Here is a 112,450-nt window from a genome sequence, read left to right on the forward strand (position 1 = left end):
GGCGAAGTCCGCGCAGCGCTCGAACCGGTCCTTCGGGTTCTTCGACAGCGCCTTGGCCAGTACCGGATCCAGATGCGCGAGGTCAGGCCGGTGTGAGCCGATTGCGGGCGGCGCCGCGGAGAGGTGCTGGCTGATCACCACGGCCGGATTCGAGTTGCGAAACGGCGGCGCACCGGTGAGGAGGTGAAATGCGGTGGCGGCCAACGCATATTGGTCGGCCCGACCGTCGAGCTGTTCGCCCATCAACTGTTCGGGGGCGGCGTAGGAGACGGTGCCGACGGTCATGTTGGTCGCGGTGAGCCCGCTGACGTCGTCCGCCCAGCGCGCGATCCCGAAGTCGGCCAACAGGATTCGTTGGTCTCCGGACTCGGGCCGGGCGAGCAGGATGTTGGCCGGTTTGACGTCGCGGTGCAGCAGGCCGCCCTGGTGCGCGTAGTCGAGCGCATCGGCGATGGCGGTGACGATCGCGGCGACCTCATGCGGGGGCATGCCGTCGGGGTAGCGCTCCTTGAGCAGTTGCGCCGCGTCGGTGCCGTCGACGTAGTCCATCGAGATCCAGATCTGGCCGTCGGCCTCACCGCGATCGTGAATGCCGACGATGTGCGGATGCCACAGCGTGGCCGCGATATCGGCCTCGCGCTGGAATCGCATGCGGTACTCGTCGTCCGCCGACACCGACGCGGGCAGCACCTTGAGCGCGTCGCGGCGGGGGAGGCGCGGATGTTGCGCGAGGTAGACCTCGCCCATACCGCCGGAGCCGAGAAGTCGCACGATGGTGTACCCGGCGAACGTCGCCCCCTCGGCCAACGGCATGGCCGAATAGTACGAGACAACTACAGATCGAGTGTGAGATGGGAACCTTCGGCGCGTGAGATGCAGATCAGCATCAACCCGTCCGCGCGTTCGGTGTCGGTGAGCAGCGTGTCGCGGTGGTCGACGGGGCCGTCCACCACCCGGGTGCGGCAGGTACCGCAGAAGCCCTGCTGACACGAGTACGCGGCCTGCACACCGGATCGGCGCAGCGCCCCGAGCAGCGTCTCGTCGGCGGCCACGTCGACGGTCTGGCCCGTCGATGCCACCGTGACCGAGAAGCTCGCGCCGGCCTCGACGGGCGGGGCGGCGAACCGTTCGAAGTGCATCTCGACGTTGTCGCGGCCGACCAGGCGCTCACGGACGGCGGTCAGCATCGGCGCCGGCCCGCAGGCATAGACCGCGGTCCCGGCGGGGCAGTCGCCGAGCAGGTCGTCGGCGCTCGGCAGCCCGTCGACGTCATCGGTGCGGATCTGGACGCGAGAGCCGAAGCGAGCGACCTCGTCGACGAACGGAAGGCTGTCGCGGCTGCGCCCGGTGTAGACCATCGACCACTCCACGCCGAGACCCTGCGAGAGGCGCAGCATCGGCAGAACCGGGGTGATGCCGATGCCGCCGGCGATGAACCGCAGCCGTCGCGTGGGCGAACCGTGGCCGGGCACGGTTACCGGGAAGGCGTTGCGGGGTCCGTGCGTCGTGACGGTCGCGCCCACGCTCAGCGCCTCGTGCACCTCGATCGAGCTGCCGCCACCGTCGGGGATGCGCCGCACCGCGATGCGGTAGCGGTCGGCTTCGGCCGGATCACCGCACAGCGAATACTGCCGCACCAGCCCGCTGGGCAGCGTGATGTCGATGTGCGAGCCCGGATGCCAACGGGGCAGCGGCCGGCCGTCGGCGGAGGCCAACGTCAACGCCACCACGTTCTCGTCGCGCGCCACCACCTGCCGGTCGGCGACTCGCAGAAGGTGGGTGCGGTCGAGCTCGCGGGGCGGCGCGACGCGGCGCACGGAGCCGGCCAGCGCCTCCATCCCGTTGATGACGGCGTCCGCGACGCCGATCAGCATGTAGCGCCGCCCCGGCCGCAGCGGATGGGCGGGCAGTTGCCGGTAGCGCTCCCGCAGCCCCATCACCGGTGTGCGGCGCGCGCGGCGGGTGAGGTGGCCAGGTAGGCCACGGCCTGTGCGGTCGACCCCATGTCCTCGGGCGAGTAGCCGGGCCGGAAGTAGGACAGGGTGTTCACCCCGAACAGGGTCCGGAACTTCGGCAGCAAGCCGAGTTCGGAGTCCTGCATCCGCAGGCGCTGCATCTGCAGCCATCCGATGTCGCTGTTCGGGTCGGCCTTGAGCAGATACCAGGTGCCGCGCTGGAAGAACGTGAAGATCGCCGTCGCGGCGACCGTCATCGCCCGGATCCGGTCCGGGTAGCTGTCGTGGAAGTAGACCGCGACGTCGTGGGCGACGCAGCGATGCTCGACTTCCTCGCTGCCGTGCCAGCGGAACAGGTCGACCAGGGTGGGGTGCGCGCCGTGGTCGTCCCAGGTCGAGTTCAGCGCGAAATCGCCGAGCACCGCGGTGTAGTGCTCGATGGCCGCGATCAGCCACAGCCGCTCACACAGGTTGCTCAGGCGCCGCTGGGGATCGTCGAAATGCTTTGGCGCCAGTACCTTTTCGAACATGTAGCCGACGAGGTCGAGCATCGGCTTCGGGTCGACCCCGTTGCCGATCAGGAAATTCTCGATGACGTCGTCGTGGGCCGCGGCGTGGGTGGCCTCCTGGCCGATGAAGCCGCGGATGTCGTCGGCCAGCTGGGGATCGCGCACCAGCGGCAGCGCCTCGTTGTAGGTGCGGACGAACCAGTGCTCGGCGGCGGGCAGCACCACGTTGAACAGGTTGATCATGGTGGAGGCCACCGGGTGGCCGGGGATCCACTCCAGCGGGACGCCGGTCAGGTCGAAATGCACCTTGCGGGCCTGGATTTGGACGGGGCCCGGGTCCACCTCATGTGCGAAGCGGCGCGGACGTAAGGGGCCCGCCGGCGGAACCGGCGAATGAGCCGTTGGCTGGGCCGGCATTCGAGCCGTGGAACGGGCCGGCGATTGTGGCATCTCGGCTCCTCCTTCGTGGAGCACAGTCTACGTGCGGCGGTGCTCCAACAGGTTTCAGGTTCGCGGGCGATGTCTATATCTTTGTCCATGGTGGGGATCGACGACGTTCTCGGGTGGGCCAAACAGCAGGTGTCCGCCCGCGTACCCAAGGCCGACCTGGACCAGCGCGACCCCGACTACATCCGTGAGCAACTGCCCGGACTGTGGCTGCTGGCGTCGTTGTACTTCCGCGCGGAGGTGCGCGGCCTGGACCGCATCCCCGCCGACGGCCCGGTGCTGTTGGTGGGCAACCACAGCGGCGGGAACCTGCCGCCCGACACATTCGTGTTCACGCTGGCCTTCAGCTCGTACTTCGGCGTCGAGCGGCCGTTCTATCAACTGGCGCACAACCTCGTGGTCTCGATGCCGGGCCTGGGTTCGCTGCGCAAGTTCGGCACCGTCGCCGCCAACCACGACAACGCGAAGCTGGCCCTGGAATCCGGAGGTGCGCTCCTGGTGTATCCGGGCGGCGACTACGAGGTGTTCCGGCCCTCGTGGGAGCGCCACGAGGTCGACTTCGGCGGCCGCAAGGGCTACGTGAAGCTCGCGCGCGAGGCGGGTGTGCCGATCGTGCCCGTGGCCAGCGTCGGCGGTCAGGAGGCCGCGCTCTTCCTCGACCGGGGTCAGTGGTTGGCGCGGCTGCTGATGGTGGACCGGTTGGCCCGCCTGAAGAGCGTGCCCATCCTGTTCGCCCCGCCGTGGGGGCTGACCGTCAGCGACTTCATCCCCCGGCTGCCGCTGCCGACGAAGATCTCCATCGAGGTGCAGGACCCGATCGACGCCGACGACATCGCGGCCAGCGACGACGACGTCATCAACGACAAGGTGCTGACCAGCCTGCAGGCCGGGGTCGACAGGTTGGCCGCCGAACGACGCTTCCCGGTGTTGGGCTGACCCATGAGAGTGCAACGCCAGTGTGTGATCGACGCCGACCGCGACCAGGTGTGGAAGGTGGTCAGCGACCCCGGGTGCTATCCGGAGTTCATGGCCAGCCTCGAACGCTGGGAGACGCGCAGCGATGATCCCGCCGGCCTCGGCTCCCGTTACACGGTGCACTGGAAGGTGGGATCGGTGCCGATCGGCGGAACCGTCGAGGTCGTCGAGTTCGACGCGCCGCGCGAGGTGTCGTGGATCGGGCTCACCGGGGTCTCCCAACGCGGCCGCTTCCGGCTGCGCGACACTGGCGACGGTCGCACCAAGGTGACGTTCCGGTTGTCCTACGAGTCCGCGGGCAACCTGCTCGGGCTGATCGCCGATCGGGTGGCCGCGCGCCAGGTCGGCCGCACGATGAGCCGAACGCTGACCAACCTGCGTCAGATGGTGGAGGGCTAGCCGATCAGCCGACCGGGGCCGGCGGCGGGGTGCCCGCGCCCGGTGCGCCCTGAATCGGGACCACGGGGGTGGGCGTCACGGTGGTGATGCCGTTGCGGCCGACCGTCGGACCGCCCGAGGGCGCCTGCTCCGCGATCAGGTCCGCCGCCTTCTGGCTGCAGTCCAGCATCAGCAGCATCCGCCCGCCCGAGGTGATTTTCTGCTGGTCGACCAGACACTCGGCCTGAGGCAGCACGCTGCCCACCGAACCGCCGAAGTAGGCCTTGATGCCCTGGGTCTTGAGGATCTGCAGCGCCCGGTTGTAGGGCTCGCCGACCACGTTGAGGCTGGGTTGCGACATCGCGATCCCGGCGCCGACCAGCGCCGCCGAACCGACGGCTGCGAGCCCGCCGCTCAGCACAACAAGCTTGTTCACGTGATCTCCTCAGGTCGCTGCGGTGCGAACATATCGCAGGCGTGACGAATGTGAAACCGGAGCAGAAGCCGCCGGCGTTACACCTGCGGGCGCACCGCGTCGCGCATGACCTCGCCGAGCCGCTGCGCCGTGACATCGGCGAAGACGTCTTCGAGAAGCAGTTTCTTACCGTGGGGGCCGGCCAGCGGCACCCGCCAGTTCGGATACTCGTCGGTGGTGCCCGGCTGGTTCTGGGTGCGCAGATCGCCGACCGCGTCGGCCAGGGACAGCGAGAGCAACCGCGACGGTGTGCGGCCGAGGTAGCGGTGCAGCGCCTCGACGATCTCGGCGCTGTCAGAATCTCCGGCGTCGCTCAGCAGGCCGGTACGGCGCAGTTCGTCGAGCCAACGCTTCTGTTGCTCACGGTCGTCGGCCAGCTCAACGGCCGCGGGGCGCGTCAGCAGCCCGAGTTGGTCGCGTAGGCGGACGTGTTCGCCGGCCAGGTAGCCGGCGGTGGGGGGCAGGTCGTGGGTGGTGACGGCCGACAGGCAGTACTCGCGCCAGCGCTCGGCGGGCAGCGGACCGCCGTCCCCGTCGCGGTCGGCTTCGAACCACAGGATCGACGTCCCGAACAACCCCCGCTCGTGCAGGTAGTCGCGTACCCACGGTTCGACGGTGCCGAGGTCCTCGCCGACGACGACGGCGCCCGCGCGGTGGGCCTCGAGCGCGACAATGCCGATCATCGCCTCGTGGTCGTAGCGCACGTAGGTGCCTTCGGTGGGTCGGGTCCCGTTTGGGATCCACCACAGCCGGAACAGCCCGATGATGTGGTCGATGCGCACGCCACCCGCATGCCGCAAGACGGCATTGACCAGCGCGCGGAACGGTTCGTAGGCGAGCCTCTCGAGCTGGTCGGGGCGCCACGGCGGTTGCGACCAGTCCTGGCCGAGCTGGTTGAACTCGTCGGGCGGCGCGCCCGCGGTGACCCCGAGCGCGAGCACGTCCTGCAGCGCCCACGAGTCGGCGCCGTTCGGGTCGACGCCGACCGCGAGGTCGTGCATGATGCCCAGGCCCATACCCGTCTGCAGCGCCGTGGCCTGCGCCGCGGTCAGCTGGTCGTCCAGCTGCCACTGCAGCCAGCGGTGGAAGTCGACGGCGTCGGCGTGCTCGGCGGCGAAGGCCGCGACGGCGGGGTTCGCCGGGTGCTGTAGTTCGCGCGGCCACTGATGCCAGTCGGCGCCGTGGCGTTCGGCCAGCGCACACCAGATGGCGAAGTCGTCGAGGCTCGCACCCTCGCGCTCCCGGTAGGCGGCATAAGCCAGGTCGCGCCCCGCAGAACGCGCTACCTCGTAGACCGCCTCCAGCGCCGAGCGCTTCACCTTCCACGCCGCGTCGCGGTCCACCTGATCGGCGCGGTCGGCACGGGACTGCACACCTTCGCGCAACTTGCGTATTCGGTTGCGGCGCCGGACGTAGGCGTACTCGGGGATCGCCTCGACCCGCAGATAGATCGGATTGACGAAGCGGCGGGACGTCGGAAGGTAGGGCGACGGCTCCATCGGTGCGACCGGGGCGGCCGCATGTAGCGGGTTGACGAGGATGAATCCCGCGTCGTGGGTCGCTGCCGACCACACCGCGAGGTCGGTCAGATCCGTCAGATCGCCGATGCCCCAGGATCTTTCGGAACGCACGCTGTAGAGCTGCGTGGCCAGCCCCCACTGCCTGCCCGACGGCGGGACCAGCGTGGCGGGGGAGACGATGAGCGCGGTGGCGAACGCTCGGTCGTCGGCGTGCAGCTCGAGGCGGTGGTATCCGATCGGAAGGTCGGCGGGCGTCTCGAAGGTCGCCTCACCGACCAGTCTTCCATCCAAATCGTATGGTGCCCTGTTGTTTTCGAGCTGACGCAGGTCTGTGCGCACGGACCCGTCCTCGAGATGGATCAACAGCGAGACCGGGTTGCCGTGGGTGACGTGCACCCAGAACGTCGAGGTGGCGCCGGTGCGCCCGATGATCGTCGGCGGAAGGCGGCGCTCCCAGTATTCGCGGTCGTGCGCGGCCAGCGCGGCGGCGCGGTCGTCCTCGGTGGCGGCGGAAACTCCCAACGCGGCCAGCACCGAGATCAGCGTCGAGGGGGTCACGGCGATGCGCCGGCCCGCCCAGTCCTCGTAATCGGTTGCGACACCGTAGCGTCGCGCCAACTCCACTAGCGACGCGGCGGGCTCTGTCATGTCGCCAATCTTGCCCGGAAGCCGTCGGCACGTCTCGTCACAGGCTCGCTCATACCCGATCTGAGTGAACTCAACACCGCACTCGAGCGCATGTAGGGTCGGCCGGTATGACGGCCGACCGACAGGAGACGGCCGAGGTGCAGAGCGGGCGCGCGCGGATGGCGGTGGCAGCGCTGTTCTTGACCAACGGCGCCGTGTTCGCCAACCTGCTGCCGCGGTACCCCGAGATCAAGAGCGATCTGGGGCTGTCGAATTCGGTGTACGGCGCCGCCGTCGCCGCGTTCTCAGCGGGCGCCCTGGCGGCCGGGCTGACCGCGGCGGCGCTGATCCGCCGCTTCCGCTCGTCGCGGGTCGCCGTCATCGGCACCATCGGGATCGGGGTCTTCGTCGTGCTCGCCGGCGTGGCCCCGTCTCCGGTGTTGTTCGCCGCCGGGCTGTTCGCGGCCGGGGCCAGCGATTCGGTGACCGACGTCGCGCAGAACGCGCACGGGCTGCGGGTCCAACGCATCTACGGTCGTTCGATCATCAACTCGCTGCATGCGGTGTGGGCCGCCGGCGCGATCATCGGCGGCCTGATGGGGGCGACGGCGATCGCGCTGGGCATCTCGCGCGGGGCGCATCTCGGCTTCTCGGCGGTGCTGTGCAGCGCGGTCGTGCTCGTCGCCTACCGCTATCTGCTGCCGGGCGCCGATCACGATACCGACCCGGCGGCGCGCACCGGCGGCGGCGGTGACGCCGGCCCGGCGGTGTACGCCGCGTTGCTGGCTCTGGTGCTGATCGCGGTGGCCGGTGCGACGGTCGAGGATGCGGGTAGCTCCTGGGCCGCGGTCTATCTGCGGGACGCGCTGGGTGCGCCCGGTCCGATCGCGGTGACCGGCTACATCGCCGCGGTCACCTTCATGTTCATCGGGCGGCTTCTCGGGGACCGGCTGGTCGACAGGTTCGGCACCCGCGCCGTGGTGCGGTCGGGTGGTGCGATCACCGCGGTCGGCATGGGTCTCGCGCTGGCGTTCCCGTCGGTGCCCGGCACGATCGCGGGTTTCGCGCTCGCTGGGTTCGGCGTGGCGACTCTGGTGCCGTCGGCCATGCACGCCGCCGACCAGCTGCCGGGTCTTCGACCGGGTAGTGGACTGACGATCCTGACCTGGCTGATGCGCATCGGGTTCTTCGGCGCCCCTGTGCTCGTCGGGGTGATCGCGGACGCGACGAGCCTGCGCATCGGGTTGCTCACCGTGCCGATCGCCGGGGTCCTGGTCGTCGCGTTGTCGGGCGTGCTCAGTGCGCGACGGCGGCCAGTTCGATCGTGAGCACGCCGCCGATGACCAGCGCGATGCCCAAAGCCATCAGCCAGGTCAGTGGTTCGGTGAACACGAATCGGGCGATGACCGCGACCAGCGCCACGCCGCACGCCGTCCACACGCCGTAGGCGATGCCGACCGGCATGCCGAGCGCCAGGGTCAGCCACAACAGATAGAAGGACGCCAGATAGCCGATGGCGACCGGCGCGATCCACGCCTTCTTGCGGAACCCCTCCGAGGCGCGCAGCGACAAGGTCGCGACGACCTCGAGCACGATCGCGCCCGCCAGCGCCCAGTACATCACCGCGGTTCGACCGCCCGGTGCGACCCGAACTCGATCAGCAGCACGCCGGCGATGATCAGGCCGATGCCCGCGACGATCGGCCAGGTGAACGGGTCGTTGAACAGGACCGCCGCCAGCACCGCCGTCCCCGCGGTGCCGACCGCGCCCCAGATCCCGTACGCCACCCCGACGGGCATCCCGGCGCGGAGCACCAGGGTCAGGAACGTGAACGCCGCGATGTAGCCCGCGACGACGACCAGAAGCCACGCCGAGTGGTCCTGGGACGCCCGCAACGACAACGTGGCGGCGACCTCGACGACGATCGCTCCGGCCAGCAACGCCCACCTCTGCACGCGATCAAGCTAGCCGACCTCGGTGGCCGCGGCTCTGCGGACACGGCGATCGGATGGGCCGGTGGAGGCCCCGCGTAGCCTGAATTCGCTGTGTTCATCGAACTGAGGAGTCCCATGTCCTACGAGGTCGAGGCCGCGTGACCGCCGAGACACGTCGCACCGACGACGCGCTCGTCGTCGACACCGCGTACGGACCGGTTCGCGGGACCGACGACGGCACCGTGAAGGTGTGGAAGGGAGTCCGGTTCGCCGCTGCGCCCGCGGGTGAGCTGCGGTGGCGACCGCCGCAACCGCCGCAACGCTGGTCAGAACCGGCCGACGCCACCCGGGTCGGCCCCGTCTGCCCGCAGCCGACCGATCCCCGGATCCCGATCGACCTCGGCGCCCCGCAGGGCGACGACTGCCTGAGCCTCAACGTATGGGCGTCGTCGGATACCGAACCGGGTGCGGGCAAACCGGTGATGGTGTGGGTGCACGGCGGCGCCTACGTCCTCGGCTCGTCGGCGCAGTCGCTGTACCACGGTCGTGCGCTCGCCGCCGACGGCGACGCCGTGATCGTCACGGTGAACTACCGCTTGGGTGCGCTGGGCTTCCTGGACCTGTCGGCGATGGGCGACGGCTTCGCCACCAACCTCGGCCTGCGGGACGTGTTGTTCGCGCTGCAATGGGTGCGCGACAACATCGCCGGTTTCGGGGGAGACCCGGACCGCGTGACCATCTTTGGTGAATCGGCAGGCGGGGGGATCATCACCACGCTGCTGGCCAGCCCGGCCGCCGAGGGGCTGTTCGGTGCGGCGATCGCACAGAGCTCGCCGGCGACTTCGGTCTACGACCGCGAGCGCTCGCAGCGCGTGGCCGCCCTTCTGCTCGAAGAACTCGGCGTCGGCCCCGGCGAGGCCGACCGGCTGACCTCGGTGCCCACCCCTGCGCTGATGACCGCGTCGAAGAAGGTGTTCGACCACATCCCGGCGAGCACCCCCGGCACGCTGGCGTTCGCGCCGATCATCGACGGCGACATCGTGCCCGCGCACCCGGTCCAGCTCGCCCGCGACGGCCGTACGCATCCGGTACCGCTGATCATCGGCACCAACAAGCACGAAGCCGCGCTGTTCCGCTGGATGAAATCGCCGCTGATGCCGATCACCCCGGCGGCCATCCGCGCGATGTTCGCCGAGATCGCGGCCGAACAACCCGACCTGCGGCTCCCCGACGAACAGCAGATCCGCGCCGCCTACCGCGGGCGGGGCAAGACCATCGGACTGGGCGTCGCGCGCGACATCGGATTCCGCATGCCGTCGGTCTGGTTCGCCGAGGGCCACCGCGAGGTCGCGCCCGTCTATCTGTACCGGTTCGACTTCGCCACCCCGATGCTGCGGCTGCTGCGCCTGGGCGCCGCCCACGCTACCGAACTGCCCTATGTCTGGGGCAATCTCGTCGCCGGCCCGAAGGACCCGACCTTCAAGCTCGGCGGTCTGAAGGCCGGTAAGACGGTGTCGGCGCGTATCCGGCGGCGCTGGTTGAGCTTCGCCGTCGACGGGACACCGTCGGGACCGGCGGGCGACCCGGTGTGGCGGCCCTATCGCGCCTCTGACCGCGCCACCCTGCTCATCGACGCCCAGGACCGGGTGGTCGACGACCTTGATCGCGATCTGCGCACCGCCTGGGGCGATCAGGTGCTGAGCTTCCGGTGAGTCGTATGCTTTGGCCGGAGGTGTGACGTGGATGTGAGTGGCGCCTTCGCGCACGTATTGCCACCGTTGATGCACGACCCCGTGATGTTCGCGGTGCCGTTTTTTCTGCTGCTGCTGATCATCGAATGGGCGGCAGCCCGCAAGCTGGCACACGAGGAGGCCGAGCGCGCACCGGCCGGGGCGTATCACCGACCCGATGCGTGGGCGAGCATCTGGATGGGTGTGGTCTCGATCGGCACGAGCGGGGTGCTGAACTTCATTGCGCTGCTGGGATATGCGGCGTTGTTCGCCTACGTCGCACCGTGGCAGCTGCCCGCCGGCGCCTGGTACACGTGGGTCATCGCGATCGTCGGCGTGGACCTGCTCTATTACGTCTATCACCGCATGGCGCACCGGGTTCGGCTCATCTGGGCCACCCATCAGGCACACCACTCCAGCCAGTACTTCAACCTCGCGACCGCCCTGCGCCAGAAGTGGAACATCAGCGGAGACGTGTTCCTGCGGGCGCTGCTGCCGCTGTTCGGCGTGCCGCCGTGGATGGTGTTCGCCAGCTTCTCGATCAACCTGATCTATCAGTTCTGGATCCACACCGAGCGCATCGACAAGCTCTGGCGCCCAATCGAATTCGTCTTCAACACGCCGTCGCACCACCGGGTGCACCATGGTATGGACCAGGAGTACCTCGACAAGAACTACGGCGGCATCTTCATCGTCTGGGATCGCCTCTTCGGCAGCTTCCAGGCCGAGACCGTGCGCCCGCACTACGGGTTGACCAAACAGGTCGACACCTACAACATCTGGACGCTGCAGACCCACGAGTATGTCGCGATCGCCCGCGACGTCCGCCGGGCGCCGCGATGGCGCGACAAGCTGGGCTACATGTTCGGCCCGCCCGGCTGGGTACCGGCGCAGCAACGGGAAGCGGGGCAGGAGTCGGCTGCGGTCACCGCTTGATCCGCCTGATCCGCGCAACGGCGCCGCGCGCCGTAGTCTCCGCTGTGTGAAAACCGTCTTCGACGCCCCGGTCGACGCCGGTCTGGTCGAACGCTCCCTGGCAACAAGCACGTTCGGGTCGGTGTGGCTCGACGAGCCGCGTCCGCAGTTCCCGGAGCTGACCACGCCGATCACCTGCGACCTGGTCGTCGTCGGCGGCGGATACACCGGGTTGTGGACCGCGCTGCACGCCGCGCGACGCGACCCGAACCAACGAATCGTGCTCGTCGAGGCCAATCGGGTGGGGTGGGCGGCCTCCGGCCGTAACGGAGGTTTCGTCGACGCCAGCCTGACGCACGGCAACGAGAACGGAAAGGCACGCTGGCCCAACGAGTTCGACGTCCTCGAGGCGATGGGGCTGGAGAACCTCGACGGGATGCAGGCCGAACTGGGGGAGCTGGGCCTCGAGTCCGACTGGGAGCGCACCGGCATGTTGACGGTGGCCACCGAGCCGCACCAGGTCGAGTGGCTGCGGGAGGCCGCGGCCGACGGCGCGGGGGAGTTTCTCGACACGGCCGAGGTGCGCGGTGAGGTGGCGTCGCCGACCTATCTCGCGGGCCTGTTCAGCGCCGAGAGCTGCGCGATCGTGCACCCCGCCAAGCTCGCGTTCGAACTCGCCAGGGCGTGCCGGGACGCCGGTGTGCGCATCTTCGAACACACCAACGCGACGCGGTTGGATTCCGGCGGTGTCGGCCTGCGTGTCGAGACGGGTCAGGCGGTGGTCACGGCCCGGCGGGCCGTGCTGGCGACGAACGTGTATCCGAGCCTGCTCAAGCGCAACCGATTGCACACGATCCCGGTGTACGACTACGTGCTGGCCACCGAACCGCTCACCGATGACCAGCTGGACCGCATCGGATGGCGCGGCCGCCAGGGGATCGGCGACTGCGCCAACCAGTTTCACTACTACCGCCTCACCACCGACAACCGGATCGTGTGGGGCGGATACGACGCCGTCTACCACTTCGGGCGCAGAGTGCGCCCGCGCTACGAGGACCGCCCCGGCACCTACCGCCGGCTGGCCGCGCACTTCTTCCTGACCTTCCCGCAACTCGACGACGTCCGGTTCACCCACCGATGGGCAGGCGCCATTGACACCAACACCCGGTTCTGCGCGCACTGGGGGCTGGCCAGGGACGGCCGCGTCGCATATGTCAACGGGTTCACCGGGCTCGGCGTGGGCGCGTCGCGGTTCGCGGCCGACGTCTGCCTCGACCTGCTCGAGGGCAGGCCCACCCCACGCACCGAACTCCAGATGGTGCGCGAACGTCCGCTGCCGTTCCCGCCAGAGCCGCTGGCCAGCATCGGCATCCAGGCGACGCGGTGGTCACTGGACCGCGCGGACCACTCCGGTGGGCGCCGCAACGTCTTCCTGCGAACGCTGGACGCGTTGGGGCTCGGTTTCGATTCGTAGTACTCCCGTGCCGAAAGTGCGGCCGGAGCGTAACGTCTCTGTGACCTTCACCGATGGGGAAGTGACGGGACCATCGTCGAGTGGTTGCTCCTGGTCGGGGTGATTGTCGGACTCCCGGCCCGGTTCAGCGGCCCACAACACGCCGGTACCGGACCTACATCGGCTCGACGAGCGGAGACGACAGTGCGCCGACACTCGATACCGGTACTGGCGGCGTTGGCCGCTCCGATCGCTGCGCTTGCGCTTGTCTCCGGGCCCGCCCAGGCGGCGCCCGGCGTCGTCGTTTACCCCGGCATGGAGATTCGCCAGGACAACAACGTCTGCACGCTGGGCTACGTCGACCCGGCGGCGCGGATCGCGTTCACCGCCGGGCACTGCCGCGGTAGCGGACCCGTGCGCGACCGCGACGGCAACCACATCGGGATGCAGACGGTGTTCCGCGACAACACCCCCAACGGCGCGACCGTCGACACCAATCATCAGATCGCCGACTGGGAGGCGATCGCGCTGGCACCCGACGTCATGGTCAACAACGTCCTGCCGGGCGGCAAGGTGCTGGTGGCCGACCCCGGTGTCGTGCCGACTACCGGCCAGCCGGTGTGCCACTTCGGCGTGGTGACCGGCGAGAGCTGCGGCAACGTCGAAGCCGTCAACAACGGCTGGTTCACGATGGCCAACGGCGTCGTCAGCCAGAAGGGCGACTCCGGCGGGCCGGTGTACGTGGTCACCCCCGACAACCGGGCGGTGCTGATCGGCATGTTCAACAGCACGTGGGGCAAGTATCCGGCCGCGGTGTCCTGGCAGACGGCCAGCCAGCAGGCCAGCGAGGACGTCATCTCGGCCGCGTCGGCCACCGTCGGCACGGTTTCGCTGCCTTAACGCGCCAACGCGAACACGGGGATCGACGGCGCCGCGGCGCGCAGCTCGTCTGGTGAGGAGTCGGGCGTCAGGCCGGCGACGTGTCCCTTGACCTCCCAGAACCAGCGGTCGAGGTAGCGGCTGAGCAGTTCTGGTTTGGCGTCATCGGGCAGCTCCGTGACGCCAACCTCGCGGCGGTGCCACCGCGGGCCGACCTCGACGACTCCCGCCGCCCTGGCGTTGCGCGCCCACTGGGTGTTCCCGCGTGGTGAGACGACGTAGTCGCGCCCGTCCACGGTGAGCACGTTGACCACCACGCTTCGCCGCTTGCCCGACCTTCGGCCCCGCACCGTCAGCGCTTTCGTTCCGGCGACGCTGATTCCGGCTTCGGCGAGCCAGCGGAAGATGCGGTTGACGGCGCGGGCGGGTCGCGTCGGTTTGTCGTAGCGGGTCGTCATGATCGCCTCCTGGTAATGAGAGCGGTGCTCTCGTATCGAGCTTGCCACTCGGGTCGAACGAAATCAAGAGCAGTGATCTCGTTTTGTGTCACACTCGGCGCATGGGCAAGCGAGCGGAGAGCCGTCAGCGGATCGAAGCGCAGATCATCGAGCTCGGGCGGCGCCATCTGGTGACCGAGGGCGCCGCCGGACTGTCGCTGCGCGCCATCGCCCGCGACCTCGGGATGGTGTCCTCAGCGGTGTACCGGTACGTGGCCAGTCGCGACGAGCTGTTGACCCTGCTGCTGGTCGACGCCTATTCCGAACTCGCCGATTGCGTGGACCGCGCCCGCGACGACGGTGCGCCGTGGCACGAGCAGTTTCGCGCGATGGCGCACGCCGCGCGCCGATGGGCCGTCGACCAGCCGGCCTCGTGGGCGCTGCTCTACGGCACCCCGGTGCCCGGCTACCGCGCGCCGCGGGAGCGCACCGTGGGACCCGGTACCCGCGTCGTCGGCGCGTTGTTCGACGTGATCGCCGCCGGTATCGCCGTCGGCGACATTCCTCCATCGGAAACCGTTGTCCCCGAACGGTTGTCGTCGGATTTCGTCGCGCTGCGCGAGGAGTTCTCCTTCTCCGGCGACGACGGCGCGGTCGCCAAGGGGTTTCTGAGCTGGGCGACGCTGATCGGCGCGATCAGCCTCGAGGTCTTCGGCCAGTACGGCCCCGACACGCTCACCGAACCCGCGGACGTCTTCGACCTGCAAATCGAGTTGCTGATCCACACGCTGACTATGGTTAAGGATTGACTTATATAAGTTATCGCTTTAATTTGAGTGGGTGCACGCGTTCGATGTCCTGGGGGACCCGGTGCGCCGCCGGATTCTGGAGCTGCTCGCCGACGGCGAGCTGGCGGCCGGTGCCATCGCCGCCACCATCCAAGACGAGTTCGCGATCACGCAGCCGGCGGTCTCGCAGCACCTGAAGGTGTTGCGAGACAACGGTTTCACCTCGGTGCGGCCGGACGGTCAGCGCCGCCTCTACGCGGTCGACGGCGCAGCGCTGCGCGACGCCGACGAGTGGCTCGCCGGCTTCCGCCGGTTCTGGGCGCCGCGGCTCGATGCGCTCGGCACCGAGATCGCGCGAGGGAAGCGACAACGACGAAGGAAGGCAACATGACCGAGATCGACGTGGACCACCAGATCAACGGGGTCGCCCGCACCGTCGGGAAACGCACGATCGACACGGGGGAGGCGCACGTTGTCACAATCAAGCAGGGCTACGACACCGATCAGGACGATCTGTGGGACGCCGTCACCAACATCGAACGCATCCCCCGATGGTTGATGCCGATCTCCGGTGAGCTCGAGGTCGGCGGCACCTATCAACTGCACGGCAACGCCAGCGGAACGATCCTGACGTGCGACCCGCCGAAGACCTTCACGGCCACCTGGGAGTACGGCGGCAACACCAGCTGGATCGAGGTCAGCGTCGCCGGCCGGGGGGCGGATCGGGCGGAGCTGGTCATAGAGCACATCGCGGTCGTCGGCGACGAGATGTCGCTGCAGTTCGGCCCCGGCGCCGTCGGCATCGGCTGGGATTCGATGGTGCTCGGCCTGGCGCTGCACCTGTCGACCGGCGAGGCGATCGATCCGGATTTCGGCCAGCAGTGGGTCACCACCGACGAGGGGCGCCGCTTCCTGGCGTTGTCCAACGAAGCCTGGTACCAGGCGAACGTCGCCTCCGGAGCCGATCCCGAGACCGCACGCCAGGCCGCCGATCGCTGCCTGAAGGCGTACTACGGCGAGGCCTGAACTAGAACACGTTCTAGCCAACCGGACGGGCCGCGGATATCCTCGACGCGATGCTTGCCCAGACACCTGTCCAGATTGCGTGGGTGACGCGGGACCTCGACAGCACCGAACAGGCGCTCACCACGTTGTTGGGCGCCAAGAAGTGGGTGCGCATGCCCGGCGTCCACTTCGCGCCGGATGCGTGCACCTACCGCGGCGAGCCGGCGGACTTCGTCGCCGACATCTCGCTGAGCTACGCCGGCGACACCCAGCTCGAACTGATCGCCCCGGTGTCCGGGCACAGCATCTACACCGAATTCCTCGACACCGCGGGGCCGGGACTGCACCACATCTGCGTCGAGGTCGACGACGTGGACGCGGCACTGGCCCAACGGGGCGCCGAGGCGGTGCAGCGCGGGGTGATGGCGGGCGGTATGGAGTTCGCCTATGTCGCGGCCCCCGGTGTCCCGTACCTCGAGATCGCCCGCATCCCCGACGAGATCAGGGCATTCTTCGACTACATCAAACAGGAGCAGCAGTGAGCACCAGCGAGATTCCCGACACCGTCGAGGCCGCGGACGTCGCGTCGTGGTCCGACGAGTTCGACGTCGTGGTGATCGGTTTCGGCATCGCGGGCGGATGTGCGGCGGTCAGCGCGGCCGCCGAGGGCGCGCGAGTCCTGGTGCTGGAGAAGGCCGCCGACGCCGGCGGGACCAGCGCGATGGCGGGCGGGCACTTCTATCTCGGCGGCGGTACCGCGGTGCAACAGGCCACCGGTCACGACGACAGCGCCGAGGAGATGTACAAATACCTCGTCGCGGTGTCGCCCGAACCCGACCACGAGAAGATCCGGGCCTACTGCGACGGCAGCGTCGAACACTTCAACTGGTTGGAGGAGTTGGGGTTTCAGTTCGAGCGCAGCTATTACCCGGGCAAGGTGGTGGTGCCGCCGGGCACCGAGGGGTTGTCGTACACCGGCAACGAGAAGGTGTGGCCGTTCTGCGAGCAGGCCAAGCCCGCCCCGCGCGGGCACTCGGTGCCGGTGCCCGGTGAACTCGGCGGCGCGGCGATGGTCATCGAGCTGTTGGTGAAGCGTGCCGCCGAACTCGGCGTGCAGATCCGCTACGAGACCGGCGTGACCAACCTCGTCGTCGAGGACGGGTCCGTGGTCGGGGTGCGCTGGAAGCACTTCGGCGAAACGGGTGCCTTCAAGGCGAAGGCGGTGATCATCGCCGCCGGCGGTTTCGCGATGAATCCGGAGATGGTCGCCGAGCTCACACCGGCGCTGGGCCAGAAGCGCAAGACCAAGCACCACGGCGAGGTGGAGCCCTACATCCTGGGCAACCCCAACGACGACGGCCTGGGTATCCGGATGGGCATCTCCGCCGGTGGGGTGGCCAAGAACATGGACCAGCTGTTCATCACCGCCGCGGCGTATCCGCCCGAGATCCTGCTCACCGGCGTGATCGTCAACAAGGACGGCAAGCGGTTCGTCAACGAGGACTCCTACCATTCGCGCACTTCGGCTTTCGTGCTCGAGCAGCCCGAGCAGACGGCCTACCTCGTCGTCGACGAGGCCCACATGGAGATGCCCGAGATGCCGCTGATCAAGTTCATCGACGGTTGGGAAACCCTCGAGGAAACGGAAGCGGCACTGGGCATTCCGCAGGGCAATCTGGTCGCCACGCTGAACCGCTACAACGAGTTCGCCGCGCGCGGTGAGGATCCCGATTTCCACAAGCAGCCCGACTATCTCGCCGCGCAGGACACCGGCCCGTTCGCGGCGTTCGACCTGTCCCTGGGCCGGGCGATGTACTCGGGCTTCACGATGGGCGGCCTCGCGGTGTCCGTCGACGGAGAAGTGTTGCGCGAGGACGGATCCGTCGTGGGCGGCCTCTATGCGGCCGGTGCGTGCGCGTCGAACATCGCCCACGACGGCAAGGGCTACGCCAGCGGAACTCAGCTCGGCGAGGGGTCGTTCTTCGGGCGGCGGGCGGGTAGACAAGCAGCGCGGCGGGCGGGTCGACAAGCGGCGCGGCGGGCGGGCGAACACCCCGCGACGCGCTAGACCTTCACCGGTTCGTCGCCCTCAACGCGCCCCAGCCGCCAGTCGCCGTCTCCGAGCAGTTCGAGCTCGTGGGTGTGGTGCTGCTCGACGGTGCTGCGGTGGCTGACGCTGATCAGGATGGTGTCCGGCAGCTCGGTACGCACCAACTGATACAGCATGAACTCCAGGCCCTCGTCGAGCGCGGACGTCGACTCGTCGAGGAAGACGGCCTTGGGTTTGGTCAACAGGATTCGAGCGAACGCGATGCGCTGCTGTTCGCCGGGCGAGAGCACCTTGGCCCAGTCGTCGACCTCGTCGAGACGGTCGGCCAGGTGCGGCAGGGCCACCTTGTGCAGCATGCTCTGCAACGTCCGGTCGTCGATGGCGCCCACCTCGTTGGGGTAGCTGACGACGGTGCGCAGGTCGCCGAGCGGCACGTACGGCAGCTGCGACAGGAACATCGACTCGTTCGGACCGCACGGGCGCGTCAACCGGCCCGAGGTGAACGGCCACAGCTGCGCCAGGCTGCGCAGCAGCGTGGTCTTGCCGGTGCCCGAGCGGCCGGTGACCACCAGCGTCTCGCCGACTTCGAGCCGCATGTCCAGCGGCCGGATCAGCTGTCTGCCGTCGGGAGTGCGAACCTCGACGCCGGACAGTTCGACGGTGCCGTCGACGCAGGCGGTGGTGGTCAACTCGGGTAGCGTGCGGCCCTCCTCGTTGGCGACGACGAGCCCGTGCAGTCGGATGATCGCCGCTCGGTACCCGGCGAACTGGTCGTAGACGTTGCGGAAGAACGACAGGCCCTGCTCGATGTTGCCGAAGGCCGCCGCGGTCTGGCTCATCGCGCCGAGCGTGATCTCGCCGGTGAAGAAGCGAGGGAACTGCAGCAGATACGGCGGCACGACGATGATCTGGTCCATCGACAGGTTCCAGCCGTAGAAGCCCATCATCCGGTTGATGTAGCGCTTGTAGTTGGACACGACGGGAGCGAACAGCCGCCGCAGCCCGGAGCGCTCGGCGATCTCGCCGCGGTAGAAGGCGACGGCCTCGGCGGCGTCGCGCAGCCGCACCAGCGCGTAGCGGAAGGCGGCGTTGAACTTCTCGTTGTTGAAGGACAACCAGATGATCGGCCGGCCGATCCAGAACGCGAAGACCGACGCCAACAACACGTAGGCGAGCAGGATCCAGAACATTGCCCGCGGCACGTCGCCGATGAGCGGCAGGGTCAGCGTTCCCGACAGGTTCCACAGGATCGCGGTGAACGAGATCATCGACGCCACCGCGTTGACCGCGCCGAAGAGCAGCGTGGCGGTCGAGGTGTTGTTCGGCGTGTTCGGCAGCCCGCCGACCCCGGCGGTGAAGATGTCGATGTCCTGCTGGATGCGCTGGTCGGGGTTGTCGATCGTGTCGTCGATGAACCGGCCGCGGTAATAGGCCTTGCCGTCCAGCCAGTCGCCGGTGAACCGGTCGGTGAGCCAAACGCGCCAGGCCAGCATGAACCGTTGCGTCAGGAAGAGGTCGAGCATGATCCGCGCAACGTGCAGGACGGCCAGGATCGCGAAGATCGTCATCGACATCCAGAACCCGTCCTTGCCGGAGTTCCTGATCGCGTCGTCGCCGTTGCCCAGTCCCGAGGCCACCACCTGGAAGCTGGTCATCATGTCGTTGCCCTGATAGGTGAACAGCACAGTCAGGCGGACCCCGACGATCACCGACAGCAGCAGCACGCCCAGCCACAGCCAGACCTTGATGCTCTCCGGGCCCTTGAAGTAGTCACCGGTGATGCGCCAGAACTGGCGTCCCCAGGTGGTGAACCTGGCGATGAGCACCAGGATGACCAACGTGCACACCGCTGCGATCGCCCAGCCGCGCGCGATCCATATCAGCGAAGTCCACAGTTCACTGCCCCAGTCCAGCGTCGGGGTGAACATTCCCTCATTCACTCCGGCAAGGTACCGCGACAACCTTCACGCGGCCGTTCATAGGGCCAACGATGCGCGTCGAGTCGTCGCGCTTTGCGGGCCTTGGTTGCGCAACAGGGCTGTGGGACGAGCTGGCTGCGTAGGCTGCGGCCATGGGCAGCGACGCTCCGGTGAACGCGGGACACCTGATCGCGCGCCGACTGCGGGCCAGCGGGATCGACACGATCTTCACGCTCTCGGGCGGGCACCTGTTCTCCTTCTATGACGGCTGTCGGAGGGAAGACATCCGGCTGATCGACACCCGCCACGAGCAGACCGCGGCGTTCGCCGCCGAAGGATGGTCGAAGGTGACCCGCGTGCCGGGCGTCGCGGCGCTGACGGCCGGGCCCGGCGTCACGAACGGCATGAGCGCGATGGCCGCCGCGCAGCAGAACCAGTCGCCGCTGGTGATCCTCGGCGGGCGCGCACCGGCGTTGCGGTGGGGACAGGGCAGCCTGCAGGAGATCGACCACGTCCCGTTCGTCGCGCCGCTGACGCGCTTCGCCGCGACCGCCTCATCGCCGGATGCGGTCGCGGGCCTGGTCGACGACGCGCTGCGGGCCGCGGTCGGGGCGCCCTCGGGGGTGTCATTCGTCGACTTCCCGATGGACCACGTGTTCAGCGAGGCCACCGACGCCGGCGCTCCGGGCGCGCTGAACGGACCGCGCGAGGTCGTCGAAGCCGACGGCGACGCCGTGACCGCCGCGCGTCGCCTGCTGGCCGAGGCGCAACGCCCCGTCATCATGGCCGGCACCAACGTCTGGTGGGGCCACGCCGAGACGGCGTTGCTGAATCTGGCTGAGACAATGCGCATCCCGGTGCTGATGAACGGCATGGCCCGCGGCACGGTACCCGCCGACCACTCGCTCGCGTTCTCTCGTGCGCGGTCAAAGGCGTTGCAGCAGGCCGACGTTGCGTTGGTGATCGGCGTGCCGATGGACTTCCGGCTCGGCTTCGGTGGCGTGTTCGGCGCCGACACCGCGCTGATCGCCGTCGACCGCGTCGCACCCGATCGGCCGCATCCGCGACCGGTGGCGGCCGGCCTGTACGGCGACATCAGCACGACGTTGTCGGCTCTGGCGGCGGCTGCCGGCGATCACGAACCCTGGATCGCCGATCTGCGCGCCACCGAGACCGCGGCGCGCGCCGCCGAAGCCGACGAGCTGCGCGACGACCGTACACCGCTGCACCCGATGCGGGTCTACGCCGAGCTCAGCACGATGCTCGACCGCGACGCGATCGTCGTGGTCGACGCCGGCGACTTCGGCTCCTACGCCGGCCGCGTCATCGACAGCTACGTGCCCGGCGCCTGGCTCGACAGCGGCCCGTTCGGCTGCCTCGGGTCCGGACCCGGTTACGCCCTGGCCGCCAAGCTGGCCCGACCCGACCGCCAGGTGGTGCTGCTGCAGGGCGACGGGGCGTTCGGCTTCTCCGGTATGGAGTGGGACACGTTGGTACGTCACGGGATTCAGGTCGTCTCTGTGATCGGCAACAACGGGATCTGGGGGCTCGAGAAGCATCCGATGGAGGCGATCTATGGCTATTCCGTCGTCGCCGACCTGCGTCCCGGGACGCGGTACGACGAGGTGGTGACGGCCCTGGGCGGGCACGGCGAGCTGGTGTCGACGCCCGCCGGGTTGCGCCCGGCGCTGGAGCGGGCCTTCTCGTCGGCGCTGCCGGCGGTGGTCAACGTGCTCACCGATCCGACCGTCGCTTACCCCCGCCGCTCCAACCTCGCCTAGCCTCGATCCCCGCGAGCGTGCGTGTTTGCACACGACACGCCGGGCATTCTCAGCACTTTGCGCACGGTCGCCGCCGGGCGAGCGCGACCAAACTCATTCGACCCGTACGGCGTTCACGCCCATGCTGGAACCATGCGGTCCGCGATGCCCGATGACGCGCTGTTGCATTCGATGTGGCAGAACTCCGACGTCGTGGGGGTGGCCCTGCAGACGCCGCCATACCCGTTGGCATGCAACGGCATTCCCGCAGAGCACGCCGATGCCGTCGCGAGCGACTGGTGCGCATGCTGTCCGAGCTGAGCGGCGTGCGCGGCTCTCGCGAGACCGCCGTCGCGTTCGCCGACGCCTGGCGGTCGCACGGCGGGCCGCCCGGCACCGTGGTGCTCGACGAGCGGCTCTACCGGCTGGGCGACGCGACACAGTGGCCGACCGGGGCGACCGATTCCTACTGTGGGACGTCACCGGTGCGCCGGTCAGCATGGCGCTGTTGCGCGCGGCCGCGGCGGGGGTGTCGCGCATCGGCCCGGTCTTCACGCCGACGAACCGCAGGGGCAGCGGCTACGGGTCGGCAGTCACCGCCGCCGCCTCGCAAGCCGCGCTCGACCGCGGCGACGCGGGGGTCGTGCTGTTCGCCGATCTGGCCAACCCGACGTCGAATGCGATCTACCAAAAGCTCGGATACGCGCCAGTGACCGACTGCGTGCGCATCGACTTCCGGACGGTCGACTGACCGCGAGCGCGCTGGACGGCGGCGCGTACCGTAGCGGTGTGGCGAAGACGAAGACCCGCACTTCAGGTCGTGTCAGCAATAGGTTCTGGCGGCTGCTCGGCGCCAGCACCGACCGGGACCAGGCGCAATCGATGGCGCAGGTGCGCAGTTCTGCGGAGTTCGACGAGAAGGCGGCGGCCCTCGACGACGAGCAGCTGCGCAAGGCCGCCAAGTTGCTGAACCTCGAGGATCTCGCCGAAGCGACCGACATCCCGCAGTTCCTGGCGATCGCCAGGGAAGCCGCCGACCGCACAACGTCGCTGCGGCCCTTCGACGTTCAGCTCCTGGGTGCCCTGCGCATGCTCGCCGGCGACGTCGTCGAGATGGCCACCGGCGAAGGCAAGACGCTCTCGGGTGCGATCGCCGCCGCCGGATACGCCCTTGGCGGCCGCAGCGTGCACGTCATCACCATCAACGACTACCTCGCCCGACGAGACGCCGAATGGATGGGCCCGCTGCTGGAAGCTCTGGGCCTGACCGTCGGCTGGATCACCGAGGCCTCGACGGCCGAGGAGCGCCGCGCGGCCTACAAATGCGACGTCACCTACGCATCGGTGAACGAGATCGGGTTCGACGTGCTGCGCGATCAGCTGGTCACCGACGTCGACGACCTGGTGTCGCCGAACCCCGACGTGGCGCTGATCGACGAGGCCGACTCGGTATTGGTCGACGAGGCGCTGGTGCCGCTGGTGCTGGCCGGCACCAGCCACCGCGAGACCCCGAAGGTCGAGATCATCCGCATGGTCGGCGAACTCACGCCCGGCGTCGACTACGACACCGATACCGACAGCCGCAACGTCCACCTCACCGAAGTGGGCGCGCAGAAGCTGGAGGCCAAGCTCGGCGGCATCGACCTGTACTCCGAAGAGCACGTCTCCAGCACGCTGACCGAGGTCAACGTGGCGCTGCACGCGCACGTGCTGCTGCAGCGCGACGTGCACTACATCGTCCGCGATGACGCCGTGCACCTGATCAACGCCTCCCGCGGCCGCATCGCCCAGCTTCAGCGCTGGCCCGACGGGCTCCAGGCCGCCGTCGAGGCCAAGGAGGGCATCGAGACCACCGAGACCGGCGAGGTGCTCGACACCATCACGGTCCAGGCCCTGGTCAATCGCTACGCGACGGTGTGCGGCATGACCGGCACCGCCCTGGCGGCCGGTGAGCAGCTGCGGCAGTTCTACAAGCTGGGCGTTTCGCCGATCGAACCCAACAAGCCGAACATCCGCGAGGACGAGCCCGACCGGGTGTACGTCACCGCGGCGGCCAAGAACGACGCAATCGTCGAGCACATCAAGGAGATCCACGAGACCCGCCAGCCGGTGCTCGTCGGCACCCGCGACGTCGCCGAATCCGAAGAGCTGCACGAGAAACTCGTCAAGGCGGGCGTCCCGGCGGTCGTGCTGAACGCGAAGAACGACGCCGAAGAGGCCGCGGTGATCGCCGAGGCCGGCAAGCTCGGCAGCGTCACGGTGTCCACCCAGATGGCGGGCCGCGGCACCGACATCCGGCTCGGCGGCTCCGACGAGGCCGACCACGACGAGGTCGCCGAACTCGGCGGGCTGCACGTGATCGGGACCGGCCGCCACCACACCGAGCGGCTGGACAACCAGCTGCGTGGCCGCGCCGGACGCCAGGGCGATCCCGGGTCGTCGGTGTTCTTCTCCAGCTGGGAGGACGACGTCGTAATCGCCCACCTCGACCCGAACAAGCTGCCGATGGAGACCGACGAGGACGGCCGCGTCGTCAGCCCGAAAGCGGCCAGCCTGCTCGATCACGCCCAGCGCATCGCCGAGGGCCGGATGCTCGACATCCACGCCAACAACTGGCGCTACAACCAGCTGATCGCCCAGCAGCGCGCGATCATCGTCGACCGCCGAAACACGTTGTTGCGCACGGCTACCGCGCGCGAGGAACTCTCCGAGCTGTCGCCGAAGCGTTACGAGGAGGTCGTCGAACGGCTCGGCGAGGACAAGCTCGAGAAGATCTGCCGGCTGATCATGCTCTATCACCTCGACCGCGGCTGGGCCGACCACCTGGCCTATCTCGCCGACATCCGGGAGAGCATCCACCTGCGGGCGCTGGGCAACCAGACGCCGATCGACGAGTTCCACCGGATGGCCGTCGACGCGTTCGCGTCGCTGGCCGCCGATGCCATCGAGGCGGCCCAGCAGACGTTCGAGACGGCGCCGTCGATCGAGGACGAGCCGGGGGTCGACCTGTCGAAGCTCGCCAGGCCGACCTCGACGTGGACGTACATGGTGCACGACAACCCGCTGGCCGACGACTCGCTCTCGGCGCTGAGCCTTCCGGGCGTGTTCCGCTAGGTTTAGCCCATGACCGAGGCGCATGGCCGGGTGCCTTCGCCGCCGGACGAGGCGGGTCAGGTCCGCGACCGGGTGCTCACCGTGCCCAACGTGCTCAGCGCGGTGCGACTGGTGCTGGTGCCGGTCTTCCTCTGGCTGCTGCTCGTGGTGCACGCCAACGGGTGGGCGGTGGCCGTGCTGATGTTCTCCGGGTTCTCCGACTGGGCCGACGGCAAGATCGCCCGGCTCGTCGACAACCAGTCGTCGCGGCTGGGGGAGTTGCTCGACCCCGCGGTCGACCGCATCTACATGATCACGATCCCGATCGCCATGGGGGTGCACGGTTCACTGCCGTGGTGGATCGTGCTCACCCTGATCGGCCGTGACGCCGTGCTCGCCGCCACCCTGCCGCTGCTGCGCATCCGCGGGTTGACCGCGCTGCCGGTCACCTACATCGGGAAGGCCGCCACGTTCGCGCTGATGTCGGGTCTTCCGCTGATCCTGTTGGGGCAGTGGGACGCCACGTGGAGCCGGGTGGTGCTCGCGATCGGGTGGGGCTTTCTGATCTGGGGTCTGCTGATGTACCTGTGGTCCGGCCTGCTGTACCTGATCCAGGTCGGAATGGTGGTGCGCCGGCTGCCGAAGGTGCCGCGATGACGCAGAGCTTCCGCAAGACGCTCGGCGGCTACGACCCGGACGCGGGCCTTCGCGCCCACGGGACGGACCGGCCGACGAAGATCCCGGTGCCGTCGCTGCTGCGCTCCTTGCTGACCGATCACCTCGACCCGGGCTACGCGGCCGCCGCCGAGGCCAAGGCCGCCGGTCGTGAACGGCCCAGATGGCAACAGTGGGCCTGGCAGCTGGCGGGTGCTCTGCTGCTTGTCGTCGTGTTCGCGGCCGCCGTAGCCCAGGCGCGCGCCACCGCGCCCGGCGTCCGCGAGACGCAGCACGTGCTGGCCGACAGCGTGCGCACGGAGCAGGCCGAAACCACGGCTGCCGCGGAGCGTCGCGACGCCCTCGCCGCCGAGGTCGACGACGAACGGCGTCGACGCCTGGAAGGCGATGTGCGCGGCCAGAAGCTGCTGAGCCGCCTCGACGAGGCGAACTTCGCCGCCGCTGCCACACCGGTCATCGGGCCGGGGCTGACCATCACCGTGACCGATCCGGGCGCGTCGGCGGCCAATTTGAGCGACGTGTCCAAACAACGGCTGCCGGGCAGCAGACAGGTGATCCTCGACCGCGACCTGCAGCTGGTCGTCAACTCGCTGTGGGTCAGCGGCGCCGAGGCGCTGTCGGTCGGCGGTGTGCGGATCGGGCCCAATGTGACGGTCCGACAGGCGGGCGGCGGGATTCTGGTCGACAATCAACCGATCAGCAGCCCATACGTCGTCCTCGCGATCGGACCGCCGCACGCGATGCAGGATGTGTTCGACCGCAGCCCCGGCCTGCAGCGTCTTCGGCTGCTGGAGGCTTCCTACGGCGTCGGGGTGAGCGTGAGCGCCGGTGAGGGCCTGCAGCTGCCCGCCGCCACGGTCCGAGAAGTCAACTTCGCCAAACAGATTGGGCAGTGACACCACGATGAAGTCAGACACATGATCGGAATCGCCGCACTGGTCGTGGGCGTCGTGCTGGGCCTGGTGTTCCATCCCGACGTGCCGGAGTTCGTCCAGCCGTACCTGCCGATCGCGGTGGTCGCCGCTCTCGACGCGGTCTTCGGTGGCCTGCGCGCGTATCTCGAGCGCATCTTCGACTCGAAGGTGTTCGTGGTGTCGTTCGTGTTCAACGTGCTGGTCGCCGCGCTGATCGTCTACGTCGGTGATCAACTCGGCGTCGGCACGCAGCTGTCGACGGCGATCATCGTCGTGCTGGGCATCCGGATCTTCGGTAACGCAGCGGCGTTGCGCCGCAGGCTGTTCGGCGCGTAACGAGGCGTGACCCATGAGTGAGCACACACCGCAGCACTCCGAACCCGACGACCACGCCCATGCGGGTGGCCGTCACGAACTGCCGCGCGACGAGCCGTCGCCGGAGATCGGTGAGCTGCATGCGGGCGGGGTGGCCGGGGTGCTGCGCCGGGGCCGCACGCAGGTGGTGTTCGGGGCGCTGGCCGTGGTGCTGTGCGTGCTGCTCGGCGTGGCGATCGTGACCCAGGTCCGGCAGAACGAGTCCGGTGACTCGCTGGAGACGGCCCGGCCCGCCGACCTGCTGGTGCTGCTGGACTCGCTGCAGCAGCGGGAGGCCGCGCTCAACACCGAGGTGAGCGATTTGCAGCGCACCCTGGCCCAGCTGCAGGCGTCGGGCAGCAGCGACCAGGCGGCCATCGAGAACGCCCAGGCCCGGCTGGCCGCGCTGTCCATCCTGATCGGCACCGTGCCAGCGACCGGGCCCGGCGTGACGTTGACCATCACCGACACCACGCCCGGTGTGCCGGCCGAAACACTGCTCGACGTGATCAACGAGCTGCGCAACGCGGGCGCCGAGGCGATGGAGATCCGCGCCGGGGGACCGGACTCAGCGACCGCAGTGCGAGTCGGCGTCGACACCTGGGTCGTCGGCAACCCCGGCGCCCTGGTGGTCGACGACGTCACGATGAACCCGCCGTATTCGGTTCTGGCCATTGGCGATCCGCCGACCCTGGCCGCGGCGATGACGATCCCCGGCGGCGCGATGGACAGCGTCGAACGCGTCGGCGGCACCATGACCGTGCAACAGTCCGAGCGCGTCGACGTGACCGCCTTGCGGCAACCGAAACAGCGCCAATACGCTCAGCCAGTCAAATGAGCTGACCTACGAGGAGCGCCGTGAGCGAAATCCCAGCCGACCTGCACTACACCGAGGAGCACGAGTGGGTGCTGCGCACCGGCGACGACACCGTGCGCGTCGGTATCACCGACTACGCCCAGTCGGCGCTGGGTGACGTGGTGTTCGTCCAACTGCCCGACGTCGGCACCGAGGTGACCGCCGGCGAGTCGTTCGGCGAGGTGGAGTCCACCAAGTCGGTGTCGGACCTCTACGCGCCCGTCACGGCGAAAGTCGTTGCGGTCAACGGTGATCTCGAGGGAAGTCCGCAGCTCGTGAACTCCGACCCCTACGGCGAGGGTTGGCTGATCGAGCTGCAGGCCGATGCCGCGGCGCTGGAGGAAGGGCTCGGCGGGCTCCTCGACGCCGACGGCTACCGCGGCACGGTGTCGGAATGACGGAGTTGTTAGGGTTTTGCAGACCGGACGCCAACTAGGGCGGATCCGGCGGTGGTGGGCACAACGAAGCTCGCCGCGCGGTACGGTCGACACCAGACGCGGTATCGCCACAGCAGCCAGTTAGGAGCAGCGGGTGACGGAAAACGACCAGAACTCTGGGACCGACCAGACGTCTGACGAAGTCACCGTGGAAACGACATCCGTCTTCCGCGCCGACTTCCTCAACGAACTGGACGCCCCGGCCACGGCGGGGACCGAGGGCGCCGTTTCGGGCGTCGAGGGTCTGCCCGCCGGATCGGCGCTGCTGGTCGTCAAGCGCGGGCCGAACGCCGGTTCCCGGTTCCTGCTCGACCAGCCCACCACGTCGGCCGGAAGGCATCCCGACAGCGACATCTTCCTCGACGACGTCACGGTGAGCCGTCGGCACGCCGAGTTCCGCCTCGAGGGCGGCGAGTTCCAGGTGGTCGACGTCGGCAGCCTCAACGGCACCTACGTCAACCGCGAACCGGTGGACTCCGCGGTGCTCGCCAACGGCGACGAGGTGCAGATCGGAAAGTTCCGCCTGGTGTTCCTCACCGGGCCCAAGAACGACGACAGCGGTCAGGCCGGCTAGTGCTCGACCAGCGCATGCGCGAAGAGTAGCCATGGGCGCACCCGACACTCCCGCGCTCACTGGGATGTCGATCGGAGCGGTCCTCGATCTGCTGCGACCGGACTTCCCGGACGTGACCATCTCCAAGATTCGCTTCCTGGAGGCCGAAGGCCTGGTCACTCCTGAGCGCACCGCGTCGGGTTATCGGCGGTTCACCGCCTACGACTGCGCGCGCCTGCGGTTCATTCTCACCGCCCAGCGCGACCAGTACCTGCCGTTGAAGGTGATCAAGGCGCAGCTCGACGCGCAGCCCGACGGCGAGTTGCCGTCACATGGATCCGCGTACGGCGTACCGCGTTTGGTGCCGGTCTCCGCTAACGGTGACGACAACGCCGCGGGTGCGGCGGCGGTGGCCCCGACGCAGGTGCGGCTGTCGCGGGAGGACCTGCTGGCGCGCTCGGGCGTCGACGAGGAACTGCTCAGCGCGCTGGTGAAGTCCGGGATCATCACCACCGGCCCGGGTGGTTTCTTCGACGAGCACTCCGTGGTGATCGCGCAGTGTGCCCGCGCGTTGGCCGACTACGGTGTCGAGCCGCGGCATCTGCGGGCGTTCCGGTCGGCGGCCGACCGGCAGTCCGACCTGATCGCGCAGATCGCCGGGCCGATCGTCAAGGGCAACAAGGCCGGCGCGCGCGACCGGGCCGACGACCTGGCACGCGAGGTGGCGGCCCTGGCAATCACCTTGCACACATCGCTGATCAAGTCGGCTGTGCGCGACGTACTGGATCGCTGAGGATTAGACTCGAAGCGATGGCTATCAGGCTCGCTTCTTCGGTGCGGAGGGCAGACACAGATGGGTGAGGTTCGTGTGGTCGGCATTCGCGTTGAGCAGCCGCAGAACCAGCCGGTCCTGCTGCTGAGGGAGTCGAACGGCGACCGATATCTGCCCATCTGGATCGGGCAGTCCGAGGCCGCTGCGATCGCGCTCGAACAGCAGGGTGTCGAGCCGGCGCGACCGCTGACGCACGATCTGATCCGAGATGTCATTGCCGCGCTTGGTCATTCGCTCAAAGAGGTGCGCATTGTCGACCTGCAGGAAGGCACCTTCTACGCCGACCTGATCTTCGACCGCGACATCAAGGTGTCGGCGCGCCCGTCGGATTCGGTGGCGATCGCGCTGCGGGTCGGGGTGCCGATCTATGTCGAGGAAGCGGTGCTGGCCGAGGCCGGCCTGATCATTCCGGACGAGAACGACGACGAGGCCGCGGGTGCGGTGCGCGAGGACGAGGTCGAGAAGTTCAAGGAGTTCCTCGACAGCGTCTCACCCGACGACTTCAAGGCGACCTAGCCCGACCTGGGCAGTCACCGTGACGGTTTGTCACGGAAACGTCTCGTCACTTCGACACGCGGTGCGGGGTTTCCCCATCGGCGAGATGGGCAGCCATACTTTGAGAGCCGGACCACTGATGGGCAGTCCACGGACGGCGAGAAGCGTATGCTCGACACACTCGGGCTTGGCAAATGTGTGCCCCACGCGAGGTCACAGACGCGGGTTCGATCGGCGAGAGGAATCTACAAGTGGGAGACACGCCACGTCAGGAGCAGCTGGACCTCACTGCTGCTAGCGGCCCCGCGGATTCGGAACCGACCACCGCAACGGCGACGAGCGAAGAGCCCGTGCAGGCGGGGCTGTTCCCCGACAACTCCGTGCCCGACGAGCTCGTCGGCTACCGCGGACCGAGCGCCTGCCAGATCGCCGGCATCACCTACCGCCAGCTCGACTACTGGGCGCGGACGTCGCTGGTCGTACCGTCCATCCGCAGCGCGGCCGGCTCCGGCAGCCAGCGGCTGTACTCGTTCAAGGACATCCTGGTCCTCAAGATCGTCAAGCGGCTTCTCGACACCGGCATCTCGCTGCACAACATCCGCGTCGCCGTCGACCACCTGCGTCAGCGCGGGGTTCGCGATCTGGCCAACATCACGCTGTTCTCCGATGGCACCACGGTCTACGAGTGCACGTCGGCCGAAGAGGTCGTCGACCTGCTGCAGGGCGGTCAGGGCGTGTTCGGCATCGCCGTCTCGGGCGCCATGCGGGAGTTGACCGGCGCGATCGCCGATTTCCCCGGCGAACGCGCCGACGGCGGCGAGTCGATCGCCGCACCCGAGGACGAACTGGCGTCGCGGCGTAAGCACCGCGACCGCAAGATCGGCTAGCCACCCCCCTTCCTCTGCGCCACCTCTCTGCGCGACCAGACGCAAACCTGCCTCTTTCTGGCGCGAAATGGGCATGTTCGCGCCTGCTCGCGGTCTGACAGGACCCACCGGTAAACTGGCCAACGCATCGCGCTTGTGCGGGAGAGTTTCGTGACGGCCAGTCACGGACGCCGAAGGAGCAACACCTCTCCGTCAACCTCTCAGGCACCCGGACCGCACGAGACCCCGATGCCTCTGGAAAGCGGTGAGCAGCGCTCGCCCGCCCATGGGGAAAGGCGAATCTCGCACCGTCGCGATCGCCGAATCTCTCAGGCACCCGTAGCGGGTCGACGACAGAGGGGGAGGACCCAGCGGTTCTCTGCCTGCACGCGTCTGGAGTAGCCCGAGTGTTCGATCACCACCAGCCCAACTTCGCCGACCGTCACATCGGACCCGATGCCGACGCCGTCGCCACGATGCTGAAGACCATCGGCGTCTCCTCACTCGACGAGCTCGCCGAGAAGGCGCTGCCGGCCAACATCCTCGACGCGCTCTCAGCCGACGGCTTGGCCCCGGGCCTCGATCGGCTGCCCGCTGCCGCCACCGAGGAGGAGGCGCTCGCCGAACTGCGCGCGCTGGCCGACCAGAACACCGTCGCCGTGTCGATGATCGGTCAAGGCTACTTCGACACGCTCACCCCACCGGTGTTGCGCCGCAACATCCTTGAGAACCCCGCCTGGTACACCGCGTACACCCCCTACCAGCCGGAGATCAGCCAGGGCCGCCTCGAGGCGCTTCTCAACTTCCAGACGATGGTGACCGACCTGACTGCCCTCGAGGTCGCCAACGCGTCGATGCTCGACGAGGGCACGGCGGCCGCCGAGGCGATGACGCTGATGCATCGCGCCGTGCGCGGCTCGTCGAACCGCCTCGCCGTGGACGCCGACCTGTACCCGCAGACCGCCGCCGTGCTGGCCACCCGCGCCGAGCCGCTCGGCATCGAGATCGTCACCGCCGACCTGACCCAGGGGTTACCCGAGGGCGAGTTCTTCGGCGTCGCCACGCAGCTGCCGGGGGCCAGCGGTGCCGTCGTCGACTGGAGCGATCTCGTCGCCCAGGCCCACGACCGCGGTGCCCTGGTCGCGATCGGCGCCGACCTGCTGGCGTTGACGCTGCTCACCCCGCCCGGCGAGATCGGCGCCGACGTCGCCTTCGGCAGCACCCAAAGGTTCGGTGTGCCAATGGGATTCGGCGGACCCCACGCGGGATACCTGGCCGTGCACGCCAAGCACGCGCGTCAGCTGCCGGGCCGCCTGGTCGGGGTGTCGCTCGACGCCGACGGCGCCCCGGCATACCGGCTGGCATTGCAGACGCGCGAACAGCACATTCGCCGCGACAAGGCGACAAGCAACATCTGCACCGCGCAGGTTCTGTTGGCGGTGATGGCCGCGATGTACGCCAGCTACCACGGCGCCGACGGCCTGACCGGGATCGCGCACCGGGTGCACGAGCGGGCCCGGGCGCTGGCTGCCGGACTCTCGGCGGCCGGGGTGCAGATCGTGCACCGCTCGTTCTTCGACACGGTGCTGGCCGAGGTGCCGGGCCGGGCGGCGGCGGTGCGTGACGCGGCCAAGGCGCGCGGCATCAACGTATGGCTTGTCGACGACGACCACGTCTCGGTCGCCTGCGACGAGGCGACCACCGATGCGCACGTCGAGGCGGTGTTGTCGGCGTTCTCGGCGACGCCGGTCGACGCGGAGTTCGACGGGCCCCGCATCGCGACGCGCACATCGGAGTTCCTGACCCATCCCGCGTTCACCCGGTACCGCACCGAGACCGAGATGATGCGCTACCTGCGGTCGCTCGCCGACAAGGATATCGCCCTGGACCGCAGCATGATTCCGCTCGGCTCGTGCACGATGAAGCTCAACGCGGCCGCCGAGATGGAACCGATCACCTGGCCGGAGTTCGGCCGTCAGCATCCGTTCGCCCCGGCCTCCGACACCCCCGGTCTGCGCAAGCTGATCGCGGATCTGGAGCAGTGGCTGATCGGCATCACCGGATACGACGCGGTGTCGCTGCAGCCCAACGCCGGTTCGCAGGGTGAGTACGCCGGTCTGCTCGCGATCCAGGCGTATCACGCCGAGAACGGCGAGCCCCACCGCAACGTCTGCCTGATCCCGTCCAGCGCGCACGGCACCAACGCGGCCTCGGCGGCGCTGGCCGGTATGCGGGTCGTGGTGGTGGCGTGCCGCGCGAACGGCGACGTGGACCTCGACGACCTGCGCGCGAAGGTGAGCGAGCACGCGGATCGCCTGTCCGCGTTGATGATCACGTACCCGTCCACGCACGGGGTGTACGAGCACGACATCGCCGACATCTGCGCGGCCGTGCACGACGCCGGCGGTCAGGTGTACGTCGACGGCGCCAACCTCAACGCACTCGTCGGCCTGGCCCGTCCCGGCCGTTTCGGCGGCGACGTCAGCCACCTCAACCTGCACAAGACGTTCTGCATCCCGCACGGCGGCGGGGGACCTGGCGTGGGTCCGGTCGCGGTCCGTGCGCACTTGACGCCGTATCTGCCCGGACATCCGCTCGCCGACGAGCTTCCCGAGAAGCACACCGTCTCGGCAGCGCCCTACGGGTCGGCGTCGATCCTGCCGATCAGCTGGGCCTACATCCGGATGATGGGCGCGAATGGCCTGCGCGCCGCGTCGCTGACCGCCATCGCGTCGGCCAACTACATCGCCCGCCGCCTCGACGAGTACTACCCGGTGCTCTACACCGGCGAGAACGGCATGGTCGCCCACGAGTGCATCCTCGATCTGCGCACCATCACCAAGCAGACCGGCGTCACCGTCGACGATGTGGCAAAGCGGTTGGCGGACTACGGGTTCCACGCACCGACCATGAGCTTCCCGGTCGCGGGCACGCTGATGGTCGAGCCGACCGAGAGCGAAAGCCTCGCCGAGGTCGACGCGTTCTGCGAAGCGATGATCGCGATCCGCGCCGAGATCGACAAGGTCGGCGACGGCACCTGGCCCGTCGACGACAATCCGCTGCGCGGGGCACCCCACACCGCGGAGTCCCTCCTCGTCGACGACTGGGACCACCCCTACACCCGCGAGCAGGCCGCCTATCCGCTGGGCAAGAACTACCGTCCCAAGGTGTGGCCTCCGGTGCGCCGTATCGACGGTGCGTACGGCGACCGCAACCTGGTGTGCTCCTGTCCGCCGGTGGAGGCGTTCGCCTGACCGCCGAGTGCGGGCTCGACACACGCTTCGACGGCGAAATATGTGCCGGTTACCCACGTTCGGATAGGGTGCTGGCGTGCTACCACCGACGGTCGCGGAGTGGCGGGACGGCGGTCGCCTGCTGAGCACGGCGGCGGGGAAGGTGTTCGTCCGCAGCGCCCCCGGCGACGGCCCGACGATCCTGCTGCTGCACGGCTATCCGTCGAGTTCCTACGACTACCGAGGCGTCGTGCCGCACCTGGAGGGCCGGGCCTGGGTGACGCTGGACTTCCTCGGCTTCGGGCTGTCGGACAAACCACGCCCGCACCGGTACAGCCTGTTCGAGCAGGCCGACATCGTGCAGTCCGTGGTGGCCGAGACGACGACGGGCCCGGTCGTGATGGTCGCCCACGACATGGGCACGTCGGTGGCGACCGAACTGCTCGCGCGCGACATCGACGGCAAGCTGCCCTTCGACCTGCGCGCGGCGGTGTTGACCAACGGCAGCGTCATCCTGGACCGGGCGAGCCTGCGGCCGGCGCAGAAGATCCTGCGCGGTCCGCTCGGGCCGGTGTTCGCCCGGCTGACCAACGAACGCGGCTTCGCCCGCGGGTTCGGCAGGCTGTTCAGCGCCGCGCACCCGCTGACCCGCGAGGAAGCCGAGGCACAGTGGGCGCTGCTGGCCAACAACGGCGGAAACCGGATCGCGCACCTGCTGATCTACTACCTCAACGAGCGTGTCGAGTTCGCGCCACGATGGCATGGCGCCGTGCGCGATTGGGGCAAGCCGCTGAGCTTCTTGTGGGCGCTCGACGATCCGGTCGCGACGGGCAATGTGCTCGACGGTCTGCGCGAACTGCGGCCCCACGCGGACGTCGTCGAGCTGCCGAGCGTCGGCCACTATCCACAGGTCGAGGTGCCCGACGTGTTCAGCCGAGCCGCGCTGAGCCTGCTCGACGCTAGCCGAGGAAGTTCGTGATCGCCGACGTCAGCTCGGGGGAGTCGGAGCTGTCCAGGTTCTGGTAGCTGCCGCCGCTGATCTCGGCGACCGCCTCCCAGGTCGCGCGGTCGGAGTCCGAACCGAAGTCGATGACGTTGACGGCCACCGGCTTGGCCTCGTCGAACGCGCCGCGGATGTACTGCTGCAGCCCGTCCCCGTTGAGGGTCTGGTCGGTGTGCGGCCCGGTCGTGATCACCAGCACCGAGTTCTTCTGCCCCTGACGGTAATTCGCGATCGCTTCGGTGTAGACCAGCCGCAGCGTCGTGAACGACACCGCGCCGCCGCCCGAGGCGGACTGTCCGTCCAGCGTCGAGGTCAGCGCCGCCGACCGCGGCTGCCCGTTCACCTGATCGCTGAGCGGTCCGGTGCTCACCTCCGAACGGCCCGACGTGCCGTCGAACGTCCACAGCCCCACCGCCGCCGATGCCGGCAACGCCTGCAGACGGGCGTTGAGCGCGGAGACGACGTTGGACAGCCGAGGTCGTCCGCCGTCGTCGGTAGGCATGGACTGGTCGAGCATGATCGTCACCGCCGGATTGGCCGCCGGGGCGGTCAGGGCGTTGGCCAGCAGCGCGCGGGTCTCGTTGTCGCCCACCGACAGCGGCGCCGGCACCGGCCCGAAGTCCACGACGTCGCTGTTCGGCGGCGTCGTGCCCTGCGCGCGGAACCCGGCCTTGGCCAGTTCGGCGAGCTGCTCAGGTTTGCGCATGAATCGGGCGAATTCGCTTGCGGCGCTCTTCTGTTCCTGCGACAACCCGTCCGCCGACAGCAGCACGGTCGGATAGTCGGCGACCGCCGCGGGCCCTGGCGGCAACCACGCGGACACCACCTTGGCGGCGTCCTGCAGATCCGCGCTGCGCTGGAAGAGTTGCTGTTCGGTGATGGCGACGGCGTGCACCGGCGCCGCGGCCGGATCGGACGCCTTGACCAGCGCGTCCATCGCGGTCGAGGTCTTCTTGTCCGCGAGCTTCGGCTGCCCCGCCATCAGGGTGTTCACCGCGCGTGTGCCGTCGCTCGCCGGTGCACCAGCCGGCGCCGACGCGGCGGCGATCGCCTCGGCGGCGAGATAGGACGCGTCGCTGTCGCCGGTCAGCGGCAGCGCCAGCCGCAGCGAGCCCCAGCCCGGGAGGTTCAGGCCGTCCAGCGCCGTCGGGTTGCTCTGCAGGTTGGGCAGCGTCGACCAATTCTGCTGCGCCAAAGCACTTTTGAGCTGTGGCCGGACGGCCAGCACGACGGGGGATGTGACCAGCGACCGGCTGTCTATGATCGTCTGCGCACCCGACGAGGCCTCGAGCCGGGCGGCCGACACCGAGCTGCCCGGAACCCACAGCGCGGGGCGGTCGCCCAGTTCCTTGGGCCACGGCCCGATGAAGCCGTTGACCACCTGATCGGATTCGGCGGGTTTGACGCCGATCTTCACGCATTTGTCGGCCACCGGGGCCGCGGTCTCGTTGTACCGGTTGGCCAACGCCTGGATCGGTTCGGCGATGTTCGGGTCGGCCACCACCGCGACGGACAGTTCGCCGTCCACGCAGCGTGCAGCGGCCTGATCGGTGCGATCGGACAGGGCGTCACCGAAGAAGCGCCACAAGATGACCGCGCCGACGAGGACGACGACCGCCACCAGGGCCGCGATGACGCCGACGCTGACGCCGCGCCTGCCCGCGGTGACCGCGCGGTGGCTGCCGGTCCACTCGCCGCCCTCCCACTCGCCGCTGTGCCTGCGAATGGGGCGAGACGGAGGGGCCGAGCCGGCGTCATCCTCGAAGTCGGGTGTGTGATCCGGCGCGTCGGTGTAGTCCGGGCCATCCGAATAGGCGGGGTCGTCTACGTCTTCGTAGTCGGAGCCGTCCTCGTAATCGGCGCCGTCCTCGGAGCCGTAGCCGGCGTCGTATCCCGCGTCCCCGCGGTCCGGTTCGTCACGGAGGTAGCCGAAACGCTCGGTCTGCGACTCGTCGTGCCGCTCGCCGAAGCCCCCGCCCGGCGAGTCCTCGGGATCCGGTTTGCTGTGCCTGCCCACTTCCGCCCTTACTGACGCCGACCGGTCACCGGATCACGCACCGCTGTTTGCGGCCTTGTACTCGCGGCGGCGGCGATGCAGGATCGGCTCGGTGTAGCCGTTCGGTTGTTCGGCGCCCGACAGGATCAGCTCCTGCGCGGCCTGGAACGCGATGTTGTGATCCGGATCCGTTGCCATCGGCTTGAATTCGGGATCCTGCTCGTTCTGCTTGTCGACGACGGCAGCCATCCGCTTGAGGCTGGCCACCACATCGTCGGGCGTGATGACGCCGTGGCGCAACCAGTTCGCCAGCAGCTGGCTCGAAATACGCAGCGTCGCACGGTCTTCCATCAACGCGACGTTGTGGATGTCGGGCACCTTCGAGCATCCGACACCGGCGTCGATCCAGCGCACCACGTAGCCGAGGATCGACTGGCAGTTGTTGTCGACCTCCTCGCGGATCTCCTCGGGCGCCCAGGCCAGTTCCTTGGCCAGCGGCACCGCCAGCAGCTGCTCGATGCTGGTGCGCGTTTCGCCCTGCAGCTCCTTGTGCACCTCGTACACGTCGACCTCGTGATAGTGCATGGCGTGCAACGTGGCCGCGGTCGGCGACGGCACCCACGCGGTGGTGGCGCCGGCCTTGGGCTGGCCGATCTTCTGCTCGACCATGTCGGCCATCAGGTCGGTCATCGCCCACATGCCCTTGCCGATCTGGGCCTTGCCGGAGAAGCCGGCCGCCAGGCCGATGTCGACGTTCTGGTCCTCGTACGCCTGGATCCACTGGGTGCTCTTCATCGCGCCCTTGCGGATCATCGGACCCGCTTCCATCGACGTGTGGATCTCGTCGCCGGTGCGGTCGAGGAAGCCGGTGTTGATGAACACCACCCGGTCGGCGGCGGCCTTGATGCAGGCCTTGAGGTTGACGGTGGTGCGCCGCTCCTCGTCCATGATGCCGACCTTGAGCGTGTTGGCCGGTAGCCCCAGCACGTCCTCGACACGGCCGAACAACTCGACGGTGTAAGCGACCTCGTCGGGGCCGTGCATCTTCGGCTTGACGATGTAGACCGAGCCCGTCCGGCTGTTGACCAGCGGGCCGTTACCGTCGCCGGACTTGAGGCCGTGGATCGCGATCAGGCTGGTGAACAGCGCATCCTGAATGCCCTCGAACACCTCGACTTCTTGGCCGTTGGCGTCGGTTCTCACGATTGCGTCGTTGGTCATCAGGTGGCCGACGTTGCGCACGAACAGCAGGCTGCGGCCGGGCAGCGTCAGCTCGCCCTCGCCGTCCGGGGTGGTGTAGGTACGGTCCTCGTTGAGCCGGCGGGTGAAGGTCTTACCGCCCTTGCTCACCTCTTCGGTGAGGTCGCCGCGGTTGAGGCCCAGCCAGTTCCGATATCCGAGCACCTTGTCGTCGGCGTCGACGGCCGCGACGGAATCCTCGAAGTCCATGATCGTGGTGACCGCGGACTCCAGGACGACGTCCTTGATTCCTGCGGCGTCGGTCGAGCCGACGGGCGACTCGGGGTCGACGAGGATCTCGACGTGTAATCCGTTGTTGCGCAACAGCACCGACCACTGCGGCGCTCCGAGTTCGCCGGTGTAACCGACGAACTGCTCGGGGGTGGCCAGCCCGACGGAGTTGCCGTCACCCAGATCGACGAGCAGCTGACCGTCGTCGATACGCAGACCGGTCGCCTCACTCCACTGACCCGACGCCAGCGGTGCGGCGCCGTCGAGGAAGGTGCGGGCGTACGCGATGACCTTGTCGCCGCGAACCTTGTTGTAGCTCCCGCCCTTCTCCGCGCCGTCGTCCTCGGGAATCACGTCGGTGCCGTACAGCGCGTCGTAGAGCGAACCCCAGCGCGCATTCGCGGCGTTCAGCGCGAAGCGGGCGTTGAGGATCGGCACCACCAGCTGCGGGCCGGCGGTCGTGGTGATCTCGTCGTCGACGCCCGCGGTGGTGATCGTGAAGTCGTCGGGTTCGGGCAGGAGGTAGCCGATCTCGGTCAGGAACGCCTTGTACGCATCGTGGTCGAGCGGCTCGATGACCCGCTGCCGGTGCCACTTGTCGATGCGGGCCTGCAGATCGTCCCGCCTGGCCAGCAGTTCCTCGTTCTTCGGCGTCAGATCGGCGACGACCTTGTCCACGCCGGACCAGAAGGTGGCGGGTTCGATGTCGGTGCCGGGCAGCGCCTCGTTGTTGATGAAGTCGTACAGCACCTTGGCCACGCGCAGGTTCCCCACCGTCACGCGATCGGTCATCATTCCTCCTAGAACTGTCGCCCCAGCTTACCCAGCGGTAACCGGGCTTATTCGCAACCTGCCGGTACGCCGCCGCCGGCCGCCGCGGCGAGAAGCCGTTCGCACCGATCGGCCAGGTCGGCCCGCAACGGCGTCGCCCGCTCCGCAATGGTTTGCTGGATCCGCACGTATTCGGCACGACCGGCCGGTGTCTCGATCGCGATCGGCTCGAATCCGTATTCGCGGAGATCATAGGGGCTGGCCCGCATGTCGAGTTCGCGGGCTTCGGCAGCCAGTGCCAGGCAGTCCATCACCAGCTCCGAGTTCACCAGGGGTCCGAGTTTGAAGGCCCACTTGTACAGATCCATCGAAGCGTGCAGGCAGCCCGGTTGTTCGGTGTCGACCTGGCGCCGCCGGGTGAGCTGTTCGGCGTTCAGCCGGGCTGCGGGTTCGGTGAAGAAGCGGAACGCGTCGAAGTGACTGCAGCGCAACGGCATCGAGTCGACGACCGCGTCGGTGCCCGCCGCGCCGAGCCGCAGGGGCACGCCGTCGTGGCGTACCGTCGGCGCCCGGTAGACCATCGCCCATTCGTGCAGCCCGAAGCAGTTCAGCCGCGCCGGACGGGCCTCGGTCGATCGCAGCAGGCGGGCGACGAAGCGGACCGTGTCGATGCGCGCGGCCAGGTATTCGCGGCTCACCGTCACGACGTTGTGGTCACGCGTGTAACCAGTCCGGCCCAGGAAGCGCTGCGCCGAGGCGCCGCCGAGGGCCACGCCGAAGCCGGGATGCCAGGTGCGCAGCTGGCCGGGCCGCAGGCTGTAGTAGGTGAACACGAAGTCCCAGACCGGGTGCTTCTCGCCGACACGGGCCCGCCGGCGGTGCGGGGCGCAGAAAGCGTCGGCCCGACGCTGGTGCGCTCGCTCGCGGACCGTCCAGGCCTCTTCGTCGAGCAGTTCGGCGGTCGGGGCGCACAGAGCGACGTCAGACACGGTGGGTCCCGTCGCGCACGGTGCCGACCAGGTCCTCGACCAGATCCTCCAGCGCCACCATTCCCGTCACGCTGCCGTCGGGCCCGGTAACCAGCGCCAGGTGACTGTTGGTGCGGCGCAGCCGCGACAACGCGTCGGGCAACGGGAGAGACGCGGACACCACCGGCAGCGGGCGCACCATCGCGAAGTCCAGCACGGCGTCGGGGTCGTTGACGAACGCCAGCACGTCCTTGATGTGCAGGTAGCCGAGGTAGGCACCGGACGCGTCGGTGATGGGGAAGCGCGAGTAGCCGGTCTCGGCCAGCGCCTCCTCGACGGCGCCGACCGTCGGTCCGGCGCCCTCGCGCGCCACCGCCACGGTCCTGATCTCGCGCAGCGGGAATGCCACGTCCTTGACGGCGCGGTCGCGAATCTGCAGAGCCCGGGTCAGCCTGCCGTGCTCCTCGGGATCGAGCAGGCCCTCCGACAGCGACTCGGCGATCATCTCCGACAGCTCGACCGTGGACACCGTGACGTCGAGTTCGTCCTTCGGCTCCACCCGGAACAGCCGCAGCGTGGCGTTGGCGCACCAGTTGTAGAAGGCGATCAGCGGCCGGGCCATCCGGATCCACACCAGGTAGGTCGGGATCAGCAGCATCGCCGCCGACTCCGGACCGGCGATCGCGATGTTCTTCGGCACCATCTCGCCGAGCAGCACGTGCAGGACGACCACCACGGCCAAGGCGACGACGAACGACACCGAGTGCAACACCGCGTCGGAGACGCCGATGGCGTCGAACGGCTTCTCCAGCAGGTGCGCGACGGCGGGTTCGCCGACGCGGCCGAGCAGGATGGAGCAGATCGTGATGCCGAGCTGGGCGCCCGCGAGCATCAGCGACAGGTGCTCACCGGCGCGAATCACGGTGATGGCGCTCTTCTTGCCCTGTTCGGCCAGCGCCTCCAGCCGGTCGCGTCGCGCGGAGATCAACGCGAACTCCGAGGCGACGAAGAACGCGTTGACGCCCAGCAGCAGCGCCGTCAGCAGCACACCGAGGAAGTCACCCATCGACGCTTCTCCCGTCGACGGCATCGCCGCTGCGGCCGAGTTCGGTCAGCTCGAGCAGATCGATGCGGCGCCCATCCATCCGCAGCACGGTGGCCAGCCAGCGGTTGGGGTCCTCGAGGGGACCGTCTGGGTCGAACGCCTCGAGTTCGACCGACTCGCCCTCGTCGGGGATGTGGCCCAGCTTCTCGAGAACCAGGCCGCCGATCGTCTCGTAGTCGCCCTCGGGGGCGCGGAACGGCGTGGCGCCTGCGACCTCGTCGATGCGCAACAGGCCCGATATCTGCCAGCCGCGGCCCGCGGGCACGACGTCGGGGGCTTCGTCGTCGTGTTCGTCGCGAACATCGCCGACGATCTCCTCGATGAGGTCCTCGACCGTGACCATGCCCGCCGTTCCGCCGTATTCGTCGACGACCAGCGCGGTCTGCAGGCCGTTGGCGCGGATCTGCGTCATCACCGCATCGCCGTCCAACGTCGAGGGCACCTTGGCCACCGGCAGCGCCAGCGACGCCAGCCGGGTGCTGCCGCGTTTGTCGATCGGCACCTCGAACACCTGCTTGACGTGGGCGATCCCGATCGTCTCGTCCAAGTCGCCGCGGATGATCGGGAACCGCGAGTATCCGGTCCGGATCGCGACGGTGACCAGATCTTCGACCGTGGCGTCGGCGTCGAGGGCCTCGATCTTCTGCCGCGGTGTCATCAGCTCCTCCGCGGAGCGGTCGCCGAACCGCAACGACCGGTCGACCAGCACCGCGGTGATCGGGTCCAACGCGCCGCTGCGGGCCGAACTGCGCACCAGCGACACCAACTCCTGCGGGGAACGCGCCGAGCGCAGCTCCTCGGCGGGCTCGATGCCCAGCCGGCGCAGGATCGCGTTGGCGGTGCCGTTCGTCAGCCGGATCAGCGGTGTGAACAGCGCCGAGAACAGCAACTGCGGCGCGGCCGACCACCGCGCCACCGGAACCGGTCGGGCGACCGCCAGGTTCTTCGGCACCAGCTCGCCGAACACCATCGACAGCGAGGTGGCGATCAGGATCGCCAGCGCCAGCGCGATCCCGCCGGTGTATTGCGGCGGTACGCCGACCGCGTCAAGCGCCGGGTGGATCAGCCGGGCCACGACGGGTTCGGCCAGAAAGCCCGTCGCGAGCGTGGTGATCGAAATGCCGACCTGGGCGCCGGAGAGCTGGAACGACAGCGTGCGGTGCGCCCGTCGGACCAGTTGGTCGCGCCGGTTGCCGCTGCGCGCGTTGGCTTCCACCGTGCTGCGCTCGAGCGCGGTCAGCGAGAACTCGGCGGCGACGAAAACCGCGGTGCCCGCGGTCAACAGGACGAATGCGAGTAGAGCCAACAGCGACGAGACGACGCTCATCGGGTGGTCTCCACGCGGATGCCGGGCCGCTGGCCCGGCCGTCTAGAGGAAGGCTCGGCGTCGGGAGGCTCGGGCCGCTCGGCCCCCTCGGGCCCCTCTGCAACCCGGACCTCGACGGGTGCCTGCGGCACGTGATCCCTTTCGCGTAGAGGACTGAAGAAAACCCATGGTAACGGGTGATGGGGCGGGTGCGGGATCACCAACCGGTGGGCAGCGGGTGGCCCTCGGCGAAGCCGGCCGCGGACTGCACGCCGAGCACGACCTTCTCGTGCAGTTCGGCGAGATTGGCGGCGCCGACGTAGGTGCACGTGCTGCGCACCCCGGACGTGATGTGGTCGAGCAGATCCTCCACGCCGCCACGGGACGGATCCAGCCCCATCCGCGATGTCGAGATGCCTTCCTCGAACAGCGCCTTGCGGGCCCGGTCGAACGCGCCGTCGCCGGCCGTGCGGGCGGCCACCGCGCGCTTGGACGCCATGCCGTAGCTCTCCTTGAACGGCTGGTTGTCGCGGTCGCGCATCAGGTCGCCGGGGGATTCGTAGGTGCCGGCGAACCAGGAGCCGATCATCACGTTGGAGGCGCCCGCCGCCAGCGCGAGCGCGACGTCGCGCGGGTGGCGGATGCCGCCGTCCGCCCACACGTGGGCGCCCAATTCTCTTGCTGCTGCGGCGCATTCGACGACCGCCGAGAACTGCGGCCGGCCGACGCCGGTCATCATCCGCGTGGTGCACATGGCGCCGGGCCCGACGCCGACCTTGACGATCGAGGCGCCCGCGTTGACCAGGTCCCTGGTGCCCTCGGCGGAGACGACGTTGCCCGCGGCGAGCGGTAGACCGAGGTCCAGCGCCGCCGCGGCCTCGATCGCGTCGAGCATCTTGACCTGGTGCCCGTGCGCGGTGTCGATCACGAGCAGGTCGACACCGACCTCGGCCAGGCCGCGCGCCTTGGCGCCGACATCGCCGTTGATGCCGACCGCGGCGGCGATCCGCAACCGACCTCGGTCATCGACGGCAGGGGCGTAGATGCTCGCCCGGACCGCACCGGTGCGCGTCAGCACACCGGCCAGCGTGCCGTCGCTCTCGGCCAACACCGCCACGTCGACCGGTGCGTGCTCGAGCAGATCGAAGACCTTGCGCGGTTCGGTCCCCACCGGCGCGGTGACGAAGTCGGAGATCGCGATGTCGCGCACGCGGGTGAAGCGGTCGACGCCCTCGCAGTTGGCCTCGGTCACCAGCCCGATGGGTCTGCCCTCGAACACCACGACCGCGGCGCCGTGCGCGCGCTTGTGGATCAGTGCCGTCGCGTCGGACACCGAGTCGTCGGGGGAGAGCACGACGGGGGTGTCGACGACGAGGTCGCGGCTCTTGACGAAGTCGACCGTCTCCTTGACCGCCGAGATCGGCAGGTCCTGCGGAAGCACGACGAGGCCGCCGCGGCGGGCCACCGTCTCGGCCATCCGTCGGCCGGCGACCGCGGTCATGTTCGCGACGACCACGGGAATTGTGGTGCCCGAGCCGTCGGAGGTCGACAGGTCGACGTCCATCCGCGACTGGACGTCGGAGCGTCCGGGGACGACGAAGACGTCGTTGTAGGTCAGGTCATATGCGGGCCGGTGGCCCTCCAGAAAACGCATGTCGGCTCAAGTCTAGTTGCGCGCCAGTCATCGGCCGAGCAGACGCGAAACTGCCCATTTTTGGCCGAAAAGCGGCAGTTTTACGTCTGCTCGCCGAAGTGTGGGCCCAGCTCGGCAGGTATAGCGTCAGGCCTCGACCTCGCTGCGGTCCCCGCTCCACAGTGTGTGGAACCGCTTGGCGGGGTCGGCGTCGATGCGCCCGTAGGTGTGCGCGCCGAAGTAGTCGCGCAGTCCCTGGGTGAGCGCGGCGGGCAGGCGCTCGGTGCGCAGCGCGTCGTAGTACGACAGCGCCGAGGCGAAGCCCGGGATCGGGATGCCCAACTCGGTGGCCGTGACCACGACGCGGCGCCAGCTGTCGATCGCCGCCTCGATGGCGCTGCGGAAGTACGGCGCGACGATCAGCGTCGGCAGGTCGGGATCCTCGTCGAACGCATCCTTGATCCGGTTGAGGAACTTGGCCCGGATGATGCAGCCGCCGCGCCAGATGGTGGCCAGGTCGCCGGGCGTGACGCCCCAGTCGTACTCCGCGCTGCCCGCCTGGATCTGATTGAAGCCCTGCGCGTAGGCGATGATCTTCGACGCGTACAGCGCCTGGCGGACGTCCTCGGTGAATTTCTCGGCGTCGCTGGGCCTTTCGCCGAGATCACCCGACGCCAGCCCGGTGGTGGCCTTGCGCTGCGTCACCGATCCGGACAGCGCGCGAGCGAACACGGCCTCGGCGATGCCGGTCACCGGGACGCCGAGATCGAGGGCCGACTTCACCGTCCAGCGTCCGGTGCCCTTCTGCTCGGCCTCGTCGAGGATGACGTCGACGAGTGGTTTGCCGGTCTTGGCGTCGTTCTGGCGCAGCACTTTCGCGGTGATCTCCACCAGGAAGCTGTCCAGGTCGCCGGAGTTCCACTCGTCGAAGACGTCGGCGATCTCGCCCGCCGACTTGCCCAGCCCGTCGCGCAGCAGCTGATAGGCCTCGCCGATCAGCTGCATGTCGGAGTACTCGATGCCGTTGTGCACCATCTTCACGAAGTGGCCGGCGCCGTCGGGGCCGATGTGGGTGCAGCACGGCACGCCGTCGACGTGTGCGGAGATCTCCTCGAGCAGCGGGCCCAGCGATTTGTAGGACTCCGCCGGGCCGCCGGGCATGATGGACGGCCCGTTCAGCGCGCCCTCCTCGCCGCCGGAGATGCCCGCCCCGACGAAGTGCAGACCGCGTTCGCGCATCGCCTTCTCGCGGCGGATCGTGTCGGTGTAGAGCGCGTTGCCCCCGTCGATGATGATGTCGCCCTCTTCCATCGCGTCGGCGAGCTCGTTGATCACCGCGTCGGTGGGGTCACCGGCCTTGACCATGATCAACACCCGGCGCGGCTTCTCCAGCGCGTCGAGGAACTCCGCAATGGTCTCGCTGCGCACGAACTTGCCCTCGGAGCCGTGCTGTTCGAGCAGCGCATCGGTCTTGGCGACCGACCGGTTGTGCAGCGCAACGGTGTATCCGTGCCGGGCGAAGTTGCGCGCGATGTTGGACCCCATGACGGCGAGCCCGGTCACCCCGATTTGAGCGGTACCGGTGGTCGATGCGGAAGCGTCAGAGCTCATTCGGGCAGCCTTTCGTTGTTTTGTTGTGTGAACGCATGGTTCGGAGGTGGCTTGTCCCTTAAGCGGTGAACAGCCTTTGCAGCTCGGTCAGCCACGGCAGCACCACCGCTACAGTCGGGACCACGAGCACCGCCGCCGCGGCCGCGTACGCGCCGGCGGCCAGCACCCGGCTGTTGGGTCGCCCGCCGAGGCGGCGCACGCGCAGCACGGTGGTGGGCCCGCCCGCGGCCAGCGCACCCGACGGTGTGCGCCCGGCCGCGCACGCGACGAGCGCGCGGGCCAGGGGAGTGGGACCGGCGATGCGCACCGCGGCGTCGTCGGCCAGCATCTCGACCAGCAGGCGCACGGCGTGCAGTGCGCTTCCGCTGCGGACGAAGCGGGGGAAGGCCGCGTGCACGGCGGTGAACATCTCGAGCACGAGGTCGTGCCGGGCGCGCAGGTGCGCCCGTTCGTGGGTGAGGATCGCAGCGATCTCGTTGTCCTCCAACGTCGTCAGCGTGCCCTCGCTGACCACCACGCGGCTGCGCACCCCGGGCAGGCAGTAGGCCAACGGCTGATCCACGTCGAGGATGCGCAGGCCGTCACCGGCGTGCGCGCGGGCCCACGTTTGCGACTTGCCCACGAGGTCGACGACCATTCGGTGATGCGCGCGACGGCGTCGCGTCGCGATCGCCACCTGCAACACCGCGGCCGTCAGCCGGGCGCCGATCACCAGCGTCAGCGCGAAGACGACGACGTAGGCGATCCACACCGGCCACCCCATGACGGCGATCTCACTGGTGATGCCTGCGGTCGGCCTGCCGTCGGGCCCGGGGGCGAAAAGCCTGCTCGCGATCGCGATCCCGGCCGAGAAGGCCGACAGAACCGCGGCCGACGCGATGGCCTGCCACAACACGATCGCCGCTCGCGGTGCGCGGAAGGGCCAGGACGCGCGCGCCAGAAGAGCCGGCACCGGTCCGGACAGGACCAGCGCCAGGATGGTGAAGGCCAGCGCGGACACGCTGTAAGTCTCTCTCAGCCGGTGCCCGAATTACCAGCGGGCGGCGTAACGCGATCCTTGCTTTCCAGCTCGGCCAGCGCGCGGCGCAACGCGGCCGCTTCGTCGGCGCCGACCCGCTCGACGAAATGCACCAGCGCCGCCTCCCGACTGCCCGAATCGGCGGCCTGGTCGAGCGCATCGACCATGAGTCCCGCGACCAGCTCGTCGCGGCCGTGAGTCGGGGCGTAGCGGTGGGCGCGGTCGTCGCGGTGCTGCACGACGAAGTTCTTCTTCGCCAGCCGCTGCAGCACGGTCATGATCGTGGTGTACGCCAAGTCGCGTTCGGCGGAGAGCGCCTCGTGAACCTGGCGCACGGTTTGGGGCTCGCGCGAGGACCACAAATGATCCATCACAGCGCGTTCCAGTTCCCCTAGACGCGTCAACTTCGCCATCGTCCGTTCATCTCCTAGAGGCTATTGATCCAGCGTACTACTTGTTACTACCGTGCGTCGTATTTCGCCTGGTGGACAAGGCTTCGCCGACGACTGCGCGAACCTTCCGCCGTGGTCACCGCGGCTTTGCGGCCCCGTGTGAAAGCAGTCACAGGGTCTAGCCGTCGTGACGCGCATAGCTATAGTAAGCCTTACCTAACTCGATGTCGGGAGGCCCCATGACGGTATTGGTCGACGATCCACTCATCGCAAGCATGGCGATCCGCAGGATCCTGCCGCTGCATGAGTCGAGTCGGCGGCTACGCGCGCTCTACCCCGAGTGTCCGCGCGTCTACGGCGTCGCGGTGATGGGCGACCTGTCCCGGCGGCGCTGGTGGCCGCTGGCCGATGCGCTGACCACGGACCGTCTGCAGACGATGTTCGTCCTCGCGGCCGAGGAGACCGACAGCCGCGCGGCGGTCGCCCACCAGTTGGCGGCCACGCTCGCCCACGTCGTCGTCGGCCGGGTCGTACCTCTGGTCGTCCTCGAGGGCCGGGCCTGGGACACCGGGCTGGAGAACCTGTGGGTGCACGTGGATTCCGAGGGCGCGATCGATTGGGTCGGCGTCGTCGATCCGACACTGCGGGCCCTGCCGGACGATCCGTGCTTCGAGCGCGGGTCGGGTCACATCGACCGGTCGACGCGCGAGGGGATCGTGGCGCTGCCGAGCGAGGCGGCGTTGACGACGTGGGTGGCGCACCGCAGTCACCGCGCGCTCGCGCCCCTGTTCACCAAGCTGGCGGAGATCAGCGGCGGCGCCATGTCGGTCGCGTCGATGTGGCACGTCGTTGGCGGGGCGGTGGTTTCCGCGGCCACGCAGGTGCCGCTGCTCGCCGGCTCGAGCGAGTGGACGAGCATGCGCCGCAGCCAGGCCGTGCTCGACGCGCTGGTCGGCTTCGGACTTCCCGTCCGGGGCACCTCGCGATCGAATGCCGGGAAAGTCTTGCTTAATTAGGCAAGCCTTGCCTATGCTCTTGGCAGTGATCAACAACTGAACCACCGGACCGCGCCGGAGTCCTGAGGGCTGCAGAGACCCCCGGTCCACACGGAGGACGGGCCCCGCACCATTGGTGCGGGGCCCGTTCGCATTGCCGCCGAACGCGGGGCTGCCTCAACGCTTTTCGATCAAACCTCCTCGACCGCCCCACCGCCGTCGGCCCAATCGCCGAAGCCGCCGAGGTTGAAGACGTTCTCGTAGCCGAGTTCCTTGAGCGCCTGACCGGCCAGGGCCGAGCGGCCGCCGGACGCGCAATACACGATGACCGGCTTGTCCTTGGAGAAGTTCTGGTCGTGGTACGGCGACTCCGGGTCGGCGCGGAACTCGAGCATGCCGCGCGGCACGTGGACGGCACCTGCCACCTTTCCGCTTTTCTCCACCTCGGGGGCGTCGCGGACGTCGACGACCAACGCGCCCTTGGCGATCAAGTCTTTCGCCTCGTCGTGGGAGATCTTGGGCACCACGGCGTTGGCGGCTTCTACGAGCTCTTTCGCGGTCTTGGCCATGGCCGACCCTAACTCGCAGCACCCGACGCGGTCATGGAGTTCGACAGCGTGTAAACACGTTGCGTGACTTCCGACCTGCCATCCGACCTGGGTAAGGGCTTCGACAAAGAGCTCGGCCTCACTTATCTCGACCTCGGACCCGACGGCGGCCGTGCGCAGCTGACGATCACCGACACGCTGCTGCAGCCCTACGGCATCGTGCACGGCGGCGTGTACTGCTCGATCGTCGAGAGCCTGGCGAGCGTGTCGGCGGCGGTGTGGCTCGCCGAGCATGGGGGCGGCAACGTCGTCGGCGTCAACAACAACACCGACTTCCTGCGGGCCATCTCGTCGGGCACCGTCACCGCGGTGTCCACACCGATTCACCGCGGTCGGCGCCAGCAGCTGTGGCAGATCGTCATCACCGACGAGAACGACAAGGTCGTCGCCCGTGGGCAGGTGCGGCTGCAGAACATGCCCGCCGAGTAGGAGCTTCGCGTGCGCTGCTGATCGCCGCGCTCCGTGGCAATATCGCCCACTATGCGTCTATCCCCGCATGAGCAGGACCGCCTGCTCATCTCCTACGCGGCCGAATTGGCGCGGCGCCGTCAGGCCCGCGGTCTGAAGCTCAACCATCCGGAGGCGGTCGCGGTGATCACCGACCATCTCCTGGAGGGAGCACGCGACGGACGCACCGTGGCCGAGCTCATGGCGAGCGGCCGCGAGGTCCTGCGCCGCGACGACGTGATGGACGGCGTGCCCGAGATGCTCGACGATGTCCAGGTCGAAGCGACGTTTCCCGACGGCACGAAGCTCGTCACCGTCCACCATCCGATCCCGTGACCGAATCGATGGTGCCCGGCGAGATCCTGTACGGGGACGGTGATATCGAGATCAATCCCGGCGCCCCCCGTCTCTCGATCGAGATCGTCAACACCGGAGACCGACCGGTGCAGGTGGGCAGCCACGTACACCTGCCGCAGGCCAACGCCGCGCTGTCCTTCGACCGTCCGACCGCGCACGGCCACCGGCTCGACATCCCCGCGGGCACCGCGGTGCGGTTCGAACCCGGTGTGGCCCAGACTGTCTCGCTCGTCCCGCTGGGGGGCTCGCGTGAAGTGCACGGCTTGAGCTTGAACCCGCCCGGCCGGCTTGACCCGCAATGAGAGGAACTCGATGACCCGGTTGCCGCGCGCCAGATACGGTGCACTGTTCGGGCCGACGACCGGCGACCGGATCCGGTTGGCCGACACCGACCTGTTCATCGAGATCACCGAGGACCGCAGCGGGGGAGCGGAGGTCGCCGGCGACGAGGCCGTCTTCGGCGGGGGCAAGGTGTTGCGTGAGTCGATGGGCCAGGGCCGTGCGACGCGGGCGGACGGCGCCCCCGACACCGTCATCACCGGTGTGGTGATCCTCGATTACTGGGGAATCATCAAGGCCGACATCGGTATTCGCGACGGTCGCATCACCGCGATCGGCAAGGCCGGCAACCCGGACATCATGTCGGGCGTGCATCCCGATCTGGTCGTGGGTCCCTCGACGGAGATCATCGGCGGCAACGGTCGCATCGTCACCGCCGGCGGCATCGACTGCCACGTGCACCTCATCTGCCCGCAGACGATGGCGGAGGCGCTCGGCGGCGGCATCACCACGATGATCGGCGGCGGCACCGGCCCCGCCGAGGGCAGCAAAGCCACCACCGTCACCCCCGGCGCATGGCATCTGGCCCGCATGCTCGAATCGCTGGACTCCTGGCCGATGAACATCGCCCTGCTTGGCAAGGGCAACACCGTCAGCGCCGAGGCCATGTGGGAGCAATTGCGCGGCGGCGCTTCGGGATTCAAGCTGCACGAGGACTGGGGCAGCACACCCGCGGCCATCGACGCCTGCCTCAGAGTGGCCGACGCATCGGGTGTCCAGGTGGCGCTGCACTCCGACACCCTCAACGAGGCGGGGTTCGTGGCGGACACCGTCGGCGCGATCGCCGGTCGGTCGATCCACGCCTACCACACCGAGGGCGCGGGCGGCGGACACGCGCCCGACATCATCACCGTTGCCGCTCAACCGCACGTGCTGCCGAGTTCGACCAACCCGACGCGGCCGCACACGGTCAACACGCTCGACGAGCATCTCGACATGTTGATGGTGTGCCACCACCTCAACCCCAGTGTCCCCGAGGATCTCGCGTTCGCCGAGAGCCGTATCCGACCCTCCACCATCGCCGCCGAGGACCTGTTGCACGACATCGGCGCGATCTCGATGATCGGCAGCGATGCGCAGGCGATGGGCCGCATCGGGGAGGTGGTCATCCGCACCTGGCAGACCGCGCACGTCATGAAGCGCAGACGCGGAGCGCTCGACGGCGACCCGACCGGACCGAAGCAGTCCGACAATCACCGCGCACGCCGCTACGTCGCCAAGTACACGATCTGCCCGGCGATCGCACACGGTCTCGACGGTGAGATCGGGTCGGTCGAGGTGGGCAAGCTCGCCGACCTGGTGTTGTGGGAGCCCGCGTTCTTCGGGGTGCGACCGCACGCGGTGCTCAAGGGCGGCATGATCGCCTGGGCCGCAATGGGAGACGCCAACGCGTCGATCCCCACCCCGCAGCCGGTGCTGCCGCGTCCCATGTTCGGCGCCGCGCCGTCGGCCGCCGCCGCCACGTCCGTGCACTTCGTCTCGCAGCAGGCCGTCGACGGCGGGCTCGCCGATCGGATCGACGTGAAGCGGCGCCTCGTTGCGGTCAAGGATGTCCGCAAGGTGGGCAAAGCCGATATGCCGCTGAACGACGCACTGCCTCGCATCGAGGTCGACCCCGACACGTTCACCGTCCGCATCGACGGCGACGTGTGGCAGGAGCAGCCGGCGACCGAATTGCCGATGGCGCAACGGTATTTCCTCTTCTGACGATGACGAACTTGACCACGCTTCTCGCACTTGCCGATTCGCGGCTGCCGACCGGCGGGCACGTGCACTCCGGCGGCGTCGAGGAGGCGGTCACCAGCGGACTGGTCGCCGACGTGGCCACGCTGCGGGCCTATCTGCGTCGTCGCATCCGCACCCAGGGACTGGTCACTGCCTCCCTGGCGGCGGCGGTGCACACCGGCACACTCACCCCGGCCCGGGCCGATCTCGAAACCGACGCTCGCACACCGGCACCCGCAGCCCGCCAGGCGTCGCGCGCGCAGGGCCGAGGCCTGGTCCGGCTGGCCCGGCGGGTATGGCCCGGCGAAGACTGGGAGCCGCTCGGTCCGACGCCCCACCTCGCGGTGGCGGCGGGATGGGCGGGCCGTGCCGCCGGTCTGACGGCCGAACAGACCGCGCTTTCGGTCGTCTACACGACCATGACGAACTCGGCGACGGCCGCCCAGCGACTGCTCGCCCTCGATCCCGGTGACGTCGCGGCGCTCACCTTCGAACTGTCGGCGCTGTGCGATCAGACGTCGGCCTCGGCCGCCAAGGAACTGGCCGACCTGTCCGATCCGCTGCTCGACGTGCTGGCCGAGCGCCACCACCGCCGCGAACGCCCACTCTTCGTCTCATAGCCCCGAAAGGACGTCATGCCACCGCATTTCATCGACGGCGAGCCGCACCACCATGTCGAGCGGCCCAGGCGTTCGCGCCAACCGGGAGAACCACTGCGCATCGGCGTCGGCGGTCCGGTCGGATCGGGTAAGACCGCACTGGTCGCCGCGCTGTGCCGGCAGCTTCGCGAGGAACTGTCGCTGGCGGTGCTGACCAACGACATCTACACCACCGAGGACGCCGACTTCCTGCGCCGCCACGCCGTGTTGCCCGACGAGCGGATCGCGGCGGTACAGACGGGCGGGTGTCCGCACACCGCGATCCGCGACGACATCACCGCCAACCTCGATGCGATCGACGACCTGATCGCCGGAAACGACCGGTTGGACCTGATCCTCGTCGAATCCGGCGGCGACAACCTCACCGCGACGTTCTCGTCGGGTCTGGTCGACGTCCAGATCTTCGTCGTCGATGTGGCCGGCGGCGACAAGGTCCCCCGCAAGGGCGGGCCCGGGGTGACCTACTCGGACCTGTTGGTGATCAACAAGACCGATCTCGCCCCGATGGTCGGGGCGAACCTCGACGTGATGCGCCGCGACGCGGCGGCCGTGCGCGGTGAGCGGCCCTTCGTGATGATCTCGCTGACCGACGATCCCGCGGCCTCCCCGGTGCTGAACTGGGTGCGCGAACAGTTGCGGGTGCCGGTCTAGTGCGATCCGAGGTGCTGATCGTCGCGCGCCGCGACCGTCGGCCGCGCATCGAATACACCGGTGGGCTGGCGGCACGGCTCACCGGGCCCGACACCGTCCACCTGGTGTCGGCGGCGGCGACGCCGCTGGGGGGAGACGTGCTGCATTTCCGCGTCGTCGTGGAACCCGACGCTCGGCTGCGGATACGCACCGCTGCGGCGACGGTAGCGCTGCCGGGTGCGGAAACTCCTGACTCTCATGCGATCTGGGATCTCGACGTGGCCGGCGAGCTGGACCTCGACCCCGAACCCACGGTGGTGGCCGCGGCCTCGCGGCACCACAGCTCGATTCGGCTCGAGCTCGGCGCCTCCGGGCGCGTGAAGTTGCGTGAACGGGTGCAGATCGGCAGATCCGGTGAGCGGCAGGGGTTCTGGTCGGGCTCGCTGCACGCCGACGTCGACGGCACACCGCTGCTGCGTCACCGCATCGAACTCGGCAGGGGATCGGTCGCCGACGACGAGATCGACACACCTATGGCCGCGATCAGCGAACTGAGCTATCCCGGCGTCGACACCGAAACCACCGGCACGCCGCTGGCGTTGGCCGCGGGCGGTTGCCTGACGACCTGGCAGGGTCCGCGGCTCTAGCCGGCGACCTTCTCGGTGTCGCGCACCCCGGCGGCGATCTCTTCGAGTTCTTCGATCCGGGTGCGGGCGTAGGCCTGCTGTTCGGTGATGGTGAGGTTGCCGCGCTGCGTCGACAGGAACGTCACCGTCCAGTGCAGCAGCGTGGTGATCTTGCGCCGGAAGCCGACCAGGTAGACGAGGTGCAGCACCAGCCAGGCCAGCCAGGCGATGAACCCGCCGAACTCCAGCGGGCCGATCTTGGCGACCGCCGAGAACCGCGACACCGTGGCCATCGAGCCCTTGTCGAAGTACTGGAACGGCTCGCGCTGGCTGGGATCGGCGCCCTTGAGTTCGGCCCTGATCGCGTTGGCGGCGTACCTGCCGCCCTGGATCGCGCCCTGCGCCTGTCCGGGAACGCCCTCGACGTGCGCCATATCGCCCACCACGAACACGTTCGGATGTCCGGGCAGCGTCAGATCGGGTTGCACCAGCACGCGACCGGCCCGGTCGACCTCGGCCTCGGACTGTTCGGCGAGGTCGCGGCCCAGCGGGCTGGCGGCCACGCCCGCCGACCACACCTTCGTCGCGGATTCGATCCGCCGGATCGTGCCGTCGGAGTCCTTGACCGTGATGCCGTTGCGGTCGACGTCGGTGACCATTGCCCCGAGTTGGATGTCGACGCCCATCTTCTCCAGCCGCGTCTGGGCCTTCTTGCCGAGCTTCTCACCCATCGGGGGCAGCACCGCAGGCGCCGCATCGAGCAGGATCACCCGCGCGGTCGTCGAATCGATGTGGCGGAACGCGCCTTTGAGCGTGTGATCGGCCAATTCGGCGATCTGCCCGGCCATTTCGACTCCGGTCGGGCCGGCGCCGACCACGGTGAACGTCAACAGCTTCTCGCGCCGGGCCGGGTCGCTCGACCGCTCCGCCTGCTCGAAGGCGCTGAGGATGCGCGCACGCAATTCGAGTGCGTCGTCGATGGACTTCATGCCCGGCGCCCACTCGGCGAAGTGATCGTTTCCGAAATAGGACTGACCCGCGCCGGCGGCGACGATGAGCGTGTCGTACGGCGTGACGTAGGTATGGCCCAGCAGCTCCGACTTGACCGTCCGATTGGCCAGATCGATGTGAGTGACGTCGCCGAGCAGCACCTGGCAGTTCTTCTGCTTGCGCAGGATCATCCGCGTCGGCGGCGCGATCTCGCCCGAGGGAATGATGCCGGTCGCCACCTGGTACAGCAGCGGCTGGAACAGGTGGTGGGTGGTCTTGGCGATCAGCTTGACGTCGACGTCGGCCCGCTTGAGCTTCTTGGCAGCGGTCAACCCGCCGAACCCTGACCCGATGATGACGACCTTGTGCCGATCAGATGCAGTGGCTCCGGGATGGCTCATATTGGGCTCCTCGACGGTGCTTCCACGTGCAGTTCTCTACCCGTAACGGTAGTCGCCTGAACACCGGATCGGGGAACAGGTTTGCTGTGTTATATCCCACCCGGGAAACCCCCTTATCGCCCGCCCCCGGCTTCGATTACAGGCCGAGCGCGGGTCGGAGCGCCTCGGCAACCGCCGTGACGCCGCCCGGCTGGTATCCGTTGAGGCTCGTCACCGGGCTCAGGATCACGCCGTTGACCCCGGCGTCGAGCACCTTCGTCTTGATCTGCTCGGCGACCTGCTCGGCGCTGCCGAAGACGGCTTGCTGCTTGTAGTCGTCGGGGATGACGTCGCCCGTGATGTTCTCGTCGATGATCGCGACGACGAGCATGCTGGTCTCGAGGGTCGCCGGGTCGCGGCCGATCTCCTCGCAGCGCTCCTTGACCACCTGCACCTTGCGCGGCAGCTCGTCGAACCCGGCGATGATGTTGAGGTGGTCGAAGTGCCTGGCCGCCAAGGGAATGGTCTTCTTCTCACCGCTGCCGCCGATCATCAGCGGGATGTGGTCGCGGAAGCGCGGCTCGGCCATCGCCTCCTTGGCCCGGTAGTACTTGCCCTCGAACGTCGGCCGATCACCCTCGAGCATCGGCAGGATGATCTGCAGCGCCTCGCCGAGTTTGTTGAAACGGTCGGTGAAGGTGCCGAATTCGTATCCGAGGCTGTCGTGTTCGAGCTCGTACCAGCCGGTGCCGATGCCGAGAATCGCGCGGCCCTGGCTGATCACGTCCAACGTCGTGATCGCCTTCGCCAACAGGGTCGGGTTGCGGTAGGTGTTGCCGGTGACGAGGGTCCCGAGCTGGACGCGTTCGGTCGCGGCGGCCAGGCCGCCCAGCGCCGTGTACGCCTCGAGCATGGGCTGGTCCGGCGTACCGAGCCCGGGCAGTTGGTAGAAGTGGTCCATCACGAAGACCGAGTCGAAGCCGGCGGCCTCGGCTTCCTGCGCCTGCGCGATCACGGTGGGGAAGATCTCCGCGACGCCGGTGCCGTACGAAAAGTTCGGGATCTGGAGTCCGAGTTTGATGGTCATGGGAGCACGTAACCACACCTAAGCGGAGCGGTCACCCCGTTTAGCTCCGGGCGAACACCGGAATAATCAGCCGAAGTTTGCGAGCGCACCCTTGCTGACGTGCAGGATCTGCCCGGTGATGTGGCGCGCCGCCGGCGTGGTGAGGAACAGGGCCAGGCGCGCGATCTCGTCGGCGACCGGCGGAGGCGTGCGTGACAGGCCCTCGTAACCGGGCTCGGCGCTGCGGCCGGACGCCACCGCGTTGACGGTGATGCCGCGCGTGCCGAAATGCTCCGCCTGCCCGGCGGTCCAGTCGGCGAGCGCGGCCTTGATCGCCGCGTCCGCGCTGCCCACGGCCGGGTTCTCCGGGACCACATTGACGATCGAACCGCCCGAGCGCAGGTGGTCGCCGAGGATCTGCACCGTCAGCACCGCCGACACCACGGTCGAATCCAGCGCCGCACGCCACGCCCTGGCCAGGTCGGACAGCGAGTAGGTGCGCGGATCTCCGCCGTCCCAACCGGGCGCGGGCACGTTGACGATCGTGTCGAGGTGGTGGGGGAACTGCGATCGCGCCGCTTCCAGGCTGTCGGGATCGGTGTTGTCGAGCACGATCGCGTCGACGTCGAGTTCCTTGGCGGCGACTTCGAGCTCGTCGCGGCGGGCGCCCGCGATCACGACGCGGTGACCGGCATCCCGGAAGCCTTCGGCGATCGTGCGACCCAGATCGGTGTCACCTGCGGTGACGAGCACCTCCATCGCGAGGACCTCCCTGAAGTGTTCGACGCTGACCCAGCGATTCCCCGCAATGTTACTGGACAGTAGCTACAGCACGAAACCGGCGCGCAGGGCCATGTCCCATAGGGTTTGGCCTGTGAGGTGGGAGGCCGTTGAGTAATCCGGCTGGTCTGCCGCGCTGGCTCTATCTGCCCGCCGCGGCGGGCGCGCTGTTCGTCGTGGTGCCGCTCGTCGCGATTGGGACCAGGGTCGACTGGCCGAACATCGCGGCGCTCATCACCAGCGAGTCCTCGGTCGCCGCGCTGCTGCTGAGCCTGCGTACCGCGACGGCCAGCACCGTGCTGTGCCTTGTGCTCGGCGTGCCGATGGCGCTGGTGCTCGCGCGCAGCGACAGCCGCCTGGTGCGGGCCGCCCGACCGCTGATCCTGCTCCCGCTGGTGTTGCCGCCGGTGGTGGGTGGGATCGCGCTGCTGTACGCGTTCGGCCGCCTCGGCCTGATCGGCGAGTATCTGCAGGCGGCCGGCATACAGATCGCGTTCACGACGACCGCCGTCGTCCTCGCGCAGACGTTCGTGTCGCTGCCCTTCCTGGTCATCGCGCTCGAAGGGGCCGCGCGCACCGCCGGGACCGGTTACGAGACCGTCGCCGCCACGCTCGGGGCCCGGCCGTCGCGGGTGTGGTGGCGCGTGACGCTCCCGCTGCTGACACCGGGTTTGGTGTCCGGCGCCGTGCTGGCGTTCGCCCGGGCACTCGGCGAGTTCGGGGCGACGCTGACGTTCGCAGGGTCCCGCGAGGGCGTCACCCGCACCCTGCCGCTGGAGATCTACCTGCAGCGCGAGAGCGACCCCGACGCGGCGGTTGCGCTGTCGCTGCTACTGGTGCTGGTGGCCGCGGTCGTGGTGCTGGGCTTGGGAAGTCGACGGTTGCGGGGCGGCAGCGCGTGGAGTGCACCGTGACCGGCATCAGCCTGCGCGCGGTGGTCGATCGGCGCGGGGTAGACGTCGCGTTCGACGTGGCCGCCGGCGAGGTGCTGGCCGTGCTCGGCCCCAACGGCGCGGGCAAGTCGACGGTCCTGCACGTCATCGCGGGGCTGATACGGCCCGACGACGGCGTCGTGCGGGTGGGGCAACGGGTGCTCACCGACACCGCGGCCGGAGTCCACGTCGCGACCCACGACCGTCGCGTGGGGCTACTTCTGCAGGATCCGCTGCTGTTTCCGCATCTCGACGTCGCCGCCAACGTCGCCTTCCCGCCCGGCAGCACGCGGCCCGAGCACTGGCTCGCCGAGGTCGACGCGGCGGGCCTGGCCGGCCGCAGGCCGCGCGAACTGTCGGGCGGTGAGGCGCAGCGCGTTGCGCTGGCGCGCGCCCTGGCCGCCGAACCCGACGTGCTGTTGCTCGACGAGCCGTTGGCCGGCCTCGACGTGACGGCGGCCGCCGCGATCCGCAAGGTGCTGCGCAGGGTGCTCGCGCGCGACGGACGGTCGGCGGTGATGGTGACGCACGACCTGCTCGACGTGGTCACGCTCGCTGATCGGGTGGTGGTGATCGAATCCGGTCGCATCGTCGAAAGCGGCTCCGCCGCAACGGTATTAGCCTCTCCGCGAAGCGGCTTCGGAGCGCGGCTGGCGGGGGTCAACCTGGTACGCGGCACGGCGGACCGCGCCGGCGCCCTGGTCACCGAGTGGGGTGCCGCGTGGCACGGGAACGTGGCATCGGACGTGGAGGCGGGCCGGCCCGCGGTGGCGCTGTTCCACCCGGCGGCGGTCGCGGTGTACCGCGAACGGCCGCACGGCAGCCCCCGCAACACCGTCGAGGTGACCGTTGCCGAACTCGACGGCCGCGGCCCGGCCATCCGGGTACGGGCCGAGGAGCAGCCCGACGGCGGTCCCGGCATCGCCGCTGACATCACCGCGGACTCCGCGGCCGAACTGCGGCTCGCTCCCGGCGAACGGGTGATCTTCGCGGTCAAGGCCCAAGAGGTCGCCGTGCATCCAGCCCAGTAACAGATACCGGAGCCGGTGCGAAACACAGTCGAATCACCGGCGCCGACAGCGGTTCGGCCACCTCGCGGCACGCGCGGGGATGCCACGGTGCCAGCAAATCATGTCTACCGTAGCTATCACGGCCTTTCAGGTTCCCAGCTATGCCACAATTAAGCACATTCTTAGCAATTCACACTTGCGTCACGGCGGTAACACGGTAGTTTCTTCCCCATGGATCAGCCGGATGCGATTACCTCCCCGCGCACGGGGCTCTCGAGGACCTTGGCGGCCGCGGCGTTGACCGGGGCGACGGCGCTGGCGCTGGCGCTGCCGACGGTGGCCCAGGCGCAGCCCGAGCCGACACCCGCGCCGCCGCCTCCGCCGCCGACGGGTAACACCTTCCTGCAGGGACCGCCGCCGCCTCCGGCCCCGGGAGCGCCTGCGCCCGCACCTGCCCCTGGCGCCCCGGCGCCCGCGCCGGGAGCTCCGGCCCCCGCACCGGCGCCCGGCGCCCCCGTACCCGCGCCTGCCGATCCGAACGCGCCGGCCCCGCCGCCGGGCGATCCGAACGCGCCGGCCCCTGCGCCCGGCGACGCCGGCAGGGTGGACTCGGCCGCGGGCGGCATGAGTTATGTCGTGCCGGCGGGCTGGAAGGTCGCGGACTCGACGCAGCTGTCCTACGGCCAGGCCCTGCTGACCAAGATCGCGCCCGAAGGCGCCGAACCACCCAATGACACAAGCATTCTGCTCGGACGGCTCGACCTGAAGCTCTTCGCTGGGGCAGAGACGGACAACACCAAGGCCGCCCAGCGGTTGGCGTCCGACATGGGCGAGTTCTTCATGCCGTTCCCCGGCACCCGGATCAATCATGAGACCGTCGAACTCAACGCCGACGGCATGCCGGGCGTCGCGTCGTACTACGAGGTGAAGTTCACCGACACGAACAAGCCGAACGGTCAGATCTGGGCCGGTGTCGTCGGCAATCCGGTCGAACCCGGCACGCCGCGCGGTCAGCGCACCCCCGAGCGGTGGTTCGTCGTCTGGCTCGGCACCGCGAACAACCCTGTGCCCAAGGAAGAAGCCGTCACGCTGGCCAACTCGATCCGGCCGTACACCGCGCCCGCGGCCCCGGCGGCTCCGCCCGCTGACCCGAACGCGCCCGCGGCTCCGCCGGCAGATCCGAATGCACCGCCGCCCCCGCCGGCAGATCCGAACGCACCGCCGCCCCCGCCCGCGGTCGGCGTGCCCGTCCCGGTCGCGCCGGAGAACGCGCCGGGGATGACGCCCCCGGCCTGACAGAAGCCGGGCGTACCTTGACGTCCCGCGCGGGGAGTTCGGCGGCAGCCGCTCACTGCGCGGGCGTCTGTCACCCCGCGCTCGCGCGCAGCGCTAAACGCTCGCGCACACCGACGGCGCGAAAGGAACCGGAATCGGCACGCACACCCCGACGGAGAAGTAGGGCGTGACGTCCCCGTTCCACGCCGGCGGTGGCGGCGGTGGGGGTGGCGGCGGCGGAGCGGGCGCCGCAACGACGCACGTATTCGAAAGCGCGTCGTAGACCGTCCCCGGCCCGCACTCCGCGGCCGTGGCGAGCCCGGGAGGCGAGACAACCGCTGACCCGAACGGAATGAGCGCAATCGGCACTGCGGCCGCCCACCGATGATTGATGCCTGGCATGCGGGCTCTCCCCTCGGATCGTTCCCCGACCCTTGTCTCCGGAGTCTAGGACTGCCAGGGCCTCGGAAACAGGGGAATTTGACGTGATCGTCAGCCCTTTTACGGCCCCACCCACGGCGGCTGACCGTTCAGGTTGTTCACGTTCACCGTGAAGCACGGGAGATTGCCGCCGAAGCCGAGAACACCCACCGACTGGCAGCGCTGAAAGCTACCGTCCGCCGCGATCGGGCTGTCACAAATTTGTCCGCCGCCCCATGGCGTCCAACCCGACTGACAACCCGCGTTGGCTGGGGCGGCAAGAGCGACGCCGCCGGCCACTAACGATCCGATCGCCAGTGCGACAACTGATTTCATTCCTCACCTTCTCCTCACAGCGCCGATGGCCGGCACCGCATTCGACATTCCTTTAGTAGGTCTATCGATTCCACGGTATGTGTTTGTTAAGGGAAGGTGCTGAGATCTTCCTCACGGGGTGGTGCGCCCCCCACGGCGGGGCGACGATGTCGTGGTGAGCACCTCCACGATGACCGCCTGGCAGGTTGGACGTCCCGGCCCGATCGACACCAAGCCCCTGCACCGCGTGCAGGTCGAGATCCCGACCCCGGCGGCGGGCGAACTTCTGGTTGCGGTGCGCGCATGTGGCGTGTGCCGTACCGATCTTCATGTCGCCGAGGGCGACCTGCCGGTGCACCGGCCGCAGGTGGTGCCGGGACACGAGGTGGTCGGCGAGGTCGTCGAGGTGGGGGAGGGCGCGGGTGCGGAGTTCTCCGTCGGCGACCGCGTCGGCATCGCGTGGTTGCGCCACACCTGTGGGCGGTGCCGGTACTGCGCCAGAGGAGACGAGAACCTCTGCCCGGAGTCGCGCTACACGGGCTGGGACGCCGACGGCGGATATGCCGAATTCACCACTGTCCCAGCGGCATACGCGCTTCCACTACCGGACGGCTATTCCGACACCGAGCTGGCGCCGCTGTTGTGCGCGGGCATCATCGGCTATCGCGCGCTGATGCGCGCGGACCTGCCGCCGGGTGGACGGTTGGGGATCTACGGCTTCGGCGGCAGTGCGCACCTGACGGCTCAGGTGGCGATCGCCCAAGGCGCCGAGGTGCACGTCATGACCCGCGGGGAGAAGGCGCGAGATCTCGCGCTGGGCCTCGGCGCGGCCTCGGCCCAAGGTGCCGACGATCGCCCGCCCGTCGCCCTCGATGCCGCGATCCTCTTCGCGCCCGTCGGCGAGCTCGTCCTGCCCGCGCTCGAGGCGCTCGATCGCGGTGGCACGCTGGCGATCGCGGGCATCCACCTCTCCGACATCCCGACGCTGAACTATCAGCGCCACCTGTTCCAGGAGCGTCAGGTCAGGTCGGTCACCGCCAACACGCGCGCCGACGCCCGCGCTTTTCTGGCGTTCGCGGGCGACCACCACATCGACGTGACGAGCCCGCCATATCCGCTCGACCGCGCGGATACCGCGCTGGACGACCTCGCGACCGGCCGCGTCTCGGGGGCCGCCGTCCTGGTCGTCTAGAGCTCGGCCAGCGCTGCGCGCAGCCGGCCCTCGAGATCCCCACGGCCATACCGGTATAGGGGGCCGGTGCCGTCCGCGAGCAGCAGGCGCAGCCGCGCCATACCCCGCGCGCCGACGGGCCGGGGGGAGTGCAGGCGCAACGTGATTTCGTCGATCAGATCTTCGGCGGCGGCGATGTTCGACGTGTGCAACGGCACCCGCGACGACATCAACGGGCCGCGCCCGCGGGCGTCGCGCACGATACGCCGCAACGATCGGGCCACCGCCTCACGTTCGGCGGTCGACGTCAGCCGGGCACAGTGCGCGGCGTACGCACCGCCCGCGGGTGCGCCGCCGACGGCCGCCAACCGGTCGAACTTGGTCGCCCGCAGCCTCGCCGCCATCCGCGCCCGAAGTGACGGCGCCGGTGTGGTGGTGTCGCCGGCGGCCGTCGAACGGGTCAAGAGCGTCTGCGAATTCTGGGTGTCCGACATTTCGATCCTCGGGTTGGAAGCGGATGGTGTGACCGCTAAACAATTTATAACGGTCACGCATGACCAGTCAAGTTGAAATAGCGGTCATGAAAAGCTAGGCTGCCTATATGACTACGCAGTGGCTCGGCGATCAGGAGACCAAGCCGGCACCGCCGCGGTTGGCCCTCATCCAGAGCCTGGTCAACACGGCGGAGTTACCTTCGGGGCCCGATCGGCTCGCCGATCCGCACGATGCGCACCCGTGGCTGCGCGAGCACGGTCTGCTCGATGCAGAGGAGACCATCGACGCCTCTGACCTCGAGGTCCTGCGCGGAGTGCGCGAGGCCCTGCGCGCGATGCTCGTCCACAATGCGGGCGGCCCGCCACCGACGGCTGAGGCACTGGCCCCGCTGCGCGCCGCGGCGGGCGGCGCCGCGCGCGCCGACCTCGACGACCTCGGTCGGGTGCGGCTTTCTGCAGTGGGCACGTCGTTGCACGACCGCATGACCGAACTGCTGCTGGCGATCCACGACGCGCAGCGCGACGGCACCTGGTCGCTGCTCAAGGCGTGCGCCAACGAGGACTGCCAGTGGGCGTTCTATGACCGCTCCCGTAACCACGGCGGCACGTGGTGCAGCATGGCGACCTGCGGCAACAAGCTCAAGAACAGGGAGTTCCGCGCCCGCAAGCGCGCGTCGCACTGACGTCAGCTCAGGTGCCACACCAAGGCCGCGGCCAGCGCGCCGAGCCCGTTGAGCGACCAGTGCAGGGCAATCGGTGCGATCAGGCTGCCGCTGCGCCGGCGCAGCCAGGTGAAGACGAAGCCCGCGACGCCAGTGGCGAACACCGCCAGCGTCACCCCGGCAACCGTGCCCAAAAGACCGCCGCCGAAGATGCGGGTGAATCCGACGTTGCTGCTTGTCAGGCCCAGGGAGGTGGCGATGTGCCAGAGGCCGAACAACAGCGAGCCGCCCGCGGCGACACCGCGGAAACCCCACGCGCGGTTGAGCGCACCGTGCAGCACGCCCCGGAAGGCGAGCTCCTCGGGGATCACGGTCTGCAGCGGGATGATGACCATCGACGCGATGAGGGCGCCCGAGATCGTCGCGTAGTTGTTGTTCATGAACATCGGTCGGGTCCACGGCAGCAGCGCGCCGATCGCGATGACCGACAGAACCAACCCAACGGCGCCGATGGCGTAGCCGGTCCCGGACTTCCAGTGTTCGCGGCCCAGCCCGAGTTCTGCCCACCCGAGGCCACGCGACCGGACCAGGATGAGAAGGCCCACCGCGGCGGCCGGAACCGTCGCCACGCTGGCCCACGGCGTGGTGAAGTGTGCGATCAGGTTCGTCAGCGCCAAGACCACCACGACCACCGCGATGTCGACGTAGGTGCGGAAGTGGTGCAGTGCCGAAAGTTGTCCGACCAGCGGATGCGGGCGGTCGGCTAGCACGGCTTGGTCGGACACGAAAATCCAGTCTAGCGATCGTGCTCGCTGAGGGTTTCCTGCGACAGCGACGGCCCCCGGTAATCCGGGTCCCACGTCCACTCCGAGATCGCCGGATCATCCTCCCCGTGCTCGCGGGTGTAGCGCCGGGCCGCAAGGCGGGCGTCGGCCATCTCCTGGCGCAGCACCGCCGCGCTGCTGCCCAGTCCCTCGACCCGGTCGATGACGTCCATCACCAGGTGGAAGCGGTCGAGGTCGTTGAGCATCACCATGTCGAACGGCGTGGTCGTCGTGCCGCGCTCCTTGAATCCGCGCACGTGCAGCTGCGCGTGGTTGGTGTGACGGTAGGTCAGGCGATGGATCAGCCAGGGATAGCCGTGATAGGCGAAGATGATCGGCTTGTCCTTGGTGAAGATCGAGTCGAAATCGCGCTGGGACAGGCCGTGCGGATGTTCGGACTCGGGCTGCAACCGCATGATGTCGACGACGTTGACCACCCGCACACCGAGGTCGGGGAGCCGCCGGCGGAGAATGTCGGCGGCGGCCACGGTCTCCAGCGTCGGGATGTCACCGGCGCAGGCGAGCACCACGTCCGGGTCGCCTGCGGCGTTGCTCGCCCAGTCCCAGATCCCGAGGCCGCGGGTGCAGTGGGCAATCGCCGAGTCCATGTCCAGGTACGTCAGCGCCGGTTGCTTCCCAGCGACGATCACGTTGACGTAGTGGCGGCTGCGCAGGCAGTGATCGGCAACCGACAGCAGCGTGTTCGCGTCCGGCGGAAGGTACACCCGGACGACCTCGGGACGCTTGTTGGCGACGTGGTCGATGAACCCGGGATCCTGGTGCGATGCGCCGTTGTGGTCCTGGCGCCAGACATGGGACGTCAGAAGGTAATTCAGCGATGCGATCGGCGCGCGCCAGGACAGCTCCCGGCTGCTGTTGAGCCATTTGGCGTGCTGATTGAGCATCGAGTCGACGATGTGGACGAACGCCTCGTAGCAGTTGAACAGCCCGTGCCTGCCGCTCAGCAGGTAACCCTCGAGCCAGCCCTGGCAGAGGTGTTCGGAGAGCACCTCCATCACCCGGCCCTCGGGGCCGAGGTTCTCGTCGTCGGGCGTGAGCTCGGCCATCCAGGCCTTGTTGGTGGCCTCGAGGGTGGCCGCCAGCCGGTTGGATGCGGTCTCGTCGGGACCCATCAGCCGGAACCGGTCCGGGTTGCGGGTGATGACGTCGCGCAGGAACGTGCCGAGCACCCGCGTCGCCTCGGCCGATTCGGAGGCCGGTTTGTCGACCGGGACGGCGTAGTCGGTGAACGGCGGCAGGTCCAGGTCTTTGAGCAGGACCCCACCGTTGGCGTGCGGGTTGGCGCTCATCCGGCGCTGTCCGCGAGGGGCGATCGCGCGCAGTTCGGGCCGCAGCGCACCGTCGTCGTCGAACAACTCTTCGGGGCGGTAGCTGCGCAGCCACGCCTCGAGCTGGGTGCGGTGTTCAGGGTTGGTGTGGGTTCCCGACAGCGGAACCTGGTGCGAGCGCCACGTGCCCTCCACCTTCTTGCCGTCGACCTCACGGGGACCCGTCCAACCCTTCGGGGTGCGCAGCACGATCATCGGCCACAGCGGGCGGCCGGGTTCGCGGTCCAGGCGAGCGGCGCGCTGGATCGCGGCGATCTGATCGAAGGCCTCGTCGAATGCCGTGGCCAGCTGCTGATGCACGTTGGCGGGATCGTCTCCGGCCACTGTGATCGGCCGGTAGCCACAGCCGAACATCAGCGACTCGAGTTCCTCCTGCGGTATCCGCGCGAGCACCGTCGGGTTGGCGATCTTGTAGCTGTTCAGATGCAGGATCGGCAGCACTGCACCGTCGGTGACGGGGTTGAGGAACTTGTTCGAGTGCCAACTGGCCGCGAGCGGACCGGTCTCTGCCTCGCCGTCGCCCACCACACAGGCGACCACCAGATCGGGGTTGTCGAACGCCGCGCCGTACGCGTGCACGAGCGCGTAGCCCAGTTCACCGCCCTCGTGGATCGAGCCGGGGGTCTCGGCGGCGACATGGCTGGGGATGCCGCCGGGAAAGGAGAACTGGCGGAACAGTTTTCGCATCCCGTCGGCATCCTCGGAGATCGCCGAATACACCTCGCTGTAGGTGCCTTCCAGGTATGCGTTCGCCACCAGCCCCGGACCGCCGTGGCCGGGGCCGGTGATGTAGATGACGTTGGCGTCGCGTTCCCGGATGACGCGGTTCAGGTGCGCGTAGACCAGGTTGAGGCCGGGCGTCGTTCCCCAGTGGCCGAGCAGGCGCGGCTTGACGTGCTCGGGGGCCAGAGGCTCCCGCAGCAGCGGATTGTCCAGTAGATAGATCTGGCCGACGGACAGGTAGTTCGCGGCGCGCCAGTAGGCGTCGATCAACTCGAGTTCATCGGCGGACAGCGTGGGGGACAGTGCCTGGGCAGTCATCTGACTCATCATCGTCGGGGGTGAACGAGGTGCCAATCCTGTACCCGATGCGGGTGAACCTACCCATTAGCCTGTTCTTCCGTGTTGGGATTCGCGGTGCCACAGTTCGGGGAGTCCGCCCGGGCTGACCTCGCGCGCTACGCCGCCACCGCCGAGAACCTCGGCGCGGACAGCCTCTGGGTGGGTGACCGCCTGCTGACGCCGGTGAACCCGAGCGTCGGGTACGCGGGTCAGGACACCATCCCCGAACAATTCCGCGCCGCCCTCGATCCGTTCATCGCGTTGGCGGTGGCCGCCACGGCGACGACCCGCGTCCGGTTGGGCAGCAGCGTGTTCGTCGCACCGTGGTATCCGCCGGTGCAGCTGGGCCGCCAGCTGACCGCCATCGACGTGGTCAGCGGGGGCAGGCTCGTTCCCGGCTTCGGCATCGGGTGGTCACCGGAGGAGTTCTCGGCGGCCGGCGCCCCGTTCCGCGGCCGGGGAGCCCAGCTGGACGAGCTGCTCGACGCCCTCGAGGAGCTGTGGACGACCAACCCGGTGCAGCACGACGGCAAGCGGTGGTCGATCCCGTCGTCGTGGGTGGACCTCAAACCGGTCCAGCGGCCCCGCCCGCCGATCTATCTCGCCGCGTTCACCCCGGCGAGCCTGCGGCGCATCGGACAGCGCGCCGACGGTTGGCTTCCGGCCGTGCAGGTGCCCGGAGGTGTGGCACCCGAAATGCTCGCGCTGCTGCGCCGCACCATCGATGACGCCGCCCGCGAGGCGGGCCGGGATCCGTCGGCGATCCACACCTATGTGCGGATCAACGTCGCGGCGGGCACAGCGATAGACGCGGTCGCCGAGGCGGTGCGGACTCTGGCCGACGCCGGATATCCCGATGCCTTCGTCGACCTGATGTACGTGGCGACCGACACCGACGACCATCTGCGGTGGGTCGAGGAACTGCTGACGGCATGAGCGAAGCACTGCTGGCATCCGTGCGGGTGCTCGATCTCGGCGGCGCCGCATCCGACGGGGTGAGCCGGCTGTATGCCGATCTCGGCGCCGACGTGCTGAAGATCGAACCGCCCGGCGGGCATGCGGACCGGCGGGCGTTGCCGACCGTGGCCACGGCCAGCGTGCCGTTTCTGCTGAACAACGCGAACAAGCGGTGTGCGGTTCTCGACCCCGCCGCCCCCGAGGACCGCCAGGCACTGTGGGACCTGGCGAGCACCGCCGACATCGTCGTCGACGGCGGGAGACCCGGCGGCGCAGCCGAATTCGGAATGTCGTGCGCTTCGCTGGCGCAGCGGTTCGATCAGCTCGTCGTGCTGTCGGTCACCGACTTCGGCACCGACGGGCCCTACGCCTCGTGGCAGGCCACAGACCCGGTCTTGTACGCGCTGTCGACGGCGTTGTCACGTACCGGGCCGACGACCGGCACGCCGGTGCTACCGCCGACCGGCCTGGCGTCGGGGACCGCGACCGTTCAGGCGGCGTGGGCGGCACTGGCTGCGTACTATCGCCGGTTACGTACCGGCACAGGCGATTACATCGACTTCTCCCGGTTCGAGGCGGTGCTTCAATCGTTGGATCCGCCGTTCGGATCCGAAGGGCAGGCCGCCGTCGGGATCAAAAAGACCAGCGAGATCTGGCGCGGCAGGCCGCGTAACCAGAACATCTATCCGATCTTCGCGTGCAAGGACGGCCACGTCCGGATCTGCTTGCTGTCGCCGCGCCAGTGGCGGGCCATGCACGCCTGGCTCGGCGAGCCCGAGCAATTCGCCGATCCGAAGTTCGAGACGATCGCGGCCCGGTATGCGGCATCGCGTGAACTCAATGCGCTGATCGGTGATTTCGTCGCTGCGCAGACGATGGAAACGCTGGTCGCCGAGGGTCAGGTGCGGGGCGTCCCGATCGCGGCGGTGCTCACCCCCACAGAGGCGTTGGCCTCCGAGCACTTCCGTGCGGTTGGTGCGCTGACCACCGCGAAGCTCGCCCCCGGCGTGGAGGTCGTTACACCCGTGGGGCCGTTCGTCGTCGACGGGCAGCATCGCGGTCTGCTGCGCCCGGCGCCCGATGCCGGAGCCGACGAGCCCGCTTGGGCGACAACGCCATCGGAGGCTCAGCGGCCTGCGACTACGGTGCAGCGGCCGTTCGAGGGCATGCGCATCCTCGATCTCGGCGTCATCGTCGCCGGGGGTGAACTCGGCAGGCTGTTCGCCGACCTCGGCGCCGAGGTGATCAAAATCGAGAGCGCCGCCTATCCCGACGGGCTGCGACAGGCTCCACCCGGTCAGATGATGAGCAGATCCTGGGCGCTGACCCACCGCAACGAGAAGAGCCTGGGCCTCGATCTGCGGTCGGCCGCCGGTGCCGAGCTGTTCTGCCGCCTGGTCGCCGACGCCGACGCCGTCTTCGCCAACTTCAAGCCGGGAACGCTTGCGTCACTGGGGTTCTCCTATGACCGGCTGCGAGAACTCAACCCCAGCGTCGTGTTGGCCGAAAGCAGCGCATTCGGTGCGGGCGGTCCGTGGAGCGCGCGCATGGGATACGGGCCGCTGGTGCGCGCGACCACCGGCGTCACGTCGCTGTGGGCTTCCGCCGAAGGCGAGTTCTACGACGCGACGACGATCTTCCCGGACCACGTCTCGGCACGGCTCACCGCGATCGCCGCGCTGGCCGCACTCATCCGGCGCGACCGCACCGATCGGCCCGCACACGTCCACGTCTCGCAGGCCGAGGCCGCGGTGAGCCAGCTCGCGGCGCGCTATGTCACCGAAGCGGCGCGCGAGGCGGGCCTGCCGATCGTCGACGACACCGCCGAACACCGCGTGTATCCCTGCGCCGGTGACGACGAGTGGTGCGTGATCTCGCTGCGCTCGGACGACGACCGCGGGACATTGAACTCTCTCACCGGCGGCGTCGACACCGCGGAGTGGACTCGCGCCCGCGACAAGACGGAGGTGGCACGCGCACTCCAGGAAGCCGGTGTCGCGGCCGCCCCGATGAACCGCGTCGTCGACGTGCCCGCCGACCCGCAGGTGTGTTTTCGAAAGTTGTACTCCGACATGGAGCATCCGCTGTTCGAGGCGCCGATGCTCAGCGAGACGCGGCCTGCGCCGTACACGAACATCCCGCCCGCACGGCTGCTTCCCGCGCCGATGCCGGGGGAGCACACCCGAGAGATCTGTCAGCAGATCCTCGGCATCTCCGTTGAGGACACCGATCGGCTCATCGCCGACGGCACACTTTTCGCCTATCGAGAAAGGCAGTGATGGAACCCAGAACGCCGGTGTTGGTCGGCTACGGACAGGTCAACCAGCGAGACGAGAACCCCGAGGTGTCGCCGATCGACCTGATGGTCGACGCGGCGCGCAACGCGGCGGACCCCAGGGTCCTCGAGGCGGTCGACTCGGTGCGAGTGGTCAACCTCCTGTCGTGGCGGTATCGCGATCCGGGTCTGCTTCTCGCGCAACGGTTGCACGCCGACAACGCCTCCACCCGCTACACCGGGGTGGGCGGCAACACCCCGCAGTCGCTGGTCAATGAGGCGTGCCGGGACATCCAGAACGGCCGCGCCGAGGTGGTCCTGATCGCTGGCGGCGAAACCTGGCGCACACGAAGTCGGCTGCGCGCCAAGGGCATCAGGCCGGACTGGCCGCGCCAGGATGAGTCGGTGCCGATGGCCGAGGGCGCCGACGAGGGCGTGCCGATGGCCGGACCCGCCGAGATCAAGATCAACCTCGACCGGCCCGCGTTCGTCTACCCGATGTTCGAGCAGGCGCTGCGCATCGCCGCGGGGGAGTCCGACGAGGAGCACCGGCGCCGCATCGGCGAGCTGTGGGCTCAGTTCAGCGCGGTCGCCGCGACCAACCCGCACGCGTGGAACCGCGACGCCGTGCCCGCCGACCAGATCTGGCAGCCCGGACCGAGCAACCGGATGATCAGCTGGCCGTACCCGAAGCTGATGAACTCCAACAACATGGTCGACCAGGCGGCAGTCCTCGTGCTCACCTCCGCCGAGAAGGCGACGAATCTCCAGATCCCCAAGGACCGGTGGGTTTTCCCGTATTCGGGTACCGATTCGCACGACACGTATGCGATCGGCGAGCGGGCGGAATTCCACACCTCGCCGGCCATCCGCATCGGGGGTCGACGTGCCCTGGAACTGGCCGGGATCAGCGTCGACGACGTCGCGCTGGTCGACGTTTACTCCTGCTTCCCGTCGGCGGTCCAGGTGGCGGCCAACGAACTCGGCCTTCCGCTCGGTGACCCCGACAGGCCGCTCACGGTGACCGGCGGGCTCACCTTCGCGGGCGGGCCGTGGAACAACTACGTCACCCATTCGATCGCGACCATGGCCGAACGGATGGTCGCCGCGCCCGGGCAGCTCGGGTTGATCACCGCCAACGGCGGCTACCTCACCAAGCACAGTTTCTGCGTCTACGGCACCGAACCGCCGCCGCACGAATTCCGTTGGGAGGATGTGCAATCCGAGGTCGATCGCGAGCCGACCCGGGAGGCGCTCGTCGACTGGTCGGGCGTGGGCACCGTCGAGACGTGGACGACACCGTTCGACCGGGAGGGTGCACCGGAGAAGGCGTTCCTCGCGGTGCGCACACCGGACGACGCGCGTGTTCTGGCGGTCATCCCTGACGCGGCGGGTGCGGCCGCGACGGTCGAGGAGGACATCGCGGGCGCGAAGGTCCAGGTGAACCCGGACGGCACGGCCGCGTTGATATAGCCGGTACGGCCGCGTTGGTCTAGCTACGGCGCGTTGGCGGGCACTTCGGTGTAGCGGGGCTGGAATCCTTCCGGGGCGAAGGTGAATCCCCTGCCGGTCGCCTCGCTCATGCAGGAGACCCCCGCGTCCTGCACGTTGCAGCGGAATCCCGCGACGGCCAGGATCCGGTTGAAGTCCAGCACCCTTGCGTCGCCGAGGACGAACTCCGGTCGCGTCAGCGCGACGAACCGGGGTTCGCCCTCGCGTTCGACGATGATCGCGTTGGGTGCGGCCTGCTCGCCGGCGGAATCGCGCACGGTGTCCGGTTCGCCGGTGATGTTCATGCTGGACAGCGGGGCGTTCGCCGACTGGCATCCGGCCTTCTCACGCGGGACGATGGCGCACGCCCACCGCCCGCTCGGCGTGGTGAAGTGGTACACGGCCGTCCCCTCCGGATGCGCGACGTAGTCGAACGCGTCGACCAGGTGGGCGCGGTTCGGCGGGGCAGGCGGTTCCGCGGTGGTGGAGGTCGGCGGTGACGCGACGAACGGCTCGTCGGTGGTGACGATCCGTTCGGCCGAACATCCCGCGACGACGACCGCGGCGGCCGAGATCAGAGAAAGAACACGCATGTCGGCTCCTAAGCGTGCCGCAACCGGATTGCGCCCGCGGCGGCGGGGTCCGGGGTCAGCCGGCCAGCATCGCTTTCAGCGTCTGCGCGTTCCACACCGCGTGCCCACCCAGGTCGTTGTTGAAGTAGACCAGCACGTGCCTGCCCTCGCGGTCCCAGGCTCGGATCCGGTCTGCCCAGCGGCGCAATTCGTCTTCGGGGTACGACCCCGCGTACATCGAGTCCTGGTCCGGGCCGTGCATCCTGATGTAGACCAGGTTGCTGGTGGCCCGCGGAACGCAGCGCAGGTGGGCGCCGCTCATCACCACATACGCCGTTCCGTGGCGCTCGAGCAGGTCGTACACTGCGGGGTCGTCCCACGACGGGTGCCGCAACTCCATGGCCACCGGGATCCGGTCCGGCATCAGCTTGAGGAAGTACTCCAGCCGGGCGTCGTCGCGCTCCAGCTCGGGATGCAGTTGCACGAGCAGCGCTTCGCTGCGGTCGCCCAAGAGATTCCAGCACCGCTCGAAGCGCTCGACCCACGGCTCCGGCTCCCGAAGCCGCCGGTAGTGCGTCAGCCCTCGCTGCGCCTTGACCGACATCGTGAACCCGTCGGGCAGCCGCTGCCGCCAGCCGGCGAACGCGCTGTCTTTCGGCCAGCGGTAGAAGCTGGCGTTGAGTTCCACGGTGTCGAACTCCTCGACGTAGCGGGCCAGCCGCTTGACCACCGGCGTCCCGGCGGCATACAGCACGTCCTTCCAATGGTCGTACGACCATCCGGACGTGCCGATCCGGATCGTCACCGCGTCATCCCCCTGCGGCCACGCGGTCGCGCAGCTCGTCGTCGAGCGACGCCTTGACCAACGCGGCGGCCAGCTTCGCGCATTTACGCGGCGCCAGCGCGGCGAGTTCGTCGCCGTCGGTGGGCAGTCCGAGTTCGCGCGCGGCGGTCGTGGCCCGCGAGTCGAAGTACGGCCGGACCCATGTCCAGGTGTCCTGTACCTCCCGCAGGAAGATGTCGGCGCCGGTGTCGCCGATTCCCTTGAATCGCTTCAGCGCTCGCGCCACCGCGGTCACATCACGGTCGTCGGCTCCCTCCAGCTTGCGGAGGTCCCCGCCGTACTCGTCGACGACGGACTGCGCGATGTCGGTGAGCCTGGTCGCCGAACTCTCGTCGTATCGCACGTAGTGGGCGCGGCCGAAGGCGCGGATCATGTCCGCGCGGTCGGCGTCGAGAACGGCCTTGGGGGTGCGCAGGCCCGCGCGGGACAACTCCCGCGCGGCTGCCCCGGCGATGGCGGCGTCGATCGGCTTGCTCGACAGCATGCACAGGGTGAGCAGTTCGAAGAGCGGCATCGGCTTGTCCGCCAACCGGATACCGGCGTCTTCTGCGTAGGTCGTGCCGGCCTCGTCGAGCAGGCGCTTGGCCAGCTTCTTACGTGCTGCGGCGTCCACGTCGGCTGGCGTACCCGCGCTCTTTCGGGGGCAAACTCTTCGCGAAATCGACCGAGCGCGTGACCCACGGCTGCAGTTGCCGCTTGGTGCTGACCCCGACGCTCGACACCCGCAGCCATCCGCGCATCTCCCTGCCCGCCATCACCATCGGTGCGACGTGCTCACGCGCCAACAGCTTGGCGGTGTCGTCGGGCGGCACCCGCACCATCAGACCGCCCTGACCGCTGGCGGCCACCGCCATGTCGCCGTTGACCAGGAACGCCAACCCGCCGAACATCGACTTCTCCTCGACTCCGCGCTCCCCGCTGAGCAGTTCGCGGATCCGGTGGGCGAGGTCCTCGTCGTACGCCATGCACCGACGGTAGCGGCAGCGGGCGACATATCACCGGCTAAAGCCGGCCCCGAACACACTCAGGGTCGCGACCGGAAGCTCGGCCACGACCCTGAGTGCGTGTTGTGGTCAGGCTGCGATCGTCGCCGCCTCGACGGGTTGCAGCGCCTGCGCGACGATGTCGGCGACGTCGGTCATCGGTTTGACCTCCAGCGCGTCGAGCACGTCGGCCGGCACATCGTCCAGGTCCGGCTCGTTGCGTTGCGGTATGAAAACCGTTGACAGACCAGCCCGTTGCGCCGCCAGCAGCTTCTGCTTGACGCCGCCGATGGGTAGCACCCGGCCGTTCAGCGTGACCTCACCGGTCATACCGACGTCCGCGCGCACCTGCCGACCGGTGGCCATCGAGACCAGCGCGGTCACCATCGTCACGCCCGCCGACGGACCGTCCTTCGGCACGGCACCTGCGGGCACGTGCACGTGGATCCGCCGGTCCAGCGCCTTGGGGTCGACACCCAACTGCTCGGCGTGGGAGCGCACGTAGGACAACGCGATCTGCGCGGACTCCTTCATGACGTCACCAAGCTGCCCGGTCAGTTGCAGCCCGGGTTCACCATCGGTGGCGCCTGCCTCGATGTAGAGCACATCGCCGCCGAGCCCGGTGACCGCTAACCCGGTGGCCACGCCCGGCACCGCCGTGCGTTCGGGCGACTCCGGCAGGAACCGCGGACGCCCCAGGTACTCAACGAGATCCGGTTCGTCGACGGTGATGCTGGTGACCTCGTCTGCCGCCAGCTTGGTCGTCACCTTGCGCAGCGCCTTGGCCAGCAGCCGCTCGAACTGACGCACGCCCGGCTCGCGGGTGTAGTCCGCCGCGATCTTGCGCAGCGCCGCCTCGGTCACCGTCACCTCGTCCTCGGTCAGCGCCGCCCGTTCGCGCTGCCGCGGCAGCAGGAAGTCGCGGGCGATGGCGACCTTGTCGTCTTCGGTGTAGCCGTCGATCTGCACCAGTTCCATGCGGTCGAGCAGCGCCGACGGGATGTTCTCGATCACGTTGGCCGTCGCCAGGAACACCACGTCCGACAGGTCCAGGTCGAGGTCGAGATAGTGGTCGCGGAACGTGTGGTTCTGCGCCGGGTCCAGGACCTCGAGCAGCGCCGCCGCGGGGTCGCCGCGGAAGTCGGAGCCGACCTTGTCGATCTCGTCGAGCAGCACGACGGGGTTCATCGAACCCGCTTCGCCGATGGCACGCACGATGCGCCCCGGCAGCGCGCCGACGTAGGTACGCCGGTGGCCGCGGATCTCGGCCTCGTCGCGTACACCGCCCAACGCGACGCGAACGAACTTGCGGCCCAACGCCCGGGCCACGCTCTCGCCCAGCGAGGTCTTTCCGACCCCGGGCGGACCGGCCAGCACCATCACGGCGCCCGAACCGCGGCCGCCGACGACCTGCAAACCGCGCTGGGCGCGGCGCGCCCGCACGGCCAGGTACTCGACGATGCGGTCCTTGACGTCCTCCAGGCCGTGGTGGTCGGCGTCCAGGATCGCCCTGGCCGCCTGCAGGTCGGTGGAGTCGTCGGTGGTGACGTTCCACGGCAGGTCCAGCACGGTGTCCAGCCAGGTGCGGATCCAGCCGCTCTCCGGGCTCTGATCGCCGGCCCGCTCGAGCTTGCCGACCTCGCGCAGCGCGGCCTCGCGAACCTTCTCCGGAAGGTCGGCGGCCTCGATGCGGCTCCGGTAGTCATCAGACGACCCCGTGCCGTCGTCATCGCCCAATTCCTTGCGGATCGCATTGAGCTGCTGACGCAGCAGGAATTCCTTCTGCGTCTTCTCCATGCCTTCGCGCACGTCTTCGGCGATCTTCTCGTTCACCTCGACCTCGGCCAGGTGGGCACCCGTCCACTCGATCAGCGCGCGCAGGCGCTCGGCGACGTCGGGCGTCTCGAGCAGCTGGCGCTTCTGGACCTGGGTGAGGTACGACGCGTAGCCCGCCGTGTCGGCCAGCGCCGACGGATCGGAGAGCTGGTTGACGAAGTCGATGATCTGCCACGCCTCGCGCCGCTGCAGCATCGCCAGCAGCAGCTTCTTGTACTCCGCGGCGAGGTCATAGGTCGCCTGAGGCACTGGGTCTTCTTCCCTGACCACGGTCACCTCGACCCACAGCGCCGCACCGGGTCCGGTCGCACCGGCGCCGATGTGCGCGCGGCTCTCGCCCCGCACCACCGCGGCCGGCCCGCCGACCATGCGGCCGACCTGCACGATCGAGGCCAGCACGCCGTACGACGGGTACCGGTCCTCGAGGCGCGGAGCGATCAGCAGCTCGCCGGATTCGCTGGCACGCGCGGCGTCCACCGCGGCGCGGGCGGCCTCGTCGAGTTCGATCGGCACAACCATCCCCGGCAGCACGATCGATTCGCTCAGGAACAGGACCGGAACTGTCTTGGCTTCAGCCATCAATCCTCCAAAGTTTGAGTCTGTTGCGCTCAACCTTCGGAGGGCCTCGTTTGTTCCCGCTCGTCAGGTGTGACGTACGCCCTCGGCGAGTCACGACCATGACCTCTCCACTCGCGTGCCCGGCAACCGTCCCCGAACGGCAGGAAGCCTGCCGTTCGGGGGAAACGGCAGGCTTCCTGTTGTGGGTGGATCTAGGCGGTGCTGTCAGGCACTGGCCTGCGCTCCCAGCACTCGCTGGATGTCAGGCTTCATCATCTCGAGCTGCTGACCCCAGTAGCCCCAGCTGTGAGTCCCCTGTGGCGGGAAGTTGAACACGCCGTTGGTGCCACCCGCGGCGATGTAGTTGTCCTTGAAGGTGACGTTGGTCCGCAACGTGAACCCTTCGAGGAACTGTGCCGCCATCAGGTTCTGGCCGGCCACACCGCCGTCGAGATCCGACGGCGTACCCGTGCCGCAGTAGATCCAGATGCGGGTGTTGTTGGCCACCAGCTGGTTGATGTTGACCATCGGGTCGTTGCGCTTCCACGCCGGATCCGTCGACGGACCCCACATGCTTTCGGCGTTGTAGCCGCCCGCGTCCTGCATCGCCAGCCCGATCAGCATCGGCCACCAACCCTCGGACGGGTTGAGGAAGCCCGACAGCGAGCCCGCGTAGATGAACTTCTGCGGGTGGTAGATGGCGTAGGTCAGCGCGCTGCTGCCCGCCATCGAAATGCCCACCACGGCATTGCCGTTCTGCGACACGCCCCTGTTGGCTTCCAGCCACGCCGGGAGTTCCTGGGTCAGGAACGTCTCCCACTTGTAGGTGTAGTCCTGGCCGTTACCCCGAGACGGTTGGTACCAGTCGGTGTAGAAGCTGGACTGCCCACCGACCGGCATGACGACCGACAGCCCGGACTGGTAGTACCACTCGAAGGCCGGGGTGTTGATGTCCCAGCCGTTGAAGTCGTCCTGGGCGCGCAGGCCGTCGAGCAGATACACCGCATGCGGTCCACCGCCCTGGAACTGAACGCGGATATTGCGATTCATCGCGGGGGAGAACACATCCAGATACTCGACCGGCAGTCCCGGACGCGAGAATGCCCCGGCTGTCGCCGAACCCCCGACGAATCCGATCAGCCCGGGCAGCGCAGCCGCGGCAACCGCGGCCACCGCCATTCGGCGCAACATTTTCGTGCCGGTAGTCCGGCACCTCTCCAAGATTCTCATAACGGCAACCAACCCACCTTTCATCGCTTCCACAAGCAATTGCCGTTTGCTGTGCGTTGGTAATGAAACACGTAGTCGCGCTGCAACTGTCGTCCCGACATGCGGTTGCGAAGTCGCGGTTGGCTAACGATTACGACTCAGCGCGGACTCACGGACAGGCAGAAAGGGGCTGTCACCAGTGTTGTTGGAGTGACTCAGGAGGATTTCGGTCCGTGCCCGACACGCGGGGCTGCAACCGGTGCAACTGAGTGACGTGGCCGGGGCCGAGCTCGCTCAGCGACGTCACCCCGAGTAGCCGCATTGTGCGCGCGACCTGCTGCGAGAGGATCTCGATGGCCCGGTCGACGCCGGCCCCGCCACCTGCCATCAGCCCGTAGAGGTAGGCGCGACCCACGAGCACGAAGCGCGCGCCCAGCGCGATCGCCGCGACGATGTCGGCGCCGGACATCACGCCGGTGTCCAGCAGAATCTCGGTGGTGTCGCCGAGTTCGGCGGCCACGGTGGGCAGCAGGTGAAACGGCACCGGCGCGCGGTCGAGTTGGCGGCCACCGTGATTGGACAGCACGATCCCGTCGACACCGAGTTCGGCGACGGCCCTGGCGTCCTCGAGTGTCTGAATTCCCTTCACCACCAACTTGTTCGGCCACTGCTTCTTGATCCAGGCCAGATCGTCGAAGTCGACCGTGGGGTCGAACATGGTGTCGAGGTACTCGGCGACGGTGCCGGGCCAGCGATCCAGGGAGGCGAACGACAGCGGTTCGGTGGTAAACAGGTCGAACCACCACCGCGGATGCGGGATTGCGTCGAGCACCGTGCGCAGCGTCAGCATCGGGGGGATGGACATCCCGTTGCGGGTGTCGCGGTGGCGTGCGCCTGCGACCGGCACGTCGACCGTCACCAGCAGTGTGTCGTAGCCCGCGGCGGCGGCGCGCTCGACCAGCGCCATCGACCGGTCCCGGTCCTTCCACATGTACAGCTGAAACCAGTTGCGGCCGTGCGGGTTAGCCGCTTTGACGTCTTCAATGGAGCTGGTACCCAGCGTCGAGAGCGAGAACGGAATGCCTGCCCGCGCGGCCGCGCGCGCTCCGGCGACCTCACCCGCGGTGTGCATGAGCCGGGTGAAGCCCGTCGGCGCGATGCCGAACGGCTGGGCGGCGTGGCCGCCGAGCACCATCGCGCCGGTGTCGACGCGCGAGACGTCACGCAGGATGGTCGGGTGGAACTCGATGTCACGGAACGCTTGTCGTGCACGTGCGAGTGACAGCTCATCCTCGGCAGCGCCGTCGGTGTAGTCGAACGCCGCCTTCGGGGTCCGGCGTTTGGCGATGCGGCGCAGGTCCTCGATCGTCAGCGCGGCCGCCAGACGGCGCCGCGTCGCGTTGAGTCGTGGCTTCTTGAACTGCAGCAGGGGGGCCAGTTCACGGGGGCGCGGAACACGGCGGCGCGTCACGATGGCGCCTCCGTCCGCCGGCCGCTGCACGTGGTCATTGAACCGCACAGGTTAGCTTGTCAGACTGGCCGGTGACATGGCTAAAGACAAATCGCCTTCCGACGACCCCTTCGACCTGCAGCGCTTCGTCGACGTCCAGGAACGCGTGTACGACACGGTGCTCGACGAACTGCGCGCCGGGCGCAAACGCAGTCACTGGATCTGGTTCGTCTTTCCCCAGTTGCGTGGGCTCGGCAGGAGCCCGACGGCGCAGCGGTACGGGATCGGTTCACTCGCCGAGGCTCGGGCTTATCTCGCCCACGACGTGCTGGGTCCGCGCCTGCACGAGTGCGCCGACCTGGTCGCTCGTAGTGAGCAATCGTCCTCCGACGTGTTGTTCGGGTCGCCGGACAACCTGAAGGTGCGGTCGTCGATGACGTTGTTCGGCAGGGCCGCCGACGACCCGGAAGTCTTCGACCGCGTGTTGGCGAAGTATTACGACGGCCAACCGGACCCGCTCACCGTCGAACTGCTCAGCGCGGAGCGATGATCAGCCAGCCGTGGGGCCCGGCCTCGGTGGTGGAGACGACCTCCGAGGGCGGGGCACCGGACCCGGCGAGCACTTCACCCCGATCGAAGCCGAGGTCGGGAAGCGAGATCGGCAGGGGCTCGTCGTCGATGTTGAGCGCGACGACCAGGGACTCGGAGCCGGCGCGACTCTGATACACGTACTGCCGGTTGGTCAGCTGCAGCGGTGAGGTGCGCGCCGCGTGCAGCCACGCGTGCCGTCGGCGCAGCCCGATCAGGAATTTGTGCAGACGGAACACGTCGGCGCCATGTTCATTGAGATCGGCTGGGGGAGAGGTGAACTCGGGTCGCACCGCGTCGTCGCCGCCGAAGCGCTCTTCCTTGATCCCGGTGTAGGCGAACTCGTCGCCGGCGTAGACGCTCGGCGTGCCACCGGTCGTCATCTGCAGCACCAACGCGTGCTCGAGGTGCCGGATGTCGTCGAGCTGGCTGGCGATCCGAGTGACGTCGTGATTGCCGACGAAGGTCATCGGCACGAAGGTGTCGAGAAACTCGTTGTGCCGCACCAGCGCCCAGTCGAGCTCGTGGAAGTTGCCGTCGTTCAGCGCGCTCCACACGGCCTTCCACAGTTCGTACTGGGTGACCGAGTCGAACCCGGATGCCCGGACCCGCTGCGAGTAGTCGCCGTGAATGATCTCGGCGAGAAAGTACGCGTCGGGAAAGGTTTCGCGGACGCGCGGTAGCACCTGGGCCCAGAACCGGTCCGGCACCGCATAGGCCGCGTCCAGGCGCCATCCGTCGGCGCCGCGGCCCAACCAGTGGGTCATCACGTCGACGACATAGTCGATCACCGCCGGGTTGTCGTGGTCGAGCGCGACGAGGTCGCCGTGGCCCTCGAAGGTGTCCACGCCGCCGCCTCGGGTGCGGAGCCAATCGGTGTTGGCGAAATCGGTTCCGACATGGTTGAACACACCGTCGAGCAGGATACGCAGGCCGCGGCGGCGGGCCTCGCCGACGAGCGTGTCGAAGTCGTCGTCGTCACCGAGTCGCGGGTCGATGCGGAAGTGGTCGGTGGTGTCGTACCCGTGGGTGCGCGAGGAGAAGATCGGCCCCAGGGCGAGCCCGGACGCGCCGAGTTCGATCGCGTGGTCGAGCCAGTCGACGATGCGCCGCAGCCGGTGCTCGTCGGGCCCCGGCGGTGGATCGGCGGGGTGCGCGCCGACGAAGCCGAGCGGATAGACGTGCCACCAGATCACGTGCTCGACCCAGCCCGGTTCGGCGACGGCTGTGGTGTGCGACGGATCGGTCACGGCCGGAACTTCGCTTCGTAGAGGGTCCTCATCTGATCCCTGTACCCGTCTGCGGGCCCGTCCACCTCCAGACCCGGCGCGATCGTGGTGATCGGCAGCGGGGCCACGGGCGGCGGCGGCGCACCCCACTCGGTCAGCCAGCGAGTCAGCTGCTCCGAGGATGCGGCGTAGACGATGCGACCGAGCCCGACCCAGGCGTGGGCGGCCGCGCACATCGGGCAGTGCTCGCCCGAGGTGTAGACGGTGGCCACGGTCCGCTGTCCGGGCGTCAGGTGGGCCGCCGCCCAGCGGGCGATCGCGAACTCCGGATGGCGGGTGTGGTCGCCGTCCTTGACCCGGTTGCGGTCCTCGAACAGCGTGCGTCCGGTGTCATCGACGAGAAGCGAGCCGAACGGCTCGTCGCCGTCCTCGAGCGCTTCACGCGCCAGCTCGACGCAGCGGCCGAGGCGGGCGATGTCGTCGTCGCTGAGGGCCACGTTTCGGAGTCTACGGATCAGTCGCAGCAGGCCGGGGGGACCTCCAGCCGGCAGGCGCACGAGGCGCGGATCGGGACGTCGGCGCGCGCCGCGGCGAGTGCGAGTTGCTGACCGATGATCGCGGCCTCGGCGTCGCGGCCCAGCCGCTGCAGGCATTCGTGGTAGCCGTGCAGGCTCCACACGTTGTTCGGATGCTGGCACGGCCGAGGCAGCGTGGGATCGAGCCCGAGGTCAGCAGCGTACACCGCGGCGGCCTCCTCGGCGCGGCCCTGCTCGAGCAGCAGCGCGCCGTAGGCGTGGCGGGTGGGCTGCATCCATCCCCACGGCTCGTCGTACGGTAACGCGTCGTCGAGCTCGATCGCCCGTCGCAAATGCGCGAACGCGGTGTCGTGATCGCCTGCGCGGTAGGCGATCTCGCCGTCGAGCATCGCGCCGGCGATCGCGAGGATGTCGAGCACGGTGTTGTTGAACAGATACCGGCTCTCGGGGATGCGGCCGTAGGCGTCGGCGAAGGCTTCCCGCTCGGCGCGGGCCTGCTCCAGGTTGCCCTTCGCGGCGTGAGCCACTCCGCGTCCGTAGTGGATGGTCGCCACGGTGCTGCAATAGAGTTCCGGGTCCTCGGGCAGCGGTTCGGCGATCAGGTCGTCCCAGCGGCCGAACCGCACCAGCACATGCGTGCGCAGGGGAACGAAGGCCTCCAGCCAGTCGGCCATCGGCGGTGACTCGATCGCCAGCACCTCCCGGGTCAGCTGCGCGACCAGTTCGTCGGCGGCGGCGAAGGCGGTGCGCGAATTGCCCTCGAACATCGCCGAATACACCACGAAGTGCAGGTTGTGCGCCCGGTACAGGGAGTAGAAGTTCAGCGGGCCCTCTCGTTCAACGAATCGCCGATCCACTTGAACCGCCGCCAGATTCGACACCACCGAGTCGCGGTAGTTGCCGCACAGCACGTCGATGTGGCTGGGCATGTGCTGCAGATGGCCGGCGTCGGGCACCAGGCCGCGCAACAGATCCGCGGCAGGCAACGCGTCCTGCGGGGTCGTCGACATCTCCATCGTGTGCAGGTAGAGGTGCAGGATGCCGGGGTGGACGCGGCCGGCGTCGGTGGCCAGCGCGTCGTCGAGGATCCGCTTGGCCGCCACTACCCGCGAGCAGGGTGCGGGTTCACCGGTTCTGGTGTCCCACAACGCCCATGCCGTCACGTTCACCAGCGCGTCGGCGGCGAGGGCCTGGACGTCGACGTCGTCGGGGTAGGTCCGCGCCAGCGCCGCCATCGCGTCGGCGTAGCGGGCACCCCCGGCCGCCTGCGCTTCGGCGTCGTCCGGATCCTCGGTGGGGAAGCGATCCTGCAGCGCGGCGATCAGGCCTTGCTCAACCGGCGACGCCCGGTTGTCCACGGCCACTTGCAGTTCCATCCTGGCGCGTGCCAGTGATGCGGCCGCGTCGACGGGATCGAAGGCCTCCCAGCCCTTGTTGTAGTTCGGTCCGATCGCGTAGGCGATGCCCCAGCGGGCGATGGCCAGGCCGGGGTCCAGTTCGAGCGCCCGCTCGAAGCAGCGGATGGCCTCCTCGTGGTTGAACGCGTAGCACCAGACCATCCCGCGGTCGAACCACACCTGCGCCTGCTGCGACGGTGTCTCAATCGGCCGGTGATAGGACCCGAGGTCGTAGTAGGTCTCGTCGCCAGGCGAGATGCTCATGCACCGCACGATAATTCACGCGGGCAGCGGTTGCGGCGGTTGCGAGCAGACATCCCGCGGCGCCCCACAACAGCAGCGTCATCAGCGGTGTCTGCGCGCCGTTGCCGCCGAAGTAGACGGTGCTGCGCAGCAGCGAGACGCCCGCGCCCTGCGGCACGATCGTGCTGAAGATGGAGTAGAACTCCGACAGCAGCGGGCGGCCGACGGGGCCCGCCGCGGCCGCGTTGCCGACGATCACGAGGAACCCCGTCAACGCCAACGAAGCGGCGGAGCCGAACGCCGCGGCGACGCCGGTGATCGCCCCGCCGACCGCCATGGAGTACAGCCACAGCGTGCCGAAAACCTGCGACGTGTGGCCGACCAACGCCCCGAGGATCCCGTCGACGTAGAGCGTGACGCCACCCGCGAGCAGGGCGGAGTACCCGGCCAGGGTCACGGTGCGCAGCGCCAGGGTGGCGGGGGTGCGCACGGTGCCCATGAACCTGCCGAGCACCGTCGCCGCGACCGACGCGCCGATGGACAGGAAGATGACCGCGTAGAACTCGACGGTGCCCGACGGGTCGCCGGCCGACGGCGGCGCGACGTCCTCGACGACGGGGCGCAGGCCCGCCTTGGAAGCGACCGCCTCACCGACGGTTTCGGCCGCGGCGGCCACACTGCGGCCACCGCCGCCGGCCACATAGGTCGTCATCGCACCGCCGGAATCGACGGCGAACGCCGCGTCGGCCTTGCGTTCGTAGACCTGCTGGCGGGCCGCGGCTCCGTCGGCGACCTCGGTGATCGTCAGTGCGTCGTTGCCTTTCAGACCGTCGACGAATTGCGGCGGCCCGGCCACGGCGACCGACAGGTTGTGCAACTCCGGTTTGGCGAACGCGCCCGAATAGCTGGCGATCATCGCGATGACGACGAGCGTCATGCCGAGCAGGGCCAGCGCGGTCGTGCGCACGGCCGCGCGGTTGCGGACTCCGGAACGCTCGGCGGCGTGATGCTTACCCATGACGTGAACCTCTCGAATGTTCGGGAACGCCCAGCAGGGCGTTGACGGTGTCCAGTGCGGTGCGCACGCGGTCGCCGAGGTCGGTGGCGCTCGGGTCGTCCATCCACGAACGCAGCACCTCGGTGAAGCCGCCGACCAGGAACCGGGTCACGGCCTCGGGAGCCACCCCGGCGATCGCGGTCACCGCGGGCATGGCGGCGGCGGCCATCTCCTCGCACGCCGGCGTCAGCTCGGCGCGGAACGCCGCGACGACCCGTTGGGCCACCGTGCTGGAGACGACGTGGCGGTATACCGCGCGGTGTTCGGCGACGAAGTCGAACAGCCGCAGGATGCGGGCGCGGGCGTCGCCGCCGATGTCGGCGGTCGCGGCGGCGAACGCGACGGTGACCGCCGTCGCGACGGCGTCGTCGCGGTCGGTGAAGTGCTGGTAGAACACCTGCCTGCTGACGCCGGCGTGCGCCACGACGTCGCCGACGGTCAACCCGTCGACCGGCCGTTCGTGTGCGAGCGCGAACGCCGCATCCCGGAGAAGCGCCCGGACTCTCTCCGCGCGCGGGTCGGCGCTGTGTGCGCGTGCTGCCATACGAGCAGCCTAAGGCACTTCGTAGACAGATGACTACGAAAAGATAGGTAATCTAATGCGAGCTTGGGGCCCAGTGTGACGTGCACCTCGCTAACGCCCCACCCAGACCCGCCGCCCCACCCAGACCCCGCGAGCGCTCACTCTTGTACGCCATAGGCCTTCAAACGCGTACAAGGTTGAGCGCTCGCGCCATGGTTACCGGCGATTCGACAACCCTTACTGGAACGTGTTCTAGTGCTTGCGTGGTGGAGTTCACCGACATCGGGAACGTGTCGGCGGCCGAGATCGACCGGCTGCGCGGCGTTTACGGTCCGCTGGCCGATTCGGTCCGGGAGCTGATCGACGCGACGATCCGCACCGAGGTCGACGCCGACACGGTCGCGATCGTCCGCGACCAGATCGACAAAGCGACGGCGGCACTGCGGTCGCGGCAGATCGACGGTGCGTTCGGCGTGCGGTTCACCTCCGAGGGCGACCAGCTGCCGTGGGGGAATCCGGTGATCGGGCTTCGCAATCCGGTCGCGCCGCCGTTGACCATCGAGCACGACGATCACGGAGGCGTTTACACCGACTTCGAGCTCGGCGCGGCCTACGAGGGCCCGCCGGGACATGTGCACGGCGGGATTTCGGCGCTGATCCTCGACCATGTCCTCGGCGAGGTCGCCGCCAGCGCGGCGAGCCCCCGGTTCACGGGCACCATCACGTTGCGCTATCTGCGCCCGACGCGCCTGGGGCGGCTGCACGCAGAGGCGACGATCACCAGGACCGAGGGCATCAAGTCGTACGCGACGGGTTATCTCTCCGACGACGAAGGCGTCACCGTCGAGGCCGAAGGCGTGTTCATCGAGCCGAAGTGGGCTCGCGGATAGCGGCGATGCCCGACAGGCTGCGCGTGATCGCGGCGATCTCGGACACCAGGACCCGAGCGGCCCCGTCGTCGCCGGAGAGGCCCTCGGCCTTCTCGCGCACCTGCTGATTGGCCGCGGTCAGCGCCCCGAGGTCCACAGTCCACGGTGTCCCCGGATTCGTCGGCGCTCCCCGCAGCGCGTCGACGAAATCGTCGACGGCGGCGATGAATTCGGGGGTCAACGCCGCCGGTGGCCGGTTCGGCAGGTTGGCCTCCAGCGCGGTGCACGAGATGGTGACGGCGTTGAGCGCGGTGCGATACGAGCGCAACCAGCGACGCAGCTCCCGCGACTCCATCCGGGTGGCACCCGAGGCGGCCTCGAAACCTGCGCGGGCGCGGTAGGCGTGCTGCCACGCCGATGACACCGCGTCGGTCGGATGGTCAAGCGGATGGACATAGGCCCTGACCACCGTTGCGGCGTAATCGATCTCGGTCTTCAGCAGTTCACCGGCGCGGTGGTGCAACCGCGTCAGCGCGTGGTCCGGCAGCGCGACGTGCGCCACGACCGCCAGCCCGCCGCCGACCACGATCGAGAACAACCGGTCCTCGAGCGTCGCCCCCGAGGTGGCCGCGTCGATCTCGAGAAGGAATACGACCGCCGCGGCCAGGGCAGCACTGGTGGCGATGTAACCCGTCCTGGTCGCGGCATACGTCGCGGCGAGGCACAGCGTGGCCACCGCGGCGGCTATCCACCCCGTGGGGTGCACCAGCATCACGATGACCGACGCGACGACGACGCCGGTAGCGATGCCCGCCAGTCGGCCGACGCATCGCGTGTAGGTGTGGGCGGTCTCGGGGCGCAACACCATCAGCACGGTCAGCGCGATCCAGTAGCCGTGCGCGACGGGTGCGAACCGGTCCGCACACGCGGCGACGGCCACTGCCGCGGACAACCGGATGGCGTGACGCAGCAGCGGCGACGTCAACGTCAGGTGCGAGCGGACGGTGGCCAGCGCGGCACGCACGGGACTGATCACGTCCGGCCGGAACAGATCGGGAAACCGCAACTCCGCCGCTTCGTGCAGCTGCTGCGAAAGCCGTTTGATCTCAGGGTTTTCCGGGTCGTCCAGCGCAGCCACCGCGGCATCCAACCGAACCAGGCCGTGCTCGGCGTTGCGCCTCGCGACATGGGTGTGGTCGGCGATCGCGTCCAGCACCTCGGCGGCGGCCGCCAGCACCCGGGAGACGTCGTCGCGCTGGCCCACCGGTGTGCCGCGCAGCGTGCGCAGCGTCGTCATGATCCGTTCGGGCAGCCGGTGCCCGCCTCGGTACGCCTCGGGTCGACGGCTGGCCTGGGTGTCGAGGAACGCATCGCGCAGCGACGGCAACAGCGGCGTGCCGGCGGGCGTCTCGTCCTGCTCGGCGGCCTTGCGCGCATCCGCGGCCAGTGCCCCGTACGCCTCGGCAAGGGCCCCGCGCTGAGCGCGCCACCGCTGCGGCGGCCATACCGCGATCAGCCCGGCCTGCAGGGCACCCGCGGCGATCGTCAGGGCGGTCGGGATGAGGACCGACGACGCGGTGGGCGCAAGCGGGGGAGCGATGGCGAGCAGGGCGCCGCCGGCGGCGGCCACGAGTCCTGCATTGTTGCCGACCGCCCATTGCAGGCCCGCACCGAAGCACCACACGGCGAGCGCGGCGACGAACGCGACGTCGTACGAGGAGAGCAGGGCCCCGAGGAAGACCGCCGCGCTCATCTGCGCGGTCACGATCAGCACGCGGGCGATCCGGCCGCCGGGGCTGTCCTGGAGCGCGACAGCGCCCGCCACCGCCGCCGCACCGGCCACCCACACAGCGGTCGCACCCGAATCCCACAGCAGCGCGATCGAGGCGACCGCCAGCACGCCTAGCAAACTCCGGCAAACCGCCCCCGGTTCGGGCATGGCCGGCCGGAGGGCATCGATGGCCCTGCTGCGGGTGCTCACCTACTCATTCTGACCCCTGCACCCAACCGCTCGGGGTACCACACGCGTCAATTTCGCGTTGTTGCGGCGACATAGCCGACGACCAGCCCCGAACCTGGATCCGCACCGACCCAAACATGATGTGCGACAGTGCAAACCCGCCGCGTCGCGGGATCAAGCGGGAGCCGGCGCCCTGATTTGCCTGCGGCGACGCGATTTCGGGGTTAAAGTCAGCCGACGGGGTCGGTTCGCAGCAGCGGAGGTGCCGGTGGCGGATATCGCTATCGCGCGAGAATCCGTAGCCGAGGATGACCCGCAGGTCCGAATCACCGACACCCCGTCTCATGAGAACCACCGAGCTGCACCGTGCGCGTCGGCGCCGGGCCTACGAAGGGAATCGTCATGAGCACGGCGGCCGAGCGAGCAGCGCAACTCGAACTGGTGGCCCGGTTGAAGTCGGCCTATCCCGAACTGCCGGATGCGCCGACACCGGATCTCCTCGACCACGACCGGATCACCGCATATCTCAAACCCGTCCATGACGTCGGCGGTGAACCGGACGCGCCGATGAAGTACGAGAACAAGCAGTACGAGCTCTGGGAGCACATGACGTACGTCATCTGCGAAGTGCTGGCGTGGCGCGGTATCTGGCTCTCCGAGGAACGCCGCCGCATCGGCAACGTCGACGTGGGCAGGGCCGAGTATTTGGGGCTTCCGTATTACGGCCGCTGGCTGTTGGCCGTCGCTCGGGTCCTGGTCGAGAAGCATCACATCGGCCTGACCGAGTTGAGCGAACGGATGGCCGAGGTCAAGGCGCGCTACGAGGGCGGTCTGGCGGGCAAGAAGTTGGAAGCCAAGCCCAAATTCGAGGGCGACGGGTCGGACGTCAAACGCAACGCCCATCACAAACACGCGGTGGGCAAGGGCGACCCGCAGGTGTACGCCGGGCAGGCCGGCGACCCGAAGTTCAAGGTCGGCGACGCGGTCATCGTGCGCGAACTGCCGGTCATCTTCTACACCCGGACCCCGGAGTACGTGCGCGGGGCGCGCGGCGAGATCGCGACCGTCGCGTATGAAAGCCCGGCGGCCGAGGACGAGACCTGGGACCGCCCGGCCAAACCGGAATGGTTCTACGTCGTGCGGTTCAACATGTCGGAGTTGTGGCACGGCTACACCGGCACCGGCGACGACGTCATACAGACCGAGATTCCCGAGCACTGGCTGGAGGCCGCCAAATGACACATCACGACCACGACCACGATCACGACCACGAGCGCACCGTCGCGCCGATGGTCGACGAGATCACAGACTTCGAAGTGCTCGAGATCGCGTTGCGTGAACTGTGCATCGAGAAGGGCATCTTCACCGCCGAGGAGCACCGCCGCTTCACCGAGTTCGCCGAACAGATCGGGCCCACTCCCGCCGCGACGCTGGTCGCCAGGGCGTGGCTGGATCCGGAGTTCAAGAAGCTCGCGTTGGCCGAACCCATGACCGCCAGCAAGGAGGTCGGCGTCGACTGGATGGAGCCCACGGGGTTCGGAACACCCAGCGACTTCACAGCTTTCGAGATCCTTGCGGACACCCCGACGCTGCACAACGTGATCGTGTGCGCCCTGTGCTCCTGCTATCCCCGGCCCATCCTGGGCAACTCGCCGGAGTGGTATCGCACGCCCAACTACCGCAGGCGCATGGTCCGCTGGCCGCGTCAGGTGCTGGCGGAGTTCGGCCTGTATCTGCCCGACGACGTCACGGTCCGCGTGCAGGACTCCAACCAGAAGCACCGGTTCATGGTGATGCCCATGCGCCCCGCGGGCACCGAGGACTGGACCGAGGAGCAACTCGCCGAGATCATCACCCGCGACTGCCTGATCGGGGTCGCCCTACCGAAACCGGGCGTCACCACCAACGTCATCACCGACACCCGTCCCGCCGTCCACCCCGCCTCGGAAGCATGAGCGGCACACCGGATCCCGGCATCGAGCAGACGACGGTCGCCCCGCTCGAAGAGATCGTCGAGCGCAATCAGGTCTGGCCGCGGATGGCGGCGAAGTACGGGGTGGAAAACCCTGTGCCGCCGTGGAAGACGAGCCTGGACGGGCTGTGCGACGCGCTCGACCGGGCGGCATGCGATGCCGACATCCCGGACTTCAAGGCGCGCCGCGACGAAGAGGACGCCTTGACCGCGACGCGCTACGCCCAGTTGCCCTATCCGGAGAGCCAACTGGTGTCGTTGGCGCACTCGCTGGTGGCCCGCGGCGTTATCGACGAGAACGAGTTGAGGCAACGGCTGGCCAGTATCCGCGAGCGGTTGGAAGCCTGACCGGCGCGGCACGCTAGGTTCGCCTCGTGGAGAAAGTCATCGTCACGCTGCGGGCTGCCCTGTCCGAAAATGGGGCCGACGACCCGTGGTGTTCGCGGATGCGCGAACAGGTCGTGCCGGATCTGCTGGACCTCGGGATCCCGGGGCTGGCGCTGAACGTGCGCGACGGCGTGGTGCGCGACTCTCTGATGACCCTGACGACGCTCGACCCGCCGGTGGTCGGTTTCGTCAACCTCTGGACCCAGCAGTCTTACGGCGATCAGATGAACGCTGCGCTCGCCCGGCTGCGGCAGGAGGCCGACGTGGTGGCGGCCTATCTGGTCACCGAATCGGTCCCGATGGCGCCACCGCACACCGCGCCGGGGGAGCGGACCGACGGGTTCGCCAATGTCGCGCTGCTGCGCAGACCCGCCGAACTCGACGAGCCGACGTGGTTGCGGCGCTGGCACATCGACCACACGCCCGTGGCCATCGAGACCCAGTCGACGTTCGGATACACGCAGAACGCGGTGGTGCGGGCGTTGACGCCGGACGCACCGCCGATCTCGGCGATCGTCGAGGAACTGTTTCCCTCCGGGGCCCTGGCCGACCTGCACGCGTTCTTCGACGCGGCAGACGACGACGAGTTGCGCGAGCGGATGGACCGCATGGTGACCAGCACGGCCGCCTTCGGTGCCAACCGCGACGTCGACACGGTTCCCACCAGCCGCTACGTGTACCGCACACCGTTCGCGGAAAGCGCTGTTGCGCAGGAGGTTCGATGACAACACTCGACGAGGCCGTCGCGCTGGCCGCCGCCGACAACGGCCTGGCCGTGGTGTCGACACTGCGCGGCGACAACACCATTCAGGCCTCACTGGTCAACGTCGGCAAGCTGACGCATCCGGACAGCGGCGCGACGGTGCTCGGGTTCGTCACCTACGGCAAGGTCAAGCTGGCGAACCTTCGCGCCCGCCCACAGCTGGCGGTGACCTTCCGCCAAGGCTGGCAGTGGGCGACCGTCGAGGGTGAGGCCGAGATCGCCGGGCCCGACGATCCGCAGCCGTGGCTCACCGAACCCGACCGGTTGCGGCTGCTGCTGCGCGAGGTGTTCGAGGCCGCGGGCGGAACCCACGACGACTGGGCCGAATACGACCGCGTGATGGCCGAGCAGCGCCGCACCGTGGTGCTCATCGCACCCACCCGGGTGTACAGCAACGGGTAACGCTTAATCTGCTGCCGTGGCTGAAACGACCCTGCGGATCGACGACGAGAACCGCGTCCGCACCCTGACCCTCAACCGGCCCGACGTGCTCAACGCGTTCAACGAGGAGCTGTATCTCGCGACCGCGACCGCACTGCGACAGGCCGCCGACGATGAGGACATCGGCGTTGTCGTGCTCACCGGTGAGGGACGGGCGTTCAGCGCGGGCAACGATCTGGTCGAGATGCAAAGGCGCATCACCGATCCCGCGTTCAACGAACAAGGCTCTCACTTCACCACGATGATCGACGCGCTCGCCGATTTCCCGAAACCGTTGATCTGCGCGGTCAACGGCGTCGGAGTCGGTATCGGCGCAACGATTCTCGGCTATGCCGACCTGGCCTTCATGGCGACGACGGCGCGGCTCAAGACGCCGTTCACAAGCCTCGGCGTGGCCCCGGAGGCGGCGTCGTCGTACCTGCTGCCGCGCCTGGTCGGCCGGCAGAACGCGGCGTGGCTGCTGATGTCGTCGGAATGGGTGGATGCGGATGAGGCGCACCGGATGGGCCTGGTGTGGAAGGTGTGCCCACCCGAGGACCTATTGGCCGAAACCCGCCGTCACGCCGAGATTCTGGCGTCCCGGCCGATCGCCAGTCTCATGGCCGTCAAGCAGACGATGACGGCGCCGACCCGGGAGGGCATCGCCGCCGCGACGGCGAGGGAGAACGAACAGTTCGCGGTCCTGATGGGCGCCGCGGCGAACGCGAGCGCGCTGGCCGACTTCACCGGCAAGCACAGACCGCAGTAGCCCAGCTTCAGCGACTCACCGCTTTGGGCGTCGCACCGTCGACTTCGCAATGCGCGGCGATGATGGCCCGCAGAGTGCGCCGGCAGCGCCCGCAGTCGCCGCCGGCCCCACAGGCCTCGGCAACCTGTTTGGACGTCCGCGCACCGTTGGCGACGCACTCGGTGACGTCGTGGCTGGTGATCCCCATACACAGACAGACAAACATGGCGCCCCCGTCAACCCTGCTCGTCGATGGTCATCAAGTGGGCGAAGCGGCCGATGAAGTGGCTGGGGTAAGGACCCATCCCGACGTTCGACATCCACTCCGCCGCGGCATCCGGGTGGTCGATCCAGTGCCTGGCGGCGGTCTCGTCCTCGATTTCCTGCAAGATCATGACCTCGTGCCCGTCGTCGAGCGCGCGGTAGACCCAGACCTTGCGCACGCCGCCGCGCTTGAAGCGTTCGACGCCGTCGTGGATCTTGACCATCAGCGCCGACACGTCTTCCACCGACGACATGACGCCCACGACCACCCGGCCGACGTGGTCGGCGGGCGACGGGGGATAGAGGTCGATCTTTTCGACCACCTCGCCGCCGAAGATCGGCGGGATGTCGTCGACGCCGGCGACGTTGAACCACTCGAAGACCGCGGAGGATTGCAGCACCTCGCGAATTGATTTGGCGTTGCGAATTCCAATTGTCACGAGGACGCGGCTGGGCTCCCAAATCGATTCGTACACGACGAGATGGTGGGCACCTATCGACTGCAGATTATCCTGACGCTTTTTGAGCCATTTCCACATTCGCTCGACGTCGGCGACGCGAAAGTCGCACGCGAGAATCAATGAGTGCAGATCGTACTGACCCATCGAATCGCCCTGTCTCCCTCGCGGCCTCGGCAACGGTTAGCAGAGTCTAACCTTACTTAGCCTAGGCAGTCCAGACTAGGCCCCCGATCTGCGCCTCGAGACGCCGGACCGGTTGACAATTCGGTCGAAAACACGCCCCACGCAAGGATTAAAGCGAGCTTGCGGGAGGTAACTGCACTAGCGTGGAAGGTGCATCACCGACAGCGAAGCTTGATCAGCCCTCAAGTGCCTAGGAGCGACCATGCAAGGCGATCCGGACGTCCTCAAACTGCTCAATGAGCAATTGACGAGCGAGCTCACGGCCATTAATCAGTATTTCCTGCATTCGAAGATGCAGGCCAATTGGGGCTTTACCGAACTCGCCGAATACACGCGCAAAGAGTCATTCGAGGAAATGAACCATGCGGAGTCCATCACGAACCGCATTCTGCTTCTCGACGGCCTTCCGAACTATCAGCGACTGTTCTCGCTGCGGATCGGCCAGACCCTGCGCGAGCAGTTCGAGGCCGACCTCGCCATCGAGTACGAGGTGCTGGAGCGCCTGCGGCCGGGCATCATCATGTGCCGCGAGAAGGGCGACGCCACCTCGGCCACGCTGCTCGAGAAGATCCTCGACAACGAGGAAGAGCACATCGATTACCTCGAGACGCAGCTGCAACTGATGGACAAGCTGGGCGAGGAGCTCTACTCGGCCCAGTGCGTCTCGCGCCCCCCGACCTCGCTCTAGCCGCACCTCAATCTCCGCGAGCGTGCGCGTCTGCACACAACACGCCGCCTATCGGCAGCGTTTTGCGCACGCTCGCGGGGGCAATTCTCTCCCGGTACGTAACTTTCATAGCCTGACTAACGATATGGCTGTTGGGTTTCGTATCGGAAGGGAAGTATGACGACTCAGGCCACGTCGGCGGCTGCCGATCCAGAGGTCGGCGGCACGGAAATCGGCTCGCGGCGCCGCAATGCGGTGTTCGTCGCGGTGCTGCTCGGAATGCTGCTTGCCGCGCTGGACCAGACGATCGTCGCCACCGCGTTGCCGACGGTCGTCGCCGACCTCGGCGGCGCGGGCCACCAGTCGTGGGTGGTGACGAGCTACCTGCTGGCGTCGACCATCGTCACGGCGATCGTGGGCAAGCTGGGCGACCTGTTCGGCCGCAAGACCGTCTTCGGCGCCGCCGTGCTGTTCTTCCTGGCCGGCTCCGTGCTGTGCGGCATCGCGACCTCGATGACCATGCTCGTCGCCTCGCGGGCGCTGCAGGGCATCGGCGGCGGCGCGATCATGGTCACCGCGATGGCGTTGATCGGCGAGGTCATACCGCTGCGTGACCGCGGTCGCTACCAGGGTGCCCTCGGCGCGGTGTTCGGCGTCACCACGGTGATCGGGCCGCTGCTCGGCGGGTTCTTCACCGACCACCTCACCTGGCGGTGGGCGTTCTGGATCAACGTGCCCGTCGCACTGGTGGTGCTCGCGGTCGCCGCGGTGGCGATCCCGCCCCTGACGAAGTCCGGCAAGGCCGTCATCGACTACGCGGGCATCGTGTTCGTCGGGCTGGGCGCGTCGGGCCTGACGCTGGCGACGAGCTGGGGCGGCAGCACGTACCCCTGGTCGTCACCCACCATCATTGGGCTGTTCGCCGCCTCGTTCGCGGCCCTGGCGATCTTCGTGTGGGTGGAACTGCATGCCGCCGAGCCGATCCTGCCCATCCGCCTGTTCGCCAGCCCGGTGTTCACCGTGTGTTGCATCCTCGGTTTCATCGTCGGCTTCGCGATGTTGGGCGCGCTGACGTTCCTTCCGACCTTCATGCAGTTCGTCAACGGCGTCTCGGCGACGACGTCGGGCCTGCGCACGCTGCCGATGGTCGCGGGCATGCTGATCACCTCGATCGGCAGCGGCCAGATCGTCGGGCGCACCGGCAGGTACCGGATCTTCCCGATCGCGGGCACCGCGACCATGGCGGTGGCGTTCCTGTTGCTGTCCGGGATGGACGCCGCGACGCCGACCTGGCAACAGTCGCTGTATCTGTTCATCCTCGGCACCGGGATCGGACTGTGCATGCAGGTGCTCGTGCTCGTCGTGCAAAACACCTCGAGCTTCGCCGACCTCGGGGTGGCCACTTCGGGCGTCACGTTCTTCCGCACCATCGGAAGCTCCTTCGGCGCGGCGATTTTCGGCAGCCTGTTCGCCAATTTCCTGGCCAGTCGGATCGGGCCCGCGCTGGTGGTCAGCGGCGCCCCGCCGCGCGCAGCGGAGTCGCCACAAGCCCTACACATGCTGAGCCCGCAGATGGCCGCGCCGGTCATCGACGCCTACGCCGACTCGCTGGGCCGGGTGTTCCTGTTTGCGGTGCCGGTGGCGGTGGTCGGCTTCGTTGTCTCGCTGTTCCTCAAAGAGGTGCAGTTGCGGGAGGTGGAGACGGTGTCGGCCTCCGACCTGGGTGAAGGCTTCGGCATGCCCAGCACCGAATCGCCCGAGAAGATCCTCGAGGTGGCCGTCGGCCGACTGTTCCGCGACTCGCCGGAGATCCGCCTGCGCAGCCTGGCCCGAGAACCCGGATGCGACCTCGACGTCAGCCAGATGTGGGCACTGCTGCAGATCTACCGGCAGAACCAGGTGTTCGGATCGGCGACGCTGACCGACATCGCCGAACGTCTCCGCGTGCCGTACGAGATCATCGAGCCGACCTTCGACGATCTGGTGCGACGCGGCCTGGCGCTTCGCACCGGCGAGCGGCTCTGGCTGACCCAGAACGGGATTCGGCAGGTCGATGCCATTTCGACGGCGATCGTGGGTCGCATCGTCGAAAAGCTGGCCACCTCGCCGACCTTCGAAGGGCGCCCGGACCGGTTCCAGGTCGAGGCGGCGCTGGAGCGCATCGCACACCGAATGCTCCTGCAGCGGGACTGGACCGACGACCGCCAGCTCGTGACCACCGGCTGACCCGCGCGAAGCCGAAACTAGAACGCGTTCCAATTCGAGGCGGGCGGGCGTACGATGCCGCCATGAGTCGAATTGGAGACTTCGCCGACGACGACGCTGCCGCCTGGGTGACGAAATCGCCGGATATCGGTGTCGCGATGGCCGGCTTCACCAATGCGGTCTACACCAAGAACCGGCTGCCGATGCGGGTGCGCGAACTGGCGCGGATGGTCATCGCGTTGGACAACGAATGCGTGGTGTGCCAGAACACCCGTGACTCTGAGGGTCTGGCGGCCGGCGTCGATGAGGACCTCTATGACCACGCGGCCGAGTGGCGGACGTGGCCGGGCTACAGCGAGCAGGAGCGCATCGCCGCCGAGTTCGCCGAACGCTTCGCCAGCGACCACACCGGCCTGCGCGACGACGAGGATTTCTGGCAGCGCTGCCGCGAGCACTTCTCCGATGAACTGCTGACCGACCTGGCGCTCTCGTGCGCGATGTGGTTGGGCATGGGGCGGATGTTGCGCACGCTCGACATCGGCCAAAGCTGCAAGATCACGCTGTAACCGCTGCGAGGCGCGCACAATGGCTGTGGTGAAATCTGCGACGGCCAAACCGCTCGCGGCAGCGGCGATCGCCCAACTCGAGGCCGACGGGGTAGCGACCCTGATCGGCACGGTGGTGAACGCGGCGGGCCTCACGCTCGCCAAGACCGTTCCGTTGCGGCGGATGGGCACGTTCGCCGACCCCGGTCTCGGGGCCAGCCCGGTGTGGCACGTCTTCGCGATCGACCAGAGCGGCATCGTCTTCGGTGACGAGATCGGCGTGGTGGGGGATCAGCGGATTCGGATCGACCTCGGCGCGTTGCGCATCCTCGGCGATGGTTTAGCTTGGGCGCCAGGCAATTTCTTCAACCAGGACGGCACCCCGGACTCGTACTGCAGCCGTGGTGCCCTGGGCCGGGTGGCGGATCGGTTGTCCGACGCCGGGATCAGCACGGTGGTGGGCCACGAAATGGAGTTCGTGCTCGTCGGTCCCGACGGCAGCCGGCTCCCGTCGCACCTGTGGGCCCAGTACGGCCTGGCCGGAGTCTTGGAGTACGAGGGGTTCGTCCGCGACGTGACCGATGCGGCGACAGCGTCGGGCGTCGCGATCGAACAGTTCCACCCCGAGTACGGCGTCAACCAGTTCGAGATCTCGCTGGCCGCGCTGCCGCCGGTCGCGGCCGCCGACGCACTGGTGCTGATGCGGATCATCATCGGCCGGGTCGCGCGGCGGTACGGCATGCGGGTGAGCCTGTCGCCGGTGCCGTTCGCCGGGGAGGTCGGATCGGGTTCGCATCAACACTTCTCGATGAAGCGCGGCGACGTCCCGCTGTTCTCCGACGGCGACGGCGTCAACGGCCTCACCGCCGAGGGGGAGTCAGCGGTGGCGGGGCTGCTCGCCGGACTGCCGGATGCCCAAGGCGTGCTCGCCGGGTCCGTGCTGTCGGGCCAACGCATGCAACCCGGTCACTGGTCCGGAGCAACGGTCTGTTGGGGGACCGAAAACCGCGAAGCCGCAGTGCGATTCCTGATCGGCGGGGTGAGCAACCCCTCGGGAGCCAATGTCGAGGTGAAGGTCATCGATCCGTCGGCCAATCCGTACCTGGCGACGGCGACGATCCTGGGCCTCGCCCTGGACGGGATCAAACAGGGACGGAAGCTTCCGCCGGAGACGACGGTCGATCCCGCCACGCTCACCGACGAGCAGCGACAGCGGGCAGGCATCGTGGCCATGGCGGACAACCAGGCCGATGCCGTCGACGCGCTGGACCGTTCCGAGCTGATGCGCGACATTCTCGGCGACGCGGTCGTCGACTCCGTTGTCGCCGTGCGTTGTTACGAACAGAAGAACTTCGGCGACCTCAGCGCGCAGGACGCTGCCGACAAATTCCGGTTGGCGTGGAGCGTCTGAGTCCTGCCCTGTTGCATTGCCCGGCGGATAGAGAATCCTTCCCAGCGCACTAGCTGAATCTGGCTTTGCGGCGATTCCGGGTGACAAGGCGATCAACGAGTATCGCGATAGTCGCAGCGCATGCGACACACAAAACCCGACAACGTCGAAGAGGAGAAGAGAAATGCCTCGTTCACGCACCACCTCACTTGCCGTGGTGACGGCCGCCGTACTCGGCACGCTCATCACCACGATCGCACCCGTCGCCCACGCCGAGAAACTCTCCGAGAAGACCATCAAGAGCGAATGCGCATCGGCCGGCGGCACCTACACCACCACAACCAAAGGCGGCATGCGGTTCTCCACGTGTGACTACAAAGACAACGAGGGCAACAAGTTCCGTGACTACTACGCCGACGGTGGGTACTACTCGACGCGCCCGTTATGAGCCTATTTGATCAACCGCCGCCTCAGACCAGACCGGTCGCGTCGAACACCCACGACATGTCGGCGTTGGCGAAGTCCTCCATCCAGGTCGGCGGCGCGTTGTTAGCCAGCGCACCCATGTCCCAGTAGTCCTTCCACAGGGTGATCTTGCCGTCCTCGACGCGATGCACCGTGACGAACTGAAGCACGGCTGATTCGCCGGTAGGCCAATGCCATTCCTCGGAATGCTCGTACATGACGTCTGTGCCGTTGTCGACCATAAGGCCGGTGAAGTTCTCGTAGGAGGCCAGCGGCTCGAGGCCGATCTTGAGCCGCTTTACGATGTCCTCCGGACCGCGCGCGGCGGCCGCCGGGCCCACGGGCATGTCGAGGTAGATGCAGTCCTCGGACAGGAAGGTCTTGACCTCCTCCCAGTCACGCGCCGACAGCGCCTTCCACATGCCGAGAACCGTATCCTCAACCGACACTGGTCAATTCACCTTCCTGTGAGGCGGGCGCAGGTGACTTGTGTGCTGCGCGCAGGAAACGCCCGGTCCGCCGTTGGCCGACGAGCTCGGTCTGCTTACCGTCCAAGAAGACCGCACGGCCGCCGACGAACACCGCCGCTACCGTCTCGTCGTTGCGGTTGACCATGCGGGGCAGGCCGCCGTACTGGTCGACACGCTCCTCGGCGTAACGGTCCAGCGAGTCATCGAGGTGGTCCGGGTCGACGATCACGACGTCGGCCCGGTCGCCCATGCGCAGATGCCCGGCGTCCAGCCGGTACCAGTCGGCCAGCTCGCCGGTGAGCCGGTGCACCGCGTGTTCGATTGTCATGAACGGCTTTCCGGCGCGTTCGGCGCTGTGCACATGGCGAAGCAACCGTAACCCCATGTTGTAGAACGCCATGTTGCGCAGGTGCGCGCCCGCGTCAGAGAAGCCCATCTGGATACCCGAGTCCGCCGCGAGCTTCTTGAGCACCTTGGGACGGTGGTTGGAGATCGTGGTGCGCCAGCGCAACGCCGTGCCGTGTTCGAGCACCAAATCGAGGAACGCGTCGACGGGATGCACACCGCCCCGCTCCTGCCCGACCTGGCCGAACGACTTGCCGACGACCGAGGCGTCGGGGCACGCGACGATCTCGGCGTCGAAGAAATCGCGCTGCCACACCCGAATACCGAGCTTGCTCTCGTACTCCTTGCGGAAGCGCCGGCGGTAGGCGGCGTCCCGCATCAACTCATTGCGCTCGACCTCGTCGCGCAGATGCAGCGCCGCCGCACCCGCGCCGAACTCCTCGAACACCACCAGGTCGATGCCGTCGGCGTAGACCTCGAACGGGACGGGCAGGTGCTGCCAACGGAAGTTCCCACCGAGCTTGTTGACCAGCCGGGCCGCCGGGCCCAGGGCGTGGATGCTGTACGGGTTCGACTTCACGTCCGCCGCCGACAACAGGCTGGTCTTGAGCGGGTTGCGGACGATGCCGAGCGACTGCGCCAGCTGCGAGCCGAGGTTGAGCGGGTTCTGAATGTCCGGGCCCGACTGCAGGATTCGGCCAGTGCGTCGCAGCAGCGACTTCAGCCGGCGTAGCTCACGCGGCTTTGCGTACGTCGACGGTAGGGTCCTCGAGCGGCACACGTCGCCGTCGAGCTTGTCGAACACCAGTTGTTGCGAGGACATTCCGACGAACCCGGCCTTGAGCGCCTCGGACAGCCAGCGCTCCATCTGAGCCTGCTCGGCTTTGGTGGGTCGCTGGTCTTTGCGGGTGGCGCGATCGAGTCCCATCGTCGCGGCGCGCATGTCGGAGTGGCCGATGAAGGCCGCGATGTTGGGGCCGAGTGGTCGCGACTCCAGCGCCTGGATGTATTCCTCGCAGTTCGTCCAGGTCTTGTGCTGCTCGACCGCGCCGATCACGTGGTCGCGCGGGATCGCCTCCACCCGGCCGAAGATGTCGCCGGCGTCGCTGGCGTCGACGTGCACGGTGGACAGTGAGCAAGACCCGAGCATCACCGTGGTCACGCCGTGGCGCAGCGATTCGGCGAGGGCCGGCCCGTTGAGCACCTCGACGTCGTAGTGGGTGTGGATGTCGAGCATGCCGGGCAGGACCCACTTGCCGGTGGCGTCGATGACTTGCGGGCAGCCGGTGGCGTCGAGTTCGTCGGGGCTGATCGACACGACGTGCCCGTCGCGGATGCCCAGGTTGCGGACCGCCGACGGGGCACCGGTGCCATCGAACCAGCGGCCGTTGCGGATGATCGTGTCGTAGGTCACCCCGTCATAGAACCGTCCGCCAATTAGCCTGTCAATCGAATCCGTGAACAGATTCGAGATTTTGTCTACTTACTCGACTGACATGCAGTTATTCGCGCGGCCACCTGTCCGCTGGTGGGTTCCGGTGGCGTCGGCATCGGGGCATACTCGCGGAGGTGACCCCTTTGCAGCGGTACATCGCCGAAGAAATCGCCACTGATCACGTCGATGGATTGCTGTCCCGACGCGAAGCGCTGCGCCGGCTCGCGCTGCTGGGTATCGGCACCGCGGGGGCCACGGCGTTGTTCGCCGCATGCAGCCAGAACCGTGAGCCGACGACCGACGCCCCTGCCACGTCGAGCGGCGCCGCCACCGCGAGCGCCCCGCCGCCCGGCAGTGAGAACACCGTGCCCACCACCCCGATCACCTGGGCCGGACCGCGCGGCGAACTGCGGGCCGCGTGGGCCGAAGCCCAGGAGCCACGCGGCGCCGTTCTCGTGATCCACGAGAACAAGGGCCTCAACGACCACATTCGCTCGGTCGCCGGCCGCTTCGCCGGAACCGGATACTCCGCGTTGGCGATCGACCTGCTCTCCGCTCAGGGCGGTACGGCTACCTTCGCCGATCCCGCCGAGGCGACGGCCGCGCTGGGCAAGATCCCGCCGGAGGACGCGATCGCCGACCTGAAATCGGGTGTGGACGAACTGCAGAAACGCGTACCCGGCAAGAAGGTCGCCGCCGTCGGCTTCTGCATGGGCGGTGGTTACGTGTGGCGGCTGTTGGCCGCCGGTGAACCCAGGCTGTCGGCCGCTGTGCCGTTCTACGGACCAACGCCGGACAATCCCGACTTCTCTGGCTCTAAAGAGGTTGCGGTGCTTGGCATTTACGCGGCACAGGATCAGCGGGTCAACGCCACCGAACCCGTCGCGCGGGCCGCGCTCGAGAAGGCGGGCCTGGTCTTCGAGTTGGTCACCGAACCCGACGCCAACCACGCGTTCTTCAACAACACCGGGGAGCGGTACAACGCGGCGGCAGCGGCCGACGCGTGGCGCCGCGTGCAGGACTGGTTCAGCCGCTACCTGGCCTGATGTCGTGCTTACGCAAGGAAAGGCAGCACATGAGGGCCCGGTGGTGGCCTACGATCCGAAGATGATCAGGTCGCTGATGGTCGCGGTCTTCACCGTTGCCCTGAGCTGTCTGTCGGTGACCGCGGTGGCGGACGCCGAGCCGGCCGATCCGCCATGCACCTTCACGCTCTCGGCACCGCACGTCGTCCAGGTGTCGGGCACCGACATGGTGGCGGTGACGATGACGCCTGCCGACTGCAACGGCGGCACGCCCTATCAGTCGGTCGCCTGCGTCGAACTCCAGGGCAGCCCCGGGCCGCAGCGATGCGAGCAGAACAACGGTCTGCTGACCGCGCTGGCGTACTACTCGCCGTACCAACCGGGCGCCACCTATGTGGCCACCGGCCGCGGTTGCTCGACGGCGGGCAACCCTCCCGAACCGGTCTGCCGGCCGTGGGGACCGTTGGCCGCCACGCTCTGACGTCACGCCGCGACGTACACCTCGGGTCCGGGATCGAAGCGGTACCCGCGGCTGCGGATCGTCGTCAGGACTCCGGCGAACCGGCCTAGTTTGGCTCGTATCCGACGGATGTGGGTGTCGACGGTCCGCCGCGAATCACCTGGCGACCGGTCCTGCCAGACCTGGGCGATCAACTCGTCGCGCGAAATGACGGTGCCCGGCCGTGTCGCGAAGTGGCACAGCAATTCGAACTCGCGGTAGGTCATCCGCACACACTGCCCGTCGACACGCACCTCGCGCGCGGCCCGGTCGATCGACAACCCGGTGGCCGGTCGGGGCCGGTGACGCGGCGTGGAGGCGCGGGTGATAGCCGCCTCGCGCACCCGGACGCCGGGAACCGACGTGGCGATGAGGCGTCCGTACTCGTCCGCGAGATGCGCTGTGCGGCCCGCTAATACGGGTGAGTCGTGGGGGATGTCGAAAACCAGCACCACCTGAAGCTCGGCAGCGATCATGCCCTGCCGATGCGAGGCGGACTGGTACACCCCATCACTGTCATCGCGCCCGACCGTGCGGCCCAGCTTTTCGCTCGCCCTGAGCACAACGCCTAGAACGCCGCCAGCACCTGACCCGCGTACGTGGTGGTGATGAACTCCCGGGTCGATTCGCAGTTCAGCGCGTGGGCCAGCGCACGCACCGCGACGCCGTCATGGTTGTCGGGTCTGGCCACCAGATATTCGGAGTACGCCGGGTTTCCACGGTCGCAGTACAGGGCGCTGCCGATGTCGACGCCCCATTCCATCGCCTGGTTGCCGAACAGGAAGACCACGTCGAAGTCCTCGCGCAGTTCGCCCAGCGTCCAACTGGTCAGCTCCTTGAAGATCAGCCGGCGTGGGTTGGCCCTGATGTCGGTCAAACCCACTAGGCCCTTGCGCGCACGCACACACTCGATCAGCCCCAGGTCGTCGAGCATCACCAGCGACCGGTCGACGTTGACCGGGTCCGACGGCAGCGCCACTTCGGCGTAATCGGGAATGGCGGCCACGTCGGCGATCTCGGTGGAGTACAACCCGAACGGCTCGATGTGCACCGGCACGACCGGCACCAGGAGGTTTCCCGTGCGACGGTTGAAGTCGTCCAGGAACGGCAGGTACTGGAAGAAGTTCGCGTGCAGACGTCCCGCGGCGAGCAACTCGTTGGGTTCGTCGAAACTCTCGAATATCTCGATCTGCAGGTCGATGTCGTGTCGCACCATCAGATCCCGTGCATGATCGAGGATCTCGGCGTGCGGCACCGGTGTGGCCCCCACCCGCAGCGGGCGCCCCCTGGCCCGCACCGCTCGCACCGAGCTGCTCACCGCCCGAAGACTACAGAGGCGGCCGAGGTGTGCAAGTCCGCCCGAATGTGTCCAATTGTTACTACCTAGGACTCACGGTGACTTCAGATGTGGTGCCACGCAGCGCGTTATCCCTATCGTGCCCGTAACTACCACCGAAGGACGCAGTACATGTCTGAAATCGTCGCGCCTCCAGAAGCTTTGAGCGAGGAAGCCGGAGCGCCCGCACGCAAGCTGCGGGGCAATCTCGGGGTGCCCGCCATCGTGTTCATGGTCGTCGCCGCGGCGGCACCACTCGGTGTGATCGGCGGTGTCGTCCCGCTGGGGCTGGCCTCGGGCAACGGCGCCGGGTTCCCTGCGACCTTCGTCGCCGCCACCATCGTGCTGCTGTTCTTCGCGGTCGGTTTCACCGCACTGACTCCCTACGTCGAGGAGGCGGGGGCGTTCTTCTCCTATGTCCGCAAGGCTCTGGGTTTTCCGGTCGGCATCGGCATCGCGTTCGTCGCACTCCTGAGCTACGTCGCGCTGGAGGCCGGCGTCTACGGCCTACTCGGCCCGGCAGGCGTCAGCGTCGTCGAACTGTTCGGCGGCCCCACCCTTCCGTGGTGGTTGTTCGCCGCGGTCGCCTTCGTGGTCACCACCTATCTCGGTTACCGCAACATCGAGCTGTCCAGTCGGGTGCTCGCCGTGCTCCTGACCGCCGAGATCGCGATCGTGTTGGTCCTCGACCTGGTGATCGTCGTGCAGGGCGGCGACCACGGGCTGTCCAGCGGCATCGTCAATCCGAACGCAATCTTCTCCGGCTCGTTGGGCATCGGGTTGTTGTTCGCGCTGATCAGTTACGTCGGGTTCGAGGCCACCGCGATCTTCCGGGACGAGGCCCGCACCCCGGAACGGACCATCCCGCGCGCCACCTACGCCGCCTTGCTCCTCATCGGCGTGTTCTATGCGGTCACCAGCTGGGCGTTGATCTCGGGCTGGGGCGACGAGCAGGCCATCACCCAGGCCACCGAGGCGGGCGGCACATTCCTGGCCGACACCGCCCAGCGCTACATCGGCCTCGTCGGCACCGACATCATCACCGTCCTCTATTTCACCAGCCTGTTCGCCTGCATCCTGGCCTTCCACAACGTCGCGTCGCGCTACGTGTTCGCGCTGTCGCAGCGCGACGTGCTTCCCGCGTCGTTGAGCTATCCGCACACCAAACACGGCTCGCCGCACCAGGCTTCGCTGTGGATCTCCGGTGTCGTCGCGGTGAGTATCGCGCTGGCGGTGGTCTTCACGCTCGACCCGGCCGCGCAGTTCTACACCTGGTTCGCCGGCACGACGACCGTCGGATTCGTGGTGCTGCTGATCGCCACGTCGGTTTCGGTTCTGGTGTTCTTCGCTCGCGATCGGCGGGGCCATTCACAGTGGCGGGTGCGTATCGCACCGGCGCTGGGGCTCGTCGGGCTGACCGCGGCGCTGGTGCTGATTCTCGCCAACCTGAGGGATCTGGTGGGTGGTTCGAGCATCCTCGCCTGGATCGTCATCGGGCTGCTGGTCGGCTCCTTCGCCGTCGGCACAGTCGTCGGCACCCGCGTCGGGGAACAGGCCCACACATGACGCAGACGATCGAATCCGCTCCGGCGGCCGAGCGAGAACTGCTGGCCCGCCTCGACGACGGCTCCCTGACCGAGATCGAGGTCGCGTGGAGCGATCCGTTCGGCCACGCTCAGGGCAAGCGCATCCCGGCGGCTCAGTTCCTCGAACGCGCGCGCGGCGCCGGGTTCGCGTTCTGCGAGGCGTCGCTGGGCTGGAACACCGACGGAACCGTGATCGAGTCGTTGCGGCTCACGAACTGGGACGGCGGCTATCCCGACGTGTACGCCGTACCCGACCTGACCACCTTCCGCCCACTGCCGTGGCGGCCCGGCGTCGGCCATGTCATCGCCGATGTCGTTGCGCACGACCGCAATCCGTCGCTGCTGGATCCGCGCGCCGTCCTGCGGCGGGTGCTGGCGCGGCTCGCCACCCACGGCTACACGGCCAAGGTCGGCGTGGAACTGGAGTTCTATCTGCTCGACCCCGACGGGTCGCCGTTTCAACACGACATCCACGCCTACTCGCTGGAGAACGCCAACGCGCTCGACCCGCTGATCACCGACCTATACGAAACCCTCGGCGCTTTCACCCGATTGGAGGGCATCCAGACCGAGTACGGCCCGGGGCAGGTCGAAACGAACCTCGTCTACACCGACGCGCTCGAGGCGGCCGACGACGCCGCGCGGCTCAAATACGCCGCCAAGGAGGTAGCCCGCAAACACGGCAAACTGGCGTCCTTCATGCCCAAGCCGTTCACCGAGCACTCCGGCAGTTCCGCTCATCTGCACATCTCGTTGTGGCACGACGGCGCACCGGCTTTCGCGCCGGTCGACGGCGGCGAGAACGACCTGGCGCTGCGGGCGATCGCGGGACTGCTCGAGCATCTACCGTCGATCACATTGTTCGGTGCCCACTCGGTGAACGCCTACCGTCGCTTCGCACCCGATTCGTTCGCCCCCACGACGGTGACGTGGAGCCGCGACAATCGCAGTGCCGCGGTGCGCTCCCTGGTCGAGTCCGATCCGAACGCCACCCGGATCGAATTGCGTAGCGGTGCCTCTGATTCGAATCCCTACTGGCTGGTCGCCTCGGCGCTGGCCGCGGTGGTCGCCGGTATCGAGGCGGGCCGCACACCGGCCGAGCGCGGCGAGGGCAATCTCTACGGCAGCGGAGCACCGCTGCCGGAGTCCCTCGGGGTGGCGCTGGCGTTGGCCACCCAGGACGACACGATCACGGAGATCCTCGGTGCGGATTCCGTGCACGACTTCGCCGCGATCGCCCGCAGCGAGTGGGAGCAGTACATCGGCCATGTCAGCGACTGGGAACGCCGACGCTATCTGGCCAATTCATGACGCACGCACCACGGCCCGCGTACGTCGACGATGTGTTGGGTGGCTCCACGGAAGACAGGTTGGTCAGGTTGCCCCCGATCGTCGACGACCTCAGCAAGGCCGATGCGGAGGCCGAACGTGAGCGGGTGCTGCAGTACGACGCCGTCGAGCGCCTGCGTCACGCCGGCCTTCTCGGGCTGCGGGTTCCCGTCCGCTACGGCGGGCCCGGGGCCAGCGCGCGCCAAGTGCTCTCGACTGTCATCGCGATCGCCCGCGGTAGTTCCAATGTGGCACAGGCCCTTCGGCCGCACTTCGGGTTCGCCGAGCGGCTTCTGAGCAACCGCGCCACCGAGGCCGACCGGGAACACTGGTTTCCGCGGATCAACGACGGCGCGGTCTTCGGCAACGCCATCACCGACGGCAACGGCAAATCGCCGTCGAGTTCGGAAACCCGCCTGGTTGCCGACGCCGAAGGTGTCCTGCGACTCAACGGCTACAAGTTCTATTCCACCGGAACGCTTTTCGCCGACCTCATCGCGGTTTCCGCCGTAGACGCCGACGGCAGGGACCTGCAGGCGATCATCCCGGCCGATCGTGACGGCGTCGAACTCTACGACGATTGGGACGGTTTCGGTCAGCGCGCCACGGCCAGTGGCGGCACCCGGTTCACCGACGTGATCGTGCACCCGGTGGAGGTGACCACCGTGTCCGACGGCAAGCGCCTCGGACACGGCACGGCGTTTCTGCAGTTGTATCTGGCTGCCGTAACAGCGGGTATCGCGCATGCCGTCACCGACGACGCGGTCACCTACGTGCGGACGAAGGCGCGCCCGGCGTCGCACTCATTGGCCGACTCGGCATCCGGGGATCCGTTCGTGTTGCAGGCAGTCGGCAGCATCGCCGCCGATGCCGCCGCCGCCGAAGCGCTCGTCCTTGCCGCCGCCGACGAGATCGACGAGGTGGTCGACCGCGGCAGGCAGGACGATCCCGACTCCCTCGCCGAACTGGCGATTTCGGTGGCCAAAACGCAGTTGGTGACGGAACGTCTGGCCCTGACTGCCGCCGAGCGGTTGTTCGACACCGGGGGAGCGTCGGCCACCGCACGATCGCGCAACCTCGACCGGCATTGGCGCAACGTCCGAACGATCGCCAGCCACAGTCCGTTGGCCTACAAGGCTCACGCCGCCGGCAATCACGCGGTCAACGGCGTCTGGCCGCCCGCCAACGGCTACTTCTGAGCACGCGCCGTTTAGGCACGGTCCCGCCCGGGCACACGCAGAATTAGCGGGTTCGTCAATGAGCCGGCTCGACAAATCAGAGGAGCCGACATGGATAGCAACGTCATCGTGTGGATCATCGTCGCCATCGCTGTCATCGCCGCCATCGTGCTGGTGGCGGTCCTGGCACGCAATGCGCGCAACAAGCGCCGTCGCCTCGAAGCCGAGCGCCTCCGCACCGAGGTCGACCAGAAGTCGCAGCATCTCCAGAAGCGCGAGACCGTGGCTCAGGAAACCGAGGCACGCGCCCGCGCCGCGCAGGCCGAGGCGGAGGCGAAAGCCGCTGAGGCGGCCCGCCTGCAGGATGCGGCGCGTACGCACCGCGATGCGGTGACCACCAAGCGCGACGAACTCGACGAACAGCGCGCCCGCGCCGACGCCCTGGACCCGAAGACCCGCGCGTCCGAACCGGTCGCGGATGCCACGCACACCAAGACCGACGGTGTGCGAGACGATTTCGCCGCGCGGCCCGATCACACCCGGGCTCCCGATCACACCCGGGCTCCCGAGCAGCAGCGCCGGCCGTGACCGGCGAAGCCAAAAACGTTTCGGCCGTCCTGTTCGACATCGACGGCACGCTGGTCGACTCGAACTACCTGCACGTGCACGCGTGGTACCGGGCGTTCGAGGAGGCCGGCCACCCGGTCGAGGCCTGGCGTATTCACCGCTCCATCGGAATGGACGGTACGACGCTGGTCGAGACCTTGGCGGCGAACGCCGACGCGGAGGCCCGTAGCCAGGCCAAGGACCTGCACTCGCGCTACTACAAGGAATTGGCACCGCATCTCAAACGGTTGCCGGGCGCCCGCGAACTGCTCGAGGCGGTGCACAAACTCGACATCCGGGTCGTATTGGCCACCTCGGCGCCCGAGGAGGAACTGTCGATGCTGCGCGAGGTGCTCGACAGCGATCACCTGGTGTACGCGGTGACCTCGTCGGAGGACGTCGACACCGCCAAACCCGAACCCGACATCGTCGAGATCGCGCTTCAACGCGCGGGTGTGCCCGCCGCACACGCCGTGTTCGTCGGTGACACCGTCTGGGACGTGGAGGCCTGTAAGCGGGCAGGCGTGGACAGCATCGGAGTGCTCAGCGGAGGAGTTTCCCGCGGAGAGCTCGAAAAGGCCGGAGCACAACGCGTTTTCGAGCATCCGCTGGAGTTGTGCCAGCATCTCGACGACACCTCGATCGCCGCGCTGGCCAACATCGTCGGAGCCCGCTGACCGAGCGCCCGGCGTCAGCGGGGCAGCGCGTAGCGCAGGATCGCTGCGACGCCGTCGGCCGGATCGATGCGCTCATCGGTGCGGATCAGTGCGGCGCCGGTGGTGATCGCGGCCATCGGCAGCGCCTCGTCGGCCCGCAACGTCTGGCTGGGAGCGGTTCCGAGCTCGGACAGCACATCGGCGTTCGGCGCGATCGTGGTGAGGTCGTCGCCGGCGACGACAGTCGCATCCCCGACGTCGCCGATGATCAGGGTCTCCACCGCACCCGCCCGCAGCGCGGCGGTGACGCCGTCAAGGCCCTCGGTCGCCATGCCCTCGCCGCGTCCGAGTTCGGCTGTCAGGCGTTGCGCGGCGTCGTCGATCTCGGCGATCCGGCGGCGCTGGAACTCCTGGTCGATTTCGTGTCGCAAATCCGCGTCGTCGAATCCGCTATGACGTGCGCCGACGTTGACTTCGACGGCCAGCGAGGCCACCCGCTCGGGTAGTTGGGAGGTGAGGTCGGTGCGCGACTGCACCTCGCCGACGACGAACACGACCTCGGGCTTGGCGTCGTCGACCAACGTGGTCAGCTGGCTCGCGACCGCGCGGATGTTTTGTTGTCGCGCGCCCTCGCTGGCTCGCTGCGGATCGCCGTATCCCGGCGACTCGGCACCCGACGCCTTGTGCACCGGATACGCGTCGCCGTCGACGGTGTCCGACACGGCGGTGCCCTCGCGGAACAGCGTGATGTCGCCACCTTCGTGGTCGACGATGACGACCGCGTACGTCGGTCGGTCGAGTCCGTGTTCGACGACGGGGACGATGTAGGGCAGCGCCGAGACGCGGACGACGGGATCGATGGGTCGGATCAGGTGTTCGTTGACGAGCACACCGTCGGCGCTGGCCACGACGGCGCGGCCGCTTGGCCCCACCGGGGGAGCCGCGTCCGAGACGGCCTGCTCGATGCTCTCCGTCACCGCCGGATCGGCGCCTTGGCGCTCGAGCTGTTCGCGCAGCGAGCGCCACTTCAGTTCCATCTGGGCGGCCGCGTCGGCGGTGTTGTGGGAGTCGTCGAAGTACACCGATGCGTAGGGGCCGTTCGAGGTCAGCAGGGTACGAAAGTGATCGGGATGCATGGCCGTCGGTTACCCATGCAGGAGCTGACGACACAAGCTTTCGGCAAGCCACGCGCTGAACCGTTTCGACGACCACCCGCGCACTCGCACCAGGCGGTCGTAGAGCAGGGGATCGGTCGACAACCACGCGATGTCCGCCGCCTCGGCCCGTTTCAGTGCGCGGTCGAGCGCCCCCAGCTGCGTGAGCCGGTCGACGATGCGGCGCGCACCATCGAGCCGCTGCCGCTCGAAGCGTGCCGCCAGCTCCCGCGCCTCGGCGTCGGTCCCCGCGGCGACCTCCAGCGCCGCGAACAACCGCGCCGTGCGCGTGTCGATCGCGGTGATGACGCCGGCCCAGCTGCGCAGCAGGGTGGCGGCGTCGGTACCGGCCAGCAGCGCGCGCATCTCGTCGCGATCGGTCAACGTCACCGGCTCGTCATCGCCGGCGACCGCCCATTCCATCGCCAACCTCAGGAGATCCACCTTGCCGCCGACCGAGCTGAACACCGTCTTGCGGCTCACGCCTGCGGCGGCCGCGACAGCGTCGATGGTCGTCGCCGCATAGCCCTCCTCGACGAACAACCGCTGCGCCGCCTCGACGATCCTGCGCCGCGTCTGTCCTGCCTGCGCAGCGCGCAGCTGCGACGAGTAGCGCCGCTTGACAGAGTCCGTCATTCGAGTGACCCTTCGTATATTGAATACACTTTATGTTACCTGAAAAGAGATACGATGAGAACCATCGTCGTCGGCGCCGGGCCGGCTGGGCTCTACAGCGCGATCGCCTTGGCGCGGCGTGGCCGCGAGGTCCTTGTCGTCGACCGCGACCCCGGCCCACCCGAACGCGGGTGGTGGCGGCGGCGCGGGGTGATGCAGTTCCACCAGGCCCACACCTTCCGTCGCCAAGTGATCGACGCGCTGGCCGCGGAGATGCCCGACGTGCTCGACGCGTTGATCGCGGCGGGCGCCGAAACCGCGACGGACAACCGCGGCGGGGCGGTGGGTCTGCTGTGCCGCAGGATGGCCTTCGACCGGGTGCTCTGGGCCCGCGCCGTTGCGCACCGCAACCTCGCGTTCTACCCGGGCAACGTCGACGACGTGCAGGTGGGCCGGACCGGCAACGTCGCCGTCCGCGTCGGAACCGCCACACTGGAAGCGAATCTGGTGCTCGACGCCTCGGGGCGCGACAGCCGCTTCACCCGCTCGATCCGCCCACCGGCCAGGGGCGAGGCGTGCGGCGCGGCCTACGTCAGCCGGCAGTACCAGCTGCACCGGAGGGCCACACCGCCACCGATGTCGACGCCGTTCGGGACGGTGCTTTCCCTGAACGGGTACTGGGCGCTGGCCTATCTGCACGACAACGGCGCGTTCTCGGTGACGATCGTGCACGACGGCACCGAGCCACGACTGCTCCAACTCCGCCACCCGAAAACCTTCGAAGCCGCCGTACGCGAGATACCGACACTCTCGGACTGGATCGAGCCGTCACGAAGCCGAGCACTCACCGGGGTCATGCCGGGATCGCGCCTGTACAACGGCTACCGCGGGCAGCGTGACGATGAGGGACGTGTGCCACTGCCCGGCCTCGTCTCGCTCGGTGACGCCGTCTGTACGACGACCCCGCTCGCGGGTCGTGGCGTGGCGCTCGCGCTGATGCAGGCGCGCGAATTGATGTCCATCCTCGACCACAGTGGCGACGACATCCGGTGCGCAACAGCAGAATTCAACGAGTGGTGCGTCAGCCACATCCGGCCGTGGTACACCGACCACGTCTATGCCGACGCCGATCGGGTGCGGCGCTGGTCAGGTCACGACGTCGACCTCACCAAGCCGCTACCGTCGGACCTGATCGTCGCCGCGGCCGACGCCGACGCGGAGCTGGGGGAGATCGTCACGCCGTACATCACGATGGACGCGCTCCCCGACAGTCTTCGCGCTGCCGAACCGCGCGCCAGAAGGCTTTACGAAAACGGTTGGCGCCCAACACCTGCCGCGGGCCCGAGCCGCGAGGACCTCATCGAGATCGTGACGGCGGCGTCCAGGACACCGGTAAGCGCTTGATCCCGTGGATGAACGGCGACAGCAACCGCGCCGGTTCCTCGGTGGCGGCGATGTCGGGTATCTGCCGGTGCAACTCCTCGAACACGACACTGATCTCGCGCCGAGCAAGGTTGGCGCCCAGGCAGAAATGCGCCCCTCCGCCGCCGAAACCGGCATGCGGATTGGGGTTGCGTGTCACGTCGAACGTCCAGGGGTCCGCGAACTTGTCCTCATCCCGGTTCGCCGAGCAATACCAGAGGGTCGCCTTATCGCCCGCGGCCATCTTGACCCCGCTGAGCTCGCAGTCCTCGGTGAGTGTGCGGCGCATGTAGTTCACCGGGAACGCCCACCGGACGATCTCCTCGACCGCGGTGGGGGCAACGGCCTCGTAATCCGCCCACCAGCGCTCGCGTTCACGGGGATAGCGTGTCAGCGCCAGCACGCCGTGGCTGATCGCGTTGCGGGTCGTCTCGTTGCCCGCCACCACCAGCAGGATGAAGAACGACGCGATCTCGGCCGACGTCAGGCGCTCACCGTCGACCTCGGCCTCCACCAGCGCGGTGGTGAGGTCCTCGTGGGGGTGGGTGCGACGGTCCTCGGCGTGCGCTGTCGCGTAGGCGCCGATGTCCATCGCGACATTGACGAACTCCTCGTAATCCTGGGCGATGTCCTTGTCCCCGAACCCGAGGATGACGTTGGTCCAGTGGAAGATCTGCTGATGGTCGTCCTCCGGGATGCCCATCATGTCGCAGATCACCTGCAGCGGCAGCGGTCCGGCCAACTCCGCGACGACTTCACCGTGGCCGTCCGGATGTTCGGCGATCATCGTCTCGACCAGGCGGCGCGCCCGGTCGCGGACCGAGGCCTCGGTGCGCGCCACCACCCGCGGGGTGAACGCCCGGCTGACGATGTTGCGCAGCCGGAGGTGTCGCGGGTCATCGGTGACGATCATCGAGCCGAAGTACTCGCTCAACTCCGGATTCGCGTCGTTGATCGTGATGCTCGGGCTCGAGCTGAAGATGTGTGGATGCCTGCTGGCGTACCAGACGTCGTCGAACTTGGTCAGCGCCCAGTGGCCCGGGCCTTCCTCAACGCCGGGTGTCTCCAACGGCTTGTGGAACGAGACCGGCGCCTCGCGCCGCAATGTGGCGAACGCGCCGTCGCGGAAGTCGTCGGGCTTGACCCAGAAGCTCCACGAGCCGAGATCGACCTCGGACAGCGGCACCTCGGGCGGAGGGGCGCCGTTGTCTCGGACCAGGTGCGCTCCGAACATGGGCGGTGTAGCGGTGTCCACCCGTCCGAGGGTAGGCCGATATCCGCAACGCGACGGCGA

The 112,450-nt window shown here is 68.4% G+C and carries 113 protein-coding genes and 2 riboswitches; of the genes, 64 read left to right on the forward strand and 49 right to left on the reverse strand.

Annotated features, from left to right (window positions below; all coding sequences use genetic code 11):
- The 3 genes from A5752_RS04960 to A5752_RS04970 form a co-directional block, all read right to left on the reverse strand.
- A partial coding sequence (locus A5752_RS04960) for a serine/threonine-protein kinase (protein ID WP_156613627.1) occupies nt 1-813 on the reverse strand: 813 nt, incomplete at its 3' end.
- 20 nt (nt 814-833) lie between these two features.
- Nucleotides 834-1,937: a PDR/VanB family oxidoreductase gene (locus tag A5752_RS04965; RefSeq protein WP_067082909.1), complete on the reverse strand. Its 1,104-nt coding sequence runs from the start codon at nt 1,935-1,937 to the stop codon at nt 834-836.
- Nucleotides 1,937-2,881 carry a metal-dependent hydrolase gene (locus A5752_RS04970; protein WP_067082912.1) on the reverse strand — a complete coding sequence of 315 codons (945 nt, stop codon included), beginning with the start codon at nt 2,879-2,881 and terminating at the stop codon, nt 1,937-1,939. Before A5752_RS04970 ends, A5752_RS04965 begins: the two co-directional genes overlap by 1 nt.
- A 120-nt stretch (nt 2,882-3,001) precedes the next feature.
- On the opposite strand from A5752_RS04970, the gene A5752_RS04975 reads away from it, so the two are divergent.
- Nucleotides 3,002-3,847, forward strand: coding sequence for a lysophospholipid acyltransferase family protein (locus A5752_RS04975; protein WP_067082915.1), 846 nt, complete (start codon nt 3,002-3,004; stop codon nt 3,845-3,847).
- Nucleotides 3,848-3,850: 3 nt separating this feature from the next.
- On the forward strand, nt 3,851-4,285 hold the full coding sequence (locus A5752_RS04980; protein WP_067082918.1) for an SRPBCC family protein: 435 nt from the start codon (nt 3,851-3,853) through the stop codon (nt 4,283-4,285).
- 4 nt (nt 4,286-4,289) lie between these two features.
- On the opposite strand, the gene A5752_RS04985 is transcribed toward A5752_RS04980, so the two are convergent.
- Together A5752_RS04985 and malQ are read right to left on the reverse strand one after the other, a co-directional pair.
- Complete coding sequence (locus A5752_RS04985) at nt 4,290-4,700, reverse strand: hypothetical protein (RefSeq protein ID WP_067082921.1); 411 nt, start codon at nt 4,698-4,700, stop codon at nt 4,290-4,292.
- Between the two features lie 77 nt (nt 4,701-4,777).
- Nucleotides 4,778-6,907, reverse strand: coding sequence for a 4-alpha-glucanotransferase (gene malQ, locus A5752_RS04990; protein ID WP_067082924.1), 2,130 nt, complete (start codon nt 6,905-6,907; stop codon nt 4,778-4,780).
- A gap of 107 nt (nt 6,908-7,014) precedes the next feature.
- Here malQ and A5752_RS04995 point away from each other — a divergent pair, with 107 nt between their 5' ends.
- Nucleotides 7,015-8,214 (forward strand): MFS transporter, encoded by a 1,200-nt coding sequence (locus A5752_RS04995; RefSeq protein ID WP_067082929.1) that lies wholly within the window; start codon nt 7,015-7,017, stop codon nt 8,212-8,214.
- Here the strand turns inward: A5752_RS04995 and A5752_RS05000 are convergent.
- Nucleotides 8,183-8,506, reverse strand: a complete 324-nt coding sequence (locus tag A5752_RS05000) for a DMT family transporter (RefSeq protein WP_067082932.1) — start codon at nt 8,504-8,506, stop codon at nt 8,183-8,185. The genes A5752_RS04995 and A5752_RS05000 overlap by 32 nt on opposite strands.
- The gene (locus A5752_RS05005; RefSeq protein WP_067082935.1) at nt 8,506-8,841 is read right to left on the reverse strand and encodes a DMT family transporter; all 336 of its coding nucleotides are present in this window, start codon (nt 8,839-8,841) and stop codon (nt 8,506-8,508) included. The genes A5752_RS05000 and A5752_RS05005 overlap by 1 nt, the downstream gene beginning before the upstream one ends.
- 137 nt (nt 8,842-8,978) lie before the next feature.
- Here A5752_RS05005 and A5752_RS05010 point away from each other — a divergent pair, with 137 nt between their 5' ends.
- From A5752_RS05010 to A5752_RS05025, 4 genes are all read left to right on the forward strand, one after another.
- Entirely contained in the window at nt 8,979-10,532 is a 1,554-nt protein-coding gene (locus A5752_RS05010) for a carboxylesterase/lipase family protein (protein ID WP_067082937.1), read from the forward strand.
- 69 nt (nt 10,533-10,601) lie between these two features.
- Nucleotides 10,602-11,486 carry a sterol desaturase family protein gene (locus tag A5752_RS05015; RefSeq protein WP_067083154.1) on the forward strand — a complete coding sequence of 295 codons (885 nt, stop codon included), beginning with the start codon at nt 10,602-10,604 and terminating at the stop codon, nt 11,484-11,486.
- 46 nt (nt 11,487-11,532) lie between these two features.
- Nucleotides 11,533-12,939 carry an NAD(P)/FAD-dependent oxidoreductase gene (locus A5752_RS05020; RefSeq protein ID WP_067082941.1) on the forward strand — a complete coding sequence of 469 codons (1,407 nt, stop codon included), beginning with the start codon at nt 11,533-11,535 and terminating at the stop codon, nt 12,937-12,939.
- 183 nt (nt 12,940-13,122) lie between these two features.
- Nucleotides 13,123-13,818, forward strand: coding sequence for an Rv1815 family serine proteinase (locus tag A5752_RS05025; RefSeq protein WP_067082944.1), 696 nt, complete (start codon nt 13,123-13,125; stop codon nt 13,816-13,818).
- Here the strand turns inward: A5752_RS05025 and A5752_RS05030 are convergent.
- Nucleotides 13,815-14,255, reverse strand: a complete 441-nt coding sequence (locus A5752_RS05030; protein ID WP_067082947.1) for a nitroreductase/quinone reductase family protein — start codon at nt 14,253-14,255, stop codon at nt 13,815-13,817. The genes A5752_RS05025 and A5752_RS05030 overlap by 4 nt on opposite strands.
- A gap of 101 nt (nt 14,256-14,356) precedes the next feature.
- Between A5752_RS05030 and A5752_RS05035 the strand changes: the two genes are divergently transcribed.
- Genes A5752_RS05035 through A5752_RS05055 form a run of 5 tightly spaced genes read left to right on the forward strand, consistent with a single transcriptional unit; the run spans nt 14,357 to nt 18,095 of the window.
- Entirely contained in the window at nt 14,357-15,043 is a 687-nt protein-coding gene (locus tag A5752_RS05035) for a TetR/AcrR family transcriptional regulator (protein WP_067082950.1), read from the forward strand.
- Between the two features lie 31 nt (nt 15,044-15,074).
- On the forward strand, nt 15,075-15,413 hold the full coding sequence (locus tag A5752_RS05040) for an ArsR/SmtB family transcription factor (protein ID WP_067082952.1): 339 nt from the start codon (nt 15,075-15,077) through the stop codon (nt 15,411-15,413).
- Nucleotides 15,410-16,048: an SRPBCC family protein gene (locus tag A5752_RS05045; RefSeq protein ID WP_067082955.1), complete on the forward strand. Its 639-nt coding sequence runs from the start codon at nt 15,410-15,412 to the stop codon at nt 16,046-16,048. The genes A5752_RS05040 and A5752_RS05045 overlap by 4 nt, the downstream gene beginning before the upstream one ends.
- 50 nt (nt 16,049-16,098) lie before the next feature.
- On the forward strand, nt 16,099-16,569 hold the full coding sequence (locus A5752_RS05050; RefSeq protein WP_067082958.1) for a VOC family protein: 471 nt from the start codon (nt 16,099-16,101) through the stop codon (nt 16,567-16,569).
- On the forward strand, nt 16,566-18,095 hold the full coding sequence (locus tag A5752_RS05055) for an FAD-binding protein (RefSeq protein ID WP_067082961.1): 1,530 nt from the start codon (nt 16,566-16,568) through the stop codon (nt 18,093-18,095). Before A5752_RS05050 ends, A5752_RS05055 begins: the two co-directional genes overlap by 4 nt.
- On the opposite strand, the gene A5752_RS05060 is transcribed toward A5752_RS05055, so the two are convergent.
- Nucleotides 18,092-20,005 carry an ABC transporter ATP-binding protein/permease gene (locus A5752_RS05060; protein ID WP_067082963.1) on the reverse strand — a complete coding sequence of 638 codons (1,914 nt, stop codon included), beginning with the start codon at nt 20,003-20,005 and terminating at the stop codon, nt 18,092-18,094. The genes A5752_RS05055 and A5752_RS05060 overlap by 4 nt on opposite strands.
- 143 nt (nt 20,006-20,148) lie before the next feature.
- Between A5752_RS05060 and A5752_RS05065 the strand changes: the two genes are divergently transcribed.
- From A5752_RS05065 to A5752_RS05130, 15 genes are all read left to right on the forward strand, one after another.
- The gene (locus tag A5752_RS05065) at nt 20,149-21,777 is read left to right on the forward strand and encodes an acetolactate synthase (RefSeq protein ID WP_067082966.1); all 1,629 of its coding nucleotides are present in this window, start codon (nt 20,149-20,151) and stop codon (nt 21,775-21,777) included.
- A gap of 132 nt (nt 21,778-21,909) precedes the next feature.
- A complete protein-coding gene (locus A5752_RS27900) occupies nt 21,910-22,077 on the forward strand; it encodes a hypothetical protein (RefSeq protein ID WP_231983326.1) in 168 nt (55 codons plus the stop codon).
- Between the two features lie 121 nt (nt 22,078-22,198).
- Nucleotides 22,199-22,507, forward strand: coding sequence for a GNAT family N-acetyltransferase (locus tag A5752_RS27905; RefSeq protein ID WP_067082969.1), 309 nt, complete (start codon nt 22,199-22,201; stop codon nt 22,505-22,507).
- A 38-nt stretch (nt 22,508-22,545) separates the two neighbouring features.
- On the forward strand, nt 22,546-24,870 hold the full coding sequence (gene secA2 / locus A5752_RS05075; protein WP_067082972.1) for an accessory Sec system translocase SecA2: 2,325 nt from the start codon (nt 22,546-22,548) through the stop codon (nt 24,868-24,870).
- Between the two features lie 9 nt (nt 24,871-24,879).
- A complete protein-coding gene (locus A5752_RS05080; RefSeq protein WP_067082975.1) occupies nt 24,880-25,506 on the forward strand; it encodes a CDP-alcohol phosphatidyltransferase family protein in 627 nt (208 codons plus the stop codon).
- A complete protein-coding gene (locus A5752_RS05085; RefSeq protein ID WP_067082979.1) occupies nt 25,503-26,420 on the forward strand; it encodes a DUF881 domain-containing protein in 918 nt (305 codons plus the stop codon). Before A5752_RS05080 ends, A5752_RS05085 begins: the two co-directional genes overlap by 4 nt.
- A 21-nt stretch (nt 26,421-26,441) precedes the next feature.
- Nucleotides 26,442-26,774, forward strand: a complete 333-nt coding sequence (locus tag A5752_RS05090) for a small basic family protein (RefSeq protein ID WP_067082981.1) — start codon at nt 26,442-26,444, stop codon at nt 26,772-26,774.
- Nucleotides 26,775-26,787: 13 nt separating this feature from the next.
- Complete coding sequence (locus tag A5752_RS05095; protein ID WP_067082984.1) at nt 26,788-27,630, forward strand: DUF881 domain-containing protein; 843 nt, start codon at nt 26,788-26,790, stop codon at nt 27,628-27,630.
- 20 nt (nt 27,631-27,650) lie between these two features.
- Nucleotides 27,651-28,046 (forward strand): glycine cleavage system protein GcvH, encoded by a 396-nt coding sequence (gcvH, locus tag A5752_RS05100; RefSeq protein WP_067082987.1) that lies wholly within the window; start codon nt 27,651-27,653, stop codon nt 28,044-28,046.
- Between the two features lie 133 nt (nt 28,047-28,179).
- Nucleotides 28,180-28,659, forward strand: coding sequence for a glycogen accumulation regulator GarA (garA, locus tag A5752_RS05105; RefSeq protein WP_067082990.1), 480 nt, complete (start codon nt 28,180-28,182; stop codon nt 28,657-28,659).
- A 31-nt stretch (nt 28,660-28,690) separates the two neighbouring features.
- A complete protein-coding gene (gene ftsR, locus A5752_RS05110) occupies nt 28,691-29,431 on the forward strand; it encodes a transcriptional regulator FtsR (RefSeq protein WP_067082992.1) in 741 nt (246 codons plus the stop codon).
- A 60-nt stretch (nt 29,432-29,491) separates the two neighbouring features.
- Nucleotides 29,492-29,986 carry a bifunctional nuclease family protein gene (locus tag A5752_RS05115; protein ID WP_059098552.1) on the forward strand — a complete coding sequence of 165 codons (495 nt, stop codon included), beginning with the start codon at nt 29,492-29,494 and terminating at the stop codon, nt 29,984-29,986.
- 230 nt (nt 29,987-30,216) lie between these two features.
- Nucleotides 30,217-30,852, forward strand: coding sequence for a MerR family transcriptional regulator (locus tag A5752_RS05120; protein WP_067082995.1), 636 nt, complete (start codon nt 30,217-30,219; stop codon nt 30,850-30,852).
- Between the two features lie 128 nt (nt 30,853-30,980).
- Nucleotides 30,981-31,078, forward strand: a riboswitch (glycine riboswitch).
- Nucleotides 31,079-31,198, forward strand: a riboswitch (glycine riboswitch).
- 40 nt (nt 31,199-31,238) lie between these two features.
- On the forward strand, nt 31,239-34,085 hold the full coding sequence (gene gcvP, locus A5752_RS05125) for an aminomethyl-transferring glycine dehydrogenase (RefSeq protein ID WP_067082998.1): 2,847 nt from the start codon (nt 31,239-31,241) through the stop codon (nt 34,083-34,085).
- A 76-nt stretch (nt 34,086-34,161) separates the two neighbouring features.
- Nucleotides 34,162-35,043: an alpha/beta fold hydrolase gene (locus A5752_RS05130; protein WP_067082999.1), complete on the forward strand. Its 882-nt coding sequence runs from the start codon at nt 34,162-34,164 to the stop codon at nt 35,041-35,043.
- Here the strand turns inward: A5752_RS05130 and A5752_RS05135 are convergent.
- From A5752_RS05135 to A5752_RS05175, 9 genes are all read right to left on the reverse strand, one after another.
- A complete protein-coding gene (locus A5752_RS05135; protein ID WP_067083002.1) occupies nt 35,024-37,084 on the reverse strand; it encodes a substrate-binding domain-containing protein in 2,061 nt (686 codons plus the stop codon). The two genes, A5752_RS05130 and A5752_RS05135, sit on opposite strands and share 20 nt — an antisense overlap.
- A gap of 33 nt (nt 37,085-37,117) precedes the next feature.
- Nucleotides 37,118-39,325 carry a malate synthase G gene (locus A5752_RS05140; protein WP_067083156.1) on the reverse strand — a complete coding sequence of 736 codons (2,208 nt, stop codon included), beginning with the start codon at nt 39,323-39,325 and terminating at the stop codon, nt 37,118-37,120.
- A 47-nt stretch (nt 39,326-39,372) separates the two neighbouring features.
- Entirely contained in the window at nt 39,373-40,293 is a 921-nt protein-coding gene (locus tag A5752_RS05145) for a 3-methyladenine DNA glycosylase (protein ID WP_067083006.1), read from the reverse strand.
- Complete coding sequence (locus A5752_RS05150) at nt 40,286-41,338, reverse strand: hemolysin family protein (RefSeq protein WP_067083159.1); 1,053 nt, start codon at nt 41,336-41,338, stop codon at nt 40,286-40,288. The genes A5752_RS05145 and A5752_RS05150 overlap by 8 nt, the downstream gene beginning before the upstream one ends.
- Nucleotides 41,331-42,704, reverse strand: coding sequence for a hemolysin family protein (locus A5752_RS05155; protein ID WP_067083008.1), 1,374 nt, complete (start codon nt 42,702-42,704; stop codon nt 41,331-41,333). Before A5752_RS05155 ends, A5752_RS05150 begins: the two co-directional genes overlap by 8 nt.
- A 196-nt stretch (nt 42,705-42,900) precedes the next feature.
- Nucleotides 42,901-44,337, reverse strand: coding sequence for a GuaB1 family IMP dehydrogenase-related protein (locus A5752_RS05160; RefSeq protein ID WP_067083011.1), 1,437 nt, complete (start codon nt 44,335-44,337; stop codon nt 42,901-42,903).
- A gap of 126 nt (nt 44,338-44,463) precedes the next feature.
- Nucleotides 44,464-45,927, reverse strand: coding sequence for an NADP-dependent phosphogluconate dehydrogenase (gene gnd, locus A5752_RS05165; protein WP_067083015.1), 1,464 nt, complete (start codon nt 45,925-45,927; stop codon nt 44,464-44,466).
- Between the two features lie 58 nt (nt 45,928-45,985).
- A complete protein-coding gene (locus tag A5752_RS05170; protein WP_067083018.1) occupies nt 45,986-46,927 on the reverse strand; it encodes a M56 family metallopeptidase in 942 nt (313 codons plus the stop codon).
- 14 nt (nt 46,928-46,941) lie between these two features.
- Nucleotides 46,942-47,358 carry a BlaI/MecI/CopY family transcriptional regulator gene (locus A5752_RS05175; RefSeq protein ID WP_067083021.1) on the reverse strand — a complete coding sequence of 139 codons (417 nt, stop codon included), beginning with the start codon at nt 47,356-47,358 and terminating at the stop codon, nt 46,942-46,944.
- Between the two features lie 218 nt (nt 47,359-47,576).
- Here A5752_RS05175 and A5752_RS05180 point away from each other — a divergent pair, with 218 nt between their 5' ends.
- Nucleotides 47,577-48,353 (forward strand): iron reductase, encoded by a 777-nt coding sequence (locus A5752_RS05180; RefSeq protein WP_067083024.1) that lies wholly within the window; start codon nt 47,577-47,579, stop codon nt 48,351-48,353.
- A gap of 170 nt (nt 48,354-48,523) precedes the next feature.
- Here A5752_RS05180 and A5752_RS05185 read toward each other — a convergent pair whose 3' ends face one another.
- Nucleotides 48,524-48,901 (reverse strand): rhodanese-like domain-containing protein, encoded by a 378-nt coding sequence (locus A5752_RS05185; protein ID WP_067083027.1) that lies wholly within the window; start codon nt 48,899-48,901, stop codon nt 48,524-48,526.
- A 63-nt stretch (nt 48,902-48,964) separates the two neighbouring features.
- Here A5752_RS05185 and A5752_RS05190 point away from each other — a divergent pair, with 63 nt between their 5' ends.
- From A5752_RS05190 to A5752_RS05220, 7 genes are read left to right on the forward strand one after another with little or no spacing between them, the layout of a single operon-like run.
- Nucleotides 48,965-49,369, forward strand: coding sequence for a PaaI family thioesterase (locus tag A5752_RS05190; RefSeq protein ID WP_067083029.1), 405 nt, complete (start codon nt 48,965-48,967; stop codon nt 49,367-49,369).
- A gap of 51 nt (nt 49,370-49,420) precedes the next feature.
- Complete coding sequence (locus A5752_RS05195; protein WP_067083031.1) at nt 49,421-49,723, forward strand: urease subunit gamma; 303 nt, start codon at nt 49,421-49,423, stop codon at nt 49,721-49,723.
- 8 nt (nt 49,724-49,731) lie between these two features.
- Nucleotides 49,732-50,046: an urease subunit beta gene (locus A5752_RS05200; RefSeq protein ID WP_067083161.1), complete on the forward strand. Its 315-nt coding sequence runs from the start codon at nt 49,732-49,734 to the stop codon at nt 50,044-50,046.
- A gap of 10 nt (nt 50,047-50,056) precedes the next feature.
- A complete protein-coding gene (locus A5752_RS05205) occupies nt 50,057-51,790 on the forward strand; it encodes an urease subunit alpha (RefSeq protein ID WP_067083033.1) in 1,734 nt (577 codons plus the stop codon).
- Nucleotides 51,791-51,792: 2 nt separating this feature from the next.
- Nucleotides 51,793-52,428, forward strand: coding sequence for an urease accessory protein UreF (locus tag A5752_RS05210; protein ID WP_067083035.1), 636 nt, complete (start codon nt 51,793-51,795; stop codon nt 52,426-52,428).
- A 15-nt stretch (nt 52,429-52,443) separates the two neighbouring features.
- Entirely contained in the window at nt 52,444-53,118 is a 675-nt protein-coding gene (ureG, locus tag A5752_RS05215; protein ID WP_067083036.1) for an urease accessory protein UreG, read from the forward strand.
- Nucleotides 53,118-53,744: an urease accessory protein UreD gene (locus tag A5752_RS05220; RefSeq protein WP_067083038.1), complete on the forward strand. Its 627-nt coding sequence runs from the start codon at nt 53,118-53,120 to the stop codon at nt 53,742-53,744. Before ureG ends, A5752_RS05220 begins: the two co-directional genes overlap by 1 nt.
- Here the strand turns inward: A5752_RS05220 and A5752_RS05225 are convergent.
- The 3 genes from A5752_RS05225 to A5752_RS05235 all read right to left on the reverse strand — a co-directional run bounded on the left by A5752_RS05225 (nt 53,741) and on the right by A5752_RS05235 (nt 56,918).
- Nucleotides 53,741-55,114: an NAD(P)/FAD-dependent oxidoreductase gene (locus A5752_RS05225; protein WP_067083040.1), complete on the reverse strand. Its 1,374-nt coding sequence runs from the start codon at nt 55,112-55,114 to the stop codon at nt 53,741-53,743. The genes A5752_RS05220 and A5752_RS05225 overlap by 4 nt on opposite strands.
- 136 nt (nt 55,115-55,250) lie before the next feature.
- Complete coding sequence (locus A5752_RS05230; protein WP_067083042.1) at nt 55,251-56,180, reverse strand: LLM class F420-dependent oxidoreductase; 930 nt, start codon at nt 56,178-56,180, stop codon at nt 55,251-55,253.
- 66 nt (nt 56,181-56,246) lie between these two features.
- A complete protein-coding gene (locus tag A5752_RS05235) occupies nt 56,247-56,918 on the reverse strand; it encodes an SDR family oxidoreductase (protein WP_067083045.1) in 672 nt (223 codons plus the stop codon).
- A gap of 131 nt (nt 56,919-57,049) precedes the next feature.
- Between A5752_RS05235 and A5752_RS05240 the strand changes: the two genes are divergently transcribed.
- The 3 genes from A5752_RS05240 (at nt 57,050) to A5752_RS05250 (ending at nt 60,177) form a co-directional block, all read left to right on the forward strand.
- Nucleotides 57,050-57,853 carry an ABC transporter permease gene (locus tag A5752_RS05240; RefSeq protein WP_067083047.1) on the forward strand — a complete coding sequence of 268 codons (804 nt, stop codon included), beginning with the start codon at nt 57,050-57,052 and terminating at the stop codon, nt 57,851-57,853.
- Nucleotides 57,850-58,902: a sulfate/molybdate ABC transporter ATP-binding protein gene (locus A5752_RS05245; protein ID WP_067083163.1), complete on the forward strand. Its 1,053-nt coding sequence runs from the start codon at nt 57,850-57,852 to the stop codon at nt 58,900-58,902. The genes A5752_RS05240 and A5752_RS05245 overlap by 4 nt, the downstream gene beginning before the upstream one ends.
- A 210-nt stretch (nt 58,903-59,112) precedes the next feature.
- Nucleotides 59,113-60,177, forward strand: coding sequence for an APA family fibronectin-binding glycoprotein (locus tag A5752_RS05250; protein WP_067083049.1), 1,065 nt, complete (start codon nt 59,113-59,115; stop codon nt 60,175-60,177).
- Between the two features lie 93 nt (nt 60,178-60,270).
- Here A5752_RS05250 and A5752_RS27005 read toward each other — a convergent pair whose 3' ends face one another.
- Nucleotides 60,271-60,558, reverse strand: coding sequence for a hypothetical protein (locus A5752_RS27005; RefSeq protein WP_082963753.1), 288 nt, complete (start codon nt 60,556-60,558; stop codon nt 60,271-60,273).
- A 99-nt stretch (nt 60,559-60,657) separates the two neighbouring features.
- Nucleotides 60,658-60,912 (reverse strand): CDGP domain-containing protein, encoded by a 255-nt coding sequence (locus tag A5752_RS27910; RefSeq protein WP_067083051.1) that lies wholly within the window; start codon nt 60,910-60,912, stop codon nt 60,658-60,660.
- A 169-nt stretch (nt 60,913-61,081) separates the two neighbouring features.
- Between A5752_RS27910 and A5752_RS05260 the strand changes: the two genes are divergently transcribed.
- A complete protein-coding gene (locus A5752_RS05260; protein WP_502686670.1) occupies nt 61,082-62,083 on the forward strand; it encodes a zinc-binding alcohol dehydrogenase family protein in 1,002 nt (333 codons plus the stop codon).
- Here A5752_RS05260 and A5752_RS05265 read toward each other — a convergent pair.
- Nucleotides 62,080-62,556 carry a hypothetical protein gene (locus A5752_RS05265; RefSeq protein ID WP_067083053.1) on the reverse strand — a complete coding sequence of 159 codons (477 nt, stop codon included), beginning with the start codon at nt 62,554-62,556 and terminating at the stop codon, nt 62,080-62,082. The genes A5752_RS05260 and A5752_RS05265 overlap by 4 nt on opposite strands.
- A gap of 107 nt (nt 62,557-62,663) precedes the next feature.
- Between A5752_RS05265 and A5752_RS05270 the strand changes: the two genes are divergently transcribed.
- Nucleotides 62,664-63,239, forward strand: coding sequence for a CGNR zinc finger domain-containing protein (locus tag A5752_RS05270; protein WP_067083055.1), 576 nt, complete (start codon nt 62,664-62,666; stop codon nt 63,237-63,239).
- Between the two features lie 2 nt (nt 63,240-63,241).
- On the opposite strand, the gene A5752_RS05275 is transcribed toward A5752_RS05270, so the two are convergent.
- Entirely contained in the window at nt 63,242-64,003 is a 762-nt protein-coding gene (locus A5752_RS05275) for a CPBP family intramembrane glutamic endopeptidase (RefSeq protein ID WP_067083057.1), read from the reverse strand.
- 11 nt (nt 64,004-64,014) lie between these two features.
- Entirely contained in the window at nt 64,015-66,432 is a 2,418-nt protein-coding gene (locus tag A5752_RS05280) for a phosphoketolase family protein (protein WP_067083167.1), read from the reverse strand.
- Nucleotides 66,433-66,513: 81 nt separating this feature from the next.
- Here A5752_RS05280 and A5752_RS05285 point away from each other — a divergent pair, with 81 nt between their 5' ends.
- The 3 genes from A5752_RS05285 to A5752_RS05295 are packed head-to-tail and all read left to right on the forward strand — an operon-like array spanning nt 66,514 to nt 71,158.
- On the forward strand, nt 66,514-67,389 hold the full coding sequence (locus tag A5752_RS05285) for a TIGR03619 family F420-dependent LLM class oxidoreductase (protein ID WP_067083058.1): 876 nt from the start codon (nt 66,514-66,516) through the stop codon (nt 67,387-67,389).
- Nucleotides 67,386-69,689: a CaiB/BaiF CoA transferase family protein gene (locus A5752_RS05290; RefSeq protein WP_067083060.1), complete on the forward strand. Its 2,304-nt coding sequence runs from the start codon at nt 67,386-67,388 to the stop codon at nt 69,687-69,689. The genes A5752_RS05285 and A5752_RS05290 overlap by 4 nt, the downstream gene beginning before the upstream one ends.
- Nucleotides 69,689-71,158, forward strand: coding sequence for an acetyl-CoA acetyltransferase (locus tag A5752_RS05295; RefSeq protein WP_067083062.1), 1,470 nt, complete (start codon nt 69,689-69,691; stop codon nt 71,156-71,158). The genes A5752_RS05290 and A5752_RS05295 overlap by 1 nt, the downstream gene beginning before the upstream one ends.
- A gap of 23 nt (nt 71,159-71,181) precedes the next feature.
- Here A5752_RS05295 and A5752_RS05300 read toward each other — a convergent pair whose 3' ends face one another.
- From A5752_RS05300 to A5752_RS05330, 7 genes are all read right to left on the reverse strand, one after another.
- A complete protein-coding gene (locus A5752_RS05300; protein ID WP_067083064.1) occupies nt 71,182-71,769 on the reverse strand; it encodes a hypothetical protein in 588 nt (195 codons plus the stop codon).
- Nucleotides 71,770-71,824: 55 nt separating this feature from the next.
- On the reverse strand, nt 71,825-72,553 hold the full coding sequence (locus A5752_RS05305; RefSeq protein WP_067083065.1) for a DUF72 domain-containing protein: 729 nt from the start codon (nt 72,551-72,553) through the stop codon (nt 71,825-71,827).
- A gap of 4 nt (nt 72,554-72,557) precedes the next feature.
- Nucleotides 72,558-73,205 carry an HhH-GDP family DNA glycosylase gene (locus A5752_RS05310; protein ID WP_067083067.1) on the reverse strand — a complete coding sequence of 216 codons (648 nt, stop codon included), beginning with the start codon at nt 73,203-73,205 and terminating at the stop codon, nt 72,558-72,560.
- Nucleotides 73,186-73,557 carry a TfoX/Sxy family protein gene (locus A5752_RS05315; RefSeq protein ID WP_067083068.1) on the reverse strand — a complete coding sequence of 124 codons (372 nt, stop codon included), beginning with the start codon at nt 73,555-73,557 and terminating at the stop codon, nt 73,186-73,188. Before A5752_RS05315 ends, A5752_RS05310 begins: the two co-directional genes overlap by 20 nt.
- A 108-nt stretch (nt 73,558-73,665) precedes the next feature.
- Nucleotides 73,666-75,990, reverse strand: coding sequence for an endopeptidase La (gene lon, locus A5752_RS05320; protein WP_067083070.1), 2,325 nt, complete (start codon nt 75,988-75,990; stop codon nt 73,666-73,668).
- 204 nt (nt 75,991-76,194) lie between these two features.
- Nucleotides 76,195-77,199, reverse strand: coding sequence for an esterase family protein (locus tag A5752_RS05325; RefSeq protein WP_067083072.1), 1,005 nt, complete (start codon nt 77,197-77,199; stop codon nt 76,195-76,197).
- Nucleotides 77,200-77,371: 172 nt separating this feature from the next.
- Nucleotides 77,372-78,652: an alpha-hydroxy acid oxidase gene (locus tag A5752_RS05330; RefSeq protein ID WP_156613637.1), complete on the reverse strand. Its 1,281-nt coding sequence runs from the start codon at nt 78,650-78,652 to the stop codon at nt 77,372-77,374.
- A 73-nt stretch (nt 78,653-78,725) separates the two neighbouring features.
- On the opposite strand from A5752_RS05330, the gene A5752_RS05335 reads away from it, so the two are divergent.
- A complete protein-coding gene (locus A5752_RS05335; RefSeq protein WP_067083074.1) occupies nt 78,726-79,178 on the forward strand; it encodes a DUF1810 domain-containing protein in 453 nt (150 codons plus the stop codon).
- Here the strand turns inward: A5752_RS05335 and A5752_RS05340 are convergent.
- The 5 genes from A5752_RS05340 to A5752_RS05360 are packed head-to-tail and all read right to left on the reverse strand — an operon-like array spanning nt 79,162 to nt 84,222.
- Nucleotides 79,162-80,466, reverse strand: coding sequence for an alpha-amylase family protein (locus A5752_RS05340; RefSeq protein WP_067083075.1), 1,305 nt, complete (start codon nt 80,464-80,466; stop codon nt 79,162-79,164). The genes A5752_RS05335 and A5752_RS05340 overlap by 17 nt on opposite strands.
- Complete coding sequence (locus A5752_RS05345) at nt 80,463-80,942, reverse strand: nucleoside deaminase (protein WP_067083077.1); 480 nt, start codon at nt 80,940-80,942, stop codon at nt 80,463-80,465. The genes A5752_RS05340 and A5752_RS05345 overlap by 4 nt, the downstream gene beginning before the upstream one ends.
- A 17-nt stretch (nt 80,943-80,959) precedes the next feature.
- Nucleotides 80,960-82,642, reverse strand: coding sequence for a tetratricopeptide repeat protein (locus A5752_RS05350; protein WP_067083079.1), 1,683 nt, complete (start codon nt 82,640-82,642; stop codon nt 80,960-80,962).
- Entirely contained in the window at nt 82,581-83,639 is a 1,059-nt protein-coding gene (locus A5752_RS05355) for a hypothetical protein (RefSeq protein ID WP_067083080.1), read from the reverse strand. Before A5752_RS05355 ends, A5752_RS05350 begins: the two co-directional genes overlap by 62 nt.
- Nucleotides 83,632-84,222, reverse strand: a complete 591-nt coding sequence (locus A5752_RS05360; protein ID WP_067083082.1) for a TetR/AcrR family transcriptional regulator — start codon at nt 84,220-84,222, stop codon at nt 83,632-83,634. Before A5752_RS05360 ends, A5752_RS05355 begins: the two co-directional genes overlap by 8 nt.
- 242 nt (nt 84,223-84,464) lie before the next feature.
- On the opposite strand from A5752_RS05360, the gene A5752_RS05365 reads away from it, so the two are divergent.
- Nucleotides 84,465-85,091, forward strand: coding sequence for a PaaI family thioesterase (locus tag A5752_RS05365; protein ID WP_082963754.1), 627 nt, complete (start codon nt 84,465-84,467; stop codon nt 85,089-85,091).
- On the opposite strand, the gene A5752_RS05370 is transcribed toward A5752_RS05365, so the two are convergent.
- Nucleotides 85,063-87,009, reverse strand: coding sequence for an FUSC family protein (locus A5752_RS05370; RefSeq protein ID WP_156613639.1), 1,947 nt, complete (start codon nt 87,007-87,009; stop codon nt 85,063-85,065). The genes A5752_RS05365 and A5752_RS05370 overlap by 29 nt on opposite strands.
- Nucleotides 87,010-87,432: 423 nt before the next feature.
- On the opposite strand from A5752_RS05370, the gene A5752_RS05375 reads away from it, so the two are divergent.
- Genes A5752_RS05375 through A5752_RS05400 form a run of 6 tightly spaced genes read left to right on the forward strand, consistent with a single transcriptional unit; the run spans nt 87,433 to nt 91,341 of the window.
- Nucleotides 87,433-88,269, forward strand: coding sequence for an SH3-like domain-containing protein (locus A5752_RS05375; protein ID WP_067083084.1), 837 nt, complete (start codon nt 87,433-87,435; stop codon nt 88,267-88,269).
- Entirely contained in the window at nt 88,266-88,985 is a 720-nt protein-coding gene (gene scnC, locus A5752_RS05380; protein ID WP_067083086.1) for a thiocyanate hydrolase subunit gamma, read from the forward strand. Before A5752_RS05375 ends, scnC begins: the two co-directional genes overlap by 4 nt.
- Nucleotides 88,982-89,350 carry a thiocyanate hydrolase gene (locus tag A5752_RS05385; RefSeq protein ID WP_067083087.1) on the forward strand — a complete coding sequence of 123 codons (369 nt, stop codon included), beginning with the start codon at nt 88,982-88,984 and terminating at the stop codon, nt 89,348-89,350. Before scnC ends, A5752_RS05385 begins: the two co-directional genes overlap by 4 nt.
- A 26-nt stretch (nt 89,351-89,376) precedes the next feature.
- Complete coding sequence (locus tag A5752_RS05390; RefSeq protein WP_067083089.1) at nt 89,377-90,114, forward strand: EthD domain-containing protein; 738 nt, start codon at nt 89,377-89,379, stop codon at nt 90,112-90,114.
- Nucleotides 90,111-90,554, forward strand: coding sequence for a TIGR03618 family F420-dependent PPOX class oxidoreductase (locus A5752_RS05395; RefSeq protein WP_067083091.1), 444 nt, complete (start codon nt 90,111-90,113; stop codon nt 90,552-90,554). The genes A5752_RS05390 and A5752_RS05395 overlap by 4 nt, the downstream gene beginning before the upstream one ends.
- Nucleotides 90,555-90,570: 16 nt before the next feature.
- Nucleotides 90,571-91,341 (forward strand): enoyl-CoA hydratase/isomerase family protein, encoded by a 771-nt coding sequence (locus A5752_RS05400; RefSeq protein WP_067083093.1) that lies wholly within the window; start codon nt 90,571-90,573, stop codon nt 91,339-91,341.
- 7 nt (nt 91,342-91,348) lie between these two features.
- On the opposite strand, the gene A5752_RS05405 is transcribed toward A5752_RS05400, so the two are convergent.
- Together A5752_RS05405 and A5752_RS05410 are read right to left on the reverse strand one after the other, a co-directional pair.
- Nucleotides 91,349-91,546: a (2Fe-2S)-binding protein gene (locus A5752_RS05405; protein WP_067083094.1), complete on the reverse strand. Its 198-nt coding sequence runs from the start codon at nt 91,544-91,546 to the stop codon at nt 91,349-91,351.
- Nucleotides 91,547-91,556: 10 nt separating this feature from the next.
- Complete coding sequence (locus A5752_RS05410; RefSeq protein ID WP_067083096.1) at nt 91,557-92,189, reverse strand: fatty-acid--CoA ligase; 633 nt, start codon at nt 92,187-92,189, stop codon at nt 91,557-91,559.
- A 241-nt stretch (nt 92,190-92,430) separates the two neighbouring features.
- On the opposite strand from A5752_RS05410, the gene bfr reads away from it, so the two are divergent.
- From bfr to A5752_RS05435, 5 genes are all read left to right on the forward strand, one after another.
- Complete coding sequence (gene bfr, locus A5752_RS05415; RefSeq protein ID WP_067083097.1) at nt 92,431-92,916, forward strand: bacterioferritin; 486 nt, start codon at nt 92,431-92,433, stop codon at nt 92,914-92,916.
- Nucleotides 92,917-93,072: 156 nt separating this feature from the next.
- Nucleotides 93,073-95,121, forward strand: a complete 2,049-nt coding sequence (locus A5752_RS05420; RefSeq protein ID WP_067083099.1) for an MDR family MFS transporter — start codon at nt 93,073-93,075, stop codon at nt 95,119-95,121.
- Nucleotides 95,122-95,183: 62 nt separating this feature from the next.
- Entirely contained in the window at nt 95,184-95,666 is a 483-nt protein-coding gene (locus tag A5752_RS05425; RefSeq protein WP_067083101.1) for a carboxymuconolactone decarboxylase family protein, read from the forward strand.
- A gap of 19 nt (nt 95,667-95,685) precedes the next feature.
- Nucleotides 95,686-97,056: a type I glutamate--ammonia ligase gene (locus A5752_RS05430; RefSeq protein ID WP_067083103.1), complete on the forward strand. Its 1,371-nt coding sequence runs from the start codon at nt 95,686-95,688 to the stop codon at nt 97,054-97,056.
- Between the two features lie 163 nt (nt 97,057-97,219).
- A complete protein-coding gene (locus A5752_RS05435) occupies nt 97,220-97,483 on the forward strand; it encodes a hypothetical protein (RefSeq protein ID WP_067083104.1) in 264 nt (87 codons plus the stop codon).
- 22 nt (nt 97,484-97,505) lie between these two features.
- Here the strand turns inward: A5752_RS05435 and A5752_RS05440 are convergent, their stop codons facing one another.
- Together A5752_RS05440 and A5752_RS05445 are read right to left on the reverse strand one after the other, a co-directional pair.
- On the reverse strand, nt 97,506-97,949 hold the full coding sequence (locus tag A5752_RS05440; RefSeq protein ID WP_067083106.1) for a nuclear transport factor 2 family protein: 444 nt from the start codon (nt 97,947-97,949) through the stop codon (nt 97,506-97,508).
- Nucleotides 97,939-99,729: an N-acyl-D-amino-acid deacylase family protein gene (locus A5752_RS05445; RefSeq protein ID WP_067083108.1), complete on the reverse strand. Its 1,791-nt coding sequence runs from the start codon at nt 99,727-99,729 to the stop codon at nt 97,939-97,941. The genes A5752_RS05440 and A5752_RS05445 overlap by 11 nt, the downstream gene beginning before the upstream one ends.
- Before the next feature lie 155 nt (nt 99,730-99,884).
- On the opposite strand from A5752_RS05445, the gene A5752_RS05450 reads away from it, so the two are divergent.
- Together A5752_RS05450 and A5752_RS05455 are read left to right on the forward strand one after the other, a co-directional pair.
- Entirely contained in the window at nt 99,885-100,796 is a 912-nt protein-coding gene (locus A5752_RS05450; RefSeq protein ID WP_067083109.1) for a dienelactone hydrolase family protein, read from the forward strand.
- A 61-nt stretch (nt 100,797-100,857) separates the two neighbouring features.
- Nucleotides 100,858-101,256, forward strand: coding sequence for a hypothetical protein (locus A5752_RS05455; protein WP_067083173.1), 399 nt, complete (start codon nt 100,858-100,860; stop codon nt 101,254-101,256).
- Nucleotides 101,257-101,258: 2 nt separating this feature from the next.
- On the opposite strand, the gene A5752_RS05460 is transcribed toward A5752_RS05455, so the two are convergent.
- Nucleotides 101,259-101,780 carry a winged helix-turn-helix domain-containing protein gene (locus A5752_RS05460; RefSeq protein WP_082963755.1) on the reverse strand — a complete coding sequence of 174 codons (522 nt, stop codon included), beginning with the start codon at nt 101,778-101,780 and terminating at the stop codon, nt 101,259-101,261.
- A gap of 62 nt (nt 101,781-101,842) precedes the next feature.
- Entirely contained in the window at nt 101,843-102,592 is a 750-nt protein-coding gene (locus tag A5752_RS05465; RefSeq protein WP_067083111.1) for a MetQ/NlpA family ABC transporter substrate-binding protein, read from the reverse strand.
- A 150-nt stretch (nt 102,593-102,742) separates the two neighbouring features.
- On the opposite strand from A5752_RS05465, the gene A5752_RS05470 reads away from it, so the two are divergent.
- The 5 genes from A5752_RS05470 to A5752_RS05490 all read left to right on the forward strand — a co-directional run bounded on the left by A5752_RS05470 (nt 102,743) and on the right by A5752_RS05490 (nt 107,986).
- Entirely contained in the window at nt 102,743-104,176 is a 1,434-nt protein-coding gene (locus A5752_RS05470) for an APC family permease (protein WP_067083113.1), read from the forward strand.
- On the forward strand, nt 104,173-105,507 hold the full coding sequence (locus tag A5752_RS05475) for a glutamine synthetase family protein (protein ID WP_067083114.1): 1,335 nt from the start codon (nt 104,173-104,175) through the stop codon (nt 105,505-105,507). Before A5752_RS05470 ends, A5752_RS05475 begins: the two co-directional genes overlap by 4 nt.
- Complete coding sequence (locus A5752_RS05480) at nt 105,504-106,724, forward strand: acyl-CoA dehydrogenase family protein (RefSeq protein WP_067083116.1); 1,221 nt, start codon at nt 105,504-105,506, stop codon at nt 106,722-106,724. Before A5752_RS05475 ends, A5752_RS05480 begins: the two co-directional genes overlap by 4 nt.
- A gap of 90 nt (nt 106,725-106,814) precedes the next feature.
- Nucleotides 106,815-107,291: a hypothetical protein gene (locus tag A5752_RS05485; RefSeq protein ID WP_067083118.1), complete on the forward strand. Its 477-nt coding sequence runs from the start codon at nt 106,815-106,817 to the stop codon at nt 107,289-107,291.
- On the forward strand, nt 107,288-107,986 hold the full coding sequence (locus A5752_RS05490) for an HAD family hydrolase (RefSeq protein ID WP_067083119.1): 699 nt from the start codon (nt 107,288-107,290) through the stop codon (nt 107,984-107,986). The genes A5752_RS05485 and A5752_RS05490 overlap by 4 nt, the downstream gene beginning before the upstream one ends.
- 14 nt (nt 107,987-108,000) lie before the next feature.
- On the opposite strand, the gene A5752_RS05495 is transcribed toward A5752_RS05490, so the two are convergent.
- Entirely contained in the window at nt 108,001-109,101 is a 1,101-nt protein-coding gene (locus A5752_RS05495) for an Rv2629 family ribosome hibernation factor (protein WP_067083121.1), read from the reverse strand.
- Between the two features lie 9 nt (nt 109,102-109,110).
- A complete protein-coding gene (locus A5752_RS05500) occupies nt 109,111-109,755 on the reverse strand; it encodes a TetR/AcrR family transcriptional regulator (RefSeq protein ID WP_067083123.1) in 645 nt (214 codons plus the stop codon).
- 54 nt (nt 109,756-109,809) lie between these two features.
- Between A5752_RS05500 and A5752_RS05505 the strand changes: the two genes are divergently transcribed.
- Nucleotides 109,810-111,138, forward strand: coding sequence for an FAD-dependent oxidoreductase (locus A5752_RS05505; protein WP_067083125.1), 1,329 nt, complete (start codon nt 109,810-109,812; stop codon nt 111,136-111,138).
- On the opposite strand, the gene A5752_RS05510 is transcribed toward A5752_RS05505, so the two are convergent.
- Entirely contained in the window at nt 111,092-112,390 is a 1,299-nt protein-coding gene (locus A5752_RS05510; RefSeq protein WP_067083127.1) for a cytochrome P450, read from the reverse strand. The genes A5752_RS05505 and A5752_RS05510 overlap by 47 nt on opposite strands.
- Between the last annotated feature and the right edge of the window lie 60 nt (nt 112,391-112,450).

Origin of the sequence: Mycobacterium sp. 852002-51961_SCH5331710, assembly GCF_001665535.1 — a bacterium.
GTDB lineage: Bacteria > Actinomycetota > Actinomycetes > Mycobacteriales > Mycobacteriaceae > Mycobacterium.

Excerpts from the sequence above, each read along its gene's own strand:
- A5752_RS04965 (WP_067082909.1), bottom strand. The coding sequence starts at position 1,937 with ATGGGGCTGCGGGAGCGCTACCGGCAACTGCCCGCCCATCCGCTGCGG.
- A5752_RS04970 (WP_067082912.1), bottom strand. The coding sequence starts at position 2,881 with ATGCCGGCCCAGCCAACGGCTCATTCGCCGGTTCCGCCGGCGGGCCCC.
- A5752_RS04975 (WP_067082915.1), top strand. The coding sequence starts at position 3,002 with ATGGTGGGGATCGACGACGTTCTCGGGTGGGCCAAACAGCAGGTGTCC.
- A5752_RS04980 (WP_067082918.1), top strand. The coding sequence starts at position 3,851 with ATGAGAGTGCAACGCCAGTGTGTGATCGACGCCGACCGCGACCAGGTG.
- malQ (WP_067082924.1), bottom strand. The coding sequence starts at position 6,907 with ATGACAGAGCCCGCCGCGTCGCTAGTGGAGTTGGCGCGACGCTACGGT.
- A5752_RS04995 (WP_067082929.1), top strand. The coding sequence starts at position 7,015 with ATGACGGCCGACCGACAGGAGACGGCCGAGGTGCAGAGCGGGCGCGCG.
- A5752_RS05000 (WP_067082932.1), bottom strand. The coding sequence starts at position 8,506 with ATGTACTGGGCGCTGGCGGGCGCGATCGTGCTCGAGGTCGTCGCGACC.
- A5752_RS05015 (WP_067083154.1), top strand. The coding sequence starts at position 10,602 with ATGCACGACCCCGTGATGTTCGCGGTGCCGTTTTTTCTGCTGCTGCTG.
- A5752_RS05030 (WP_067082947.1), bottom strand. The coding sequence starts at position 14,255 with ATGACGACCCGCTACGACAAACCGACGCGACCCGCCCGCGCCGTCAAC.
- A5752_RS05035 (WP_067082950.1), top strand. The coding sequence starts at position 14,357 with ATGGGCAAGCGAGCGGAGAGCCGTCAGCGGATCGAAGCGCAGATCATC.
- A5752_RS05045 (WP_067082955.1), top strand. The coding sequence starts at position 15,410 with ATGACCGAGATCGACGTGGACCACCAGATCAACGGGGTCGCCCGCACC.
- A5752_RS05050 (WP_067082958.1), top strand. The coding sequence starts at position 16,099 with ATGCTTGCCCAGACACCTGTCCAGATTGCGTGGGTGACGCGGGACCTC.
- A5752_RS05060 (WP_067082963.1), bottom strand. The coding sequence starts at position 20,005 with ATGTTCACCCCGACGCTGGACTGGGGCAGTGAACTGTGGACTTCGCTG.
- A5752_RS05065 (WP_067082966.1), top strand. The coding sequence starts at position 20,149 with ATGGGCAGCGACGCTCCGGTGAACGCGGGACACCTGATCGCGCGCCGA.
- A5752_RS27900 (WP_231983326.1), top strand. The coding sequence starts at position 21,910 with ATGCGGTCCGCGATGCCCGATGACGCGCTGTTGCATTCGATGTGGCAG.
- A5752_RS05080 (WP_067082975.1), top strand. The coding sequence starts at position 24,880 with ATGACCGAGGCGCATGGCCGGGTGCCTTCGCCGCCGGACGAGGCGGGT.
- A5752_RS05085 (WP_067082979.1), top strand. The coding sequence starts at position 25,503 with ATGACGCAGAGCTTCCGCAAGACGCTCGGCGGCTACGACCCGGACGCG.
- A5752_RS05090 (WP_067082981.1), top strand. The coding sequence starts at position 26,442 with ATGATCGGAATCGCCGCACTGGTCGTGGGCGTCGTGCTGGGCCTGGTG.
- A5752_RS05095 (WP_067082984.1), top strand. The coding sequence starts at position 26,788 with ATGAGTGAGCACACACCGCAGCACTCCGAACCCGACGACCACGCCCAT.
- ftsR (WP_067082992.1), top strand. The coding sequence starts at position 28,691 with ATGGGCGCACCCGACACTCCCGCGCTCACTGGGATGTCGATCGGAGCG.
- A5752_RS05115 (WP_059098552.1), top strand. The coding sequence starts at position 29,492 with ATGGGTGAGGTTCGTGTGGTCGGCATTCGCGTTGAGCAGCCGCAGAAC.
- A5752_RS05140 (WP_067083156.1), bottom strand. The coding sequence starts at position 39,325 with ATGACCGATCGCGTGACGGTGGGGAACCTGCGCGTGGCCAAGGTGCTG.
- A5752_RS05150 (WP_067083159.1), bottom strand. The coding sequence starts at position 41,338 with ATGGGTGACTTCCTCGGTGTGCTGCTGACGGCGCTGCTGCTGGGCGTC.
- A5752_RS05155 (WP_067083008.1), bottom strand. The coding sequence starts at position 42,704 with ATGAGCGTCGTCTCGTCGCTGTTGGCTCTACTCGCATTCGTCCTGTTG.
- A5752_RS05160 (WP_067083011.1), bottom strand. The coding sequence starts at position 44,337 with ATGCGTTTTCTGGAGGGCCACCGGCCCGCATATGACCTGACCTACAAC.
- gnd (WP_067083015.1), bottom strand. The coding sequence starts at position 45,927 with ATGAGCTCTGACGCTTCCGCATCGACCACCGGTACCGCTCAAATCGGG.
- A5752_RS05175 (WP_067083021.1), bottom strand. The coding sequence starts at position 47,358 with ATGGCGAAGTTGACGCGTCTAGGGGAACTGGAACGCGCTGTGATGGAT.
- A5752_RS05180 (WP_067083024.1), top strand. The coding sequence starts at position 47,577 with ATGACGGTATTGGTCGACGATCCACTCATCGCAAGCATGGCGATCCGC.
- A5752_RS05185 (WP_067083027.1), bottom strand. The coding sequence starts at position 48,901 with ATGGCCAAGACCGCGAAAGAGCTCGTAGAAGCCGCCAACGCCGTGGTG.
- A5752_RS05195 (WP_067083031.1), top strand. The coding sequence starts at position 49,421 with ATGCGTCTATCCCCGCATGAGCAGGACCGCCTGCTCATCTCCTACGCG.
- A5752_RS05200 (WP_067083161.1), top strand. The coding sequence starts at position 49,732 with ATGGTGCCCGGCGAGATCCTGTACGGGGACGGTGATATCGAGATCAAT.
- A5752_RS05205 (WP_067083033.1), top strand. The coding sequence starts at position 50,057 with ATGACCCGGTTGCCGCGCGCCAGATACGGTGCACTGTTCGGGCCGACG.
- A5752_RS05210 (WP_067083035.1), top strand. The coding sequence starts at position 51,793 with ATGACGAACTTGACCACGCTTCTCGCACTTGCCGATTCGCGGCTGCCG.
- ureG (WP_067083036.1), top strand. The coding sequence starts at position 52,444 with ATGCCACCGCATTTCATCGACGGCGAGCCGCACCACCATGTCGAGCGG.
- A5752_RS05225 (WP_067083040.1), bottom strand. The coding sequence starts at position 55,114 with ATGAGCCATCCCGGAGCCACTGCATCTGATCGGCACAAGGTCGTCATC.
- A5752_RS05230 (WP_067083042.1), bottom strand. The coding sequence starts at position 56,180 with ATGACCATCAAACTCGGACTCCAGATCCCGAACTTTTCGTACGGCACC.
- A5752_RS05235 (WP_067083045.1), bottom strand. The coding sequence starts at position 56,918 with ATGGAGGTGCTCGTCACCGCAGGTGACACCGATCTGGGTCGCACGATC.
- A5752_RS05250 (WP_067083049.1), top strand. The coding sequence starts at position 59,113 with ATGGATCAGCCGGATGCGATTACCTCCCCGCGCACGGGGCTCTCGAGG.
- A5752_RS27005 (WP_082963753.1), bottom strand. The coding sequence starts at position 60,558 with ATGCCAGGCATCAATCATCGGTGGGCGGCCGCAGTGCCGATTGCGCTC.
- A5752_RS27910 (WP_067083051.1), bottom strand. The coding sequence starts at position 60,912 with ATGAAATCAGTTGTCGCACTGGCGATCGGATCGTTAGTGGCCGGCGGC.
- A5752_RS05260 (WP_502686670.1), top strand. The coding sequence starts at position 61,082 with ATGACCGCCTGGCAGGTTGGACGTCCCGGCCCGATCGACACCAAGCCC.
- A5752_RS05265 (WP_067083053.1), bottom strand. The coding sequence starts at position 62,556 with ATGTCGGACACCCAGAATTCGCAGACGCTCTTGACCCGTTCGACGGCC.
- A5752_RS05270 (WP_067083055.1), top strand. The coding sequence starts at position 62,664 with ATGACTACGCAGTGGCTCGGCGATCAGGAGACCAAGCCGGCACCGCCG.
- A5752_RS05280 (WP_067083167.1), bottom strand. The coding sequence starts at position 66,432 with ATGACTGCCCAGGCACTGTCCCCCACGCTGTCCGCCGATGAACTCGAG.
- A5752_RS05290 (WP_067083060.1), top strand. The coding sequence starts at position 67,386 with ATGAGCGAAGCACTGCTGGCATCCGTGCGGGTGCTCGATCTCGGCGGC.
- A5752_RS05295 (WP_067083062.1), top strand. The coding sequence starts at position 69,689 with ATGGAACCCAGAACGCCGGTGTTGGTCGGCTACGGACAGGTCAACCAG.
- A5752_RS05300 (WP_067083064.1), bottom strand. The coding sequence starts at position 71,769 with ATGCGTGTTCTTTCTCTGATCTCGGCCGCCGCGGTCGTCGTCGCGGGA.
- A5752_RS05315 (WP_067083068.1), bottom strand. The coding sequence starts at position 73,557 with ATGGCGTACGACGAGGACCTCGCCCACCGGATCCGCGAACTGCTCAGC.
- lon (WP_067083070.1), bottom strand. The coding sequence starts at position 75,990 with ATGGCTGAAGCCAAGACAGTTCCGGTCCTGTTCCTGAGCGAATCGATC.
- A5752_RS05325 (WP_067083072.1), bottom strand. The coding sequence starts at position 77,199 with ATGAGAATCTTGGAGAGGTGCCGGACTACCGGCACGAAAATGTTGCGC.
- A5752_RS05335 (WP_067083074.1), top strand. The coding sequence starts at position 78,726 with ATGGCTAAAGACAAATCGCCTTCCGACGACCCCTTCGACCTGCAGCGC.
- A5752_RS05350 (WP_067083079.1), bottom strand. The coding sequence starts at position 82,642 with ATGAGCATCTCGCCTGGCGACGAGACCTACTACGACCTCGGGTCCTAT.
- A5752_RS05355 (WP_067083080.1), bottom strand. The coding sequence starts at position 83,639 with ATGGGTAAGCATCACGCCGCCGAGCGTTCCGGAGTCCGCAACCGCGCG.
- A5752_RS05360 (WP_067083082.1), bottom strand. The coding sequence starts at position 84,222 with ATGGCAGCACGCGCACACAGCGCCGACCCGCGCGCGGAGAGAGTCCGG.
- A5752_RS05370 (WP_156613639.1), bottom strand. The coding sequence starts at position 87,009 with ATGCCCGAACCGGGGGCGGTTTGCCGGAGTTTGCTAGGCGTGCTGGCG.
- A5752_RS05375 (WP_067083084.1), top strand. The coding sequence starts at position 87,433 with ATGAGCACGGCGGCCGAGCGAGCAGCGCAACTCGAACTGGTGGCCCGG.
- scnC (WP_067083086.1), top strand. The coding sequence starts at position 88,266 with ATGACACATCACGACCACGACCACGATCACGACCACGAGCGCACCGTC.
- A5752_RS05385 (WP_067083087.1), top strand. The coding sequence starts at position 88,982 with ATGAGCGGCACACCGGATCCCGGCATCGAGCAGACGACGGTCGCCCCG.
- A5752_RS05395 (WP_067083091.1), top strand. The coding sequence starts at position 90,111 with ATGACAACACTCGACGAGGCCGTCGCGCTGGCCGCCGCCGACAACGGC.
- A5752_RS05405 (WP_067083094.1), bottom strand. The coding sequence starts at position 91,546 with ATGTTTGTCTGTCTGTGTATGGGGATCACCAGCCACGACGTCACCGAG.
- A5752_RS05410 (WP_067083096.1), bottom strand. The coding sequence starts at position 92,189 with ATGGGTCAGTACGATCTGCACTCATTGATTCTCGCGTGCGACTTTCGC.
- bfr (WP_067083097.1), top strand. The coding sequence starts at position 92,431 with ATGCAAGGCGATCCGGACGTCCTCAAACTGCTCAATGAGCAATTGACG.
- A5752_RS05420 (WP_067083099.1), top strand. The coding sequence starts at position 93,073 with ATGACGACTCAGGCCACGTCGGCGGCTGCCGATCCAGAGGTCGGCGGC.
- A5752_RS05425 (WP_067083101.1), top strand. The coding sequence starts at position 95,184 with ATGAGTCGAATTGGAGACTTCGCCGACGACGACGCTGCCGCCTGGGTG.
- A5752_RS05430 (WP_067083103.1), top strand. The coding sequence starts at position 95,686 with ATGGCTGTGGTGAAATCTGCGACGGCCAAACCGCTCGCGGCAGCGGCG.
- A5752_RS05435 (WP_067083104.1), top strand. The coding sequence starts at position 97,220 with ATGCCTCGTTCACGCACCACCTCACTTGCCGTGGTGACGGCCGCCGTA.
- A5752_RS05455 (WP_067083173.1), top strand. The coding sequence starts at position 100,858 with ATGATCAGGTCGCTGATGGTCGCGGTCTTCACCGTTGCCCTGAGCTGT.
- A5752_RS05470 (WP_067083113.1), top strand. The coding sequence starts at position 102,743 with ATGTCTGAAATCGTCGCGCCTCCAGAAGCTTTGAGCGAGGAAGCCGGA.
- A5752_RS05475 (WP_067083114.1), top strand. The coding sequence starts at position 104,173 with ATGACGCAGACGATCGAATCCGCTCCGGCGGCCGAGCGAGAACTGCTG.
- A5752_RS05480 (WP_067083116.1), top strand. The coding sequence starts at position 105,504 with ATGACGCACGCACCACGGCCCGCGTACGTCGACGATGTGTTGGGTGGC.
- A5752_RS05485 (WP_067083118.1), top strand. The coding sequence starts at position 106,815 with ATGGATAGCAACGTCATCGTGTGGATCATCGTCGCCATCGCTGTCATC.
- A5752_RS05495 (WP_067083121.1), bottom strand. The coding sequence starts at position 109,101 with ATGCATCCCGATCACTTTCGTACCCTGCTGACCTCGAACGGCCCCTAC.
- A5752_RS05500 (WP_067083123.1), bottom strand. The coding sequence starts at position 109,755 with ATGACGGACTCTGTCAAGCGGCGCTACTCGTCGCAGCTGCGCGCTGCG.
- A5752_RS05505 (WP_067083125.1), top strand. The coding sequence starts at position 109,810 with ATGAGAACCATCGTCGTCGGCGCCGGGCCGGCTGGGCTCTACAGCGCG.
- A5752_RS05510 (WP_067083127.1), bottom strand. The coding sequence starts at position 112,390 with ATGTTCGGAGCGCACCTGGTCCGAGACAACGGCGCCCCTCCGCCCGAG.